Origin of the sequence: Catellatospora sichuanensis, assembly GCF_007483665.1 — a bacterium.
GTDB lineage: Bacteria > Actinomycetota > Actinomycetes > Mycobacteriales > Micromonosporaceae > Catellatospora > Catellatospora sichuanensis.
In genome coordinates, this window is the sequence record NZ_VIQO01000011.1 from 114,511 (window position 1) to 229,853 (window position 115,343).

Sequence of the window (115,343 nt, forward strand, 5' to 3'; positions counted from 1 at the left end):
GCTGGTGCGGTTGGTGTCCTGGCCGCTGCGGGCCGCCCGCGGGGCGGGACCGATGCTGGTGCGGGCCGAGTCGCTGACCGCCGCCCGCCGCACCGCCGCGACCGCCGCCCCGGTGATCGCCACCGTCGGGTTCGCGGTCCTGCTGTCCGGCATGGTCTCCACCATGCGGGAGGCGTATCCGGCCGGTCAGGCCGCGAAGCTGGCCGGCATCACCGTCGCCGTCCCCGACCGCACCCCGGGCCTGACCGACGCCGCACTCGCCGCGGGTGGCCGGGCGGTGCTGCCCAGCCGGGTGTACGCCGAGGGCCTGTCCATCGCCGCGTTCGGCACCGCCACCGGCCCGGTCAGCGTGGCGGCCGGGGTAGCCGACGCGCTCGGCGTCCGGATCGGCGACACCGTCACCGTGGTCTTCGCCGACGGGCTCACCGAGCGGCTGACCATCGCGAGGGTGACGCCCGACGGGCAGGTCGACGACGATCTGATCCTGCCGCGGGACCTGGTCCGCCGACATGACCCGTCCGCGCTGGCCGCGGCGGTGGTCGGGGTGGACGCCGCCGCACTGGCCGGGCTGCCCGGCGTCGAGGTGCTCGACGCGAAGGCGTACGCCGACCGCGAGAGCGGCGAGGACAGCCGGCTGCTGTGGCTGTTCGCGACGGTGCTGATCGCACTGTCGGTCGGTTACACGGGTATCGCGGTCGTCAACACGATGGCCATGTCCGCCGAGGGCCGGCGCCCGGACCTGGCCGTGCTGCGCGGCGCCGGGACCACGCCACGGCAGGCGCTGCGCCATGCGGCGGCCGAGGTGCTGCTGGTGGTGGCGCTGGGTGCGGGGCTCGGCCTGGCGGTGACCGTCCTTCCGCTGCTGGGCATGGCAGCAGGGCTGGAAGAGGAGGTCGGCGTGCCGGTCGCGCTGCGGCTGCACTGGCCGGTGACGGCGGCGACGGTGCTGGCGACGGCTGTCGTCGCGGTGGTCGCATCGCTGACGGTGACCAGAAGGGCATGGCGTCACCAGGCGCGGTGACGACCGCCGCTCCGGCGGCTGCACGGCGAGCGGCCCACGTCCCGACGCGGGCCGCTCGCGGGCCGGTGGCCACGGGCGGCCGCCCGGTAGCGTGTGCGCATGACCGGGATCCTGATAGCCGTCATCGTGCTGCTGCTCGCCGTCATCGGCCTGCTGCTGGCCCGGCGACGCCGCCATGACCCGACGGATCTGCTCGGGTTCGCGATGGCCGCCCGGGAGGCCGAGCACGCCCGCTCGACCCGGACGGCTTCCGCGGCTGCGCCCGCGCCGAGTGCGGACGCCTTGGTGCAGCAGGTGCGGATGCTCATGAACCAGCGCCAGAAGATCCCCGCGGTGAAGCTTTGGCGCGACGCCACGGGGGTCTCGCTCGCCGATGCGGTCAGGGCCGTCGAACTGATCGCGGCCGGCGGCACGCCGTCACTGCCGCCCACGGGAATGGCGGCGAAGACCGGGCAGCCGGTCAGCCCGCTGCTGATGGCGAACGCCCGCAACCTCAAACTGCAGGGCCGACCGATCGAAGCGATCAAGCTGGTACGTCAGCACACCGGGATGGGACTGCGCGAGGCCAAGGACGTCGTCGACGCCCTCTGAGCCGCACCCGGCCGGGTGGTCCTCCCCGCGGTCACCCGGGAAGCAGCTGCTGGCCGCCGTCGATGTCATAGGTCGCGCCGGTGAGCGCGGTGTTGGTCATGAGGTGCACGGCGAGCGCCGCGACGTCGGCGGGTCCGACGACCCGCCGGATGGGCAGCGTGGCCCGCAGCTGCTCGCGCCGCTCGTCGAGGTCCGCGCCGAGCAGCTGCGCGGACAGTGGCGTGTCGACGAACCCGGCGGCGATGAGGTTGACCCGGATCGGCGCGAGTTCGAGGGCGAGGTTGGCTGTCATGGCAGGCAGCGCCGCGGTGCCCATGGCGGCGATCGTCAGGCCCGGATGCGGGCGGCGGGAGCCGGTGCCGCCCATGAAGATGAGCGTGCCGCCGGGCCGGACCCGGCCGGTGGCCAGCCGTGCCACGTTGATGGGCAGCCACATGTGCTCGTCGAAGGAGCGGCGTGCCTGCTCGACGTCCATGTCGGCCAGCAGGCCGTAGTACGGGCGGCCTGCGGTGCTCATCACATGGTCGACCGGTGTCGGCAGGTCCTGGAAGAACTGTTGGAGAGCGGCCGGATCGGTGGCGTCGAACGCCGCGCTGCGTAGCGCGCCGAGTTCGGCCGCGGCCTGCTCGAGGCGTCCGGGGTCGCGGCCGGTCACGACGACGTCGGCGCCTTCGGCGCGGGCCAGCCGGGCTGTTTCGAGCCCGATGCCGGCGCTGCCGCCGATCACGACGACAGTCTGCCCGGCGAGCGCGGGTTCGCGCTGGGCTGCGGATGTGGTGGCCACGACTCCCCCTCGGCCGGTGCGGGATCATGATGCCGACAGGCGGGCGAGGATCCTGCCCAGCGACGACTCTAGTGGGGAAAGAGCCCGCTCGTGGAGGAAGGCGTGCAGGTCAGCGCCCATCACCGGCGGGCTCGGGTCCAGAATGATCACTGCACGGACGGTGCCCGTATCGTGGCCGTGTGGACAACCCCGTCGCGGTCATTCAGTATGGGCCCCGGCCCGGCATCCTCGACCTGGGCTGGGGTCATCCGCGGCCCGAGCTGCTGCCCGTCGAGCAGTGGCTGGAGGCCGGCCAGACGACGCTGCGCGAACATGCGTGGCAGGCCCTGACCTACGGGGCCGCGGCGGGGCCGCGCCCCTTCATCGAGTGGCTGACCGACCACCTGGGCGGTTGCGACCACGGCAGCACCCAGCCGTCCGAGGTCTTCGTCACCAACGGCGCCTCACACGGACTCGCGCTGGTCGCCGACCTGCTCGTCAGGCCCGGTGACGTCGTGCTGGTCGACTCGCCGACCTACCACCTGGCCTTCCGGACCCTTCTCGACCAGGGTGCCGAACTGGTCGGCGTGCCGACCGACGACCAGGGTGTGCATCCGGCCATGACGGCGGAGCTGCTGGAACGGCTGGCCCGCAGCGGGCGTCGCGTTCCGATGTTGTACATCGTGCCGACGTTCGCCAATCCGACGGGCCGCTGCCTGCCCCACGAGCGCCGGGTCGAACTCGTCGACCTCGCGCGACGCGCCGGGCTGACGATCGTGGAAGACGACACCTACCGCGAGATGGCCTACGACGGTCCGGCCCCGCCGTCGCTGTGGAGCCTGGCCGAACGCGGGACGGTCATCCGGCTCGGCACGTTCGCCAAGACCGTCGCGCCCGGGCTGCGGCTGGGATGGATCAACGCCGAGGGAGGTTTCGTACGCCGGTTGACCGGCCTCGGCTACATCAACAGCGGGGGCGGCGTGAACCATACGACTGCCCTGACCATGGCGACCTTCGGCAGGTCCGGCGCATACCAGAGCCACGTCGCGGCCACCGGCAGGCATTACGCCGCGCAGCGCGACGCGCTGGTCGCCGGCCTGCGCACCTGCGCACCGGACTTGCAACTCTCGGCACCGGCCGGCGGCTGGTTCCTGTGGGCGGACCTGCCGTCGCCGATCACGGCGTCCTCGCTCGCGCCGGTCGCCGAAGCGCACGGGGTGGCGTACGTCGAGGGGCGGCGGTTCTTCGCCGACGGCGCCGACGGCCACCGCGCCGTCCGGCTGTCGTTCTCGATGCTGCCGCCCGGCGAGCTGCAGGAGGCCGCCGCCCGGCTAGGGCTGGCGTTGGAGACCGTACGGCAGCGTGCGCCAGGGCGGCCCGAACCGGCGCACGACCCGCACCGCGGCGGCTGAGCCGCGGCGGGCGTCACATCTGCCCTGGTCACGGCCTTTTGCCCGAAGGGTGGAGACCGCCCGCCGGGAATAGAAGCCGACGTGGGAGAGTTGTGTTGATCCAGGTCGTGATTTCGCGTGTTCAGTAGTCGATCTTCTTGACACCCGCTGGATCAGGTCGCGCGGGTGGTTTCGTCTTCCTCTTGGGGCAGATGTTGCCGCTGGGACAAACGGCTAGGGGTTGCCGCAGAGTGCGGCACCCCAACTCCCAAGGAGGAGACAACATGGCACAGGGCACCGTGAAGTGGTTCAACGCGGACAAGGGCTTCGGCTTCATCTCCGTCGACGACGGCAGCGCCGACGTCTTCGTCCACTTCTCCGAGATCCAGTCGAACGGCTTCCGTAGTCTCGAAGAGAACCAGAAGGTCGAGTTCGACATCGTGCAGGGCCAGAAGGGTCCGCAGGCAGCGGGCGTTCGCGTCCTCTGAGTAAGTCGTGATCACGGCCGGGAACCCGTTGGGCTCCCGGCCGTGTCGCTTTCCGCGGCACGAACCCCACCACCGGATCTCAGACAGGAGTCGCATGGGCGCAACCAGTCCGCCTGCGGTCGCCGACCGCATCGATGTCCCCCGCACCGTGAACGAACCCAAACCGATGCTCGCCGCGCCGCAGACCAGGGCAGGTGCGATCGCCATCTGGATCTTCGTGGTAACCCCGTTCATCGGTCTGCTGGCCGCCATCCCGGTCGCGTGGGGCTGGGGGCTGTCCGGCGTCGACCTGACTCTTGCCATCACCACGTACCTGATCAGCGGTTTCGGCATCGCTGCCGGGTATCACCGGCACCTGACCCACGGATCGTTCAAGGCGCGACGCGGCCTGCGGATCGCGCTGGCCGTGGCCGGGTCGCTCGCGGTCGAGGGTTCGCCGACCCAGTGGGTCGCCAACCACCGCCGCCATCACGCCTTCTCCGACCGCGAAGGCGACCCGCACTCCCCGTGGCGCTACGGCACCAGCGTCACCGCGGTGCTCAAGGGCCTGTTCCACGCCCACATCGGCTGGATGTTCCGGCGAGAGGTGAGCAACCGGGCCCGGTTCGCCCCGGACCTGGTCGCCGACCGCGACATCCAGGTGGTCGACCGCCTCTTCGGCCCGCTCGTCGCGGTGTCCCTGCTCTCACCGGCCCTGGTCGGCGGCCTGGTCACCGGCACCTGGGCGGGCGCGCTGAGCGCCTTCTTCTGGGCCGGGCTGGTCCGGATGGCCGTGCTGCACCACGTCACCTGGTCGGTGAACTCCATCTGCCACGTGGTGGGCGACCGGCCCTTCGTCAGCAAGGACCGGGCCACCAACTTCTGGCCCCTGGCGATCCTGTCCTTCGGTGAGAGCTGGCACAACTCCCACCACGCCGATCCGACCGGAGCCCGCCACGGCGTGCTGCGCGGCCAGATCGACCCCGCCGCCAGGCTCATCTGGATCTTCGAGAAGCTCCGGCTGGCCCGGGACGTGCGCTGGCCTGTGCCCGAGCGGCTCGACGCGAAGCGCGCGGTCACGGGCGCCTGACCGCGCTGCCGTAGGCGGCTGCCGGCGAACGAGCACGCCGCCCTACGCGGTCCGCGCCGAAACGCGTGGAACCTTTCGGCCCGGTCGTGCGCCCAGCAGGATGTGCAGGTGCAGGCGACCCTTATCGAGCCGGCGGCGTTCGCCTCGGTGTACTCGCAGGAGTACACCGGGCTGGTCCGGCTCGCCTACCTGACGACGGGCAACCTCGGCGCCGCCGAGGAGGTGGTGCAGGAGGTCTTCGCGACGTGGTACCGGCATGGTGCCCACGTGCACCATCCGGCCGCCTACCTGCGCCGCGCGGTGATCTCGCGGTGCACCTCCTGGGTGCGGCGCAGAGTGCTCGAACGCCGTCACACGACCGTGTTCGCCGATGGCCACGAGCCCGCGTACGCCGATGTCACCGCCGTGCGGGCCGCGCTGCGCCGGCTGCGTCCCCGCCAGCGGGCGGCCGTGTTCCTGCGCTACTACCTCGACCTGCCCGAGTCGGAGATCGCCGAGGCGCTGGGCTGCCGACTCGGCACGGTCAAGTCGATGCTGCACCGGTCGCTGGCCACCATGAAGGAGTTCCTCGGTGAGTGAGACGCCGTCGACGCGCGCAGAACTGGAGCACCGGGTACGGGCGGCGGTCCGGGTCATCGCCGAGGAGCCCGCCCTGGAACACACAGCCTTCCTCCCGGCACCGACGCCGCGGCGATGGACTCGCCGCCTGGCACCGGTCGCCGTCGCGGCCGCGGTCATCGCCGCCGTGGCCTTCGTCCCCGGCCTGCGCGGCGGTGACGGCGCCGCAGGCCCCGGCACGCCGGACGGCGCGCCGGTCCTGCCGCAGGAGTTCGGCGCCATGTCGCTGCTCACCGCCTCCCTGTCCGACGCGCCGCTGCACCAGCCCGGCATCGCCGTGCTGCGACAGCGGGTGATCGGATCGTTCTTCGGCCTGACCCAGGTGGTCGTCGTCGGTGCCGACGGCCGGACGTACCGCCGGGTCGACCTCGCCGAGGAACGCGGCGCGACCGAGGCGGACGGGGAGTGGAGCCCCGCCGAGGCGCTGCTGTCCCCCGACGGCCGGCACGCCGCGGTCGGCGACAACCGAGGCGGCGCCACCGAGATCCCCGTCCTCGACCTGGTCACCGGGCAGCGCCGGGACTACCCGCTGCCCGCCCCGATGGCCTACGAGCTGAAGGCGTGGTCGCCCGACGGCCGCCGCCTCGCCCTGGCCCGGGAGGACACCGCCGAACGGGTGGGCGACCGCTTCCAGAGCTCGGACGGATACCCCCTGGCCGTGCTCGACCTCGACACCGGCATGGTCACCACGCTGCCCGACGTGGTGTTCGACCCGCTGGGCAGCACGGTCCAGTTCTCCGCCACGGGCAGTCTCGGCGTGCCGACGGTGCAGGACCGCAACAGCAGCGCGCCGACCTCCTGGCTGACCGTCGTCGACGCCTCCGGCGCGATCACCTCGACCATGCGTATACCCGAAGGCTCGCTCTTCGGCGGCTGGACGCCGGACGGCGATCCCGTCCTGTTCACCGGCACGGGCGCGCCGGTCGCAGCGCACGTGGTCCGCCTCACCGACGGCGGCGACGTCCGGCCGCCGGTGCCGATCCCCGGGGAGCGGGCCTGGCTGCTCGGCTGGCGTTCCCCCACGGTGCTGCTCGCCCGGGTCGAGGACGTGGGCATCGCCACCGTCGACCTCTCCTCGGGCAGCGTGGACGTGCTGAGCACGTTCGACAGCGGCCTGCTCACCCACTCGACGGGTGCGAGCACCGCGGCACGGCTCATCGCCGCCGCCTCCGTCGAACCGGTCTCCCCGGCCCGCGGCCCGTGGCCGGCCTGGGCGATCGCCACCTTGGCCGTGCTCGCGCTCGCCGTCGGGGCGCTCGCCGTGCGCCGCATCTTCCGGCTGCGGAGCCGCTAGCGCGTCAAGGGTGTCGAGCCGGTCCGGCGATGGCCGGGCGCGTGTGGCGGGCAGCATGACGCCGCTCGGCGGACATCGCCTGCGGCCGACACGCGGCGCGGCGACACCGGCCGCATACGGCCCCCGGCGGGTCCGCGCCGTCCGACAATGGGCGTATGCCGACAAGACGGGCCCACTCCGCCGCGAACCTGCGGATGCGCCGCGTGTACGACCCGCCATCGCCCGATGACGGCCTGCGGGTGCTGGTGGACCGGCTGTGGCCGCGCGGCCTGGCCAAGGAGCGGGCGGAGATCGCGCAGTGGCCCAAGGAACTCACCCCGTCCAACGAGCTGCGGCGCTGGTATCACGAGGCGCCCGACGAGCGCCACGATGAGTTCGTGACCCGCTACGACGCCGAACTCGACGACCCCGCCGCGCAGCAGGCGCTGGCCGGACTGCGCCGGGCCCTGCGCGAGGGACCGGTGACCCTGCTCACGGCGGTGAAGGAGTTCCCCGGCAGCCACGTCGACGTGCTCGCCCGGCACCTGACCGCCGAGGGGTGACACGGCACGGAGCACCTGCCGCGTCACCCCGCTTCGGGTCCGGCGTGCCTCACCCGCCCACGCCGGAGGCGAGCGCCTCACGGAGATTGCCACCGGCGTCCGCCGGCAGCAGGTAGCCCGCGTGGACGTTGCCGAGATCGGCGCGGACGACCTGGGCGAGGTAGGCGCCGCGCGTCGGGTACAGCTCCTCGAGCGTGGCCTGGTCGAACGGCTGGTGGCTGCCGAACAGGAAGCAGAACGACTGCCCGGCGTTGTCCCCGGTGTTGCGCGCGGTCGGCACGGTCACCTGCGAATACCGGATGCCGCCGAGCGCCAGCCCGTGGCTGTCGCGCGCCTTGGTGCCGTCGGCGTTGAAGACCAGCGGCGGCGCGGTCGGCGGCGCGACGCCCTTGCGGACCCACCGCACCAGGTGGTCGTATGCCGCCGCCGTGGCGTGGTTGACCGGAACCCGGCTGAACGGCGGCTGCGCGCAGTCGTAGACCGGCACCGCCCCCAGGTCACGGACCGAGATCGGGTTCCGGTACTGCTGGCCGTGCCAGCCGGAGTGCGCGCCGCCCGCGACCTCCCAGCGGCGGAACCGGTCGGTATCGGGCGACGGCCGGACCGGAGTGCGAACGTCGGTCTCCGACAGGACCTGGAACACCGGCTCCGGGCCGACCCGGGTCGGGGCGTTGCCGACGATGAACGCGTACCCGTCGAACACCGGCTCGACCTTGGGCAGGATGCTCTGGTAGTAAACGGTCATCCGCCCGGCGGACTGCGACGCGCCGATGGCCAGGACCGTACGGACGTCCAGCCCTCCCATCGGCGATCCGTGCCTGCGTGCGCTCACGGCCTTGGCTGCCTGGGCGAAGATGTCGTAGGACAGCTCATCGGCGAGGTACTGTCCGCCGCCGGTGACGTCGAGGGCGCCGTACCGGGCGGGGCTCCAGCCGCGTAACTGGTCGACACCCACACGCTGGGCGGACACGCCGATCCAGGCATACCCGGCCCGCATCATCGCCTCGCCGTTCCACAGCGCGTCCAGGTCGTAGCCCGCGGTCACGTTCTGCCATTCGACCAGCGCGGTGCCGTTGAACCGGTGGTCGCGGGCCGGGCGCCGGATCACGATCCGGGTCCGGTAGGGCACGTCCGTGGCGACCTGGTTGCCCTGCGGATCCCAGCCGTCGGCGACGCCGGACAGGTGGAACTCCTGCTCGACGTAGCCCTTCGCGGCCAGGTCGTCGGGTGTGGAGAAGAACGGATAGGTGTCCTCGACGGCCGACGCGAGCCGGTCGCCGGGCACGGCGCCCGGGACCGGCCCGGAGACGGTCGGGGACGGGACAGGTGACCGCTGCTCGGCGATCGCGGGGACGGCCGGGACGATCGTCACGATCACGGCGACCGCAAGTGCCGCGTAGTACGTGCGAGGATGCCTCATACACCGACATCCTGGCCGGAAACGCCGATGAGCGCATCGGCGATGTCACCGGTTCGATCGCCGGTCACTGGGACTTGTGGGCCGATGCGGCCGAATGTGACGGCCCGGCGCGGCAGGCTAGCGAAGGTCGGCACGGGTGATCGCGTTGCGGGCCATCGCCTCGTTGGCCAGGCGTACGCGCCGCTTCTCCCCCTCGCCGACGATCCCGAACTTCTCGTACAGCCGCAGCAGGTGCTGTTTGACCGCGGCCTCGGTGACGACGAGCGCGGCGGCGATCTCCCGGCTGGACGCGGGCTCGGTGAACATCGCGCCGGCCAGCAGCGGCCGGCACAGCTGCACGAGTACGTCGCGTTCGCGGCCGGTGAGTTCCGGCGGCGCCGCACCCGCCTCGGTGACCTGCCCGGCGGGCACCCGGCCGGACCGCAGCACGAAACGGGAGGCGCCGGCGCGGATCTCGTCGCCGTCGGCGAGGACGTGCTCCTGCCAGATGCGCCGGCCGTTGACGAAGGTCCCGTTGCGGGAGCCGAGGTCGCGTACGCACCAGCCGGCCGGGTAGCGCTCGAAGACCGCGTGCAGCCGTGACAGGAGGCGGTCGGCGGGCACGGCGACGTGGTTGGAGTCGGCGCTGCCGAGGGTGATCCGGTCGCCGACGAGGGGAATCGCCGACGCGCCGGATGTCCCCCACATCTCCAGGTGGGCTGCCCCGCCGCTCACCGGTCGGTCACCTTGAAGGCGTGCTTGCCCTCCACGCCGGGTCCACCCACGTGCAGTTCGTATTCGCCGGCGGGGAGGGCATACGGTCCGGACTGCTGGCAGCCGAACCTGCCGGAGCCGACGGGTGCGCCGCCCTTGTGGAGCAGCTTCCACGGCACGAGTTCGGCGCAGACGTCGCCCGTCACGTAGATGCTGCGTCCGGCGGTGAGCTGGAGGCGGTAGCGCCTGACCTCGCTGACGCCGAGCGAGATCACGTCCTGCTTTGGGACACGCACGCCGATGGTGATCGGCTGGAGTTCCCCGGCCGCCCCCGAACCGGCCGTCGACGGTGCCGCACCCGGCCCGGCCGGCGGGGAAGCCGTTCGGCCGCCCGCGGAGGAAGGCGCCTGCCCGGCCGATGCGGAGACCGACGCATCACCGCCGGGACGGGCACCGCCGGGACCGTCGCGCCATGACCCCTGCGAGGCCAGCAGGGCGACGAGCACGGCGGTTACCACGGTGGCGGCGAGCGCGAGCAGTGTCCGGGTACGCCGCGGCCGTCCTGCCGGTGCACGCTCGACCACGGGCCGGTCGAGCAGCGGTCCGGCGGCGTGGCTGTCGTCGAGCCGGGTAGGCGCGGGTCCGATCCGGGTGGCGGCCGTCGGCGGGGGTGTCCACTGCGTCGACAGGATCCGTGAGGTGGCGTCGATCGGGTCGGCGGCGTCGCCGACGAGGGCGAGCAGCAGTGCCCGGGCGGTCGGGCGCCGGACAGGTTCCTTGTCGAGTGCCTGCACCACGAGGCCACGCAGCGGAGGTTCCAGCACGCCGAGATCCGGTGGGTCGGACAGGATGCGGTGCATCAGCTCGTACGGCGCGCCGATGCCGAACGGCGGCCGTCCGGTCGCGGCGAAGGTGACGACCGCGCCCCAGCTGAAGACGTCGGTGGCCGTGGTGGTGGTGCCGCGGAACTGCTCCGGAGCCATGTACGCCGGTGTGCCGACGATGTCGCCGGACTCGGTGAGGCGTTCCGAGCCGTCCAGTGCGCGGGCGATGCCGAAGTCGATGACCTTCGGACCGACCCGCGACAGCAGGACGTTGCCAGGCTTGAGGTCGCGGTGGACGACGCCCGCGGCGTGGATGCCGTTGAGCGCGGCGGCGATGCCGACGGCCAGGCTGTCCAAGGTGGAGCCGCGCATGGGGCCGTCGGCGTCCAGCGCGGCGGTGAGCGTCGGGCCTTCGATGTACTCGGTGACGAGGTAGGCGAGGTCGCCGTCGGTGCCCGCGTCGAGGACCTGAGCGGTGCAGAAGCGCGCGACCCGGCGGGCGGCTGCCGCCTCGGCGGTGAACCGGGCCCGGAAGCGCCCGTCGCGGGCGAAGTCGTCGCGGATGACCTTTACGGCGACCAGGCGTCCGTCGCCGTCCCGGCCCAGGAACACGACGCCCATACCGCCTTCGCCGAGCCGCCCGAGCAGCCGCACCCCGCCCGCGTGCCGCGGGTCGCCAGGGTGCAGGACCGGCGCGGGTGCGCCGGTCCTTTGTGTTCCGTCACCGCGGCCGGCGTCCACCGTCATCGACGGCATTCTACGACCGTCAATTGACGGGCACCCGCAGCGCACCCTTCTCGTACCGGTTCCAGCTGAGCAGGTATTCGCCGTTGGCCGGGGCGGGCACGAGGAAACAGGCGAGCCCCCCGGTGGCCGTGGCATGCGGTGCCGGATAGATCTGGGCGCGGCTGCAGTTGTCGGCAGTCGCGACCGAGGTGCCGTCGGGCAGCTTGAGGTGCAGGTCGCGGTCGAAGACCCAGGCGAACCCGGCGTTGGTGTTGTTCGTGGCGGTGAACGTCAGCCGCAGGAACTCCTGCCCGGTTGGGGCCTCACCGTGCAGGAGCGGCTCGTCGGAGCGCACTTCCGCTGCGGAGACGGTCATGAAGATGCTGCCGCTCTTGTCCCGCAGGACCTTGCCGGTGATCGGCAGGGGCTTCGGCTCCAACGGCACGAGCCCGTCCGGGCCGGTGAAGGGGACCGTCGCCTGCCGGTCGGACGGCTTGCCCACCACCAGCACCGCGTCGGCGAGCGCGAAGTGCTCGTCGACGGCGAAGGCGTACACGCCGGGCTGGCTGCGCTGCGCCGGGACCTCGGTCAGCTTCAGCAGCGGGTTGTCCACCTCGGCGTAGGTTCGGTCGCCGACGGTGAGCAGGACGTCGGACGTCGGCGTGCCCGGGTGCTCGGGGCTGAGGTTCTGGAAGACGCCCTCGATCGTCACGGCCTGCCCGTTGCCGACGGACGACGGGACGATCCGCGCCGTGCCGAGGGTGACTTTGAAACCGGCGTACCAATAGGATTTGTTGATCTGGATCTCGGTCGGCGCCTCCGGTGCCGGGCTGCCGGAGGAGGCAGCCGACCCGGTGGGGTCCGGCTCTCCGCCGCCTCCTGGGACGCACCCGGTCAGCGCCAGCACGATCGCCGCCGAGACGGCCCGGAGCCCCAACTTCCTCATCGCGCTCATCGCGTCTGCCCCAGCCTCTCGTCGAGCCGGCGGACGCCGACTGCCGAGACCAATATGGCGTCCGGTCGATGGCGAGCAACATGGCCGCGAGGTGACATTTCCGGGGCCGGCGGGACAGGCCGGCCTTACCTTCCGGTAAGGCTCCTCGGGCGCGCGCACCGCGCCGGCCCGTCACCGACGCGGGACCGGCTCACTCCTCCAGGACGTCGTCGCGGCTGAGGCGCCGGCGGAACACGTGGTAGGTCCAGCCCTGGTAGAGCAGGACCACCGGGAGCAGCACGACGAGCACCCAGGTCATGACCTTGAGCGCGTAGGCGCCGGATGCGGTGTTGGCCAGGGTGAGGTCGTTGGCCGCGCCGGTGGTGGAGACCATGACGCGCGGATGGAGGTTGGTGAAGATGACGAGCACGCTGGTGGCCATGGCGAAGGTGGTGGCGGTGAAGGCCCACCCCTCCTTGCCTTCCTTGACCAGCCAGGCGGCGGCGAGCACGGCCAGGACCGCGGCGATCTCGATGACGTTGGGCAGGAAGCCCTTGCCCGAGATGACGTGGGACCAGGTGATGTAGATCAGCACTGCCAGCGCGGCGAAGGGCGCGATCCGGCGGGTGAGGCGGGTGGCGCGTTCGCGGATGTCGGCCGTGGTCTTCAGGGCCAGGAAGGTGGCGCCGTGCAGCGCGCACAGCAGCACGAAGGTGAGGCCGACGAACAGCGAGTAGGGCGGGAACAGGTCGGCGAAGGTGCCTGCGAACTCCTGGTCGGAGCCGATGGGCAGGCCGTGGAGGAGGTCGCCGAGCCCGACGCCGAGCAGGAAGGGGGCGAGCACGCTGCCGACGGTCATCAGCACGCTCCAGGTGCGCCGCCAGCGCGGATGGGTGTCCTTGTTGCGGTATTCGAAGGACATGCCGCGCACGATGAGGGCGACGAGCGCCAGTACCAGGGCGAGGTACAGGGCGGAGAACATGGTGGCGTACCAGCCGGGGAACGCGGCGAACATGGCCGCGGCGGCGACGACGAGCCAGACCTCGTTGCCGTCCCACAGCGGTCCGATGGTCGCGATCGCGGTCTGCCGCCCGGAGTCGTCGCGCCCGACGACCCCGTGCAGCATGCCGACCCCGAAGTCGAAGCCTTCCAGGATGAAGAAGCCGGTCCACAGCACGGCGATGGCGATGAACCAGATGTCGGGCAGTGTCATGGCAGCCTCAGCGAGCGAAGGTGGGTTCAGGTGCGGTCGTGTCGTCGGCCGCGGGCACGGTCGGCGGCGGCGCCTTGCGGGCGTAGCGCAGCATGAGCACCAGCCAGACGATGGTCAGCGCGGCGTAGAGCAGGAAGAACACCGTGAGGCTGATCGCGACCGTGGTGGCGCTGATCGACGGTGAAACGCCGTTCTTGGTCAGCAGGATGCCCTGCACGATCCAGGGCTGGCGGCCGCTCTCGGTGAGCAGCCAGCCGGCGGTGTTCGTCAGGAAAAGCAGGACCGGTGCCCACATGGCCAGCCACAGGAACCGGTGCGCGGTCTCCAGGTGCTTGCGTCGCATCACCCAGAGACCCCACAGGCCGAGCAGGACGATCACGACCGCGAGGTACGCCATCACCCGCATCGCCCAGTACTGGATGAACACGTTGGGCACGTAGTTTCCGGGGCCGTACTGCTGCTGGTATTGGGCGTTGAGTTCGTTGAGTCCGATGACCTGGCCGTCGAGGTGGTTCGTGGCGAGCAGAGACAGCAGGTAGGGAACTTCGATGATCTTCGTGGGGGTCTGGTCGTTGTTGCCGCCGCCGATCTGGAAGATCGAGAACGAGCACGGCTGGCACGTCTCCCACTGCGCCTCGGCGGCGGCGATCTTCATCGGCTGGTACTTCGCTTCGACGACGCCGAGTTCGCTGCCGATGAACATCTGGAAGATCATGGCGGGTGCCAGGATGACGAGGGCGAGCTTCGCCGAGCGGGTGAAGACCTCGGGGTTCGAGCGGCGCCGCAGGTGCCACGCCGACACGGCGAGCATGACGACGCAGCCGGTGACCAGCGCGGCGAGCAGCACGTGGGCGTACGCCCACAGGAACACCGGGTTGGTCATCACCGCCCAGATGTCGTTGAGCTGCGGGCGGCCGGTGGTCGTATTGATTTCGTAGCCGACAGGGTGCTGCATCCACGAGTTCGCGGCCAGGATGAAGGCCGCGGATCCGGCGGCGCCCAGCGCGACCAGCCAGATGGCGGTGAGGTGGATCCGGCGCGACAGCTTGCCCCAGCCGAAGATCCACAAACCGAGGAAGGTCGACTCCAGGAAGAACGCGGCCAGGCCCTCCATGGCCAGCGGCGCGCCGAACACGTCGCCGACGGTCCGCGAGTACGCGGACCAGTCCATGCCGAACTGGAACTCCTGCACCAGGCCGGTCACCACGCCTACGGCGACGTTGATCACCAGCAGGACGCCGAAGAACTTGGTCAGCCGTAGGTACTCGTCACGGCCGGTGCGGTGCCAGACGGTCTGCAGGATCGCGGTGAGGAAGGCCAGTCCGATGGTGATCGGCACGAAGATGAAGTGGTAGATCGACGTCATCGCGAACTGGATCCGGGCCAGATCTACGTTGGACATGGCTGTCACGCCTCCGAAACCTGGGTGAGCGGGCGGGCCGCGGCCACTGCAGGTGCCGCGGCACGGCGGTCGGCCGCCCACGTCATGACTCGGTCCACGGCTGCTGCCAGCCGCCGTGGTCGGCGACGAGTTCGTCGGCCGCGGCGGGCCCCATCGTGCCCTTGGCATACGGGTGGACCGGCGGTGGAGCGTCGAGCAGCGGCTGCATGATCCGCCAGGTCTCCTCGACGCCGTCCTGGCGGGTGAACCGGGTGCTGTCGCCGTTCAGCGCGGCGTGCAGCAGCACCTCGTACGGTGTGGCCCCCTCGCCGCCCTCGCGGGTGAAGTCCACGTCGGCGGTGACGGTCTGCGGCCCCTTGGTGTCGGCGCGGCGGGCCTCGAACCGGAACCGGATGCCTGTGGCCGGGTCGAGCTTGACCACGATCTGGTCGGCTTCGGGGGCGCGGTCGAAGGGCAGTTGCAGGCCGAGCTTCGGCGGTTTCTTGAACACCAGCCGGAACTCGGTCTGCGTCATCGGCAGGCACTTGCCGGTGCGGATGAAGAACGGCACCCCCGACCAGCGCCAGTTGTCGATGTCCAGCCGCAGCGCGGCGTAGGTCTCGGTGGTCGAGTCCGCGGCGACGCCGTCGATCGTGCGGTAGCCGTCGTACTGGCCGCGCACGTATCGCGCCGGGTCGGCGGTGCCGACGGCCTTCCACAGCGCCACCTGGGCGTTCTTGATGGTGGCGGGGTCGGGGCCGGCCGGGGCCTCCATCGCACCGGCCGACAGCAGCTGCATCAGGTGGTTGACGACCACGTCGCGCAGCGCGCCCACGGGGTCGTAGAAGTGGCCGCGGTCCTCGACCCCGAAGTTCTCGGCCATCGTGATCTGCACGGATTCTACGTAGTTGCGGTTCCACACCGGTTCCAGGAAGGTGTTGGCGAACCGGAGGAAGACCAGCTCCTCCAGGCCCATCTTGCCCAGGAAGTGGTCGATGCGATACAGCTGCGACTCGTCGACGTAGGCGTGCAGCTCGTCGGCCAGGGCCCGGGCCGAGGCCAGGTCGTGGCCGAACGGTTTCTCCACCACTACCCGGCCGCCGCGGATCAGTTTCGTCTTGGCCAGGCCTTTGATGACCATGCCGAACAGCGACGGCGGGATCTCCAGGTAGTAGACCGGCGTGCGCGCGTCCCCGATCGCGGCCTCGACCCGGGCGTAGGTGTCCGGGTCGGCGAAGTCGCCGCCGAGGTAGGACATGCGGCCGAGCAGCCGGTCGAACACGTCGTCGTCGAGTTCCTCCCCCGTGGCCACGATCGCCGAGCGGGCGTGTTCACGCAGGTCGTATGCGGTCCACGGGTCGACCGCCACGCCGATGATCGGGCAGTTCAGCAGGCCTCGGGCCTCCAGCCGGTACAGGGAGTGGAAGGTCATCACCTTGGCCAGGTCGCCGCTGATGCCGAAGATGACGAAGACGTCGGCGGCACCGGTCGCCGGTGTGTCGGCTGTGGTCATGACGATTCGCTCTTCTCGTTCCAGTCGATGCGCGGGGTGTCGATGCGCGAGGGGTCGAGCAGCTCGGCACGGCGGTGGTGGGGTCGCAGGTAGAACTCCTGCGCCCAGGCGACGTACGCCTTGAGCTCGGCGCCGATGTTGCCCAGCAGCTCCATGTGCACGCCCAGCCAAGCGACGAACGCGAACCGGCCGTGCAGCTCGTGCCGGTGCGGGCCGACCTCGGCGACCGCGGCCTTGGTGCCGATCATCGCCATGATGCCCTTGTCGCGGTAATGGAACGGGTGCGGCGGCTTGCCCTGCACCTGGGCGAGGATGTTGTCGCCCGCCCAGCGGCCCGACTGCTGGGCGACACTGCCCAGCTGCGGCAGAGCGGCCTCGTCGCCCGAGGGGATGTTCGCGATGTCACCGAGGGCGTAGACGTGCGGGTGGCCGGGCATGGTGAGGTCGGGCTGGACGTCGACGCGCCCGCCGCGCCCGGTGGGCACGCCGCAGGCGCCGGCAACGTCGGCGGCCTTCTCACCACCACCCCACACCACCAGCCGAGTCTTGATCACCTGGCCGTCGCCGAGGGTCACGCAGTCGGCGTCGACCTGCTTGACCGCGGTGCCCAGCCGCAGCTGGACGCCGCGGCGGTGCAGCTGCTTGGCCGCATACTCGCCGGCCTGCTCGGAGAACGCCGACAGCAGCGCGTGGCCGAGGTCCACGAGGATGATCTGCGCATGGCCGACGGGCACGTTGGGGTAGACGCCGGGCAGCACATCATGGATCAGCTCGGCCAGCGCGCCCGCGGTCTCGACACCGGTCGGACCGCCGCCGACGATCACGAAGTTGAGCGCGCCCTCGTCGACCAGCTGCGGGTCGCGGGCGACGTCCTCGAACACGGTGAGGATGCGGCCCCGCACCTGCCGCGCGTCCTCGACGCTGTAGAGCGGGAAACTGTGCTCCCGCGCCCCCGGGGTGTGGAAGAAGTTGGGCTGGGCACCCGCGGCCAGCACCAGGTAGTCCGCGGCGAGGGTCTCGCCCCCGTCCAGCGTGACCGTCATGGCCTGCGGATCGATTCCGGTGACCTCGGCTTGGCGGACCTCGACGTTGGCCTTGCCGCGGAAGATCCGCGCGAGGTCGAAGCGGATGTCCTCCGACGTCAGCTCCGCGGTCGCGACCTGGTAGAGCAGCGGCTGGAACTGCTGGAACCCGGCGCGGTCGAGCAGGACGACCCGGACACCCTCCTCATCGGCCAGTCGCTGTGCGCACGCCACGCCGGCGAAGCCGCCGCCCACGATGACGACGTTCACATCCGCACTCATGCCCGCCCCGTCATTCATCCGGCGGTGATCTCCGCGTCCGTTTTCTCCCGAATGCCATCATCACACGCAAAAACTGCGAAATCCTCACTTCAGCAGGTTCTGCGTCGAACGCCCGCCGGGTTGCCTGGCACGCCGACGCCTATCCGTCGCCGGCCCGCGTGCCGCCGACCGCGCGCCGGACGACGGACTCGGCTGCCGTCTGGTCCAGGCCGGTCGCCCGCAGCAGGTCGGTCACCGTGGCCCTGATCTGCGCCACGACCACTCCCCCGGAGAAGCCGACGCCCGCCCGGTACGCCGCACCGGCACGGCCGGCCGTCGCCATGGCCCGCTCCCGGGCGCGCCGCGGCTCGGTGCCTGCGGCCAGCTCGTCGCGCAGCGCGTCCACCGCGTCGGCGAGCAGGCGGATCGCCTCGGGCAGTTCGGCGGGCACAGGTTCGGCGTCGGTCAGCACCGAGACCGCCCGGCGGGCCAGGCCCCGGCAGTCGCCGACGGCCCGCTCGATGTGGGGCTGCGCGTCGACGTACTGGGTGAGCGGGGCCCGGTGCCGCCAGCGCGCCGGGGCCATCGCCGCCGTCTCGCGCGCGGCGTCCAGCGCCTCCCGGAAGTGCTGCACGACGGCCTCGCCTTCGCGCAGCCGGCCGAGCAGGTCTGCGGCGGCCCGCCGGTCGCGCTCGGCGAGCGCGGCGGCGCAGTCGCGCAGCCCGTCGGCGACCAGGCTCAGGGCCGGGCGGGCCGCCCGGCGCACGACGGAGAACGGGTTCATCGGCAGCAGCAGCGCCATGACCAGCACGCCGATGAGGCCGCCGATCAGCGCGTCGAAGAAGCGGCTGTAGAAGAACTGGCCGGTCGGCGCGGCGAACGTGGCGATCAGCACGCCGGTGGACGCCGCCTGCACGACCACCACCGGGCCGCCGCCCAGAAACACCGCGGCGAGCATGGCCATCGACACCCCCAACCCGACCTGCCAGGCTCCGCTGCCGATCGCCGCGATCACGGCGTCGCCGACGAGGATGCCCAGCGCCACCCCGGCGAGCAGTTCGACTGCCCGCCGCAGGCGCTGCCCGACCGACGCCCCGAGCACGATCACCGCCGCGATCGGCGCGAAGAACGGGCTCGGCTGGCCCATCAGGTTGTGGACGACGAACCACGCGATGCCGGCGGCCAGGCCTGCCTGCACGGCCATCAGCAGGGCGGCACAGACCCGCTCCCACCGGTCGGCCAGCGTCGCGCGGGACCGCACCGCCAGTTCGCCGAGGCGGCCCGAGCCTGCCACGTCACAGCACCGCGATGGGGTTGACCGGGGAACCGGTCGCCGCGGGCAGCCGCAGCGGCGCGATGGCGCACAGGAACGACCAGCGGTCCTCCTGCTCGCACAGCGCCCGCAGCTCGCCGAACTGCAGGTAGTCCAGCAGGTGCAGACCGAGGGCGTTGATGGCCAGCACGTGCACGGGGAAAGCGATGCCGGCCGACGGCGCGGTGTCGTTGTTGCCGTCGCCGCCCAGCACCGCGACCTTGCGCTCGGCGAGGAACTCCAGCGCGGTGGGGTGCAGCCCGACCCGGGCGGCTGCCGCGTCCCACGGGCCGAGGCTGTTGCGGCGGTGCCGGTGGCCGACCCGGACGAACAGCAGGTCACCGGGCCCCACCCGGACGTGCTGGCCCTTCTCTGCCGCAGTGAGGTCGGCGACGGTGACGTGGTCGCCCGGCTCCAGCCAGGGCACGCCTCGCACGCGTGGGATGTCCAGCAGGACGCCCCGGCCGACGATGCCGTCGTGGGCCACGTCGATGGACAGCGCCGGGGTGCCGTCCGGCTCGGTCGAGCCCGCTGGTACACGGTTGTACATCAGCCCGTCGTAGACGACGTGGCACAGCGCGTCGATGTGGGAGTCGGCGTCGCCGTGGATGTTCATCGCCAGCCGGTCGTAGGCGAAGTTCAGCCCGGGCTTGTGCCGGTGCTCCGCCGGGGAGCTGATCATGTCGTGGATCGACGGCTGCGGGTTGTCGGCCGTCGGGACGGTCTCCACGGGCGCCGCGAGCGACACCGATCGCCCGAGCCGGACCTCGCCGGCGGCGGCCCGCACGGTCGCGGGTGTGATGTGGTTCAACGCGCCCCGCCGGTCGTCCGGCCCTCGGTCGGCGTGGCGCCGCAGCCGTTCGTACAGCTCCTGGAACTCGGCGGGATCCAGGTCGGCCGTCCCTGGGCTGTGGGCGTTCCCGTCCATGTCGTCTCCCGTCCGTCAGTGCTGCTTCTGCCTGCGGGTCTGCGCACGCCGGCTGATGCGGCCCCAGAGCCGGCGCAGCACGCGCAGGGTCGCGAAGCCCACGATGATCAGAAGTGTGATGTTGAGCAGCAGTTGCAGCAGCGAGCCGTGCGCCTCCGCGGGGCTGCCCGCGGCGAGCGCGACGCCGATGTCGGCGGCGGCGGGGATGGTGGTCACCGAGACGAAGACCCCCAGCAGGGTGCTGGTGCGGGTGTGGGCCAGTGCGACCACGCCGGCGATCCCGGCCAGCACCGCGACCACGACGGAGTAGAAGTTCGGGGTGTCGATCAGGTGGCTCACCGGGCGCAGCCCGAGGGTGTACGCGGTGGGCACCAGGCCGAGACCGCGCACCAGCATCGTGAAGGCGTACGCCGCCACGATGGCCATCCCGAAGCCCACGGTGAGAGCTGCCAGGCCCTGCCGGATCGGACGCCAGGCCCGCCGGTCGATACCCAGCGCGACGCCGGTGATCGGGCCGTACTCAGGGCCGAGGATCATCGCGGCGACGATGAGGATCTCCGAGTTGGTCAGCAGGCCGACCGCACCGATGACGCCGGCGATCACCAGGTAGAGGTAGAAGCTGGGGGTGGCGGTCGCGTCGGCGGCGATGCGGGCCTCCACCTCGGCCCACACCGGCGCCCGTGCCAGCGGCCCCTTGAGCGCCGCCGCGGCGGCGTCGAACCGGTCCGACATCGCCAGGTCGACCGGATCGACCATCAGTGACCCGTGCTGGTGGACCCGCAGCTCGCGCAGCCTCGCCAGGACGTCGTTGGCGGCGCCGGCCAGCACGTCGCACTCGATCGCGTCGCCGACCGGGTGCAGCGCACCGCGGTGCACGGCGACGTCCACCACGCAACCGTCATCGGCGAGCAGCGCCAGGATCTGTTCCGTCCGCTCGGGCGGACACGCGACGCGAAGGTGGACCACGCTCACGCCGGACCTCGCTCACTGTCGGCCTCGTGCAGCCGTCTCGGGCGTTCGTCGACCGTCGCTGGCCGCTACCCAGATTCTCTGACATTCACACCCGAAATATTCTTACAGTCCTAAACTGGCGCCATGCTGGCGAATGCCGCAAGGCCGCCGCGATGACTGTGGAGGTGACGACAGCGCCGATCCGCACCGCGATCCCGGCGCGGCTGGATCGGCTGTGCTGGTCGCCGTTCCACACCCGGATGATCGTCGGGCTGGGCGCCGCGTGGATCCTCGACGGCCTCATCGCCGGCGTGTACCTGGTCGGCCAGTTCGTCGGGGCGCGGTGTTCGTGGGCGGCCTGGTCGAGGTGGCGTTCGGGTGAACGCCGAAGGCAAGTCACTGGAGACGATCGCCCGGCTGCTGTCCGCCGTCGATGTGGGCCAGCGGTGACGACGATGCCCGGCAGCGCACGACAACGACAGGTGACATCATGACAGCAATCGATGCAAGGGTCACCGCGGAGGCGACCGCCACGGTGCCGTCGCCGTTCCCGCCGATCGCGCAGTACGCGTTCCTGTCCGACTGCCACACCGGGGCGCTGATCGCGCCCGACGGCTCGGTCGACTGGCTGTGCGCGCCCGCGTTCGACTCCCCCAGCGTCTTCGGCAGCCTGCTGGACCGCGAGGCCGGGATGTTCCGGTTCGGCCCGTACTCCATCGCGCACCCGACCGCGCGGGTGTACCGGCCGGGCACGAACGTGCTGGAGACGACGTGGCGCACCCCGGCGGGCTGGCTGCTGGTCACCGACGCGCTGATCATCGGCCCCCGCGAGGGCGCCGACACGGTCACCCCGCACACCCGGCCGCCGGCCGACAACGACGCGGCCCACCTGATCGTACGCACCGCCGTGTGCCTCAAAGGACAGGTCGAACTGGAACTGGTCTGTGAACCCGTCTTCGACTACGGGCGCACGCCCGCCGCGTGGGCCCTGGCGGCCGACGACCCGTGCATCGCCGCGACCGTCAACGGCGAGCCCAACCTGCGCCTGCGCTCCGATCTGCCGCTGGGCATCGAGGGCACCCGCATCCGGGGCAGGCACGTGCTGCACCCGGGCGAGCGGGCGTACTGCGTGCTGTCCTGGGCGGACCCGTCCATGACACCGCCGGACAGCGACCAGGCGCATGCCATGATCGAGGCCACCACCGAGTACTGGCGCACCTGGCTGGCCGGTGCGCGCATCCCCGACCACCGGTGGCGCGACCCGCTGCAGCGCTCGGCCCTGGTCATCAAGGGCCTGACCTACATGCCCACCGGGGCCACCGTCGCCGCGCTCACCACGTCGCTGCCCGAGACGCCCGGCGGGGAACGCAACTGGGACTACCGCTTCACCTGGATGCGCGACACCACGTTCACGCTCAAGGCGCTGCACTGGCTCAACCTCGACTGGGAGGCCGAGGAGTTCATGCAGTTCATCGCCGACGTGGAGGCGACCGAGGACGGCTCACTGCAGATCATGTACGGCATCGACGGCCGTCGCGACCTGCCGGAGTCGACCCGCGACGAGCTGTCCGGCTACGAGGGCGCCCACCCGGTGCGCATCGGCAATGCGGCGTTCGACCAGCGGCAGAACGACGTCTACGGTGCCGTGCTGGCCTCGATCCTGCTGCACACCCGGCACAGCAGGCGGCTGCCCCGGCGGCTGTGGCCGATCGTGGTCTCGCAGGCCGAATGCGCGACGAACGTCTGGCAGCAGCCCGACCAGGGCATCTGGGAGGCCCGCGGCGAACCGCAGCACTACGTGTCGTCGAAGCTGATGTGCTGGGTGGCCCTGGACCGGGCCGCGACCCTGGCCGGCATCCGAGGGGACAGCACGCGGGCGGCGGCCTGGCGCGACACGGCCGAGCAGATCCGCGCCGACATCCTCGCCAACGGCGTCACCGAACAGGGCGTGCTGCGCCAGCACTACGGCACGGACTCCCTCGACGCCTCGACGCTGCTGGCGGTGCTGTTCGGCTTCCTGCCGCCGGACGACGAGCGGATGCGCAACACGGTCGAGGCGATCGCCGACAACCTGACCGAGCACGGTTACGTGCTGCGATACCGCACCGAGCAGACCGACGACGGCATGAGCGGCAAGGAGGGCACCTTCCTGATCTGCTCGTTCTGGCTGGTGTCCGCGATGGCCGCGGTCGGGCAGCTCGACCGGGCCCGCGACATGATGGAGCGGCTGCTGACGATCGCCTCGCCGCTGGGCCTGTACGCCGAGGAGTTCGACGCCGAAGCCGGCCGGCACCTGGGCAACTTCCCGCAGGCGTTCTCACACCTGGCGCTCATCGAGGCCGCCGGGCGCATCATCCTGGCCGAACTCCTCGAGGAGCTATAGCGATGGAAAGCTACGACGTCATCATCATCGGCACGGGCGCGGGCGGGGGCACGCTCGCGCGGCACCTGGCGCCGTCGGGCAAGCGCATCCTGCTGCTGGAGCGCGGCAGCTGGCTGCCCCGCGAGCCGGCGAACTGGTCCGCCGCCGACGTGTTCATCGACAACCGCTACATCTCGCCCGACACCTGGTACGACTCCGGCGGCAAGCCGTTCCAACCGCAGGTCCACTATTTCGTCGGCGGCGCGACCAAGCTCTACGGCGCGGCGCTGTACCGGCTGCGCCGCGAGGACTTCGGCGAGCTGCGCCACCACGACGGCATCTCGCCGGCCTGGCCCATCGCCTACGAGCAGATGGAGCCCTACTACAGCCTGGCCGAGCAGATGTACCAGGTGCACGGCGCCCGGGGCGAGGACCCGACCGAGCCGCCGGCCAGCGCCGACTACCCGTTCCCGGCCGTGTCGCACGAGCCGCGCATCCAGCAGCTGTCCGACGACCTGGCCAAGGCCGGCTACCACCCGTTCCACGCGCCGTGCGGGATCCGGCTCACCGAGACGAACATGCCCTACAGCGTCTGCGTACGCTGCCCGTCCTGCGACGGCTTCCCGTGCCCGCTGCACGCCAAGTCCGACGCCGAGGTGTTCGGCGTCCGCCCGGCGCTGGAGCACGACAACGTCACACTGCTGACCAACGCGCACGTGATCCGGCTGGAGACCAACCCGCAGGGCACCGCGGTCACCACGGTGGTGGTCGAGCACGAGGGCCACGAGGAGCGCTACGCCGCCGACATCGTCGTCCTGTCGGCCGGTGCCGCGAACTCGGCCAAGCTGCTGCTGCGCTCGGCCAACGAGCACCACCCCAACGGGCTGGCCAACGGCTCCGACCAGGTCGGACGCAACTACATGTTCCACGACAGCCAGGCCGTGCTCGCGCTGTCGAAGGAACCGAACCCGACCGTGTTCCAGAAGACGCTCGGCGTCAACGACTTCTACTTCCGGGGCCCGGATTTCGACTATCCGATGGGCAACATCCAGATGATCGGCAAGTCGCAGGCGGACATGTTCCGCGGCGAGAAACCGATCGCGACCATGCTCGCCCCGACCTGGGCGCTGGCCGACGTCGCCCGGCACGCCGTCGACTTCTGGCTGTCCACCGAGGACCTGCCGATGCCCGAGAACCGGGTCACGCTCACCGAGGACGGCAACGTCAGGCTGAGCTACCGGCAGAGCAATCCGACCGCCGCCGACCGGCTGTATCACCAGCTCAAGTCGATGCTCGGCCACCTGGGCATGCATTCGGGCCACCTGCTGCACCGCTGGGCGTACATGAAGAGCGAGATCCCGGTGGCCGGGGTCGCGCACCAGGCCGGCACCTGCCGCTTCGGCACCGACCCGGCCAGCTCGGTGCTCGACACCGACTGCCGCGCCCACGAACTCGACAACCTGTACGTCGTGGACACCAGCTTCTTCCCCAGCATCGGCGCGGTCAACCCAGCCCTGACCGCGATGGCCAACGCCCTGCGCGTCGGCGACCACCTGCTGCGCCGCCTCGGCGCCGCCACCGGCGCGACCACCGCGGCCGGACCGGGCAGCACGCGGTGACCTGCTGAACCACCGACCTCGACGGAGGGCTGGACATGGTTTCTCTCGGCGCCGACGATGTAGCGGAGCCCAAGCACAGAATCACCAAGTGGCTGGTCTTCGTCGGCGCGGTCGTCATGCTCGCAGGCCTGCTGTTCGGCTACGACCAGGGTGTCATCGGCGGCGCGCTCAACGGCATCGAGGACACGTTCCATCCGAGCACGTTCGTCATCGAGATCATCACGAGCTGGGTGACGCTGGGGGCGCTGTTCGGCGCCCTGGCCGCCGGTGTCATGGCGGAGAAGCTCGGCCGCCGGGTCACGGTCATCTGGGCCGCCGTCCTGTTCACCATCGGCGCCCTCATCGAAGCCCTGGCACCGGGCACCGGCGTCATGATCGTCGGGCGCCTCGTCGTCGGGTTCGGCGTCGGCGTCGCGTCGCTGGCCGCGCCGCTGTACGCGGCCGAGATGGCGCCCACGCGGCTGCGCGGCCGGTTCGTGTCCATGTACCAGCTCGCGATCACGTTCGGCATCCTCATCGCCGACATCGTCGACGAGCTGCTGTCGTCGGGCAGCCAGTGGCGGCTCATGCTCGGCCTGTCGGTCGTGCCCGGCGTCCTGCTGATCCTGGCCATGTTCCCGCTGCCGGACTCCATGGTCTGGTACATGAAGACCGGGCAGCGGGACAAGGCCGTCGACGCGATCCGCAAGGTGCGTCCCGACGAGGACGTCGACGCGAACCTGCGCGACATCAAAGCCAGCCTGGGCACGGAGCAGGCGTCCTGGGGCGAGGTATTCGCAGCGAAGTGGCGGGCCCCGCTCGTGCTCGGTGTCGGCCTGGCGATTTTCCAGCAGTTCACCGGCATCAACGCGGTGATCTACTACTCCGACAAGATCTTCGCGGCGGCCGGGTTCAGCACACCGCAGCAGCAGACCGCTGCCACCACCTGGTCCATCGGCGTCGTCAACGTGCTGGCCACCCTCATCGCCGTCGCCTACGTCGACCGGCTGGGCCGCAGACCGCTGATGTTCGCCGGTCTCATCGGCATGGGCCTGTCCCTGCTCGTGATGAGCCTGTCCTTCCGATACCTCGACAAGATCGCCACGGCCACCACCGGCGCGACCGCCAACACCCCCAGTGACGCGGGGGTCATCCTGCTGGTCGCGATGGTGGTCTTCATCGCCAGCTTCGCCTTCTCGCTCGGGCCCGTGGTGTGGACCGTCATCAACGAGATCTACCCCGGCTTCGTCCGCGGCCGTGGCGTCGCCATCGCCACCGCCGCCAACTGGGGCGCCGCCTGGCTCGTCACCCGCTTCTTCCTGACCCTGGTCGACTGGATCGGCGAGTCGGGCGTCTTCTTCCTTTTCGCCGTCATGTGCGCGGTCACCTTCGTCTTCGTCTGGAAGCTGCAACCCGAGACCAAGGGCCGCACCCTCGAACAGATCCAGCAGATGTGGACGACCAAGGCAGCCGCCAAGCACCCGGCCGCCACGTCGTGACAAGACATCCCGCACGACGACCAGAACATTCGTCGTGCGGGTCGGCGTGAGCGCTGTCGACACTCAGTCTCTGGAAACGGTCGGCCCCAGGATCCGGACCGGCCCCTCGGAGTCCTGACCTTCATCCTGCTCGCGGGCCTGGTACATGGCCGCGTCAGCGCGAGCGATCAGCTCCTCGACCGTGTCGGGGGTGTCGTGGTCGAAGATCGTCGCCCCCACGGTGAGCGCGAGCCGATACGGCTGGCGGCTCGTGTCATTGTGCCGGGCCACCTGTTCGCGCAGCCGTCCTGCCCACAGGTCGACGTCGGACAGCCGGCTCGCCTCGGTCAGCAGCACGCAGAACTCGTCACCGCCGATCCGCCCCAGCACATCGCGGCGGCGGATGTTGGCCCGCAGCAGCTTGGACGCGCTTTCCAGGGCATGGTCCCCGACCCCGTGGCCGTAGGTGTCGTTGATCTTCTTCAGCCCGTCAAGATCGATGAATAGCAGCACCCCCGGCCGGCATGCCCGTTCAGCCAGCGCCAGTTCGTTGCGGGCGGCGAGCAGGAAACCCCGGCGGTTGTTGACCCCGGTCAGTTCGTCGATCACCGAGAGCTGCCGTAGCTCTTCGGCCATCCGGCGCTCCTCGGTGATGTCGGCGAAGGCGGTCAGCACGTAGCGGACCTGCTCGCCGTCGCGGATCGGCGTCGCCACCACCCGCAACTGCCGACGCTGTGCATCCCGTTCGACCTCGATGTCGTCGGCGGTCACGACCTGGCCCTGCCGCGCAAGAGTCGCCGGAAGCCGCTCGGGCGGCAAGGGCTCATCGGTGCCACCGCTGTAGAGGTTGGGCAGTTCCGCGGGCACGAAGACCTGCCCCGGGTCGTATCCGAGGATGCGTCCGGCTACCTGGTTGACGTACACGGGCCGGCCGGTGGCCGCGTCGCGGACGTCCACACCGATAGGTATCGCCTCGAGAAACTGCTGGAGCTGTGTGTGCTCGCGGCGGCCCGCGGTGACGATCTTCGACAGCAGGTCGCCCACACGCAGCATGAGCAGGATGAACATGATCGCCGAGGCGCAGGAGAGCACGATCGGCTCGATGCGCTGCCCGTCCCGCACCGAGTCGACCACCAGCACCGGCACCGCGAGACCGCAGAGACCGAGCGCGACCAGCCGTAGGCGGCCGGCCACATCGGCCTGCTCGCGATGAGCGGCGATGTCCCGCATCGATGGATGGAGCGCGGCCACGCCCACGAAAAGGAACGACGCCAGGTAGCCGTAGAACAGCCAGTCGCCGTCCTCGCCGACGCCCTGCACCTGCTGAAGGCCGTAGGTCACGTCCGCCAGGAACAGGGCGGCCGCCCAGGCGGCGAGCGGCGCCAGCGCGCGCCGGGAGGTCCCGGCGCCGAAGAACAACCTGGTCGCCAGCAGGAAGAAGACCATGTCCAGGAACGGATAGACGCCCGCGAGGACTTGGGCATACCGGGAAATTTGCGACGCAGCGAGCAGGGGTGCGACGAGGAGCACGAAATAGGCGCTGGTGAACGCGATGGTGACGATGAGGGCGTCGAGCAGCGCCGACCAGTCCCTGCCCGCACGCCGGGCTCGGATGAGCCGCAGCAGCGCCAGCGCATTGAGCAGGTACGAGAACAGGAATATCTCCACTACCGGCGACGGGAAGACGGTCGCTCTGCCTTCCGCGGCTGCTATCACGTACCAGCACACGTTTCCCACCAGGTACGCCGCCTGCCCGGCGGCGAGCAGATACCAGGCGCCGGGGCAGGTGGGCCGGTTCATCCGGATGCCGACCAGGATCGCCACGACAGCGGCCAGGTTCGAGGCGGCGAATATCAGCGCCTGCGCCAGACCTGCGCCGGCCGCGGCGAAGTACGCCACAAGCAACGCCAGCGACAAGCCCGCGTACCCCATCCACCAACGGTGGTGGGCGGCCTTGGGCGGGCCTGTGTTCCCGCCGGCGACGGTGCCGGAACTTACGTCTGTTGACATACGGACCGCCTCCGAACACCGCAGCCTTCGTCCCCAGAATGCCCCAAGGCGCGACCCAGGCCAAATGTGACTAAAAGGGCATAATAGGCTGTCGCCGGGACAGGTGCTCGGCATCGGCTAGATTCGCCTGCGTGCGCACCATAACCAGCGCTCGCCTGCTGCTACGTCCCTGGCGAGACACGGACGCCGACTTCCTGCTCGATCTCGAGTCACGCTGGGACGTCGTACGCTTCCTGGGTGCGCGTCCCACGAGCATGAGCACCCGCGAGGATGCGCTCGCCTCGATCGCACGGCGGCGCGCCATCGACGACCCGATCCAAGGGATCTGGGCCGTCACGACTGCCACAAACGGACAACTGGTCGGAAACCTCCTGCTCAAGCCGATTCCGCTGTCGGCCGGCGAAGTCAAAGGAGGCCCGGACGATGTCGAGATCGGCTGGCACCTGCATCCGGATGCCTGGGGACACGGCTACGCCACCGAAGCGGCCCGGGCCGTCCTGGACGACGCGTTCAACCGGGGCCTGGTGAAGGTCCTCGCTGTCACCGCTCCCGACAACCATGCCTCCCAGGCCGTCTGCCGACGGCTGGGCATGGCTCACCTGGGTCGTACGACGAGGTACTACGACGGCCCGAACGAACTCTTCGCGAAGGCCGCCTGCTCTTCGGCTAGCCATGCGAGCGTCTCCGCTTCGGGCATGGGGGTGGCGAAGAGGTAGCCCTGGCCGTAGGCGCAGCCAGTAGCGACGGAAGCCTGACGCTGGTGCTCGGTCTCGATCCCCTCCGCCACGATGTCGAGGTTCAATGCCCGGGTCAGCGTGACGATCCCCTCCACCAGGTCCCGCTGCCTGCGGGAGGTGGTGAGGCCCCTGACGAACAGGCGGTCGAGTTTGACGATGTCGAGGGGCACCTGTCGCAGATAGCCCAGGGCGGAGTAGCCGGTGCCGAAGTCGTCGATGGCGACCCTGGCGCCCCTGGCCCGCAGCAGTTCGAGCGCGTGCCATACCTTGTCGTCGTCGCGCAGCAGCAGGCTCTCGGTTATCTCCAGCACGATCCGATGTGCCGGCAGACCGGTCTGCGTGAGCAGGTGCGCAACGGTGTCGACGAAGCCGTCCGAGCGGAACTGCTGCGCCGAGACGTTGACGCTGAGGTACGGGGCACGAACCTGCCCCGCGGTGTGCCACCGGCAAGCCGCTCGCATCGCCGTGGCCAGCACCCATTCGCCGATCGGGACGATCAGTCCCGACTCCTCGGCGATCTCGATGAACTCACCAGGCGGGAGCCTGCCATGCGTCGGGTGCTGCCAGCGCAGCAGAGCCTCGAATCCGACGGTGCGACCGGTGCCGAGCGCCACGATCGGCTGGTATTCGAGGAACAGTGCCCCATCGCCGACCGCCCGGCCCAGGTCCGCGCGCAGTTCCGATTGCCGTGCCCGGTCGGTCATGGACGGCTCGTACCCGCGCCAATGCCCGGCCCCGGCGGACTTCGCGGCCCGCAGTGCCAGGTTGGCGTTGCGGAGCAGTTCGTGCACGTTGCGGGCGTGCGCGGTGGTGGCGACCCCGATGCTCGCGCCGCAGACGACGACCGTGCCCCCGCTGGTGCGGATGGGTGCGCCCAGCGAATGGCAGAGGTGACGCGCGGTGTCCTCGACTTCCGCCGCGGTGCCGGCACCCTGGACCAGTGCGGCGAATTCGTCGCCGCCGAACCGGGCGGCGACGCCGTGACCGCCGATGACGTCGCGGAGCCGCCGGCTCACCTGGTGGAGGACCTCGTCCCCGACGGCGTGGCCGAAGCTGTCGTTGACGGAACCGAAGTCGTCGAGATCGACGAGAAGGACGGCGAGGAGCCCGTCATCCGCGGCGACGGCGTGTTCGGTGCGCTCGGCGAACAGCACACGGTTGGGCAGGCCGGTCAGGGAGTCGTGGAACATGCGCTCGGTCAGGTCGTGTTCGAGCCGCCGCTGCGCGGTCACGTCGTGCAAGGTGAGCGCCACGTCCCGTGCCGCGTCCCCCGGGTGCAACTCCCGGCAGGTGACTTCGACCACCGGCGCCCGGCCGTCCAGTGCCCGGATGGTCCAGTCCGCGCGGCTCTCCCCCGCACCTGCGACACCGGAGCGCACATGTCGCAGGAGGAAATCGGCCGCCGGTCGTTGCGCGGCGTCGATGAAGTCGACCAGTTTGACATGACGGAGCGCGGACGTGCCGAAGACGTTGCGGGCCGACGGGCTCGCGTATCGGATGCAGTCATCCCCGTCGACGATCAACACCACGTCGTGGGTCTGCTCCATCAACGCTTCGATTTCGCGGAAGCTGCGATACCGGCCCACTTCGGCGGCCAGCCGTATTCTCTCCATCGCCAGCGCAGCCTGCGCCGACAAGGCCTCGAGGAGCGGCCGCAGGTGGGGTGTGGCCGCGGTGACCGGGTCGACCAGAAGTATGCCGACCGGCCCGGCCCCGGGGATGTCCACCTCGATCGGCAGGAGCGCCCCCGGTTCGCCGCTGTCCGGCCGCCGGCAGGCCGCCAGTGCGGAGTCCTCCAGCAGCCGGATGCGCAGTTCGTGCGATGAACCAGGCGGAGTGAGCCTGCTGACGGCCCGATCCAGCGCCGCGACGACGTCCTCGGCACCCGCTGCCACGGCGAACTCGGCCGCGGCATCGCGCAGCGCCCCGTCGGCCTCAGCCCGCTCGGGCGGCGGTGGGAAGACGTCTCGCATGTGGGCGGTCATCCTCGCCGCCGCAGGCTTTCCGGCCCCGTCTCACACGGGCAGGGCGCCGTCGGCCAGGCCGCGAGCTGCGCCTGATCGGCCGACGGGGGCCGGGACCTTTGCCAGTGCCCGGCCCGCCGCGTCGGCGAGCCTCTCCAGGGTGGCCACCTCGTCACCGGTCGCCTGGTGCAGGTCCGCCCAGTAGGCGCCGACCGCGCCGACCGGCGACCCTGCGACGCGGATAGGCACCATGAGCAGGCTCCGGACGAAAGTCGGGCGGTAGGCGGCCTGCGGGATACGAGCATCGGTGCGGATGTCCGGGATGACGACGGTCTGATCGTGGAGCATCGCCCATCCGCTGATGCACGACGTGGCGGGGAATCGCTGGCCCGCCCACAGCGGGCTCATCGCGTCCTCGCACAGGTAGTGGCATTCACCGTCCTCGAGCTGAACGATGGTCACGCCCTGTGCCTGGACTGCGGCTCGAGCGCTGCATCGAAGAGCGGTCTGGACGTCGTCGGCCGTTTTCGCCTCGTCCAGCATGTCGATCGCCCATTCAATGGGACTGACCGAATTAATCTGCATCATCCGCCCCTCCCACTCTTGGCTTGTCAAATATCAATATACCGGTCGAAACAGGCGCGCATGCCACCCGCCAGGACGACCCGATCGATCGAACCGCCACCGCTCGTTGCAGGAGCTCCTTGGGCTACGCGACGAACGGCGGCCCAGCCGACCTGCGTCCGGCATCCCTGAGCACCGGGACGTCCGGCCCGAACAGCGGCTCCGGAAGTTCGTCGAGCGGGAACCAGCCGACCTGCGCGGCTTCGCCGTCCACCTCGAACACCCGGTGCAGGGGTGACCCGAGAAACACGGCGCCGACGAAGTGCACGGTCCTACCGCTGGGATAGCGGTGCGTCTGTGTGGCCGGATCGCTGTAGATGCCGAGAAGGCCATGGATGCTGACGTCCCAGCCGGTCTCCTCACGGCATTCACGCACCGCGGCCTGCTCCCATGTCTCGCCGGGCTCCACACCTCCGCCGGGCAGGCCCCAGGTGCCTTCGCCGCTCCGACACAGCAGGAGCACCCTGCCGGACTCGTCCTGGACCACGATGCCGGACGCCGCCCGTACCGTCATTCCTTCGATGCTCATGGGCGCGATCGTGCCAAGGATGAGCAGGATGCGCTGCCCCGGCGCAGCGGACGGCCATCGCCCTTGCCTTGATCGCCATCCTTCGATAGCGTCCCGTGAGGTGCGGCGACTGTCCCACTCATTACATGCCGCGCCGAGTTGAGCCCCCCTCCCTCGACCCGAGAGGCGCGACACATGGCGTTCACCTCCAGACGCACCATCCGCAGCGCACTGGCCGCCACCGCGGCCGCCGTGCTCCTCGCCGGACTGACACCGGGCGTGGCCTCCGCCGACGACCCGGACCCCCGCATCGGCCTCGGCCCAGGCTGGCTCGACGCGCAGACCGCGATCAGCAACCTCGAACACCTGGCCCACGTCGACAAACCACCCGGCTTCGTCAACCCCGCGAACCCCGGCGACTTCGGATTCGTCGCATCGGACCTCGCGTTCACCGGCGACTACGCGATCATGGGTAACTTCAACGGGTTCAACGTCTTCGACATCTCCGACCCGGCGGCGCCGTCGGTCGTGACGAGCGTCGTCTGCCCCGGCGGGCAGGGCGACGTGTCGGTCCACGGCGATCTGCTGTTCATGTCGGTCGAGGAGAGCCGCGCTCGCGTCGACTGCGGCACGAACCCGACCGTCGGCGAACGCTTCCAGGGCGTGCGCGTGTTCGACATCAGCGACATCACCACGCCGACGCAGGTCGCGGCCGTTCAGCTCTGCCGCGGTTCGCACACGCATTCCGTGGTCACCGACCCGGACGACCCGAGCAATGTGTACGTGTACGTGTCCGGCACCGCCGGTGTGCGTCCGGTGGCCACGATGGCGGGCTGCAACAACAACCCGGCCGACGGCGAGAACCCGTCACGCTGGCGCATCGACGTCATCAAGGTCCCGGTCGCCAGTCCCGCCTCGGCGGCCGTCGTCAACGGGCCGCGGCTGTTCGCCGACCCCGGGACCGGCGCGGTCAACGGGCTGCAGAACACGCCGCCGGCCCCGACGCATCCGTCCGGCATGAACTGGGGTCCCACGCCCATCACCGCCGCCTGCCACGACATCACCGCCTACCCCGACCTCGGTCTGGCGGCGGGGGCCTGCGAGGGCAACGGCATCCTGATCGACATCTCCGACCCCGCCAACCCGGTACGCCTGGACGAGGTCGCCGATCCCAACTTCGCTTACTGGCACTCGGCGACGCTGACCAACGACGGCAAGAAGGTGATCTTCACCGACGAGTGGGGTGGCGGCACGGGGGCCCGGTGCCGCCCGACCGACCAGGCCAGCTGGGGCGCGAACGCGGTCTTCGACATCGTCGACGGCAGGATGGAGTTCCGCAGTTACTACAAGCTGCCGGTGCCCCAGACGGTGACCGAGAACTGCGTCGCGCACAACGGTTCACTGATCCCGGTGCCGGGTCGCGACATCATTGTCCAGGCCTGGTATCAGGGCGGCATCTCACTGGTCGACTACACCGACTCGGCGCACCCGAAGGAGATCGCGTACTTCGACCGCGGTCCGATCTCGGCCACCGGACTGGTGCTGGGCGGCATGTGGTCCGCGTACTGGTACAACGGCGAGGTCTACGGCAGCGAGATCGCGCGCGGTTTCGACGTCTTCGGTCTCAAGCCGAGCACGCACCTGACCGAGGCGGAGATCGCGGCGGCCCGGCAGGTCCAGTTGCCCGAGTTCAACGCTCAGCGCCAGACGAAGATCACTTGGGCGCCGAGCTTCGCGGTCGCCCGGGCGCGCTTCGACCAGCTGGCCCGCACCTGCACCACGACCATCGACGGCCGCCACCCCGGCCCGCTGACGGTATCGGGGGTGACCTGCCTCGACGGCGCGACCGTCAACGGCCCGGTCTCGGTGCGCAGGGGCGCGACGCTGCTCGTGATCGACTCGACGATCTCCGGGCCCGTGTCGGCGTCGTCGGCGGCCGCGGTGCACCTCTACCACAGCACAGTCCGCGGTCCGGTGGCCGTCTCCGGTGCCACGGGCAGCGTGGCGGTGGTCGACTCGACCGTGCACGGACCGGTCTCCCTGTCGGGCAACAAGACCCCCGGCGTGGAGCCGATCGTCGCGGACAGCACGATCAACGGCCCCCTCGCCTGCTCCGGCAACTCCCCCGAGCCGATCAACCTCGGTGCGGCCGACACGGTCAACGGCCCCGCCACCGGCCAGTGCGCCACGCTCGACTGAGCGCGACGCAGATATCGAGGGGCGGCCCACCGGCTTCGGCGGGCCGCCCCCCTCAACGTTTCGGGCAATATAGACGTCATGCCCGTACAGCTCAATCACACGATCGTCATGGCCACCGACCGGGACCGGACCGCGGACTTCCTGGTCGATCTGCTCGGCCTCGCACCGGCCGCGAGCTATGGCCCGTTCCGGGTCGTCCAGCTGGCCAACGGCGTCTCGCTCGACGTCGTCCGTGCCGACGGCCCGATCCGCACCCAGCACTACGCGTTCCTGGTGACCGAGGACGAGTTCGACCAGATCTGGGAACGCATCCGCGCCCACCGGCTGCCGTTCTGGGCCGACCCGTTCCACAGCCGACCCGGCGAGATCAACCACAACGACGGCGGCCGCGGCCTCTACTGGGAAGACCTCGACGGGCACAACCTCGAGATCATCACCCGTCCCTACGGCGGCTGACCGGCACCCGCACGCCGTCACGCCAGGGGCCTACCGTCGCACGTGGACGCTGTCGCCGTGACCCGAACGCGGACGGACGGCCGAGGGATGATCCGATGCTCGCCGTGCGTGCCGTACATCGGCTAACGTCTTGGTTCATGCTCCTATCACGCCGCCTCGTCAGCGCCGCCGTGGCCGCCACGGTCGCGGCCGGTCTCGCGGTGTTCGCGGTCGTCATGCTGTCGGGCGACGACTCCGGCCCGGTCGAGGCCGGTCCCACGCTCCGTGTCGTCCAGCCGGGCGCACCCGGCCAGTCCGCGCGCACACTCTCGCCCGAAGACGTCGCCCGGCTGTCCGCGCCGCCGCACGACGCGGCGGACACCGAGTTCATGCGAAAGATGATCCCGCACCACAGGCAGGCGCTGGAGATGACCGCACTGGTGGCCGGGCGCAGCCAGAACACCGACGTCGCGCAGTTGGCGGCACGGATCGCGATCTCGCAGCAGGACGAGATCACGCTGATGGAGCAGTGGCTGGTGAGCCGGCGGGAGGCGCTGCCGTCGCCGCACGCCAACCATGTCGGCCACGGCGAGCTGATGCCTGGCATGCTCGACCAGACCGACCTGACTCGTCTCGCGGAGGCGAAGGGCCCGGCGTTCGACCGGCTCTTCCTCGCCTACATGATCCGGCATCACCAGGGTGCGGTGACCATGGTCGACCAGCTGTACCAGGCCGGTGGCGGCATCGAACCGTCGAGCGACCGGCTCGCCCGTGACGTCAACGCCGACCAGCAGATCGAGATCCGCCGCATGGAGGAAGTGCTCGGCGGGCTCGCGGTCTGACGCCGTGCGGGCGTGAGGGGGTCGTCGCCGACGACGGCACGTCGAAGGTGTCGACAGCCCAGAGATCGACGGGCTGCACCACGCGACGGGCTCCCCGGCCTCACCGCCACGACCTGGCTCAGATCCACCTCGCGGCGAGGTGTCGCGGTCACGCCCCGTAGGGCGCTTCGATCTCCAGGTCGAAGTCGAGACCGCGCTTCTGGAACCAGGTCAGCGGGTTCTGCGCCGCGCCGTCGACGTGCACCTCCAGGTGCAGGTGCGGGCTGCGGGACAGGCCGGTATTGCCCAGCAACGCGATCTCCTCGCCGGCAGCCACCTTTTGGCCGACCTTGACCAGGACCTTGCTGGCGTGCGCGTACACGGTCTGCACGCCGTCGCCGTGGTCGACGATGACCGAGTAGCCGAACGCACCGTTCCAGCCCGCCTGCACCACCGTGCCCTCGTGCACGACCGCGAAGGGCGTGCCCTCGGGCAGGCCGGTCAGGTCGATCCCCTGACTCGGGTCGCCGTGGCGGGTGCGCAGCTCGTACTCGTGCACCGGCAGCACCCAGCCGTCGGCGCTGCCGGCCTCCGTGGCCGTGGCGCGCTCGTCGCTGCGGTTGGCGCGCTCGGCGGCATCGGCACGGGCGCCCGATCCCTGCGACTGGGCGTAGGCGGCGACCTCACCGGAGGCGACAGGGTCGGTCTTGGCGTCCTCGATGGCCGCTCCCGAGCTGAGCACCACCGCCCCTGCACCGACCGCGGCGGTCGCGAGCACGGCGGCGTACCTGCGGCGCGAAGGCACCGGGGCACGACGGCGGCCGCGGTAGCGCTCGCTTTCCTTCAGCAGCTCTGGCCGGTAGGTCACGAACGCTCCATAGCTGTCGGGTGGTCTCCGGACCAGCCGGAGTCGGTTCAACCGTGATGCGGCCACCAACCTAACGAGCCACGACAGCACCGACAAACACGACGGCGTCACCGCATGATCACTGCACGTAACGGCCGCGGTCGATGGTGCAGGCCGGAGCCGCCGTCAGTCACCACGGCTGTCGGACACGGCGAGTGACGAACGTCTCCTTCGGGCCGTCCACCCTTGCGGCGGTTCGCCTTGCTCAGGACGCGGTCGCGGCGATACTCCATACCCCCAGCCGGTTGCCGTCGTAAACACAGGCGACCCGCTGCCGCGTGTTGAAGCACCGCTGCACCGGCGGCAGCGTGCCCAGCAGCCGGACCTGCCCGTCCTCGATCCGGGCGAGCTGGACGCCGTCGGGCGTCCGCCGTACCAGCAGCGCCTCGCCGCTGCCGTCGAACGCGAGCTGGACCTCCCATCCCGTCAGGTCGAGCAGCGGGTGTCCGTCGTCCAGGTCGATCAGCCGGTCGGCGGGCGCGCCGAGCACCGCCGACCCGTCCGCACGGACCGTGATCGCGCCCTGCGCACTCGGTATCAGATGCACGTCGGGAGGGAGCCGGTAGCGCACCGTCAGGGTGTCCCGGTCGAGCACCGCCAGCGGTGTGCGCACGCCGCCGTCGTCTCCGACCTCGCACACGTAGTCGCCGCACGCGAACCGCAGCGGGGAAACGGGCGCGGCGATCACGCGCAGGGTCCGCGTGTCGTACCTGGTCTCCAGGTTCTCGCCGTTGGGCAGGCGGGCGGACAGCACCAGCATCCCGCCGTACACCGTCGCGAACTGCGGGGTGCCGGGCGGGAACGCGACCGCGCCGGTGCGCAGCGCACGGCCGCTGCCCAGGTCGTACACCGTGAACTCGCCGTGCAGCGAGACCGACCACGCCTCCAGCCTCGCCTCGTCGGCCGCGGCGAATGGCGTGCCCCGCAGGACCCACCGCACCCGGCCGGTGCTCAATTCGCGCACTGTCAGCCCCATCGGGGCCGGCGTGGCCTGCGACGTCTCGCCGTCCGGCACAGTGAAGTCCGTGCTTTCCAGCGCGTACGCGCCGACGACCCAGACGTCGTGTCGCGTGCTCCAGCGGACGGCTCCGGTTTCGAGCTCGACGGCCGCGACATACGTGCCGCCGTCCGCGAAGTCCTCGGTGACGACCAGCACGTCCGGCACCTGCGGGACGGCCACGATGCTGCGCTGGCGGCCCATGGCGTGCGGCAGCCGCCAGCGCAACGAGCCGTCGTCCATCTCGTACGCCGACAGCGCGTCGTCGCTGCGTACCACGAGCAGGTCACGTAGTGGATCGACGACGTCGACGCGCATCTCGCCGGCATCGCCGAGGGCCAGCACCGCGACCTGCGTGAGCATCGGCGTCACCGGTGCCGCGGCTCCGATCGCACCGGTGAGCAGCAGCACGACGGCCAGCGCCACCGGCCTGAGATAGCGGGCCGGTGCGCGCGGCCCGGTCGCTGGATCCGGATCGGCCCGGTCCTCACCCAGCTCGATGATCTCAGGCATCACCCGCAGCCTCCCCGCCGAGACGTGAACAGTCACCACCGCACAAGTGAGCGCAGACTAGTCCAGCAGGTTCCCGGCGGGCATGTTCCTGACTCCCGACAGCGCATCGCAGGGTCCGCGTGCCGGCGCGGACGTCGGTGCAGGGCCGCTCAACCTGCCGATTCAGGCGTCAGGCGGACATGCTGTGTCTCGAAGCAGGGGTCCCGCCGCCGCTGAGCCAGCGCGGCCCGGTATGCCTGCACGTACCCGGCCGCCATCCGCTGGGCGCTGAAGCTGCGCACGACATGCTCACGGCACTGCACCGGATCCAGTCTTGCGGCAGCGTGCAGCGCCGCAGGCAGCTCGCTCTGCTGACGGCAGACCAATCCTGTGACGCCGTGCCGTACGACCTCGGGCACCGCTCCGGCGCGCAGCGCCACCACGGGCGTGCCGCATACCATCGCTTCGATCATCACCATGCCGAAAGGTTCCTCCCACTGCACGGGGAACAGCAGGCACCGGGCGTTTGCCAGCAGCTCACGCTTGAGTGTCGCGTCGGCGACGCCGATCATCCGGTCGTCCGGCACGAGCAGCGGCTCGACCTGCTCGGCGTAGTACTTCTGCTCGGCCGGTTCGGCGCACTTGCCGGCCAGGATCAGCGGCAGCCCGGCCGCGTGCGCGGCGAGCACGGCGGTGTGCGCGCCCTTGTCGGCGTTGAACCGGCCCAGGAACAGCGCGTAGTCCTTCTTCTCCCGCTGGAACGGCCAGTCGGCCGGACGCAGCCCGTTGTGGACGGTGCCGATCCAGTTCAGTTCCGGAGCCAGTGAGCGCTGCCGGGCACTGATCGCCACCAGGGAAATGTCGCGGCCCAGGGTCTGGTAGTAGCCGCGCAGCTCCGAGTCGACCGGCCCGTGCACGGTGGCGACCGTGGGCAGGCCCATCGCGTCGTACGCGGGGGCGTTGAGCGGCCCGGCGAACGTGTGGTCGTGCACGATGTCGACCTCGCCCGCTTCGACCAGCTTCTGCACCACCCGCCGGGTCAAGGTCGCGTAGATGATCTCCGGTCCCGGCTCGCCCAGCCGTTCCGGCACGGCCCGCTCCCACACCTGCCAGAACCGCGCCTCGGTGCCGTCGCGGCCGGCACCGACAACGGTCACCTGGTGGCCGAGTTCGACCAGGGCATTGGACAGGTCGGCGAGGACCGCCTCGATGCCGCCGTACGCCGTCGGCGGCACGTCGAAGTACGGCGGGGCGATCATCGCGATCTTGAGTGGGGCCGTGTTGTCGGCGGGTGGGTCGCACCGCACCCTCAGAAGTGATCCGGGCGCATCGTCTCCGCCCTTCACCAGCATGTTCGTCACGGCGAAGCCAGTATCCGCGACCCGGGCAGATCATGCCGATGTGCCGAAGGATCACCCGCTAGTGGTAGTTCTGCGCTGCGTCTGCTGTTCGGCAGGCTGCGCTGACCGCGGGTCGGCCCGGCACCCGGCGGCGAAGGCCGGCGCGGCGCCGCCGAGCACGGACAGTCCCGTGGCCACCAGGACCAGCGCGGCCGTTGCGGCCGCCGGTCGAGCACGACTTCCGGCCGCTCGCCCAGCCCGGAGTGCCCGGAGGTGGGACTTCCCGCCCGCGTGCGGTGGGCGGATGTTCGGCGGGCTGCCGTCAGGATTCGTCGTTGAGCACGCTGCTGACGCCCCGGAGCTGCGCCGCGTATGCCGAGGCGATGACGCCGGACGGGATGAGCCTGGTGAGCGCACGTACCGGCGCGGGAACGGGTTTGTTGGTCCGTTCGCTCACCGCTCGGCGGGAGACCTTGCGCACTCGCGGCGCCCGCAGACTCTCGTAGCGCCGCAGCGCGTCCGGAACCGACGCCGGAGCCGCGCGCAGCACCCGGCTGAGCACCCACGCGTCTTCGAGCGCCTGGTTGGCGCCCTGCGCCTGGGTGGGCGGGAAGGCATGCGCGGCGTCGCCGAGCAGCGTCACGCCGCCGTGTCCCCACTGATCCGGAATGTGGTGCGTCACGTGCCGGAACGCCTCCAGGTCCGCGTCGCGGATCTGCTCCAGCAGCGCGGAGACGAGCGGGCCGTATCCGGTGAACCGCTCGGCGAGCGCGGCCGCGGGTGAGCCCGTCAGCGGCGTCGGCACGTCGAACCACCATTGGAGTAGCCCGTCGCCGGAGGGCAGCATGCCGACGAGGCCGGACGGCCCCACGACGCAGACTCCTGTCGTGCCCCCGGCCAGCTCGGGAAGCACGACGGTCAGGCCCTGCCAGGTGGTCCATTCGTTCTCGGTGGCGGGCGCGGGGTCGAGGACCGCGCGGCGTACGGCGGAACGGTGGCCGTCCGCGCCGACCACGACGTCGGCCTCGTGGCGCTCGCCGGTGGCGTCGATCGCGGTCACCGCGTCCGGGCGGACCTCGACGTCGACGATCTGCCGGGAGAACTCGACCTCCACGCCCCGGGCGAGGTGCTCGACGAGCCGGGATCGGGGCGTGCTCACGACCGGGAAGCCGATGCGGCGCGCGACCGCGGCCAGGTCGGCGGTGACCATCGTCGACCCGTCGGCGGTGTCGAACCGCAGGACGTGGAGCTTCCCGCCGAAGCCCTCGAGTGGTGCGCCGAGCCCGGCGAGCGCGGCGGCGCCGTTGCTGAAGATCGTGACGGCTGCGCCGCCGGTGCGCAGGGACGGGGCCGCCTCCAGCACACGTACCCGGTGGCCTGAGCCGATCAGGCCGCGGGCCAGGGCCAGGCCGCCGATGCCGCCACCGGCGATCAAGATCTCCACGAAAGTCCTCCGAAACACCGTTCACTACGATCGTTGTACAACGCATGGTGCCATATGATGGCCGGGTGCCACCACCCAACGAACAGCGGCGGGCGCAACTCGGGGACGCCGCCATCGAGCTGCTCGTCGAGTCCGGAGTCCACGGGGTCACCCACCGGGCCGTCGACCACAGGGCCGGGCTGCCGGCCGGCACCGCGTCGAACTACTTCCGCTCCCGCGAAGCCCTGCTCGTGGCGACGGCCCGGCGCGTGATCGAGCAGCACCAGGCCGACATGGCGCAGGCGGCGCAGGGCCCGACCGCGCCCGGCCCCGACGGCCGCGCCGGTGACCCTGACGGCCGCACGCTCGCGATCGAGCTCATCGCCGGTTCCCTCCTGCTCGCGGCGGGCCTGCACCGCAAGAGGTATCTCGCGATCTTCGAGCTGCGCCTGGAGAGCCTGCGCCGCCCCTCGCTGGCGGCGGCGATGGACGACCTGATGGCCGCGATGGCCGCGTTCACCGGCGACCACCACGCCGAGGTGGGCCTGTCGATCCCGCCGGCCGCGATCCCGGCGATGCTCGTGATGTACGGCGGAGCGCTGTTCGCACTGGTGACCGGCCCGGTCGAGCTGGTGACGCCGGAGGCGGTCCGGCCGCTCGCCGTCGCCATCGTCGAAGGGGGTCTCGCCTCGGGAGGCGACGCCGGGAGGGACGTTTCGGCTCGCTGAGGCCGGCGTCCCGGCATTTCGCCGGGCAAGTGCGAAATATCGCCCGCCCGGTGAGGATCGGTTTCTAACCTTGAAGAATGGAACCGTCCTCGGCCGGGTCGAGCCGTCGGTTCCGGACGCGGCTGTATCGCGGCGGCGCGTGCGTATTGCAGGATTTCGCGCCCGCCGAGATCCCCGAGCACCTGGCGGATCCGGCCTCGGTGGTGTGGCTGGACCTCTGCCGGCCGACCTTCGCCGATTTCGCCATGCTCGAACCGGAGTTCGGGTTGCACGAGCTGGCCGTTGCGGACTGCCTGCAAGGGCCGCAGCGCTCGAAGCTCGACCGCTACGCCACCCATCTGCTGCTCAGCGCGTATGCGGTGGAGCTCGGCACCGGGCCCACCTCGCTGATCTTCACCGAGGTGACGGTGTTCATCACCGAGCGCGCCCTGATCACGGTGCGGCGGGATGAGGGCTTCGACATGGCCCAGGTCGTGGCCCGCTGGGACGCCGCTGCCGATCTCGCCCCGCACGGCGTCGCGTTTCTGCTCTACGGGCTGCTCGACCACATGGTCGACGGCCACCTGTCGGCGGTCCACCGGCTCGACGAAGACATCGAGGGACTCGAGAAGCTGCTGTTCGACGAACACAGGTCCCAGATCCAGGAGGTCCAGCGCCGACTGTTCCAGCTGCGGCGGAACCTGGTCGAACTCCGGCGGGTGGTGCTGCCGATGCAGGACATCCTCAGTTCACTGCTGCACCACCGGCTGCACGTCGTCGACCAGACGATGGAGCCGTACTTCCAGAACGTCTACGACCACGTCATGCGGGCCGACGAGTGGAGCGCATCGCTGCGGGATCTCGCCTCGACGACCGTGGAGAGCAACCTCATCATGCAGGCCAACCGCATCAACATGGTCATGAAGCGGGTGACCAGCTGGGCGGCGATCATCGCGGTGCCTACCGCGATCACCGGCTTCTACGGCCAGAACGTGCCCTATCCGGGCTTCGGCACCCGCCTCGGCGTCGTGGTGTCCACCGCGCTCATCGCGATTCTGTCGGTTCTGCTCTACACCCTGTTCAAGCGCAAGGACTGGCTCTGACCGCAGCACCCGGGCGGAGCGGGGACGACGTGGCCCGGCCGCGGCGGGCGCCGGGTCCGGGGGGCGCCGCGGGCGGGCCGCCCGCGGGGGCCCCCGTACCGGGGCCCCGCCGCGGCCGGCCCTCCCCCGTCAGCCCGTGGGGAAGTTGTCCGCGGTCCGTATGCGCTCGCGCACCCAGACCCCGGCGGGCTTGAGCCTGCCGGTGCCGGCGTACGGGCCGGTCCCGCAGGTCCCCGTGGTGAATACGGCTCCGGTGCGGAAGTCGTCGCTGAAGTTCCAGTTCGTCCAGCTGATCTTCTTGGCGGCCATCAGGTCGAGGTATGCCTGCGCCTGGGTGAAGTTGTTCGGGCCGTCACCGGAGGCCTCCTGGGTGCCGAACTCGGTGACGAACATCGGGATCTGGTCCGCCGCCCGGGACAGGGCGTTGAGGTAGCTGCTGCCGTGGGAGGCGGCATAGAAATGGAAGGTGTACATGATGTTGGTCGCGTTCACCTTGTTGTTGATCACTTCGGTCTCGCTCGCGCCGTCGGACAGGCCCAATGACGACCAGGCACGGGTGCCGACCAGCACGACGGCGTCGGGGTCCTGGGCGCGGATGGTCGGGATGATCTGCTCGGCGTAGCTCTTGATCGCGGCCCAGCCGACGCCGTTGGGCTCGTTGGCGACCTCGTACAGGATGTTGGTCTTGGCGGCGTGCCGCTGGGCGATCGCGGTGAAGAAGGTGCGGGCCCGGGTGAGGTTGTAGTTCGGGTCGCCCGGGGTGAGCATGTGCCAATCCACGATGACGTACATGCCGCGTGCGGTGGCCTGCTCGATGTAGCCGTGCACCCGGTCGGTGAACAGCTGCGGATTGGTCTCGTAGCCGCCCTCCTGGATGTACATCGACACCCGCAGCACGTCGGCGTTCCAGTCGGTGGCCAGCGCGTTGAGCGAGGCGTCGTTCACGCACTGCGGATACCACTGAATGCCGTGCGTCGACATGCCGCGCAGCTGGATCGGCTGGTTGTACCGGTTGCACAGCTTCACGCCGCAGACCCGCAACTGCCCGTTGACGGCGACCGGCGTCGTGCCGGTGGGCGGGCTCGGCGAGGCCGACGGGCTGGGCGGCACGGACGGGCCGGTGCCGTACACGTCGAACTCCCACAGCGAGTAGCCCCACTCGGTGGCCCGGGCCGTGCCGTACACCCGAACGTAGCGGCCGTCGGCGTTCAGGCCGGAGATCGCGTCGGTGCCGCCGTTGCCGGTGGTCGTGCTGTAGACGCTGGTCCAGGCCGTGCCGTCGGCCGAGACCTCGATCCGGTACGCCGTCGCGTAGGCCGCCTCCCAGTTCAGGTCGACCCGGGTGATCGCCGACGGCGCACCCAGGTCGACGCGCAGCCATTGCGGGTCGACGCCGGCCGCGCTGGCCCACCGGGTCGTGGTGCTGCCGTCGACCGCATTGGCCGCCGGCAACGTCGCGTCCTCGGTCGATGAAGCGCTCACCGGCTTGCCGCGCGACAACAGCGTCTCGGTCGGCGCGGCATTCACCTCCACGTCCAGGTAGTCCAGGTTGGCGGTGCCCTGGGCGGTGGTGGCGGCCACGCGGACGGTGTTGGCACCTGCCGCGAGCAGCGTGCTGACGGTCTTGCCGGTCCAGGTGGTCCATCCGGCGGTCGCGTTGAAGGCGCTGGCGGCGGCCACGACGGTGCCGTTGACGATGATGTCGGCGGGGCGGTTGGCGCCGCTGCCGTTGGCGTACCGGATGGTCAGGGTGGCGTTGCCGGCGCTGGGCACGGTCACCGACCACTGCACGGCCGAGCCGGTCACGTTGTCGGTGTTGACGAAACCGGTGCCGGAGAACCCGGCGTGGTTGGACTCGGCGACCCCCTGCGAGATGGTCGCCGACTCGGCCTCGTACCGGGTGGGCGCGGCCCAGGCCGGGATGGTCGCGCCGACGGCGAGCACGATGAGCGCCACCAGCGACGCGACGACGGCCGCGCGCCACGGCCTGCTGAGGATGTTCATGCACGGTCTCCTTGTTGCAGTTCGTCGGGAAGCGTCCGGAGCAGCGGGCCCGGGGCAGGACGCCCCGGACCCGCACCGGTCAGGAGGCGAAGCGCAGGCGCACGATGACGTTGTTGAGCACCGTCGGCGTACCGCCGTTCATGTCGTTGTTGGTCGAGGTGAGCCAGAGCCCGCCGTCGGGGGTCTTGACCACGGTGCGCAGCCGGCCCCAGGAGCCGTTGAAGAACGCCCGCGGCGTGTCGGTGGTGTTCCCGGTGATCCGCATGACCCACAGCCGGGTCCCGCGTACGGCGGCCAGGTAGATCCAGTCGTTGACGATCTCGATGCCGCTCGGCGAGGCGGACGCGGTGCTCCACGTCCGCACCGGGTTGACGAAGCTCGGGTTGCTGCAGGTGCCTTCGCAGGTCGGCCACCCGTAGTTGGCGCCCGGGGTGATGATGTTGAGTTCGTCCCAGGTGTTGTCGCCGAACTCCGACGACCACAGCCTGCCCTGGGAGTCCCAGGCCAGGCCCTGCGGGTTGCGGTGGCCGAGGCTGTAGACCCGGGTGCCGAACGGGTTGCCCGGCGCGGCCGCGCCGGTGGTGGTGACCCGCAGGATCTTGCCGTTGAGCGAGTTGAGGTTCTGCGCCCGGCTGCTGTCCTGGCCGTCGCCGGTGGTGATGTAGATGTAGCCGTCCGGGCCGAACTTGACCCGGCCGCCGTTGTGGAACCGGTTCTTGGCGATGCCGGTGACCAGCGCCTCGCGCGGGCCGATGGCCCCGTTCTCGAACTTGAACCGGACCAGCCGGTTGTCCGACGCGGCCGTGTGGAACGCGTACACCCAGTGGTCGGTGGCGAAGTTCGGGCCGACGGCCAGGCCCAGCAGACCGCCCTCGCCGGTGGTGGTGACCGCCTCGGAGATGGTGCCGACCACGGTCTTCTGCCCGGCCAGGGTCACCCGGACGATCTCGAACCGGTCCCGCTCGGCGACCAGCGCGCTGCCGTCGGGCAGGAAGGCGATCCCCCACGGCAGGTCGAGCTGGGTGTTGACGTTCCGGTCGAAGACCGGATCGCCGCCGCCCGCCTGCGTCGAGGTGGTCACCGCCAGCGTGGCACTGGCCGGGGACGTGTTGCCGTTGGCGTCATAGGCGAGCACCGTGTACTGGTACGTGGTTCCCGGCGCGAGGCCGGTGTCCGACGCGGTCAGGTCGGGCACGTCGGCGATCTGGGTGCCGTTGCGCGACACGCGGTAACCCCGCACGCCGACGTTGTCGGTGGCGGCGTTCCAGGCCAGCGTCACTGTGCTCGCGGTGACGCCGGTGGTGCGCAGGTTGCCCGGGGTGGTGGGCGGCTGGGTGTCGGTGCTGGGCGGGGTGGTGACCGCGAGGTTGTTGCTGCCCTGCGACGGGTTGCCCGCCGCGTCGTAGGCCAGCACGCTGAACACGTATGAGGTGTTCGGCTGCAGGGTCAGCGTGGCGGTGAGGATGTTGCCGCCGACCTCGGCGACCACGTTGCCGCCGTTGTAGACGACGTACCGGGCGACGCCGACGTTGTCGGTGGCGGCGTTCCAGGCCAGGTCGACACCGGTGGGGCGGACCACGCCGACGACCCGCAGGTTGCTCGGCGCGGTGGGCGGCTGGCTGTCGGACGGCGCGGTGACCCGCAGCCGGTCGAGGTTGGGCCCGCCGTTCACGGTGGTGGCCGCGACCCGGATCGTGTTCGTCCCGGCGGTCAGGTTCGCGGTGACCGTCTTCTCCGCCCAGGTCGGCCAGGCACCGGTGCCGGGGAAGGACAGCCCGGGCGCGGCCGGTGTGCCGTTGACGGTGATGTCCATGGGCCGGTCGATCGTGGTGCCGTTGGCGTACCGGAGCGTCAGCGGGTAATTTCCGGCGGCGGTGACGGACACGGTGAACTGCACGTACGACCCGGTCACGTTGTCGTAGTTGACGAAACCCGGGCCGGTGTAGCCGGCGTGGTTGGACTCGACGACGCCCTGCGAGATCGACGCGCTCTCGGCCTGGTAGTCGGTGTACGCGGGCGGCGGCCCGGTCGCCAGGTTCCACTGCTGGCTGCCCAGATTGGCGATGCAGGTCCAGAGGTGCAGCTTGGCGGCGTCGGCGGTGCCGCCGTTGACGACGTCGAGGCACTTGCCGGTGACCGGGTTGACCAGCGTACGGGCCGAGGTGCTGTAGGACCACTGCTGGTTGGGGTTGGTCGCCGAGCAGTCCCAGATCTGCACCTTGGTGCCGTTGGCGTTGACGCCGCCCGCGACGTCCAGGCACTTGCCGCCCAGCGCGCGGATCGTGCCGTCGGTGCCGACGGTCCAGGTCTGGGCCGCTGAGGCGTTGCAGGTGTAGATCTGCACCTGGGTGCCGTTGACCGTGCTGGCGGACGGGATGTCGATGCATTTGCCGGACGCGACACCGGTGATCGGGCCGACGGTGTCGGCCGCGGCCGGAGCGGCGGCGACGACCTCGATGGTGGCGGCGACGCAGATCGCGGCGGCGAGGACCGCGATGCGCCTGATCGGCGGGGAGTTCATCGGGAGCTCCGTTCCCTGGCGGTCGGCTCCGCGAGACGGAGGCCCGGGGGCTCGGGCGGCGGACCGCGTCGCGAGACCGGCCAGGAGTGTTAGTTAAGTTAACTTATAGACCGTGAACCATATTTGCTCTCATGACTGCGGTCAAGTCGAACAGTCCGAAATGGCATGCTTGCGCGGCAGCCGCGACGAGTGTTGACGCATTCGCGTTCACCAATTTATGATGTGCACCTTCGGCGACCAGCAAGCGCTTTCCCCCCGTCCGTCCCCTTCCCGGGAGCGCCCACATGAGACGCCGTCGAAGCATCCTGCCTGCCATCGTCACGCTCGCCGCCCTCGTGCTGTCGACCTCGGTCGCCGGCCCCGCCTCCGCCGCACCCCGCTTCCGGGTGCTGGTCTTCTCCAAGATCACGAACTTCTACCACGACTCGATTCCCGCCGGCGTGGCCGCTGTGCAGCAGCTCGGGGCCGCGCACAACTTCGAGGTCGAAGCGACGACCGACGCCGCCGCGTTCACCGACGCGAACCTGGCCCGGTTCGACGCGCTGGTCTTCAACAACACCAACTCGACGCCCGCCTCCGGAGCGCTGCTCAACGCGTCGCAGCGGCTCGCCCTGCAGAACTTCATCCGCGGCGGCGGAGGCTGGGCGGGCCTGCACGCCGCGTCGGCCAGCGAACGCGACTGGGCCTGGTACGACGGCCTGGTCGGCACGATCTTCGACTACCACCCGGACTTCACCGCGACCGGCGGGGTGTTCCCCGGGCGGATCAAGGTGCTGGACCGCGCGCATCCGTCCACTCGAAACCTTCCTGAGCTGTGGGAACACAGCGAGGAGTGGTACAACTGGAAAACAAACCCGACCGGCCGGGTGCACACCCTCGCGCAGATCAAGGTCCGCGACGGCATCTCCGGCCTGGACGAGGGTGTCGACCACGCGTACTCGTGGTGCCAGAACTACGACGGCGGCCGGTCCTGGTTCACCGCCGGCGGGCACAGCATCGCGTCGTTCAGCAACGCGCTGTTCCTCGACCATCTGCGCTGGGGCATCGAGTGGGCCGCCGGTGCGGTCGCCGGCGACTGCAGCGCCACCCAGAACGGGCAGTTCCAGCGCGTGCCGCTGGTGAACGCCGACCTGGCCGACCCGTTCGAGCTGGCCGTCGCACCCGACCGCCGCGTCTTCTACATCCAGCGCACCGGCGCCGTGAAGGTGATCGACCAGACGACCCTGGCGGTAACCACGCTGGTCGACTTCGCCTACACCCCCGCCCAGACCAGCCAGTCCGACGGACTGCTCGGCCTGACCCTGGACAACGGCTTCGCCACCAACAACTGGCTCTACCTGCTGTGGTCGGACAAGACACTCAACCAGCTCAACCTGTCGCGGTTCACGGTCACCGGCTCGACGATCGCGCTGAGCTCGGAGAAACGGCTACTGACCATCCCGACGCTGCGCGGGGAGGCCCGCGCCAACTCGCACATGGGCGGCTCCATCGCCATGGGCCGGGACGGCAACCTCTACGCCGCGATCGGCGACAACACCGACCCGTTCGAGTCCAGCGGCTACACCCCGATCGACGAGCGGGCCGGACGGCGGGCGTTCGACGCCCAGGGCACCTCGGGCAACACCAACGACCTGCGCGGCAAGATCCTGCGGATCCGGCCGCAGGCCGACGGCACCTACACCGTTCCCACGGGCAACCTGTTCGCGCCCGGCACGGCCAGGACCAGGGCCGAGGTGTACGCGATGGGCTTCCGCAACCCTTTCCGGATCACCGTCGACCCGCACAGCAACGCGGTCATGGTCGCCGACTACGGCCCTGACGCGACCGCGGCCAACGCCAACCGCGGCCCCGAGGGCACCGTCGAGTTCAACCGGGTCACCAGCGCCGGCAACTACGGCTGGCCGTACTGCATCGGCAACAACACCGCCTTCAACGACTACAACTTCGCCACCAGCACCTCGGGGGCTAAGTTCAACTGCGCCGCCCCGGTCAACAACTCGCCGAACAACACCGGCCTGACCAACCTGCCCGCCGCGCGCGGCGCCCTGGTCTGGTACGCCTACTCGGCCTCCGCCCAGTTCCCCGAGGTCGGCACCGGCGGCGGCGGCCCGATGAGCGGCCCCGTCTACGACTACGACCCCGCCAACCCGCGGGTCTCGAAGTTCCCCGAGTACTTCGAGGGCAAGTGGATCGTCTACGAGCTGACCCGCCAGTGGTGGAAGACGCTGTCCCTGCACCGGACCGCGCAGACGTTCACCGACCCGCGCTTCGGCCCCACCAAGGTCGGCGCGCTGCAGTCCATCAACGGCATCTTCGCGGGCATGAGCTGGATCCAGCCGTTCGAGGCCGAGTTCGGGCCCGACGGATCGCTGTACGTGATCGACTTCGGGGCCGGGTCCGGCAGCGGGCGCGGCGGCTCCAACGAAGGCGCGGGCATCTACCGCATCGACTACGTGGCCAACGGCCTGCCGCCCACCGCGAAGATCACCGCGAGCCGGGACAACGGCCCCGCGCCACTGGCCGTCACCTTCTCCAGCGCCGGATCGGCCGGGGCGACCGGCTACGCGTGGGACTTCGACGGCAACGGCACCACCGACTCCACCGCCGCCAACCCGTCCCACACGTACACCGCCAGGGGCCGGTTCAACGCCCGGCTCACTGTCACCGGTGCCGGTGGACTGACCGCGGTGGCCAGCACCGAGATCACCGTCGGCAACACCCGCCCGACCGTCACCATCAACGTGCCGAACGGCGGGTTCTTCGAGTTCGGCGACCGCATCCCGTACACCGTGACGGTCACCGACCCGGAGGACGCGGCCATCGACTGCAGCCGCGTCGTCGTGCAGACGCTGCTCGGCCACGACTCGCACGCCCACCCGCTGGACAACTACGTCGGCTGCGGCGGCACGCTGATCACCGAGTCCGGCGGCGGCGACGGCCACGGGCCCGGAACCAACCTGTTCACCCTGATCAGCGCCCAGTACACCGACGCCGGCGCGACCGGGGCACCCGCGCTGGTCGGCTCCCTGCAGGTGGAACTGCAGACCCGCAGCATGGAGGCCGAGCACTTCGACGCCTCCTCCGGCGTGAGCGTGCTCGACCGGGCGACGGCGCAGGCGGGCCGGCGGCTCGGCGACATCGACAACGGAGACTGGATCAACGTCGGCCCGGTCAACCTGCAGAACATCAGCGGCGTCGTGGTCGGGGCCAGCTCCGCGGGCACCGGCGGCACGATCGAGTTCCGCAACGGCTCCCCCACCGGCGCGCTGCTGGGCACGGCGACCATCCCGGTCACCGGCAGCTACGACGCCGTCGTGTCGCCGACGGTAGCGCTGACCAATCCGGGCGGCACGTTCACGCTCTACCTCAGGTTCGTGAAGTCCGGGCAGACCGGCGACCCCGACATCATGGCGCTCGACTGGCTGCGCTTCAACGGCCGCGGCGTGAAAGCCGAGACGGGCGCGACCCTGTCGGTCACGGCCACGCCCACCACCGGCACGGGCCCGCTGACCGTCGCCTTCAACAGCACGTCCACGGCCCCACCGGGACGCACCATCGTGGACCGCGAGTGGCGGTTCGGTGACAACACCGCCACGGTCCACGCCGCGTCGGCCAGCCACGTGTACACCCGCAAGGGCACCTACACCGCCTGGCTGACACTGACCGACAGCGCCGGCGCCACCCACTCCGGCAGCGTGGTGATCACCGTGAACTGATGCTCGGCCGCCGGCGGCCTCCAGCATCACGAGGCCGCCGGCACGGTGCCGGCCCGGGCGCCGCCCGGCGTCGGCTCAGGGCCAGTGGTGAAAACGCCCGCACGCGCTGCACTGCTCCGTGGTCCGGCGTACCAGGCCCAGCTTGTCCAGCGTCCACTCATCGGTGATCTTCTCGTCCTCGGCCAGCAGCAGGATCCGGGTGAGCAGGCACAAGGTCGAGCGGTCCCGACCGTCGACGATCGGGAAAAGCGCCCGGTGCGGGGTGTCGCCGAAGACGTACGGCAGGTCGCAGGGGTGTCGGCGCGAGCCGACCGTGACCGCCTCCGTACCGAGGTGCACCCGGTACACCGCGCGCGAGCCGTTCACCACGACGGTGTCGCCGTGCCGGGTGATCCGCTTCGCGTCGTCGCCGAGCACCGCGGCCAGCAGCTCGGCGCGGGCCCGGGCCAGGCCCGTCGGATAGTCGCCGACGCTGCGGCGTCCCACCCACGCGGTCCGGTCCAGGTCGCGCATCGCCTCGGAGAAGACCGCCGCGGGCACCGCGTCGGCGGCGACGGGGGCGTCGGCATCGCGGAACTCCAGCCGCGTGAAGGCGACGTCGCCCGCGCCCCAGCACCCCGCCGCGACGACGTGCAGCACGGCGGTCCGGGTGCCGAACTCCCTGGTCGCGTACGGCTGTGCGCCGTCGTGCACCGACCAGCCGCGGACTGTCAGTTCCCGGGCCGCCGCGTCGCCGCCGATCACGCGGTCGGACAAGCGGGTCGCGGCTCCGGCGGCCTCCTGCGGTGTCGGGGCGTACCACTCGCGGAACAGTTGCGGCACGGGCTGGCACAGCCTGCGCCGGGCCGCCTCGGCCTGCCAGTCGCCCAGCAGACCTGCGACGGCCAGGGCAGCCGGATGCGCCGCCGTGACCGGGCCGGTGACGTCCACGTCGTCGAGCAGCCCGAACCGGCCGCCCGCGTCCTGCCACACCAGCAGCGGCAGCAGTGCGGTACCGGCCGGGGTGGCGCTCAGCCGGGCCAGTTCCGCGGGCGGCAGCGGCGTGCCGGTGGTGACGAGGCGGTGCAGCATCGTACGCAGCCGCTCGGTGTGGCCACGCAGCAGTTCGTGCTGCTCGCGAAGAGGTTCGATGCCCGGGTCCTCGCGTACGGCTTTGGGCATCGACTTCAGCACGCGGGCGCCCTTCACCGCGACGATTGCCGGTTCGGAGCCGTCGAACCCGACCGTTGCCGTGTACGGCCCGACGGCCAGCGGCGGCGGCACCGGCGTGGGCCGGTCGGCCTCCCCGGCGGCGTCCAGCGCGGCCGCGTCGGCGAACCCGCCGACCTGGGCCAGGTGTTCCAGCCCGACGTTCACGGCGGCCGCGTGCTGACGGCGGCGCTCCTGCATCTTCATGCCGCGCCGGTGCACCTCACGCAGCGCCACCCAGCGGTCCAGCACGGTCTCGCCGTCGGCGAGCGGCAGCATCCCGTACGCCGTGATGCCCACCGGCGAATCCTTGCCGACCCGCGTCATGATCGGCCTACGGCGCAGGCCGAGCGCTGCCGCGACCACGTCGTTGGTCGCCAGTTTCAGCAGCCGGCCCAGGTCTACGTCGCGGGCCTCGGCGGCGGCCGCAAGGATCGCCGCGCGGTCGTTGCGTACCACCCGGTTGACCGCCTGCCCGGACTGGATCAGGCGCAGCAGGCGCTCGGCGCCCGCCAGGCCGAGCAGCGGCAGCAGCGCCTGCGCGTCCCCGGCCGCCAGGCGCAGCGTGAACGCCTGCTCCTGCCGTTCGGTCGGCGCGTCGCGCAGCAGCTCGATCAGCTGGGTGCGCTCGGCGGCGGTCAGCTGTGCCGCGCCCAGGTGCCGGGCGACCCGCCAGTTGCCGGTGAAGTCCAGGGCCCACCGCACGAACCGCAGACCGCGCGGCCTGGGCCGGATCAGCACCCGGTCCCAGTCCACGTCCGGCGCGTGGATGAGCTGCCACACGTGTTCGTCCCAGGCGGGCCGGAACCGGTCGCCGGTGGCGGCCGCGACGACCGGATCGGCGGGGTCGACCAGGTCGCGGATCAGGTCCTCGTCGGCGACGACCCGTGCCACGATCTCGTCGCCCAGCTCGCCCGCCGCTTGCAGGGCGTCGAGCAGCAGCGCCCACGACGCGTCCTGGATCCGGCCGAGCGGGGTGAGCGCGACGACCCGCAGCACCCGCAGGTCCCCGGCGTCGAGCGCGGCGTCGACCAGCGGGTCCAACTGCCTCTCGTGAAAGGACCTCTCGTCCAGCAGCTTCGACAGCGCCTGCATCCGTGCCGTGGTCGGCCAGGGCGCGTCGAGCACGTCGGCCGGGTCGCCCGGATCGGCGAGCGGGAACGCCTCGTCGTAAAGCCGGTTCATCTCCTGCTCATCGGCGTTCACCAGGGTGTCGCCGTCGAGCTGGCGCAGCAGGTGCCCGGCCGTCTCCCGCATGGCGGCGAGGTCTGCCGCGGCCGCCGCCTTCCGTGCCCGATGGATCAGCGCCATCAGCGCCAGCGCGCCGCCCGGGTGCTCGAACATCGTCGTCCTCCGCATGTCCACGCCTGGTTCTCCGTGATCGCCGAGCAGACCCTAGAGTGCGCCTGCGACAGGCGACCGGGCCGCCCGCTGTTCACATCGCGTCGGTGCCTTGAGGAGCCGGTGCCACGGCGGGAGCCGGGTCGCGGCGCATCGCGCGAACGACGAAACCGAGTGCGATCACCGAGTACATCGGATATCCCACCTCGCGCACGTCGAGGGCGTCGCCGATGTGCCAAGTGGCCGGATCGAGGCCGAAGTTGTAGTCGACGAGCGCGAACAGCAGCCACAACGGCGCATACGCCCGGTCGAGGGTCCCACCCGGCTCGGCGTCGAACCCGGTCGACGGCATCAGCTGCACCAGCACCGCGACATCGGCGACGGCGATCGCCCCGAGCACCCCGACGATCCACGCTGCGCGGAGCTGTCCACGGCGGGCGAGCAATGCGGCGGCGACCAGCACGACCGTCAGGCCCGCCAGCCAGACCAGGCCGCCCTCCCACTTGCCGAACCCCTTGTCCCATTGCAGGATCGCGAACACCACGGCCGGGACGAGCGCGGCCAGGACCGCCGACCAGCCGCCCGCCCGCAACGGACCGGCGAGCCGGTACGCCGCCGCAGCCGCCAGCCCGGAGACGACCACGGCAGCCAGCAGGTAGACGTAGTCCACGTCGGCATGGTCCATCGTCCGGTCGCCGCTGAGGCCCCACAGGAACACGAAGGCGATCACGCCGATCACCAGCAGCGCCGTGCACACCACCGGGGTGAGGACGAGCCCGGCGATCTTTCTCGGATTGACGTCGGCCATGCCGCATCGTGCCACGCCCGCGCGTTGCGCGGTGCCCTCCCGGTCGGCCGATCCGCGGCTCGCGTCACGGCGAACCCAGGGTTTCGCCACCGCTGACGCCCGTCGTGGGCCCGGGAATCGTCCCCCGGGCCCACGTCGACGCGCTACCGGTTCGACACGCGGAAGGCGTTGCCGTCGGGATCGGTCAGCGCCGTCCAGCCGGCCTCGCCGGTGTCCGCGCGCTTTGCGCCCAGTGACAGCAGGCGGTCCACCTCCGCCTGCACCTCGCCGACCGCGGTGAGGTCGAAATACAGCCGGTCCTTGGCCGGCCTCGACATATACGGCGGGCCACCCCACGTGATCTTGGGACCGCCCTGCGGGGACTGGATCGCGGTCTCCTGGTCCTGGTCCCAGACCAGCGGCCAGCCCAGCGCCGCACTCCAGAAGTACCCGACCTCCGGCGTACCGTCGCAGGACAGCGCACCGATGAACCCGCAGCCGTCGAGGAACCTGTTGCCGGGCTCGATGACACAGAACTCGTTGCCCTCGGGGTCGGCCATCACCACGTGGTCCGCGTCGGGGCCCTGGCCGACGTCGATGCGCCGGCCGCCGAGCTCCAGCGCCCTGGCCACCGTCGCCTGCTGTTCCTCCAGGGAGCCGCTCGTCAGGTCGAAGTGGATCAGGTTCCGCTCGGTCTTCTCGTGCTGCGTCGGCACGAACCGGATCCGGATTCCGAGGTCGTCACCGGGCAGCAGCAGCACGCCGTCGCGCGGGTCGTCGACCAGCTGCCTGCCCAGCACTCCGGCCCAGAACCGCGCCAGACCCAGCGGTTCGATCGCATCGAAGCACAGCGCAAACAGTTGACTGGTCATTGTCCTACCCATCTTCACCGATCGATCGCCACCGACAGCACGCGTTGTCAGCCGCTCGAACGGAAGCCTATGGGCGGGTGGACGCCGCCGCAGCCGAGTATTCGGCGACGCACCGCCGCCGACGTCCACCCTGAGGCCGTCGCCGAAGCCGATCAGGCGTTCACCCGACTGCGCTCGGGAACGGGTGCCGAGTCGTAGTCGCCCGGACGCGGGCCAGGCGATCAGCCGTCGTGGGGATCCGCCGCTGATGAATCGCCGAGCTGCAACCGCTCTCGGAGCCGTCGCGCTTCGCGGCCGCGATACACGCGAAGAACGCTCTCGAGCGTGTCACGTACGTCCTGGTCGGGATGATCGGCCAGATAGGCCAGTTCCTCGGCGCCGCCACGGCGACCCTGGCCCAGGTCCGAGAGCACGTCGATGATCTCGTCGGCGGTGGTCGCCGTCCGCAGCCGCGCCATCAGTTCGCTCTTCGGCTTCGGCGGCTCGTCGTAGGGGAACCGGCGGCGCAGGCCGGCGACCCCGTACCCGCCGCGCTGCTGGCAGGCCGGACACAGGCAGGGCCGCCGGCCATGGGCCGCGGGCAGGTACCGCCAGCCGACTCCCTGCGGGACGTCACGGATCCGGCGTACCTCGGCGGCGGTGACCGCGCGGGGCACGAACACCTCGTAGCCGCGCGGATCAGCGAGCTCGCGCACCGTCGCGACGGCCTGTGCGGCGGTGACCCGGCGTGGTTCGGTTCCGTAGTGTCCGACGGTCACCGGCTCGTCGTCCGGCAGCCGCAGATGAACCGCCATCAGCACGCCCGCGTGCCAGCGCCGGAGCTCACGCACCCATTGGTAGGTGAGCGTGAACGACGGCAGCACCGGCATGCAGTACACACCGCGGTCGCCGGCCCGCCCGTGGCTGCGCGCGGCGATTCCCGAACGCTCGACCCGTCGAGCCGACCGCTCCCCGGTGATGTGCACGAACTCCGCCATGCCGGGGATGGTAGCCAGCCCGCGGATGATGATGCCCGCGAGTTTCGCGCACCCGACCCGCGGGACCGTGCACCTTCTGGCTACACGACCAGCGGGCCTGACACCCACGCGCGGGTCCGGCACACTGTTCGCCATGATGCGGGGGCATGATCCCGGGCGGTGGATGGCGGCCGGGCCGGTCGTGGGGACGGTGTTGGGCACCGTCGACTCGGTGGTGAACCACGTGCCGAGGTGGCTCGGCGAAGGCGGCATGGCGCGCGCCGAGCGTGGCGGCTGGTCGCAGGCCGCCGAGTTCGCCAGCCTGGCTCTCGACGCCGGGTGGTTGTGGGCCGCGACGGCCGTGCTGGTGGGCTGGCTGGCGAGCCGGGAGGCACGACCCGTCGCGGGGATGCTGCGCGGTGCCGTGGCGGGGACCCTCGCGCTGGTGTTCGCCACCACCGCCTACTTCTACTGGGACGCGCTCTTCGACGGCGGCCCATGGTGGTCCGTGTTCTGGCTGATCGGCAGCGTGGCGGTCGGCCCTGTGCTCGGGGTCGCCGGCGCGCTGATCCGGCGACCCGGCCTGGTCGGGACACTCGCCGCCCTGCTCGTGCCTGCGGGCGCCGCGCTGCAGATGGTGGTGCTGCCGCCGCCGCCGGAAAGCCTGATGGCCCAGCCGATGCGGCTGACGGTCTGGGTGTCGGCAGCGGCAGCCGCCGTGTTGATCATCCGCGCGGCCCGGGCGGACGGGGCTGCTCGGGCCGCGGACGGAAGCGAGGAGCCTGCGGCGGTGCCACAGTGACCACTGTGGTCAGGCGACGTCGCGGCGGGCGGTGAAGGCGACAGCCGCCGACGCGAAGAGCACGGCGTACCCGGCCAGCAGTGTCGCGGCGCCCCATTGCGGCAGCCCGTCGGCGATCGAGGCGGGCAGCCGGCCGAGCGCGGTTCCGGCCGAGAACGGCAGGTAACGGGTCACGTCCCGCCCGGCGACCTGCCCGACGATGCCTTCGACCAGCGCGAGCCACGCCAGCGAACCGGCGACCGCGACGGCGAGGTTGCGCACCAGCGCGCCGATACCCACGCCGATGGCGGCGAACGCGGCGTTCCATGCGACGTCACCGGCGACGGTGCGCCACAGCTCGGCGTCCGACCACGGCATGGTGTGCCCAGCCGCGGTCAGCCACCCCCAGGTGACGATCAGCGACAGCCCTGCACCGAGCACGGCGAAGCCCGCGCCGGCGGTGGTGGCCACGGCCAGTTTCGCGACCACGACCCGGCTGCGGCGAGGCGTGCCCAGGTACGTGTCGGTGATGGTCTTGTGCCGGTACTCCCCCGCCACCACGAGGATGCCCAGCATCAACGCGACCAGCGACGTCAGCCCGACATGCGCGACCGCGCCGGTCGCAGTCGCCGCCTGGTCGAGCGGCATGTTCGACAGCGGGCCGGCCGCGCCGAGGGTTATCAGAGCGAGCTGGACCGCGAGCAGGATCCACGGGCCGCGGGTGGTGCGCAACTTGAGCCATTCGTTGCCGATGAGCGTGAGCACGGGGCGGTCTCCTTCAGCGCACCGCGGCGGCGGCCGCGGGGTCGTCGTGGTCGGTGGTCAGCCGCAGGAACGCGTCCTCGAGCGAGCCGTCGCGGGTGTGCAGGTCGGCGAGTGGCCCGTCGAAGGTGAGCCGCCCGCGGGCGACGATGACGACGCGGTCGGCGGTCTGGGCGATCTCCGACAGCACGTGGCTGGACACGATGACGGTGCGGCCGGTGGCGGCCCGCTCGCGCAGCAGGTCGCGCAGCCAAGCCATGCCTGCGGGGTCCAGGCCGTTGGCGGGCTCGTCGAGCACCAGTACCTGCGGGTCGCCCAGGAGCGCGGTGGCCAGTCCCAGGCGCTGGCGCATGCCGAGGGAGTACCCGCCGACGCGCCGGCCGGCGGCGTCGGACAGGCCGACGTCGTCCAGGACCTCCTCCACCCGCGCGGTCGGCAGACCGGCGGTGTGCGCGGCGATGCGCAGGTGGTCGCGACCTCGGCGGGCGGGGTGGAATCCGGTCGCCTCCAGCACCGCGCCGACGGCCCGGCGCGGCTGCGGCAGGTCGGCGTACGCCCGCCCGCAGATCAGTGCCTGCCCGGCGGTAGGACCGACCAGGCCCAGCATCATCCGCAGAGTCGTGGTCTTGCCTGCGCCGTTCGGGCCGAGGAAGCCGGTCACCTGCCCGGCCGGTACGTCGAAGGTGAGGTCGTGCACGGCCCGCACCGGGCCGAAGTGTTTGCTCAGCCCGCGGACCGAGATGTCGATGGACGCCACATCGAGCCTTTCCACACGAGGCCGGGCATCCGTGTCCCGGCGGCAGGCACCACCATCCCCGCCGGCGGCAGGCCCTGTCGTCGCCCGGCCGCGCCATCTTCGGCGTACCGCAGGTGCGGTACGCCACCTACCACCGCCGGGCGACGCGGCCCGACCGCGCACCGCATAACCTGGTCCGATGACCGTGCTGGACCGGCTGCGCGCCGCCGCCGCACGCCGTCCGCACGCCGACATCGCGATCGCCGTCGTGATCTACACGGTCACGCTCGTCACGACAGCCGCCGGGCCGGCCGGCGCCCCCGTCGACCCGCACGGCCTGACCCTGGCCACCTTCACCTGCGGCGCGCTGGCCGCCCGCAGCTACCGGCCGTTCCTGGTGCTGCTGGTCACGACGGTCGGGGCCGAGTCGTACCTGCTGCACTACCACGACCACCACGGGCAGATGGTGCTGGCCGCGCCGCTGGTCGCCCTCTACACCGTCGCGGAGTTCTCCCACCGGCGCCGCCCGCTGATCGTCGGCGGCCTGGTCATGGCTGTGTTCGGGGGCATCCACCTGCTGGTGCGGCCCGCGACGTGGATCGGCGCCGAGAACATCGCTCTCGGCGCACTCGGCGCCCTGGCCGTCGCCGCCGGGACCGCATCACGGCACCGGCGGGCCTGGCTGGCCGAGGCTCAGGCCGCCGCGGCGCATGCCGAAGCAGACCGCGAGGCCGAAGCCGCCCGCCGCGTCACCGAGGAGCGGCTGCGCATCGCCCGGGAACTGCACGACGCCCTCGGCCACCACCTCGCCCTCATCCACGTCCAGGCCGGTGTCGCCGCCCACGTCCTCGACCAGCGCGCCGACGTGCCGCTCCCCCGGCAGCAGGCACGCGAGGCGGTGGCGCACATCGCCACCGCCAGCAGGACCGCGCTGGCCGACCTGGCCGACACGGTCGGGCTGCTGCGTCAGCCTGACGACCTGACCCCGGCCGTCCAGCCGGCAACCGGACTCGACGGCATCAACGACCTGCTGCGCGCCTTCGAACGGCTCGGGCTGACCATCACGGAACACACCCTCGGCACACCCCGGCCGGTACCCGCCGCCGCCGACCTCACCGCCTACCGCATCGTGCAGGAGTCCCTCACCAACGTGTGCAAGCACGCCGGCCCGGTCGCGGTCGTCGTGCGCTGGACCTACCTGCCGCAGACCTTGCACGTGACCGTCGACAACGCCGCCGGCCGGCAGTTGCCCGAACCCGGCGCACGCGGCGGCGAGGGACACGGCCTGACCGGGATGCGCGAACGCGTCGGCGCCCTGGGGGGCGCCTTCACCTCGGGACCGCTGCCCGACGGCGGGTTCCGCATCACGGCCGCGCTGCCCCTGGCGGCCGGAGCGCCCGCGTGAGCATCAAGGTCATGCTCGCCGACGACCAGCCACTGGTCCGGGCCGGGTTCGCGTTCTTCGTCGACACCGCACCTGACATGCTGCTCGTCGGCCAGGCCGGCGACGGCGCACAGGCCATCGAACTCGCACGGTCCACCGTGCCCGATGTCGTGGTCATGGACATCCGCATGCCGGGCCTCGACGGCCTGGCCGCCACCGCCCACATCACCGCCGACCCTGCCCTGGCCGCCACCCGGGTGCTGATCCTGACCACCTTCGAGCTCGACGAGTACGTCTACACCGCCCTGCGTGCCGGGGCCGCGGGCTTCCTCGGCAAGAGCACCGAACCCGCCGACCTGCTCGAAGCGATCCGCACCGTGCACCGCGGCGACGCACTGCTGTCACCCACCGCCGTCAAATCCTTGATCAGCCGGTTCCTCACCCAGCCCGCACAGACCTCAGCGGTCACCGATGGGCGGCTGGCCGCACTCACCGACCGGGAACGGGAGGTGCTGGCCCTGGTCGCCACCGGGATGAGCAACGACGAGATCGCCGTTCGACTCGTCGTCAGCCCGCACACCGCCAAGACCCACGTCAACCGGGCCATGACCAAACTCGGTGCCCGCGACCGCGCCCAGCTCGTCATCGCCGCGTACGAAAGCGGCCTCGTCCGGCCCACGGCGCAGGTCGCCTCACCGCCGCCTGGCCCGCCAGGTCGGTGAAGCGTCTGCAGTCCCTTCACCGCGCAAGGCCTGCGGGCGGTCGGGCCAAGCGGCGGCCTGCGGACAGGAGGCGCACCCATCCACGATCATGCGGGCTGGAACAGCTCCACCGGGTTGCCGGCAGGGTCGTCGAGCACGATCTGCTGCCCGCCAGGGCCGGTGACGATGTCGTTGCGGAAACTGACCCCGGCAGCGCGCAGCCGGTCGGCCTCGGCGGCGATGTCCTCGACGATGAGGTGGATGCGGTTCCAGCCGCCCGGGGCGGGGATCCTGCCGTCGGGCATGGGCCGCCCGGCCGAACTCGTCGGCCCGGACAGCAGCAGTCGCAGGTTGCCGCGCCGTACGTCCGCGAACGCCGGAGGGAAGGCGGTGCCGACGGTGAAGCCGAGGTTGCCGGTGTAGAAGTCGACGGCGGCTTGCACGTCGTCGACCAGGTAGCGAACGTGGACGGTCGGGTCGGCGGGGCTGTTCATGGCTCCTCCAGGGATATCGGGATCGCGAGGGTGTGCAGCAGGAAGCCGACCCGGTCGGACAGCTCGGCCGCCACCCGCTGAAACGCCGGGTAGCCGTCCGGATCACGGGCCGGGTCGGGGATGCTCCAGTGCGCGTACGGCGGACGTCCGCCGAACTCGGGACAGACCTCCCGGATTCGGTCACACAGGGTGATGACCTGGCTGAAGGTCTCACCGGCGTAGGTGTCCAGGTGTTTGGGCCGGGCCCCGGTGAGGTCGATGCCGTATTCGGCCATGACCGCAGTCGCATGGGGATGAACGGGTTTCGGATGGCTGCCCGCGCTGTAGGCGTGCACCGTGGTGCCGGATCGATGGCGCAGGAACGCCTCGGCCATCTGGGAGCGAGAACTGTTGCCGGTGCAAAGGAACAGGACCCGTGCCCCGCCCTGGACGGCCGGCGCGGCCGGTGCCTGCGGTGCGGCGAGCCGCAGCGCGGGGTGCAGCGCGCCCCCGGTCGCCGCCAGCAGTGCGCCGCACCGGGCGAGGTCGAGGCGATAGTAGGTGTCGCGGCCGTCGGCGCTGCTGCGCCGACCGGTGATCAGGCGGGCCTTGCGCAACCGTCCGAGGTGGTACGACACCAGATTCTGCGGTTGGCAGACCCGCTCGGTCAGCTCTCGAACGTTGCGGTCGCTCGTGGCGAGTTCACCGATCAGGCGCCAGCGCACCGGATGCGCTGCCGCTTGGAGGAACTCGGGTACCTGGTCGAACGACTCGCGCTCCACCCCCCGACGATACATCAAATCCATTTGATGTATCTGCCGATTCGCGGGGCCCGCCGCGCCGGCGGTGGGCGAGCCGTCGAGGTCAGCGGTTACGTGGGGCCACCAGGCCGGTTTCGTAGGCGATGACGACGAGTTGGGCGCGGTCGCGGGCGTGGAGTTTGGCCATGGCGCGATTGACATGGGTTTTCGCGGTCAGCGCGCTGATCACCATGTGTTCGGCGATCTGCTCGTTGGACAGGCCCCGCGCCACCAGCGTCACAGCCTCGCGCTCGCGGTTGGTCAGCCACCGCAGGCTGCTGCCGGCCTCCGGCTGGCGCGGCTCGGTGACGTACCGGTCGATGAGCTTGCGGGTGATCGACGGGGCGAGCAGCGCGTCGCCGCGGGCCGCGACGCGCATGGCGTGCAGGAAGTCCACCGGCTCGATGTCCTTGACGAGGAAACCTGCCGCCCCGGCGCGCAGCGCGTTGAAGACGTGTTCGTCGATGCCGTAATTGGTGAGGATGACCACGTGGACACAGGCCAGGGCCGCATCGGCGGCAATGTGCCGGGTGACTTCGATGCCGTCCATGACCGGCATCTGGATGTCGACGAGCGCGATGTCGGGCAGGTGTCGTCTGACGAGTGCCAGGCCTTCCTGCCCGTCGGCGGCTTCGGCCACCACCTTGATGTCGTCCTCGGCGTCGAGGAGCGCACGGAATCCGCTGCGAAGCAGCGGCTGGTCGTCGACGAGCACGATGCGGATCATGGTGTGTGGTCCACGGGGAGTTCGGCCTGGACGGTGAAGCCGCCCTCCCTGCGCGGTTCCGCGCGTAGACGCCCACCCAGGGCGGTGACCCGTTCACGCATCCCGAGCAGGCCGACCCCGGGCGGCGGGGCGGTGTGCGGAGTGGCGTTGCCGTCATCGTCGACCCGTATCGCAAGGGCGCCCGGACGGTATTCGATCCGCACCGAGGCCCTGGCCGCGTCGGCGTGCCGGACGACGTTGGTGAGCGACTCCTGAACGATCCGGTAGGCGGTCCGGTCCACTGCCGCCGGCACGTCGTGGCGTTGTCCCTCGACCGTCAACGTTGCGTCCAGGCCGGTCGCGCGGGCCCGTTCGACCAGCTCCGGAAGGTGGCCGAGCCCGCACGGCGAGGCCGTTCCGTCGTCTCGCAGCGCCGACAGGGTTGCTCGCAACTCCCGGGACGCCTCACGACCGGCTTCCTCGATCGCCAGCAGTGCTTCGGGCACCTGCTCGCCACGCTTGCGGGCCAGGTGGACGGCGACCGCGGCCTGGACCTTGATGACCGAGATCTGGTGGGTGAGCGAATCGTGCAACTCCCGCGCGATGTGCAGCCGCTGCTCGTCGGCGCGCCGACGTGCCGTCTCCTCCCGGGTCCGCTCGGCTTCGTCGGCCCGCCGCTCCGCCTGCCGCAGCGCTTCACCCGCGGCACCCGCAGCCACCAGCCAGGCTATTTCCAGCGCGCCACGGGACCGGGCAAGCGCCTCGCTCACCGACATGTCCGGCGACATGGCGAAGACCGCGAGCGGGAGGGCGGCCAGCATCGACACGGCCGCCACCACGGTGACGATGCGGTGACCCGCACGCACGGCGGCGTACACCGCGAACAGGAACGCGACGGCGGGCACGTCGAAACCGAGCGCCTGGTAACCCGCCGCGCACAGCCCGGTGACGGCCAGGACGGCCACCGGAGCCCGGCGGCGCGCGGCCAGCGCCAGGCCACCGGCCACCAACAGGCTGTAGCCGACGGGGTCGGCATCCATGGCGGAGCGGTTTTCGGACAGCCCGGCGACCAGCAGTGTCGCGGCCACACCCACCGCCACAGCCCAGTCTTTGACACCGGCCGGCACGCCGGACCGTCCCGTGTTCATCCGCCGAACTGTAGCCGGTGGGGTGGGCCGGGCGAGTCCTTCCCGCGCACGAGCGGCCGCATACCGCAGGCGCAGCAGTTCTCCGGCGCCTGCGGCATCCGCGGTAGCCGACTGCGCCGTCGGCGGCAGTGCGAAGAGCCTGCGTCCGCGGGACGACCTCCGGAGCCTGCGGCGACATGATCGAACGACATCCCCACTCGGTGGTGACGAGACGCACGAAAGAGGAGCGGAGCATGAGCTCATCAGCAGTCCTGACATCGGTCCGCCTGGTGCTCGCCGCGGCGGCGGCGGCCCTGCTCGGAGGCTTCGGATCGGCCGCACCGGCGGCCGCACACCTGTCGACCCAGCCGATCGCCGCCGACGTTTACACCATGAGCACCGGGCGGCTCGGGGCCAGCGTCGGCGGCTTGCTGGCGCTGGCCGGCGTGATCATCGGTTGGCTCGCGCTGGCCCGCCCCACCGGTCGCTTCGGCACCGGCAACGGGCGGCTCGGCGGCACCGTCGCGCTGACGGCGGGGCTGATCGGCATCGCCCTGGGCGGGCTGGTGGCCGCGACCTCCGACAGTGGCATCGGCACCGGCAACGGGCGAGGCGGGGCCTACGTGGCCCTGGTGGTCGGCCTGATCGCCGTAATCCTCGGTGGGCTGGCGCTGACCCGGTCCCGCCGCACCGGCTGACCCGCGACAGCGCCGAGGGCTGAACGGCGGTCGGCGCGCGGAACCGGGTTCGGGGGCTCGGCGTCATAGGAGTCGACGACCGGCCCCCGGAGGCAAACATGCGCAAAGGACATCTCGACGTCGCCACCGCCACGCGGCGTGCCCTGCTGCTGGGGTTGGCCGCGGCCGCAGCGGTGCCGCTCGTCGGCTGTGCCGGGGAGGACGCCGGGCCGGAGCTGGTCAGCGCGGAGGGCGTGAGCCGGGTCGAGCCGCCGGCCGATGCCCCGGTCGCGGCCTCCGTGGACGGGCTGGCGGCCTTCGGCCAGCGCTTGTTTCTGGCGGCCGCCCCACCTGGGACGAACTTCGTCGCGTCGCCGTTGAGCATCGCGCTCGCGTTCGCGATGATGCGGGCCGGTGCCGGCGGCACGACCGCGAAGGAGCTGGACGCCGTCTTCGGCTTCCCGGCGAACGGGCGCGACCAGGCGTACAACGCGGTCAGCCGGCAGCTCGCCACCGTCGATGTTCCGCCGAAGCCGAAGAGCGGTGACCGCGACCGGAGCGCGAAGCGCCTTCCGCCGGTGGTGAGCATCGGCAACGCGCTGTTCCCGCAGAAGGGCTTCACGGTCGGCGCCGAGTTCCTGCGCACGCTGGCCGAGCAGTACGCGGCGGGGGTACGCCCGGTCGACTTCGGCGGCGACGCGGTCGACCGGATCAACGCGTGGGTGAACCACCAGACGGCGGGCCGGATCCCGAAGGTGTTCGACGACCTCGACGCGGACACGAAGCTGGTGCTGGCCAACACCGTCTACTTCAAGGCGGACTGGCGCAGCTACTTCGTCGACGTCGCCGACGCCGCGTTCACCAGGGCCGACGGCACCGTCGTCCGGACGCCGACGATGCGCAACGCCCTGGCCGTCCGGTACGCCGAGACCGGCGGCATCGCCGCGATCGAACTGCCCTACGCCGAGGGACCGTACGCGATGTGGCTGATGCTCCCGCCGTCCGGCGGCAAGCCGGAGGACGCGCTGTCGCACCAGGTGCTCGCCCGGCTGCGCGACTCGTTCACCGAGCTCCAGGTCGACGTCGCCGTCCCCAAGTGGGACTTCGAGTCCTCGCTCGACCTGAAAGCGGTGCTGTCCGGGCTCGGCCTCACGTCCGCGTTCGGCGGCGGTGCGGACTTCAGCGGCATCGCCTCCGGGCTGTTCATCTCGAAGGCGGTGCACAAGGCGAACGTCACCGTGGACGAGTGGGGGACGGAGGCCGCCGCCGTCACCGGTTTGGCCGGGGCGGTCAGCGCTCCTCCGCCCCCGACGGCGAGGTTCATCGCCGACCGTCCGTTCGCCTTCGCCATCGTCGGCGGCCGGGACCGCATCCCGCTGTTCATCGGCCGGGTCAGCGACCCGTCGGCCCGCCGACCCGGCTGACGGCTGCTGCGACGTTCAACTCCACTCATCTGGCAGCCCGCCTGCTTCGCTCACCGCTGGCTTCAGCCGCGAACTTCTCCCCTGCCGCGTGTCCGGCAGCAGGGGCCGCTGTCCGGTGCCGTAAAAATACTGAAAGCCTGCTAAACCCTGCGACACACGGATAAACTCCTGGCGTAAACTTGAATAGTTCCAGATGAGTGGCATATTTGATCGTATGGCGTCCGACTTCGCGGCACAGCTGCGCGCAGTATCGCTGCGCGTGACTCGGCCCCGGTTGGCCGTGCTGGCCGCGCTGCACGGCCATCCGCACGTCGACACCGAGACAGTGACAGCGCTGGTGCGCGCCGAACACCCGATGGTCTCGCACCAGACGGTGTACGACGTGCTGCGTGCGCTCACCGAAGCCGGCCTGGTGCGCCGTATCCAGCCGGCCGGTGCGATCGCCCGCTACGAGTCGCGCGTGGGCGACAACCACCACCATGTCGTATGCCGCTCCTGCGGCGTCATCGCCGACGTCGACTGCGCCGTCGGCGACGCCCCGTGTCTGACCGCCTCCGACGACCACGGCTTCGTGGTCGACGAGGCGGAGGTCGTCTACTGGGGCACCTGCCCTGGCTGCGCGACCGCACGCATTGACCAATGATCCGCCAGTTCGGAGGAAGCACATGAGCGACAGCAAGGACAACACACCGGCCAGCGCGCAGGGCGTGGAGGAGAAAACGGCGGCCGGCTGCCCGGTCGCGCACGATTCCGTGACCGCGCAGGGCAGCGAGAGCGAGAACCCGGCGATCCCGTCGCCTACCCCGAAGACCGGCGGTCGGCCGCGTACGAACCGCGACTGGTGGCCCAACCAGCTCGACCTCTCGGTGCTGCACGCCCACTCGCCCAAGGGAAACCCGCTGGGCGAGGACTTCAGCTATGCCAATGAGTTCGGCAAGCTCGACGTCGGAGCGCTCAAGCAGGACATCGTGCAGGTCCTCACCACCTCGCAGGACTGGTGGCCCGCCGACTTCGGCCACTACGGCGGTCTGATGATCCGGCTGAGCTGGCACGCCGCGGGCACGTACCGCATCCACGACGGGCGCGGCGGTGCCGGTGACGGCGGTCAGCGGTTCGCCCCGCTCAACAGCTGGCCGGACAACGCCAACCTGGACAAGGCCCGGCGGCTGCTGTGGCCGGTCAAGCAGAAGTACGGCCAGCAGATCTCGTGGGCCGACCTGCTCGTGCTCGCCGGCAACGTCGCCCTGGAGTCGATGGGTTTCAAGACCTTCGGCTTCGGCTTCGGGCGCCAGGACGTGTGGGAGCCCGAGGAGATCTTCTGGGGTCCCGAGGACGCCTGGCTCGGCGACGAGCGCTACGTGTCCGAGAAGGAGATGGCGGCCGGGGTCGGTGCGACCGAGATGGGCCTGATCTACGTCAACCCGGAAGGGCCGAACGGCAACGCGAACCCGGCCGCGGCGGCCCACTTCATCCGCGAGACCTTCGCCCGGATGGCGATGAACGACGAGGAGACCGTCGCCCTGATCGCCGGCGGCCACACCTTCGGCAAGACGCACGGCGCCGCCGTCGCGGGCGACCACGTGGGCCCGGAGCCCGAGGGCGCCCCGCTGGAGGCGCAGGGCCTGGGCTGGCTGAGCAGCAACGGCAGCGGCAAGGCCGGCGACACGATCACCAGCGGTCTCGAGGTGACGTGGACGGACCGTCCGACGCAGTGGAGCAACCGCTTCTTCGAGATCCTCTTCGGCCACGAGTGGGAGCTCACCACCAGCCCCGGCGGCGCCAAGCAATGGGTCGCCAAGGACGCCGAGGCGATCATCCCGGACCCGTACGACCCGTCGAAGAAGTACCGGCCGACGATGCTCACGACCGACCTGTCACTGCGCGTCGACCCGGCGTACGAGAAGATCTCACGCCGTTTCCTGGCCAACCCCGACGAGTTCGCGCTGGCCTTCGCCAAGGCCTGGTACAAGCTGCTGCACCGCGACATGGGCCCGGTCAGCCGCTTCCTCGGCCCGTGGGTCCCCGAAGCGCAGCTGTGGCAGGACCCGGTGCCGGCCGTCGACCACGCCCTCGTGAGTGACGCGGACGTCACCGCCCTCAAGGCGAAGGTCCTCGAGTCCGGCCTCACCACCGCCCAGCTGGTCTCCACCGCCTGGGCGTCGGCCGCGAGCTTCCGGTCCACCGACAAGCGCGGCGGTGCCAACGGGGCCCGGCTGCGGCTCGAGCCGCAGCGCGGCTGGGAGGTCAACCAGCCCGAGCAGCTCGCGTCGGTCCTGGCGACCCTCGAAGGCATCCAGCGCGAGTTCAACGACGCCGGCGGCGCGAGGATCTCGCTCGCCGACCTGATCGTGCTGGCCGGCTCGGCCGCCGTCGAGAAGGCGGCACGCGACGCAGGTGTCGCGGTGACCGTGCCGTTCCACCCGGGCCGCACCGACGCCACCCAGGAGCAGACCGACGTCGAATCCTTCAGCGTCCTCGAGCCGCGTGCCGACGGGTTCCGCAACTACCTGCAGCCCGGCGAGAAGGCTCTGCCGGAGGTGCTGCTCGTCGATCGTGCCTACATGCTCAACCTGACCGCACCCGAGATGACCGTCCTCATCGGCGGCCTGCGCTCGCTCGGCGCCAACGTCGGCGGTGACCGGCACGGCGTGCTCACCGACCGGCCCGGCGTGCTCACCAACGACTTCTTCGTCAACCTGCTCTCCCCGGGCAGCCGGTGGAGGGCGGCGGAGTCCGGCGAGCATGTTTACGAGATCCGTGACGTGGCCACCGACGAGGTGAAGTGGACCGCCACCGCGGTCGACCTCATCTTCGGCTCCAACTCCCAGCTGCGGGCCATTGCGGAGGTGTACGCGAGCCAGGACGCACGGGAGAAGTTCGTGGCCGACTTCGTCAAGGCCTGGACCAAGGTCATGGAGCTCGACCGGTTCGACCTGAACTGATCTGGTCCCACCGACGGGCCCGGCCGATCCGCAGTGATCGGCCGGGCCCGTCTCATCAACTTTTGTTGACGGCTCCTGCGCCATCAACTAAAGTTGACGACGTGAGCGAGTTGCCGGCGATCCCTCCCCCGTCCGACCCGGAGTCGGCACTGGCGGCGGTCGTCGCACTACGGCGACTAGCCGGCCAGCTCGAACGGGCCGCTGTGGAACACGCGCTGCGCGACGGCTGGACCTGGGCGCAGATCGGCCAGGCACTGGGCATCAGCGCCCAGGCCGCACACAAGAAACTGGCCCCGGGCCGCAACGACTGACCTGAGCCGAGCACCCCTCGACCATCGGAGAACACCCATGTGGCTGCCGCGTGCCCTGAACAACGTCCGCACACTCAAAACCCTGCTCAACACCGCCGAGAGCATCGCGCGCGCCGACGGGCAGGAGCTGCCGGGCACCGAACACCTCGTTCTGTCCGCGCTCGCCCTGCCGGACGCCACCGCCGAGCGTGCGCTGCAGCAGATCGGCATAAGCACGGGCGACCTGACCTCGGCGGTAGAGGCGGTCCACCGCGCCGCGCTCGACGGCATCGGCCTCACCCACGAGCCCGCCGCCGTGCCGTCCGCAGGGGCGCCGAAAGGGCTCTACCGGATGACACCGCCCGCCCAGCAGGTGTTCCAGGACGCGGTCGCCCTCTCCAAGACGGCGGCGCCGAAACTGCTGTTGGGCGGGCACGTGCTCGTCGCCGCGGCCCGCCAGGAACACGGCACCTGGGCACGGGCGGTGAAGCGGCTCGGCATCGACCGCGACCGCCTGGCCGCTGCGGCCCAGGCCGAACTGTCCGCGTACCGGCCCGGCTGAGCGTCTGCAGGTCAGGCGTCGGGCAACCGGGACGGCTGAGGGGACGGCCACCCCTCAGGACCGTCCCCTCAGCGGAGCGTCAACCGGCTCCGTCCGAGGACGGGCTCGTTCAACACCACGACCACACCATAGCGGTATATCCGCGCAAAGCACGTTTTACATGCCGTGTCGGACGTCAGGACGTCAGGACGTCACAATCGCAGCCAGAGCGCCGGCACGTTCGGCGGCTCCCAGCCGACCTGCGACAGGTGCGGTTGGCGGCACTGCCAGCGCGCGCCGGCATACGTCACGACCGTCCCGGGCGCGTACGACACGCTGGGCGCCCACCCGGCCTCCGACGGCGGCGGGGTGGGCGGGGCCGGCGGACCGGACGTGGCCGCCAGCAGCGCGCCGAGTCCGGAAGCCTGGGTGCGCCAGTCACGCGCGTTCGGCGTCGCGCCGGTCCAGCGCAGGCCGATCCGGTTGAGGCTGTCGCGGTCGGACTGCCAGATCGAGTCGGCCTGGCGCTGCGCGTAGGTCCGATACGCGGCGACGCCGGAGACGTCGGCCAGGTCCATCAGATACCGCATGAAGATGCCCTTGAACTGCTTCTGGTTGTCGTCGCAGCTGTTGGCCGGGTCGCAGGACTCGGTGAGGATCCCCGAGCGGGTCAGCACGGTCGAGTTCATCGCCGCGTCGGCCAGCTGCCGCGCCGAGGTGAGCAGTGCCGCGTTGCCGGTGGCCCGCCACAGCTCGACCGCCCCGCCGACGGCCAGCCCCTGGTTGTACGTCCACACGGTCTGGCCGTTGTTGGCGCAGCCGCCGGTGATCCCGTCATTGACCAGCCCCGAGCCGTTGATCATGCCGCTGGCGGCGAACCAGTTCCAGCCCGTGGTGGCCCGGCCCAGCCACAGCGTGTCCCCCGCGATCCGGTTGTGCAGCGCGGCGGTGAGCCGGATGTACAGGCCGATGGTGACCGCGTTCTTGTACGTGCGCTCGCGGTTCCACCAGACCCCGCCGCCGCAGGTGCCGTCCCAGTACGAGTGCATGTAGTTCGCGATGGTCACGGCCATGTTCAGGTACTTGGCGTCGCGGGTGACGTCGTAGGCCTGCACCCAGGCCAGACCCCACCAGCCGGTGTCGTCGATCGCGCGGCTGAGGAAGTTGCCCTCGATCGCGTCGGTGCTCTTCTGCCCGGCCGGCAGCACACCCTTGTTCAGCTCGAAGGTGCGGTCGATCAGCCAGCGGTAGTCGCTGCGGCCGGTGCGGGCCGACCAGTCGCCGAGCGCGGTGACCGCGACCGCGGAGTTCCACCAGCTCGACGGCCACCAGGCGGTGTCGGTGCGGTAGGCGTGGGCCAGCGCGTCCGCGGCGGCGGCCGGGCGGTCGGCGGCGGGCCGGGCCCAGGCGGTACAGCTGCCGTTGGCCGACCCGGTCGCCCGGCCGCAGGCGCGCACCGTGCCGCCGTAGAGCAGCGAGCGCGGATCGCGGGTGTTGACCATGGTGGTGCGCACCGACGCGGCGCCCGCCGGAACGCTTACCCGGCCCAGTGACGAGCCGCCGGGCCAGGAGGCGCCCTCGTCCCACGAGCGGTCCAGCCACACCTCGTCGCCGGCGGTGCCCGAGCCCAGCGTGGCCCAGGCCAGGCCGCGGCTGTCGAGGTGCAGGTCGATGCGGCGGTTGCTGATGGTGGTCCCCGGCACCGGCTGGTTGTCGCCGACGGCGGTGGCCGGGTCTGCTCCGTCGCAGACAGCGTCGCAGACCTTGGTGTACGCCCAGGCGGTGCAGGTGACCCCGCCCGCGTTGCCGCAGGCGCGGACCATGCCGCGCCGGTGGGCGGCGGGGTCGGCCAGGTTGTACATCAGGGTGCGGGTGCCGGTCCAGGTGGCCGGGATGGCGGCCTTGCCGAGCAGACCGTCCCAGGTGGAGCCGTCGGTCCAGCTGCGGTCGAGCCAGACGGAATCGCCGAGCACGCCATTGTCGATGCTGCCCCATGCCATCCGGTCGGTGTCGGACACGTGCAGGACCAGGCGCCGGCCGTTGAGGTTGACCTCGGGCACGGGGAAGGTCTCCTGGCGGGCCAGGGACGGGTCGCGGGTGTCGCAGTGGAGCGCGCACACCGCGGGCGCGGCGTGCGCCGGGGCCGCGACGACTACGCCCGCCACCCCGGTCAGCAGCGCCGCCATGAGGATTGTGAGCTTGCGCATCGGATCCACCTCGCTCCGGGTACCCGGCCGGGCACCCGCTCCGGTCGGTGTTCACGTTCCGGCACGTACCGACAGAATCTCGTTGGTATCTGTCGATGTTTGAGGGATCGAAGTTAACAAACTTAACCGTTGGCTGTCCACGGCCGGCCTGTGCCAATGCGGCCGCTGTGCAAAACTGCGCCGTGATCCGTTCATCAGCGCACCTCGGCTCGTACTCCGATCTGTCCCGCGTCGCCGTGCCGCGGCGTGACCCCGCCGTGGTGGTCGAGCCGCGCGACGTCATCGGACTGCTGGACTTCGCCCCGGACGATGAGCCGCGCGAGCCGCGCGTGGACGGCCGGTGGTCGCGGGACGGCGTGGACGGCGAGGAGGTGTCGTGGTCGGTGGGCTACGGCCCGCGTACCCGGGCGTGGCTGCTGCGTCCGGCCGCACGATCCGGGCCGCTGCCGGGTGTGGTGGCGCTGCACAGCCATGACGGGGCCAAATTCCACGGCAAGGAGAAGATCGCAGACGGACCGCACCCGGCGGGCCCGGACATGGTGGCGCTGCGCGAGCGGTCCTACGGCGGCCGGGCCTTCGCCAACGAACTGGCCCGGCGTGGCTTCGTCGTCCTGGTGCACGACGTGTTCCTGTGGGGCAGCCGCCGCTTCGACGCCTCGACCATGGCAGGGGCGCTGGGCCTTGCCGTCGTCCCCGACGACGATCCGGCCGCCTACAACCCGCTCGCGTCCCGGCACGAGCACCTGGTCGCCAAGTACTGCACGGTGCTCGGGACCAGCATGGCCGCGCTGGTGGCGTACGAGGACCGGGTCGCGGCCAGGTACCTGGCGTCGCGAGCCGAGGTGGTGGACGGCCCGCTGGGCTGCGTGGGGCTGTCCGGCGGAGGCGCCCGAGCCGCACTCCTCAGCGCCACCTCGCCGCGTATCGGGGCGACCGTGATCACGGGGATGATGACCACCCATGACGCCATGCTGGACCGGCACGTCGCCGGACACACCTGGATGTTCTTCCCGCCGGGCCTGCCGCGCCTGGGCGACTGGCCCGACGTCGCCGGCTGCCGGGCGCCGTCGCCGCTGCTGGTCCAGTACCTGCGCGACGACCACCTGTTCCCCCTGGACGGCATGGAGGCCGCCGACCGGCGCCTGGGCGAGATCTACCGGCACCGCGGCGCCCCGGCCGCATACGTCGGCGAGTTCCATCCGGGCGACCACCGCTTCGACCTGGCGATGCAGGAGTCGGCGTTCGCCCGCCTCAGCGCATGGCTCACCTGACCTGCAAGGCGTGACGGAGCGCCTCATCCGGATCCGCCGACGCACCGATCCGTTTCGACCGGCGCCACGCGGTTTCAGCAGGACGCGGCGTCACGCCGGCTGCGCGGATCCAGCCGGGGCGACGCTGTCCGACTTGGCCACCATGTAGTCCAACCGGGCCAGCAGATGGCGGGCGACCTGGTCGCCGGTGGCCCATTCGAACGCCGGATCCGGCCGGCAGTCGTTGCGCATCGCCTGGTTCATCAGCTGCCACAGCTCGGACGTCGACGCGGTCGCTTCGCCGTGCACGGTCATCCCGGCCTCGCTCATGGCCTTGACGCGGAGCCCGAACGAGTCCGGGTACGACACGGCAGGATGGGTCATGGCCAGCACCGGAACCCGGTTCCACACGAGGTCGCAGGTGACGGTGCCGTTGGCGTTGGCCACCACCAGGTCGGCGGCGGCGTAGTACTTCTCCGGTTCGGCGGTGAACCCGGCCCAGACGATGTCGGCCGCCCGCTCGGCGGGCACCTGGCAGAACGGTTCCGCCAGCACGAACAGCCGGTGTCCGGGCGGTGAGTGAGCCAACCAGGTCCGTACGGTGAGGTCGGCGATCGCCGCGTTGTCGACCATCGCGGTCATTCCGCCGACGGTGAGCACCGCGACCGTGTCGGACGCCGCGACCCCCAGTTCGGCGCGTGCCGTGGCGCGGTCGACGCCGAAGTCGCCCACCACCGGCCCGAACGCCTGAATCGGGGTGGTGAAGCCGACCGGGCCGGGATGGGCGGCGGAGAAGTCGAGCAGCAGGATCTCCCCTGCCTGGTCCAGGATCGGATCGGACTCCGGGGCGCCCAGTTCGGAGTAGAACCAGTCGGTCAGCAGGATCGCCCGCCGGCGCCAGCGCCTGGCGCAGAACGACAGCGCCCATACGACCTCGTCGGCGATCACCAGATCGAAGGGGTCGTATCGGTCCATCAGCTCCCAGATGCGCTTGCCCGCCGCCGGGGACATGTCCTCGTGGTCGCCGATGCCCATGTCGGCGAAGGTCTCGCCGTACAGCTCCAGGTAGACGGCGGCGCTGCCGGAGGCCATCACCTGGATGTCGACGTCGGGCCGCAGGGTGCGCATGGCTTTGACGATCCGCAGGTCCCTGGCGGCATGCCCGAAGCCGTGGCCGCGGGCTAGCAGCAGTACTCGTGGTGCGGAGCTCATGGCGCCGTCTCCCGGAGTCGTCGGCGCAACAGCTCCACGGAGCCCAGCGCGGCGGTGAACGGCGGCGGCCCGTGTGCGTCGTCGCGGCCGGTGGTGAAGCTGAGCACCGGCACGGGTGGCAGCACGGTGATCGTCGGCCGCTGCGCCAGCGCCGCCACGTGTGCGGCCGTGACGGGACTGTCCCAGCCGCCGGGCGGCAGCGCCGGGGCGACGACCACCGGTGCGGTGCTGCACTGGATCGCCAGCAGGCTGGGCGAGTCGGCCAGCCCGAGCGCCAGCCGGGCCAGGTAGTTCAGGCCGGCCGGGTACACCATGACGGCCTGCGCCCACTGTTGCAGGGTGACATGCAGGGCCTCGGCGGCCGGCTGGGGCCACTCGTCGACGATCGCCTCCCGGCCGGTGATGCACCCGGCGGCGGTGGCGGTGATGAACTGCAGCGCCGATCGCGTGAGCACGACCTGGACCTCCAGTTCCGGGTACGCCGAGCGCAGCCATGCCAGGTCCCGGGGCAGGAAGGCGGCGTTGAGCGAGCCGGTGGCCACCAGCAGCAGCCGCCGGAACCCCAGCGGTGGCAGCCTGGGGTCGGCGGACGTGGTCGGTTGGTCCATTCACTCGTCCTGACCGGGAAGGGAGCCGATGACGATCTCGCCCACCGAGGACACCTCGAGCGGGTCGAGGCCGGTCGCATCGGCGAAGTCTGCGGCGTCGCCGGTGCCGACGGCGCACGCGCCGAGGCCCATCGCGGTGGCGCTGAGATACACCGATTGCAGCAGCACGCCGGCGTTGCGCAGCGTCAGCGAGTAGGCCAGGTCGCCGTACTTGCGGGTGGGCCGGTCGAACCGGGCCGCGAGGCTGATGAGCAGTGGCGGCACCGACTCACGGTTGATCGCCAGGTAGGCGGCGTTGATCATCCGGACGAGCGGCACGGTGTCCCGGGTGACCACGCCCAGCGCGTGCCGGTCCGGCAGGTAGCGGTAGACGCCGGGAGCGAGGTCGTGGCACGCGCGGACGGTCAGGTAGAAGTCGAGTTCGTGCATCGCCCCGGCCGACGGTGCCGGCCGCAGGGTGTGCGAGTAGAGCCGGCCGGCGGCGGGGTCGGCGTCCAGCCGCTGCTGGATGCGCGCCACCCTGTACAGCAGCTCACCGAGTTGCGGCAGGGTCAGGGGTGCGCGGCCGAACCGGCGGACCGAGCGGCGGCTCTCCATGACGTCGGCCAGCGGCGGGTCGGTGTGCCGCAATGCCGCCAGGTCGGGCACCGGAAGCGGGAGGTCGGTGTCGGCGGCGGGCGCGGCGGGTGGTTCGTCCAGGGTGCCCGGCGCTGCCAGGCGGGGATCGACCAGGCCGCTGCGGCTGCGGGTGTGGGTCCAGGCCGCGTGCGGCGGGCTCACGGGCTGCGGGCCGGGTGCGGCCACCAGGCCGACCGCGGCGAGCAGCCGCACCAGTTGCGGGCCCCCCGGGGCCAGCCGTCCCGCCGCCGCCGGTGTGGTCGGTGCGCACAGCCCGGCCGCCACCGCCGCGAGTTCGGGTCGGTGCAGGTGCACGACCGTGCCGTCGCGGGCGGACTCGACCACGGCGTGGTCGCCGAACCGCCGCAGCAGCGCGTACGGCGACAGCTGCACTGCCTGGTCGGCAGCCGGTTCCAGGTCCGGCCGCAGGTCGGCGCGCCGGGAGTGGATACGGGCCGTGGCGACATCGCCGTGCTCGTCAGCGCATCCGAGGGTGATCACGCCGGTGGCGAGCAGCCGCCTGATGAGCGCGTCACCCTGCTCGGCGTCCAGCGCCAGCCGGTCGCGAAGCTGCTGCCAGGTCAGCGGTCGGAGCAGCGCTCGCAGGGCAGCGGCCACCGAACCGTCCGCGTCGTGCAGTGCCACCGGGTCGCGGTCCGCGACGGTGATCATCAGGTCGGCGGTCGCGGTGGAGTCCATGGCCGGCCTGCCGTCGAGGCGCAGTGTGATCATCGCCGCCCGTTCTCCCGGGCGTGGCGGTATCCGGCCCGGACGGCGTCGAGCATGAGTTCGGTCAGCGGCTGCTCCAGTTCGTCGAGCACGTCGCGGGTGGCGACCGGGTGCAGGTGTGCCTGCGGCAGGGTGGTGAACGCCCGTCGTGTCACAGGGTCGGCCAGCAGGGTTTCCAGGGCCGCCTCGTCGGCGGCGGGGAATCGGCTGGGCACCGGGGTGCCGTCGGGCCGGTAGAGCCGCACCGATGCTGCGGCGAGGCAGGCACCGACGGCGAACGGCGTCAGCCACAGCCGGTCCAGCAGCGGGTCGACGAGCCGGTGATGCTGCCGCCGCCACTGGTCGGTGTGCGCCCGGGCCAGTTCGGTCACCCGGGCCGGGTCCAGTCCGGTGTCGGCCAGCCACTGGCCGGTGGTTCTGATGGACCAGGGCAGCCCGCCGTCGCCGATCGGTTTGCGCTGTGCGTGGTAAGGCTGCGACCCGAACTCGGGCATCTGGTAGTGCGCGAAGGTGGGCAGCAGGTCGGCCATGGCGAGCAGGTCGCCCGGCGCGGGGGCGGGCACGTCGTCGGCGAAGCACGCCGAACGGCGCGGCCCCTGGTGGGTGTTGCCGGTCAGGCTGTCAGGCGAGTCGTGGTCGATGAGGTTGGGGATGCGGCAGATGGCGGTGACCTGCCGTTCGCGCAGGAAGTTCATCAGCGCGACGTCGTCGGTGGGGGTCCAGGCGCGCAGGTTGGCGGTGGCTGCCTGGCCGAAGTCCCGGGCGATCGCGGCGGGCAGCACCAGGGCGACGCTGGGCACGTACTCGTCGACCACTTCGGCCCACGTCGCCCCGGTGAGGGCGGCCAAGCGCAGGTGGTGGGCCGTGTTCGAGGTCCATTCGGTGAACAGCGCCAGGGCCGTGTCCGGGTACTGCGCGATCGCGGCGTGCACCGCGTCGGCGAAGCCCTGGCACGGCACGGCGTCGTCCTGCAGCACCATGTGGTGGGTGGCGTGTTCGGGGACGAAGGACCAGGCGACGGCGGCGGTGCGCAGCGACGACGGCGACCCGTGCGGTTCGGGGTCCACGACGATGTCGGGCTTGAGTTCGGCCAGCCTGTCGGCGAGCGCTTCGGCGAGGGTGAGCCGGCTGGGATGCGCCATGATCACGGTGGAGAGCTGGTGTGCGGTCATCGCGTTTCCTTGCCGGCGACGGTGGTCAGGTGGGTCATCGAGGCGTTCACTGTGGCCAGTGGCCAGGCGATCGCTTCGTCGTCGCAGGTCACCTGGTCGAAGCCGGCGCCGAGGCGGGTGGCCAGGTGGTGCGAGACGATGCCGGCGGCGAGCGCGAGTCGCCGGAAGTCGGCGGCCGAGGCGGTGGCCGGGCCGCCTAGCAGCACGGCCACGTCGGCGGCCAGGTGCGCCAGCGGCGGTGGTTGCGGGTGGACGCGGTGCAGGAATCCGGCCGGGTCGAGGCAGTACGTGCCGGTGGGGATGGCCGTACCGCCGAAGACGGCGATGCAGGCGGTCAACGGCTCGGGCGAGGCGGCCAGCGATGCGATGACGGTGACGCCGATGTCGTCGCCGGGCCTTGGCATGCGGGCTGCGGTGAAGTCCTGTCGCAGCGCGGCGTGCAGGGCGGTGTCCTTGGGCTGTATGGGCATCAGGGCCGCCTCGGGTAGATCCCCACGACGGCGGCCGGCTGTTCGCCGCCGTCGCGCAGTTCCAGCAGGTCGGCCAGTGCCTGGTCGACGGTGTCGGCCAGCACGGCGTCGTGGTCGGCGGTGGCCGCGGTGACGGCCGCGACGGCGCGGCCGGCGGCCAGGAACGCCCGGCGCAGGCTCTGTTCGGCGTAGGCCGCGGTCAGCCGTGCGGTGGCGGCGACGAACACGAGCACGGCGGCCGGGGTTTCGGGCAGTCCCGAGATCGGCGGGCAGGTGGTGAGGTCCCCGCGGGCGGCGACGAGGGCCTGGGCGGTCGGCGACCAGCGGTGGACCGGGTGCGGCAGGCCGTCGACGGCGAGCAGGTACGTGTCGGCGTACGGTCGGGCCGTCGCCGCGGACAGCAGCGGCCGCAACCAGGAGGGTGCCTCGCTCAGCGGTGTCCGTGGCGCCGACGCCAGGTCGATGTCGGCGGGGGCGGGGACCGTCCGATCAGCTGGGACCTGCCAGGACGGTCGCCGGTTGAGCCATTCCAACCGCCCGATCGGGCCGTCGTCGGCGAGGGTGCAGGTCGGGCAGTCGGCCGAGGGCGTGACCTCGTGGATGCTGCGGTCGAGGGTGACGGTGTCGATGCGGTGCAGGCGACGACCGGTGGCCGGCGCGGACAGCCGGGTCAGCCACGCGATGACCTCGGCGACGGTCAGGGCGCTGAGCAGTTGTGCCGCCGCGAGGCCGAGGGGTCCCGCGCCGCCGCGCCCCGCGCCGCCCAGGAAACATTGTGGACAGCTCGTGTCCGGCCCGGTGAACAGTGGCCCGAGTTCGACGTGGGAGTCGTCGCCGCCGATCCGCAGCACCGGCACCCCGGTGGCCGCCACCGAGGCCAACCGGTCGTCGTCGGCCACCGCCAGCGCGGCCGTGGTGGTGGGGTCCGCGGTGATCGTGCCGATGCCCGACTGTGCCAGGTCGTCGGCCAGCAGGTCGCCCAGCGGGCCCGCCGCGGCGACGACGACGGCGGCTTCGGCGAGCCGCTTGCGCAGCGTCGCAGGCTGATCGGGGCTGCCGGCCGCGGCCACCGCGCGGGACAGGAAAGCGTCGGCGGCGTCGTCGCGGTCCACCACGCCGTCGTGCAGCAGGCCGCTGCGGTGCAGCAGCGCCACGGCCTGGGCCACCTGGGTGACCGGCGTCGACGTCGCCTGCGCGACCGCGGCCAGGCTGGTGCGGCCGTCCAGCAGCGGCAGCAGCCGGGGCATCAGGTCGTGCGCGGCGGCGCCGGTGAACAACCGCCGGCTGGGGCCGCCTTCGATCAGCAGTCCGTCGTCGGTGCTGATGACGGCAAGACCGGCGGCCACCGCGGGATGAGCGAGCCGGCTCATACCGATGCTCCTTTCGACACCTGTCGGGCGGTTTCGGCGATGGTGGCGGCGAGCCGGGGGTCTCCCCAGGTGTCGGCGGCGCCGCAGCGGGGGCAGCCGTGCCTGGCGATGAGGTCCACCCGGCTCACCATCATCGTGGCCAGGTCGACCATGACGGTCATGCCGGGCTGTGGCGACTGGAGCACGAGCCGGGCGAGCGCTTCGGCGGCCCGCAGGTGGTGCGGCAGATGGCCGTAGACCCCGAGCGTGTCGTCGGCGCGGTACGCGGCCAGCAGCTCGGCGCGGTGCCGAGACTTCGGGTCGTGCTGCTCGCGGCGGAAGCGGTAGCAGTCGTAGCACGGTCCGCCGGGAGCCACCCAGGGTCCGACGACCAGGAAGGGATGGTCCACCACGACCGGCAGCCAGGCGATGGCACGGTCGTGCGCCAGCTCGTCGAACAGCTCGGTCCGGGCCGCGTCGGGCCGCCACGACACGAGCACCATCGCCTGCGCGGCGCCCGGTCGGGGCCGGTCGGGGTCCAGGGCCGACGCACCGTCGGCCAGCAGGCGGCTCTGGACGGCGTGACCGAACTCCCCCACGGCGGCGACCGCGACGTCGGTCAGGCGAACGGTTGCGGCCACGGGTTCAGCTCCTGTTCCGGGGATGCCGGCACGCCCATCGCCGCCGGTGCCTCGATCAATCGCGGGTGGGCGCGGAACTGCGCGAGCGGCGACAGCGACATGGGCTGCAACCGCGGCACCAGCACGGTCAGCGCGACGAGCCCGACCCGGCGCAACTCCGCCGACGTGCGGTCGACGCACACCGCCTGCGCCCCGATCCGGCGCAGCTGCTCCAGCACCACCGGCAGCGCCTGCCGCGGGTCTTCGGGCAGTTCCAGGCACCTGTCCGAGACGGGCCGCCGGGCGAGGTCCTCGGTGAGGAACGCGAAGGCTTCGGCCCGCTGCGGCACGGCCATGTACCGGGCGCCGTCCATGATGTCGGCGAACTCCGCGTACTCGGTGACGGGCGACGTGCCGTGGTGGAACAGCTGCCGGATGTTGAGGATCTCGATGAGGGCCTTCTCGGCCGCCTGCGCCAGGGTTCGTCCGGTGGCCGCACCGACCAGATTGGCGGCCTCGGGGTCATGGGGCGCCTGCTGCAGCGCGTACACCGTCGGGATGCCGACGTCGGTGGTGGCGTTGAACAGCACGTTGTTCAGGAAGCGGCGGCGGCCGTGGTCGAGCAGGTCACGCACGGCCGGGCTCATCGCGGCGGGTCCGAGCAGCGGCAGCCGCAGCCGGCGCAGCCAGGTGACGGCGATGGCGTCGCGTTCGATGACCTCCAGCAGCCCGCCGAGCAGCGCGCGCTCTGGTTCGACGTGCACGGCGTACCCGGTGGAGATCTGGAACACGAAGCGTTCGGCCGGTTCCGGGTGCAGCCCGTAGCAGGCCATGACGGCGGGCACCCAGGTCGGTTCGCCGGACGTCAGGTCGGTGCCGCGCATCCAGCGGATGACGGCGTCCGGATCGGGCGGGACGACCTTGCAGTCGGGGTGGGCATATTCGGCTTCGGAGCAGCGGGGCAACCGGCTCAGGTCGACGACGGCACCGGGCAGGTCCGCGGCGGCGGCCCGGACCGTGTCGGCGTGCGGATAGCTGCCCACGTATCGTTCGGCGGCCTCGGCGATCGCGATGGTGGCGGCGAGATCGGCGTCGAAGCTGCGTCCCGTGCCGATCTGCGGGCTGCCGCCGTGATGGTCGGTGTGCGAGTCCCCGCTGGACGCCACGACATGGCTCAGCCGGTCCAGGCCGCGGTCGGGCAGCAGCGGACGCAAGCCGCTCACCACGCCCAGCGGGCTCACCAGGCTCGCGAGATCGACGCTCATGACCTTCCCCCGAAGCCGCATCCACTGAGGACGCGACGGTGGCCGGCATCGCCGTGCCACCGTCGCGGATGGAGATCGAAGATCAGCAGCCGCAGCCGCACGCGCAGGAGCAACCGCAGCCGCAACCCGTGATCGGGGCGGCCTCGGGGTCCTGCGGGGTCAGCTCGCCGGCGTTGCGCATGATCTCGGCGACCAGCTGGTCCCAGTCGCCCGCGGAGACGTCCTGGACGTCCAGGTCAAGGTGCTTGACGGGTCCCATCATTCCTCCAAGCCAGTGGATCTGTTAACAAACCTTGCGGAGAAGTTAACAGTGTTTTCCTGTCGATGGAAGACTCTTTCGTGGACCTTTCCAGCCACCCGCCCGCACGCGCCTGGGCCGCCGACGGCAGGCCTCGTTTTTCGAGCGGCTGTTCCACAACGGCTCGCGCCACCCGCCGACGTCATACGATTACGTCTCGTAGGGAGGTGGGGTGAATGAAGGTCCTGATGGTGCTGACCTCACATGACCAGCTCGGTGACACCGGGCGCAAGACGGGTTTCTGGCTCGAGGAACTCGCCGCGCCCTACTACCGATTCCGCGACGCCGGGTGGGACGTCACGCTGGCGTCACCCAAGGGCGGACGACCGCCACTGGACCCCAAGAGCAACGAACCGGACTTCCAGACCGACCTGACCCGTCGATTCGAGGCCGACACGGCCGCAGCAGCCCAGCTCGACGCCACGCTGCGCTTGGACTCGGTGTCCGCCGACGACTTCGACACCGTCTTCTATCCGGGCGGTCACGGCCCGATGTGGGACCTGGCCGAGGATCCCACCTCGATCGCACTGATCGAACACGTCGTCCGATCGGGCAAGGCCATCGCGCTGGTGTGCCACGCCCCGGGCGCGCTGCGCCACACCACGACACCCGACGGCACCGCCCTGGTGGCAGGCAGGAAGGTCACCGGCTTCACCAACACCGAGGAAGAAGCCGTGGGCTTGACCAAGGTCGTGCCGTTCCTGGTCGAGGATGAACTCGTCGCCAAGGGAGCCGACTTCAGCAAGGCCGACGACTGGCAGCCGTACGTGGTGACCGACGGCCTGCTCATCACCGGCCAGAACCCGGCGTCCTCGGGCCCGGCCGCCGATCAGCTGATCGCCCTGGTTCAGAAGATCAACGCTTAGCCGAGCGCGCGGCCCTCGCCACGGTCGGCGACATTGTCGTGCAGCGCCCGGTTCACGGCCGCCGAACCGTCCCTGTCCGACCACGAGCGAACGTGTCGACGTCACGGACCGGTACATCGCAAAAGGGACGGCCACCCCTCAGGACCGTCCCTTCCACAGCGCGCGAACCGACCTGAGTCGCAGGTCGTTCGGCACCTAGGCGACCACCATAACGGGATGATTCACCAAAACCACGCACCAGCTCGTCGCGTGTCCTGGCGATTTCAGCTCGGGTCGCCTTCCGCGGCGAGATTCGCGAGCATGCGGTCCAGCATTGCGCGCAGCTGCGCCACCTCCGTGTCGTCGAACCCGGTCAGCAGCCTGCCGACCACGCGCCCGAACGCGGACGGGAGGTGCGGGACCAGTGCCCGACCCTGCGTGGTGAGTTCTATGACGATGGCCCGCCGGTCCCGCGGATGCTTGGTCCGGCGCAGCAGGCCCTTGCCCTCGAGCCGGTCGAGCAGCCGTGTCATTCCGGCGGTATCGGTGCCGAGTGTGGCTTTGAGGCTGCTGGGGGTGGCCGCCTCGCCGGCCGCGTGCAGCAGCAGTGCGGCTTGCTGGCTGGTCAGGTCATGGCGGGCAAGGTCGCGGTCGAGCACCGTGGTCAACTCACGGGCCACCTGGTGAAGCAGCGATCCGGCGCCGAGGGCAGGGAGTCCGGGGGCGCGAACAGCGGATGTGGAGCGGTCCATGGGCCAAGCCTAACACGCTGTCCAGACACTTGCTGTCTCGACAGCTATCCCGGCCCCTCAGGCCGGCGATCCGTCAGGAAGCGCCCGTCATGCCGCTTTGACGGGCTGCCGGAGGATCGTCTTGAGCTTGGCCGGCTCCGTCCGGCGCGGATCGCTGAGGTAGACCTCGTGATGATCGCCGTTGAAGGTCAGCCCGTTGTCGGGCAGGTAACGGTTGTGCAGGCGGTCCAGGGTCGGCGCCTCGTCGTCGTAGGAGCCGACGTGCAGGATCTGGACGCACTTGCCCTCCACTAGGGCAAGCAGCCTGAGGGTGGCCAGCGCCGGGTTGTCCTTCTTCTTGGCGACGTCGGCGACGGCCGCTCGGACCATGTCCTCGGTGATCCAGTCGGGCTGGCTGATCATCATCGTCCAGGCCCAGGCGTCCTTGTCCCGCGTGACGAACGCGGTGGGATCGTCCGCCCGCCACAGACCCTCCAACGGTCCGACCACGAAGTCCCGGTCGAGGGTCTTCTTGCTGGCGAACTTCAGGTGGTATGCCACGCCGAAGAGGGCCTCGACGGCGGCGGTGTACGCCGTGGACGTGTTCGGATCACCGTGTCCGTCGACCGCGAGGTATCGCAGTTCGGGGACGTCGACGACGGCGAAGTCCTTCGCCGGCGGTGCGTACAGCTCGCGACGCGCCTTCTTGATGTCGTACTTGTCCATGGTGGTCTCCTTGGTCAGTACACCCAGGGTGGCTTCAGTCCAGCCGGCATCGGCCTGGAGCATGGCTTCGCAGTAGTCGAAGATCGCCGAAGCGGCGGTGGGCAACGGGGCCTGCCTCGCCCTGGCCGCACGGACCTCCGCCAACTGGTTCCGCAGCGCCTCGAGGCGCCGGGTCAGCCCGGCCACCACGTCCTCCTCCGGCAGGCCCGGGCTGTTGGCCATCCCCACCAGGACACGAGAGCGCACCGGCGTCAGCGTCGCCAGCGCATCTCCGGTGGCGACCCCGCACAGGAGGCGGCCCGCTGCCGTCACCTGATACGTGGAGCGCGACTTCGCCGACCGCTTTTCGCCGGCCGGCGTCGCGCTCGCTTCGATCAGGCCGCGGCTGGCGAGCTTGTCGAGGAGGTAGTAGATGGACGAGAAGCCGAGAGCCGTCCAGGCGCGCACTCCGCGTTCCTCGATGACCCGTTCCAGCTCGTACCCGTGTCGGGGCTGCTCGAGGAGCAGCCCGAGGACGGTCAGCTCGGCATCGGTCAGCGTCTCCACGGCACCATTCTAGCGCTAGAATACGCACCGGCGTGCCCCCCCGCTCGCCCCACGCCTGAACGCGCGACGCCAAAACAGCTCGTACGCCGCGTGCGAACCGTGGTCCGCGAGCACGCGACAAGCCCTGCGGGTCGCGCGCACGGCGATGCCCTTTGGCGTCTGGAGCGCAGGTGAGCGGCGCGTGAACCTCTGACGACGACCGATAACGAATCTAAATCAATCAGTAGAGATTAGTTGCGCCGAAACTCCGTCGCCTGGAAACTTCCTTCATCGATGCGATGTGGAGGGTCGCCCTGCCGCCCCCGAGGGTGGCAGAGCGACCCTCCACGCCACGCGCCGCAGCGGTTCCGACCACCGGGAGCAGCACCGGTCAGGCCGTCACAGATCCATCTGCCTCGCCGCGCCCCGGTTCTGCCCCACCGACCGAGGAAGGAAGGAAGGAATGAGGATCACCAAGATCACCCGTGCTCTCGGTGCAACCCTTGCCGTGATCATGGCGACGGCCTTACCCGGCCCTGCAGCACCCGCGCAGGCGCTAGCCGCGGAGACCTTCACCATCGTGATGCTGCCCGACACCCAGTACGCCTCCGAGTACTGGCCCGAGGTGTACCGGGCGCAGATGCAGTGGGTGGACGACCAGCAGTCCGCCAGGAACATCAAGTACGTGCTGCACGTCGGTGACGTGGTCGACAACTCCGACCAGCTGGCCCAATGGAACAACAGCAAGAGCGCGATGGGTCTGCCCACCGACGACGTGCCCTACATCATCGGCCCGGGCAACCACGACCTCGATCCGGGCACCGCCTCAACGACCCGCACCACGACCAGGTACAACACCCACTATCCGCGATCCACGTTCACCGGGCTGCCGTCGTTCGGCGGGACATACCCCGCCAACCAGAACGACAACACCTACCACACGTTCAACGCGGGTGGCGTGGACTGGCTGGTGGTGGCCATGAAGTACGCGCCCAGCGCCGCCGAGATCACCTGGGCGAACTCGGTGGTGGCCGCGCACCCCAGCCACAACGCCATCCTGGTCACCCACGCCTACCAGAACGGCGTCACCAAGGACACCAACGGCAACAACCTGTGGACCAACCTGGTCAGCAAGCAGGCCAACTTCCGGTTCACGTTCTCCGGCCACTACGTCAACGCCGGTGTGATCACCCAGCAGGGCACGAAGGGCAACACCGTGCACCAGATCCAGGCCGACTATCAGAACGCCTCCCAGCGCGACCCCAACAGCTTCCTGCGCATCATGACGGTCGATCCGAACGCCAAGACCCTGGACGTCAAGACCTACTCCCCCTTCCTCAACACCTACAAGACCGACGCGGCGAACCAGTTCGTCCTCAGCAACATCAACCTGATCCCCCCGGCGTGGAACACCGTCGTCGACAACACGACCGCAGGCCGGTTCACCGCGAGCGCGAACTGGGGAACGTCGACCTACTCGACTCAGCGGTACGGCACGGACTACCGCTTCGCCGACCCCGTCTCCGCCAGCGATCCGGCCTGGTACAAGGTGAACATCCCGGAAACGGGCACCTATCAGGTAGCGGTCTGGTATTCGGCCAACGCCGGCTACAACAACGCGACTCCGTACATCGTCGTGACGCCGAGCGGCAACCAGACCGTGAACGTCAACCAGCGTGCCAACGGTGGCAAATGGGTCTCCCTCGGCAACTTCACGCTGGCCGCCGGTGACGAGAACAAGGTGGGCGTCAGCCGCTGGACCGCCGGGACCGGATACGTCATCGCCGACGCAGTGAAGATCACCCGCATCAGCTGAACAGCACCAACGCTGCAACGGCCGTGCAGGCGTACCACCCGGACGTGGGGGTGCGGCGGTCCCGCCGCACCCCCACGCGCCTTCCCGTCAACCGCGTGAGCCAACAACCGCCACGGAGTGTGTCTCGTGATCCCCGCGATCCTGCTCAGCGCGGCCATCGCCGCCCACCCGCTGACCCCGTTCTCGGTCGATCAGCTTGTCGAAGTGACGCTGCACCCGGATCGCGTCGACGTCGTCGCCGTGCTCGACGTCGGCGAAGTGGCGGCGAAGCAGCTCACGCCCGACTGCGCCGCCTTCGCCGCCAAGCTGGAGGCCCGCATCGGGCAAGTGCCCCTGCAGTGGACCGTCCAGTCGCAGGAGTTGACGCGGCAAGGCGCTGCGGGCTCGGAAACCAGCCGGGTCACCTGTCGCCTGTCGGCCCCGGCCGACCTGGTCGCATCGGCGACCGTCTCGGTGGCGAACGGGTACCTGACGGATCGGGTCGGCGCCAACCAGATCGTGATGGCCGGCGCAGGCGTCTCGCTGCCGACGAGCCTGCCGCCCTACGAGCGGTCGGCGCAACTGACGTTGCAGCCCGAAGTCGATGCCACGGCAGCCGTCGCAGCCGGTGCCGCCCCCGCGCCGCAGCGCAGCTGGTTGCAGCGCGGTGAGGCTTGGCTCGCCGACGCCATCGGAGACCCGTCCCCGCAGGTCCTGCTGCTCGCCGTGCTCTTCGCAGCGCTACTGGGCGCCGCGCACGCGGCACTTCCCGGGCATGGCAAGACCGTGATGGCCCTGTACATGGCGGGACGGCAGGGGCGGCGACGAGACGCGGTCATCGTCGGCGGCACCGTCACGCTCACCCACACCGCCGGCGTACTGATCCTCGGCATCGCCACCACCGCGTTCGCCGGCCTGGCCGCCGAATCCGTGCTCAGCTGGCTGGGCGTGGCCAGCGGCGTCCTGATCACCGTCGTGGGAGTCGGCATCCTCGTCAGCGGTCTGCGCCACCGGCATGCCCACCACCACGACACAGCGCATCACCATCATCATCACCACCACCACGACGGTCGCCGCAGCAGCCTTGCCGCCCTCGGCGTCGCCGGTGGCCTCGTGCCCAGCCCCACGGCACTGGTCGTCCTGCTCGGCGCGGCCGCGCTGGGTCGCCTCTGGTTCGGCATCATCCTGATCGTCGTGTACGGCTTGGGGATGGCGGCCATGCTGACCGCCGCGGGACTGCTGCTGCTGCGGGTGCGCGACCGCTGGGCATGGCTCGGCCGCCTGACCGTGCCGGCGGAGGCGACCGCATCGGTCATCATCGTGGTGGGATTCGGCCTGGCCACCCGCGCCGCGTTCGCTCTCTGAGCCCGATCCGTCCCGCCGGGGACCATGTCCCGCCCGGGCAGCCGAGCGGGCAGAAGGAGATTCCATGCGACTCGCCACAGGCCGATTTCTCGGCACCGTGCTGGTAGGTCTCACGCTGGCGGGAGCATCCGCTTGCGGGCAGGCCACACCGCCCGCCGCGGTCGGCCCGACCACGCCCGTCGACCCGACCACGCCCACGGCTGCCGCCGCGACCGCGGGAGCGGGCGCTTCCGCCGGCTCGACCGCGCCTGCCGGAACGCGCGATCCGAAGACCGCCCCCGCGTGCGACGCGGTGACGAAGGCTCGCAGGACCGCCCTCGACGCGCTCGTGCCGGTGGCTGCGGCCCTCGGCCGGGGCGGGCTCTCGCGGGATGATCTCGCCAAGGCCACCAATGACCTGAACGCGGTCTACACCGCCATGCACCTGGGCGTGGCCGGTGCCGCAGACCTCACCGTCGACCCGCAGCTCAAGGCGAAGATCTCCGCGTACCAACTGGCGGTGGAGCATGCGATCGTCGCCGTCGAAGGGTCCGACGGGGAACAGGCGAAGCTCAAAGCCGTGATCGAGTTGCCCGCGCTGCGTAGCGCAGAGAAGGCCGTCATGGCAGCCTGCACCTGACGACGGGAGAGGGCGCGAATGATCGAGTGGCTTGACGATGTCTGGTCGCGGACACACGTGGTGCAGATCGTCGAAGGCGGCGAGGACGGCGGTCCGCTCCCCGGCCGTACGGTGCTGGCCGAGCTGCGGGACTCGGCCTCGGTCGACGCGGCGAGAACGCTGACCACGACGGGTCGCTTCACCCACGACGTCTGCCGCTGCCACGGCGGTCCCACCGTCGTTCTCCGCGACGTGGCGGGGCAGGTGCTTGCCTGCGCCAGTCTTCATGGGCACGGCTCAGTCAGTTGGGAGCGGTCGCGGTTCCGCAACGACCTCGTCATGGCGGAACCTGCTGCACTCCCCCTGTTCCTGGCCGGGCAGGGTGTCCCCGACCAGCTGACGACGTTCTTGGCGCCGCTGGCCGACCTGTTGGACCTGCACGAGGGACACGAGCAGTTCCGGCCCGCCGGAGAGGCAGGCGAGCGTCGGCTGACCGATCACGGCGTGCCCGATGTGCTGCGTCCGGTATTGACGACCGTCACCGGCCGGCAAGCCGGCGACCTGTCAGCCGAGCAGGTCGACGGCATCCGCCGAATGCTCGCAGCCACGACACCCGCGCCCGTCGAGCGGGCGGCGATCCTGCTGTCGTGGCTCGGCCGGCTCTCCATCCCGGCTGAGGCCCTCTGGGGCGAAGGCGTGCTGGTGCGGCAGTTGCTCGCCGATCTCCACCGGTCCGACGTCGTGCGTGCGGCGTCCGGAACGCAAACCGGACACGTCGCGATGGGTGTGGTCAACCTGGCCATGCACACGGTCGACGACGGCACGCTCGCCAAGGCCGTCGGTCCGACTCTGCGTCGACTGTTCCTGTCGGCGTCCGTGGCCGACGGCGCGAGGTAGTCATACTGCCGGACCAGGCGATCGTCCGCTGACCCGGAGGCCGAGCCACCGAATCGCCGCGGAGGACGTACCTTTGCGGCATGGGTTTGGGTGGTCGGTTGAAACAGAAGCTGCGCACGTTCATGGAGCGCCCGGGTACGACGGTCAGTCTGGACCGTTATAAGGCGATTCTGCCGAGGATCCGGGATCTGGAGGACGAGCTCGCCGCATTGACCGACGCGGAGTTCACCGAGCGTGCGGTGGCGCTGCGGGAGTCCGTCTGCGGGACGGGCGAGGACACGCCGCCGGTCACCATGGCCGAGCCGCTGCCCATCGGCGAGGAGGACCTGGCCGAGATCTGCGCGCTGGGCCGCGAGGCCGGTCGCCGCGCCCTCGGCGAGCGCGCCTTCGACGTGCAGCTGCTCGGGGCGATGGCGATGCTGCAGGGCAACGTCGTGGAGATGGCCACCGGCGAGGGCAAGACACTGGCCGCGGTCATCGCCGCCTACGGCTATGTCGTGCGCGGCTCCCGGGTGCAGGTGCTGACCGTCAACGACTACCTCGCCGACCGCGACGCGCGTTGGATGGGCCCCGCGTACCGGCTGCTCGGCCTGACCGTCGACGCCGTCGGGGAGGGCGCCGCCCACGACGAGCGCGCGGCCGCGTACCGCTGCGACGTCACCTACGTGTCGGTGAGCGAGGCGGGTTTCGACTTCCTGCGTGACCAGATGGTGCTGCGCGCCGAGGACGCGGTCATGCCCGGCCTGTACACCGTGATCATCGACGAGGCGGACTCGATCCTGATCGACGAGGCCCGGGTGCCGCTGGTGGTGGCCGGCAGCCTCGCCGACGCCGCGTCGGACGCGAGCGCCGCGGCGCTGCTGGTGGCGGCGATGCGGCCGGGCCGTGACTACGAGGTGATCGACGACGGCCGCAACGTGCAGCTCACCGACGCCGGCGCGGCGATGGTGGAGCGCGCGAGCGGCGGCATCCACCTCTACGCCCAGGAGCACCTGCCCAAGCTCACCGCGGTCAACCAGGCGCTGCACGCGCGGGCGCTGCTGGCCGTGGACGTGGACTACATCGTCAAGGACGGCCGGATCGCGCTGGTCGACGAGTTCCGGGGCCGGGTCGCCCGCCGCCGCCGCTGGCCCGACGGGCTGCAGGCGGCGGTCGAGGCCAAGGAGGGACTCACGGCGACGGACGAGGGCGAGATCCTGGCCACGATCACCGTGCAGGCGTTCATCGCGCTCTACCCCACCGTCGCCGGGATGACCGGCACCGCGTCCAGCATCGGCGACGAGCTCCGCGAGTTCTACCGGCTCGAGGTCGCGGTCATCCCGCCGAACACGCCCAACGTCCGGACCGACGAGCCGGACCGGGTGTACGCGACGATCGAGGAGAAGGAAGAGGCGCTGATGGCCGAGGTGGCCGCGGCGCACGAGACGCGACGGCCGGTGCTGGTCGGCACGCTGGACGTGGCCGAGTCGGAGCGGCTCGCGGCGGCCCTGCAGGACCACGGCATCACGTGCGCGGTGCTCAACGCCAAGAACGATGCGCATGAGGCCGCGGTCATCGCCGAGGCCGGCGGGCTCGGCGCGGTCACCGTGTCCACGCAGATGGCCGGCCGGGGCACCGACATCCGGCTGGGCGGCAGCGACGGCCAGGACAGGGAGGCGGTGGCCGAACTCGGCGGCCTCTACGTCCTCGGGGCTGGCCGCCACGACAGCCGCCGGGTCGACGACCAGTTGCGCGGCCGGGCGGGACGGCAGGGCGACCCGGGCGGCTCGATGTTCTTCGTCAGCCGCGAGGACGAGCTGATCGTGCGGCACGGCGACGGGATCGGCGGAACGACCGCCGGGGACGGGCGGGTGACCGGCCCGGCCGTGCACTGGGCCGTGGGGCACGCGCAGCGCGTCGCCGAGGGGGTCGACTTCGAGATCCACCGCAACACCTGGCGCTACGGCGTACTGGTCGAGAAGCAACGCCAGGTGCTCGCGCAGCGCCGCAAGGCGCTGCTGACCACCGATGCCGCGGCGGAGCTGCTGCGCGGCGACCAGACGCGCTTCCCGGCCGATCCCGACGTGGTCGCGGCCGGGCTGTGGGACGACGCCGAAACGGACGACCTGGCCGACGACGAGCCGGACATGGTCCCGGTTGCGGAGCGGTACGCCGAGGTCGTCGCCGCGATCGGCGAGCAGGCGACCGAGGAGGTCGCCCGGCAGATCGCGCTTTACCACCTGGACCGCGGCTGGGCCGACCACCTCGGCATGCTGGCCGACGTGCGCGATGGCGTGCATCTGCGCGCGCTGGGCCGCCAGGATCCGCTGGACGAGTTCCACCGGGTGGCGGTGCCCGCGTTCAGCCGGCTGCTGACCGGTGTCGAGGCGAGCACGGCGGAGACGTTCATGGCCGCGAGGATCGAGAGCCCGGACTGGACGCCTGCCGAGGCGGGTCTGGAGCGTCCGAGCGCCACGTGGACGTACATGGTGCACGACAACCCGTTCGGCTCGGAGATCGAACGCCTGATCTCCGGCATGGCCAAGGCACTGCTGGGCCGCTGACGGGGCCCGTTCCCCGGTCGGTGCGGCCGCCACCTGGCGGCCGCACCGATACCTGAGTCCTCCTGGACCTGGCATGACCACTCGTGCGGTGCCGTGTACAGCAGGCGCGTATCCGATCCGCCGGTGGGGCCAGACATTCGGGTGCGGCCCGGCGGGCTCACTCCCAGCCTTGTCCCGCCTCGGCCCATAGGTCCCGCTGAATGGATCCGGGCTGCTTCCCCAACCATGTGGTGATCTGGTGGGCCAGGTCCTCCGGAGCAGCCGCCGACGACACCAGCCGTAGGGCTTGAGCAGAATACGGAAAGACTTCCGCACGCTTGCGCACAAGCTGTTCGTCGAGATCCGTGGCTTGACGCCGTCTTCGGAAACGCTGGACGGCGTCGTCGGGAAGAACCTCGAACTCCACAATCCACAATGGTGCCCCCGGAACGTCCGCCAATGCCTTCAGCAGGCTGGCACGCTGTTCGAGTCGGCTGTACGTGCACTCGAGCAGCGGAGTCTGCCCGCGCTCGAGGACCATGCGAGCGAGTGCGTGCGCCGCGTGATAGGCGAACATCCGGTCGTTCCGGTTTCGGTCCGACCCGGGAAGCAGCAGCGAGCACAGGGCGTCGACCTCCAGGTGGACTCCGCGACCGCGCAACCAGTCAGCAGCGAGCACCTTGCCCACCGAAGACTTGCCGGCGCAAGGGGGGCCGGTCAGGACCAGAACTCCGTTGTCCGTCACGGCTCGTCGACTCACGGCACCCGTGGCCCGACATGCGGCCACAGGTTGCGGAGCTCGTACCTTCTCATTCGACCTCGCGATCTTGACGATGGGACGGGGAACTCTGCTTACCAGAGCACCCACGGGCGGCTCAACACCAGGTCGTCCGGCAGGATCGACGGGGCATGTGCGCCACGCGTCGAACAGGCGACACGCGCGCGCCACGCCCCTGAGGTGTTTCCGTCGTCCCGCTCCCGACTTCTAGACTGATCCGCCCGACGTCCCGGCGTCACCTTTCGATCGGCGAGGGAGCTCCCATGTCAGCCGTTGCCCTTCCGCACGACGTGTACGGCTCCGGTCCGCACCACGTCGCCGTCCTGCACGGCTGGTTCGGCGACCGCCAGGCCTTCGCGAAGGTCGTGCCCTATCTCGACGGCGACGCCTTCACCTACGTCTTCCCCGACTACCGCGGCTACGGCCAGGCCCGCGACCTCGCCGGGGAGTACAGCATTGCCGAGATCGCCGGTGACGTGATCGCCCTGGCCGACAAGCTCGGCTGGGACGACTTCTCCCTGGTCGGGCACTCCATGGGCGGCAGTGTCATCCAGCGGGTCATGCTCGATGCGCCCGGCCGGGTACGCAAGCTGGTCGGTGTCAATCCCGTGCCCGCGTCCGGTGTGCCTTTCGACGAGCAGGGCTGGGCGTTGTTCTCCGGCGCCGCCGACGAGCCGGGCAACCGGCGGGCGATCATCGATTTCTCCACGGGCGGCAGGCTGCCCGCGGCGTGGCTGAACGAGATGGTGGCCAAGTCGCTCGGCAACTCCAACGTCGAGGCGTTCCGCGCCTACCTGCCCGCCTGGGCACGCACCGACTTCCACGCCGAGGTCGCCGGCAACACCACGCCCGCCCTCGTCGTCGCCGGGGGGCAGGATCCGGCGCTGTCCGCCGACGTCATGCGCGCCACCTGGCTGCAGTTCTACCCGAACGCCGAGCTGAGCGTCCTGGCCGACGCCGGGCACTACCCCATGGAGGAGACGCCCCTGGCCCTCGTGGCAGTGGTCGAAAACTTCCTCAGGTCCTGACCGGGTAGGCGCACGCCACGTGTGTGCGCCATGACCGGGCAATCCGCGGAACCTCTTGACACACCCATCGACACGGATCAAACTCTGGCTTTGACAATCTTGTCAGCGTGGACGGCGCCACGCGAGCCCGAACGTCCAGACCCGGTCGAAGGGACTGCCCATGCGCCGAAATCTCAGCAGGCCTCTGGCATTCACCGCCGCGCTCGCCGCCTGCGCCCTGACCCTCCTGCCGGCCGCACCGGCGCACGCCGAGTCCAACGGCGGGGTCCGGGTCATGCCGCTCGGCGACTCCATCACCGACGGGTTCAACGTGCCCGGTGGCTACCGCGTCAACCTCTGGCAGCGCATGGCGGCCGACGGGCGCACCGTCGACCTCGTCGGCTCAGGCTTCAACGGCCCCGCCGGCCTCGGCGACCACGACCACGAAGGACACTCCGGCTGGCGCATCGACCAGATCGACACCAACATCGTCAACTGGATGCGCACGTACGCACCACGGACCGTCCTGCTGCACATCGGCACCAACGACATCGGCCAGAATTACGACCTACCCAACGCACCTGCCCGGCTGTCGGCCCTCATCGACAAGATCCGCCTGCTGGCGCCGCAGGTCGAGTTGTTCGTCGCCCAGCTCATCCCGCGCAGCAACCCGACCGAGGAGGCGCGCTCGCAGGTGTTCAACGCCGCGGTCCCGGGCATCGTCGCGCAGAAGGGTCCCCGCACCCACCTGGTCGACATGCACTCCGCCCTCACCCTCGCCGACCTCGCCGACGGGCTGCACCCGAACCAGACCGGCTACGACAAGATGGCCGCCAAGTGGTACACGGCGCTGCAATCGGTGCCCGGCAGCCTCACCACCGTCACCGTGCCGCCGGTCGGCTCGGCTGTCCTACTGTCCAATCCCCTGTCCCGTCGTTGCCTGGACGACTCCGGCACCGGCACCGCGGGGCCCGGTTCCCAGGTGCTCCTGTGGGACTGCCACGGCAACGCCAACCAGCGCTGGACCCGCACCGCGGTCGGTGAGCTGCGGATCTACGGCGATCGGTGCCTCGACGTCAACGGCAACGGCACCGCCGACGGCACGAAGATCCAGATCTGGCCCTGCAATGGCACCAGCGCGCAGCGTTTCACCGTCAACACCGACGGCACCATCGTCGGCGCCGGCTCGGGCAAGTGCGTCGACGCCAAGTCCAGCGGCACCGCCAACGGCACCATCGTCCACCTTTGGACCTGCAACGGCACCGGCGCGCAGCGCTGGTTCGTGCGGTGACCCGTGGGTGAGGGCGCGCCTGGTGCGCGCCCTCACCCACGGCACCGGCCGACATCGAACCTGACACCGAGCCCGCGCCTGGTGCAGGCGGCGGTTCACCACACCGACCCGGCCGGGGACGTGACCGTGTGGGCGGGCGGCAGACTCCGTCGCCGGTGGCGAGCCACCATCGCGAGGAGCCCGAACGCCGGCACGCCGCCCAGAAGTAGCGGGACGATCACATTGGCTCCCAGGTCGGCGTGGTCGCCGGATGGGGACGGGCCGACGACCGCCGTCACCAGAAGCGTCGCCGCGACGCTGCCGACCGTGAGCAGACCTGCGACGATCAGCGTCGCCGTCGTCTCCCGCCGCGCAACCACGCTCACCAGCGCCGCTGTCACCACACCCACCGTCGACGCCGAAGCCAGCATGACATCGACCCGTGTGTCGTATGCGAGAGCATCGAACTCGAGCACGCCGAGAACCGACGGGCCATACGCCTTCGCATTCGCGCTTACCAGCATCAGGATCCAGAGCACGACTGCGCCCATGACCGCACCCCACGCCAGTACTCGGGCCGATGCGGCACGCACACCGACGATCAAGCTCGTGACGGCGCCGAGCGCCAGGCCCACGATCGCGGCCTGGGCGGCCGAAACCGACGCCTGGTCGACGAGGCTGAGATGCTTTGCGCTACCTGCCTGCTCCATCAGGTAAGGCACAACCGTGCCGGCGCCCGACGCCGCCGTCACCGCCACGATCCAACGCGGCCGGGAGCTGGGATCCCGGAAAGCCGACCGAGCCAGCAACACGGCCACAATGACCGCCGTCGCGCAGAACCACAGCACGTTGCGGTAGTTGTCCAGCCAGTCGTTGTCTGCGCCCGCGTCGAACCGGCGATCGAAGTCCAGCACGCCGAACCCGACAGCGGCCAACAGCTGGGCCCAAGCCAGCGCCGCGCCGAGGGCCGCGGCCGTCAGGACGAACCATACAGACGTATCGCGCCGCGTGGTCATGGACCGAAGGTTAGTAATCATCGCTACGCAGCGTCAACGGCGCACCACAGGACACCGGCATCGCGGTCAACCGGATGGGCGCCTTCCTCGCCATCTTCCTCATCCTCTACCTGACCAGCCTGGGCATCGGCCCCGCCGCGGCGGGTGTGGTGCTCACCCTGTACGGCACGGGTTCCATCGCCGGTGTGTTCACCGGCGGCCTGCTGTCGGACCGGATCGGGCCCCGGCAGGTCATCGTGGCGTCGACGCTGCTGTCCAGCGTGGCCGTGGCCGCGATCGCGTTCGAGCGGGACTACGTCTGGCTGATGGTGACGAGCCTGGCGGCGGGGGTCCTGACTGCCGCCTACCGGCCGGCCGGCGCGGCGATGCTGGCCGAGCTGACCCGCTGCACCGCCTGGTCACCACGACCGTGGCGAGCCGACTCGGCCTCAACGTGGGCGCCACCATCGGGCCGCTGATCGGCGCCTGGCTGGCGACCCACTCGTACACCGCGGTCTTCCTGGTCAACGCCGGGACCGCGCTCACCTTCGGGCTGGTCACCATCTTCCTGCTGCCCGACGTACGGGCCAGCGGGCAGCCGCGCCCCGAGCCCGCCACCGGCGAGCAGCCGGCCGCAGGCCCGGTCGAGACGCGGCCCACCGCCAAAACCTCCCGCGCCCGTGGGCTGCTGAGCGACCGCCGGTACCTCGCCGTACTGGTCGCGATGTGCGCCACCGCCCTCGCCGAGGTGCAGTACCAGGTCATCCTGCCGCTGCATCTGGAGTCTCAGGGGCACCCGGTGACGCTCTACGGCACCATCATCGCGATCAACGGGGCGCTCGTCATCGGCCTGGAGCTGACCCTGACCCGAGCGGTGCAGCGGTTGCCGATCCGGACCGCCATCGCCGCCGGATCCCTCTGCATCGGGCTCGGCCTGGCTGTGTTCGGCTTCGGCGGGCCGATCTGGGTCTTCGTCGTGGGTGCGCTCATCTGGACCTTCGGCGAGATCGTCAACGCCCCGTCGTTGAACGCGTATCCGGCCATGGCCGCCCCGGTGGAGCTGCGCGGCCGGTACATCGGCGCGCTCTCGGCGATGCAGTCCGCCGGGTACGCGTTCGGCCCGCTCATCGGCACCACGCTGTTCCAGTACTTCGGGCCCGCTGCCTGGGCGTCCTGCGCCGTACTCGGCGTGATCGCCTGCGGTGCCCTCTGGTACGGCGTGCAGAACCGCTTCGCCGCCGTCGCCCCGCCACTGGAGGACAAAGCACTGGCGACGGCCTGACCTGCCGTCGGGAAGCCCGAACCGCCTGGCGGGATTCGCGCGGTTCGGAGTGTAACGTCCGGGTGTGAGCATCCCCGCGGCTGTTACCCGTGCCCGCACCCAGGCCGTCCCGCCCACCCCGGTGAGCCTGCGGGACGTGCCGGCGGCCTCGATATCGGTGGCCGCCGGGCAGGCCGGGGTGGCGCAGCTGGAGGTCGCGACGAACGTGGGCACCGCCGCGCGCCTCGTCCGACGGGCCGCGGACGCCGGGGCCGCGCTGCTCGTCCTGCCGGAGCTGTTCCTCACCGGCTACCACCTCGCCCGGATCTCCGGGCAGCCGCAACAGCACACGCTGCGCCCCGACGACCCCCGCCTGGACGAGCTCGCCGCCGTCTGCGCTCAGACGCGCACAAGCGCCGTCGTCGGCGCACCGGCAACAGACCCCGAGCGCGGCACGCTGCACATCTCGGCGTTCGTCATCGGCCCCGACGGCCGGCTCCGCGGACGGTACGACAAGCAGCACCTCGACGCCGCGGAACTGACCGCCGGGTTCGCTCCCGGCGCGACCGGATGCACGCTGACCCTCGGCGGGTGGCGGCTCGGGCTCGGCATCTGCTGGGACTCCAGCTTCCCGGAGCACGCGCGGGCCGCCGCGCTCGACGGCTGTCAGGCGTACCTCGTTCTGGCGCTGTTCGACCGCGGGGCCGGGGTGCGCAAGCGCGCCCTGCTGTGCCCGGCCCGCGCCTGGGACAACGCCGGCTACGTGGTCGCGGCCAACCACTGCGGCAGCACCGGTCCGTACGAAGGCTGCGGCGGCAGCGGCGGCTGGGCCCCCGACGGCACACTGCTCGCCGACGCCGGTCAAGACGATCCGGGGCTTGCCGTCGTGCCGTTGAAGCCAGCGGCCGTGGCCGAGGCCCGCCGGGGTGACCTGACGCTGGACGCCCCGTCGCTGGACGCCCGGCCCGGCCCCCGCGCGCTGGTCAGCCTCGACTGAGGCGTGACCCGGCGGTCAGGCGCAGCCCGCCTCGACGGCCTGCGGGAAGGGCCGGGTGAGCGCCTGCTGCCAGGTCTCCTCCAGCGGCTGCGGCGGCACCACCGCCGACCAGAGCCCGTGCACCTGCGCTCCGCGCAGCACCTTGCCCTGGTAGCTGCCGGCGCCGAGGGCCACCGCTTTCATGCCGTTCGCGACCGCGTGCCGGATCGCCATTTTGGTGACGCCGAAGAACGAGCGTGCCGGCTTTCCCGACCGATCCACGTGATCTTATCGCAATGCCTGGTCGCGCCACCGGGAGTCGCATATCAGACTCCTCAACACCCGCGCGGCATAAGTGAGAACACGAGGTCCCGTCTGGTGTTCACCGGGCGCCGAAAGGCCGTTCACATGACGGAACACCGGTTCCCGAAAGAGCGCCGGCGAGTCGGCCGAGTTTGATCGCGGACGGGTCGGTGAGGTCCGGCATGGCCGGTTTCCGGCGCGGCGCCCGCGACGGCTACCGTGCGCCCGCGTGCCAGACCCGGGCCGTTCGCGGGTAGCCGATCACGGCGGCGACGCGGTCGGCGGTGGCCGTGCCCAGCTCACGTTCGGTGATCCACAGGCCCAGATCGAGCCCGGCAGTAAGCGCACCAGCGGTGATGCGGTCACCCGCGTCGACGACGCGTTCGGCCACGACGTCCACGCCGTAGGCACGCAACTCGTCGTACGCACCGCTGTTGGTCGTCGCCGGACGGCCGGTCAGCACACCGGCGGCGGCCAGCAGCAGTCCCCCGGTGCACACCGACGCCATCCAGCGTGTCGAGGGTGCCAGCGCGGCCAGCCTGGCGGTAAGCCCGCCGCGCTGCGCCTGCGCCCAAGCGCCCTCCGGCGCCCGGTTGAGCCATCCGCCGCCGGGAACGATGACCCCGTCGGCCCGCCCCAGCACGGTGGGTACGTGCAGGCTGACGCCGCGCATGCTGGTCACCGAACCGGCTTGATCGGCGGTGACCAGCTCCACGGTCAATCCCGCCATGGACAACACCTCGAACGGCCCGAACACGTCGAGTTCGTCGAAGCCGTCGAAGACCACCATCTCGATTCGCATGTGGACCAGGATGTCGTCCCGTCCACACGACAGCGAGTGGCATGCTTGCCGCCATGCGTAAGAAAGCTGCCACGCATCACGTCGTCGTGCTCGCCATGCCGTCGGTGGTGGCCTTCGACCTGACCATCGCGACACACGTGTTCGGCCACGAGGGGCACGGCCGGTACGCCGTCACGATCTGCTCGCCGGAGCCGGGAGCCTCGGCCACCACGACATCCGGCCTGTGCCTGAGCATCGAGGCGGGCCTCGACGCGATGGCCGACGCCGACACCGTCATCGTGCCGGGATTCGCCCGGGGGCCTGCACCGCGGCGGGCGCTGGACGCCCTGAATCTCGCCTACCGGCGCGGCGCGCGGATCGCATCGATCTGCACCGGCGCGTTCGCGTTGGCGCAGGCGGGCCTGCTCGACGGTCGGCGCGCGACGACCCACTGGTTTCACGCCGATGCGCTGGCCCGCGAGCACCCCCGGGTGAAGGTCGACGCGAACGCCCTGTACATCGACGAGGGCCAGGTGCTCACCAGCGCCGGGCTGGCCGCCGGCCTGGACCTGTGCCTCTACCTCATCGGATGCGACCATGGCCGGTCGGCGGCCGTACTCCGGGCGCGGCACATGGTCACCCCGCTGCACCGCGCCGGCGGCCAGGCGCAGTTCATCCCCTCGGACGCGTCCGCCGATGGCGGGGACCTCGCCCATGTCACCGCCTGGGCCTGCGCCAACCTGCACCTGCCCATCACCGTCGCGGATCTGGCCCGCAAGGGCATGCGGTCGTCCCGCACCCTGCATCGCGGTTTCCGGACGTCGTTCGGGATGAGTCCGCGGGCGTGGTTGATCCTGCAGCGCCTGCGCGCCGCCTGCACCATGCTGGAAAACCCGGACATCACCGTCGACGAGGTCGCCCGGCGTAGCGGACTGGGCACGGCCACGAACCTGCGGATGCACTTCCATCGGGCGTTCGCCACCACGCCCACCGACTACCGGCGGGCGTTCACGCCCTGACGGCACCGGCGCGGATTTCGCGACAAGGCCTCATGCGACGGCTTCGGCGCGGACCGCGGTCCGCCTGAAGAACGGCGCGACCGTACGGACGATGAAGACGCCACTCACGACGGTCAGCGTCAGGGCGACCGGCATGACGTGCTCCGCCTGCCATTCGAAATCGCCCGCTGTGATCTGCTGCTGAGTGAAGCCGAACAAGTCCCCCGGAAGCAACGACGCCGGGTACCACAGCGGGGCATACCGGTACGGCACCGGCACTCCGCCGTCGAGCACCCAGTAGCCCGCGACGTCGTAGATCAACCAGCTGTCCACCACGACCGCCACATCGACCGCCACCAGCGCACCGAGCAGCAGCGACGCGGCCCCGACGCCGCGGTGCCCGGCCCGCAGCAACGCGAGCCCGCCGACGGCGACCAGGCCGAGGACCAGCGCCCAGGTTGCCGCGGTCGCCAATTCGAGCAAAAGGTATTCGGGGCGCAGGCCGTGCGCGAGCACGACCGCGAAGATCGCGGCGATGAGCCACAGGAAGGCAAGCCGCACGATCATGGTCCTCATGAGGCGACGGTACGGTCATCGCCGTCGACCCGCCAGACCTGTCGACAGGTCAGCGCCGGTAGCACCGCCAGGCGTACGCGTCGTCCGGATCGGCAGTCTGGGCATACGCACCCTTGCCATAGGTGTCGGCGCAGGCGACGTCCATGTCGACGATTCTCACGAACAGCAGCAGCTTGACGCATTGCCAGCGGCCGTCTGCGCGCGGCCCCGCCAGGGCGCCGTTCCCATGATCTACGCAGTACTCTTCCGCCAGATCTGCCACACCGGCCTTTCCGGACGGACCGAGCAGCACCGGACCGGGAGTCCGCGACGCGCTTGCCGGACGCGTGGGCGTGGGCCGCGGTGCGGCGAGGGTGGGCTCGGGCTCCGGCGCGGTGGTAGGCGGGGCGGAAGGCAGCACCGAGCCGACGGTCGGCTCCGCCGCACCCATCGACCAGCGGCTGTCCGGCACCGTGTCGGACGGCCGCGACGACGGCGAGGAGTCGTCGTCTCCGCCGGAGAACAACGGCTGGATGCAGAGCAGCAGACCCAACGTCGTAGCGGCGAACAACCACCACCGTCGACGGCGGATACGTCGCCGCTCACGATCCGGTTGCAGCGCGGATCCGTCCAGGTGCCCTTCGTCGGCTGCGGTCACCCGATCTGCCACGTGCTCCGTCCTCCTCGCAACGCTGCGACGCCTGGCCGTACGACCCCATGACGCCCGCCTGAGGCCTGCGTGAAGCGTCAGGTCCGTGGCACGGAGGCGTCACTTTCCTTCATCAGGTTCGTGATCAACGCACATAATGGGCAACTGCTCGCCTCTGCGCAACCTGGGCCACCACTCGGTCGAGCCACAGCACCTCGTGCAGCACCCGCGAACCGGCCGGCCTCATCGGCGATGCGGTAGTGCTCCAGCAGCGTCGAGATCGTCTCGCCGAGAGGAATCGGACCGCGAACCGTCCGCGGTGACCGTATAAGATCATAGATATATCGTCGTGGTCCGGCCGCATGGTGTACTCACCGACGGCCGTGACCGTCAAGGAGGTGTCGGATGGTCCCCCAGCCCATCGCCGGGCGGGCGCGGCCCGCACCGCGGGTCACGCTGACCGACATCTCCGCCGACGAGCGCCACCTGCCCGCCCTCGACGGTTGACGCCGCCATGACCGGTTCCGTCGATCTGACGTCCCTGGTGGCCGCGCTGCCCGCCGGCTGCGTCATCGTGGACCCGGACCGCATGGACACGTACCGGTGGGACCGCGCCAATGATCCTCACGCAGGTGTACCTCTCGCGGTCGTCCGAGCCGCATCCACCGAGGACGTGCAGGCCGCGGTCAGGTTCGCGGCCGCACACCGCATCGCCGTGGTGCCGCGCGGTGCCGGATCGGGCCTGTCCGGCGGATCCTCGGCCGTGGACGGATGCCTGGTCGTTTCGACCGAACTCATGCGCAAGATCACCGTCGACCCGACGTCCCGCACCGCCGTCGTGGAGCCGGGTCTGTTCAACGCCGAGGTCAAGGCCGCGGCCGCCGAGCACGGGCTGTGGTATCCACCCGACCCGTCCTCGTACGAGTTCTGCTCGATCGGCGGCAACGTCGCCACCAACGCCGGTGGCCTGTGCTGCGTCAAGTACGGCGTGACGAGCGACTACGTCCTGGGACTCACGGTCGTGCTCGCCGACGGCACCGCAGTCGAACTGGGCGGCCCACGGCTCAAGGACGTCGCCGGGCTGTCGCTGACCAAGTTGTTCATCGGCAGCGAGGGAACGCTCGGCATCATCACCCGAATCGTGCTGCGCCTCATCCCGGCCCAGCGGCCGCGGGCCACCCTGGTCGCCACCTTCACCTCCCTCGACGACGCGACGCGCACCGTCCTGGACGTCACCCGCGGCATGCGCCCGTCCATGCTCGAGTTCATGGACCGAACGTCGATCAACGCCGTCGAAGACCTCACCAGGATGGGCCTTGATCGCAATGCCGAGGCCATGCTCGTCATCCAGTCCGACGAGCCTGCACCGCACGCGGCCGCGGAGATCGGCCAGATCAGCGATTTCTGCCAGGCCAACCACGCCGTCGAGGTGTTCTCCACCGACGACCAGGAGACCGGCGAGGCGTTTACGGTGGCCCGGCGCATGGCGATACCGGCGGTCGAGAAAAAGGGCTCGCTGCTGCTGGAGGACGTCGGCGTCCCGGTGCCCGAACTCGGCGCGCTGGTGCGCGGCATAGCGGCGATCTCCCGGGCCCACGACGTCACGATCGCCGTCATCGCGCACGCCGGTGACGGCAACACGCACCCGCTGATCGTGTTCGACCCCATGGACGCCGATCAGTCGGCGCGCGCCCATCGGGCCTACGCGGAGGTGATGGACCTCGCCATCGCCTTGGGCGGCACGATCACCGGCGAACACGGCGTCGGCCGCCTCAAGAAGGCCTGGCTACCCGGCTACCTCGGTCAGGATGCCCTCGAACTCAACCGACGGGTCAAGAACGCACTCGACCCGCTGGGAATCCTGAACCCAGGCGCCATCTTCTGATCGCCAGAGCCGCGCGAGCTCGCGAAATGCGGTGAAACCGCGGTGTAGGCGCGGTGGAACCGGCGCGGTGGAAGCTGTTTCTCGACCGGTTGACGCCGGTCGTGAAGGAGCGAACATGAAGCACATTCCCGCGGTCCACGCGGAGGGCCTGGTGAAGTCCTTCGGTGACTTCCGTGCCGTCGACGGGGTCGACCTGCACGTCGACCAGGGTGAGATCTACGGCGTGCTCGGCCCCAATGGCGCCGGCAAGACCACCATGCTCAAGATGCTGGCCACCCTCCTGCCCATCGACGGGGGCCGGGCCGAGATCTTCGGCGTGGACGTGCGCCGCGACCCGCACCGCACCAGGCAGCTGCTCGGTGTCACCGGCCAGTACGCGTCCGTGGACGAGAACCTGACCGCGAACGAGAATCTGTGGTTGTTCGGCCGCCTGCAGGGGGTGTCCAGCCGGACGTCGCGCGCCACGGCGGCCCAGTTGCTGGAGCAGTTCGGCCTGCAGGAGGCGGCGAACAAGCCGATCTCGCAGTTCAGCGGCGGTATGCGGCGGCGCCTCGACCTGGCCGCCAGCTTGATCACCCGCCCGCCGCTGATCTTCCTGGACGAGCCGACCACGGGACTGGACCCGCGTACCCGTGGACAGATGTGGGACACCATCCGCGAGCTGGTCGCGGGCGGCTGCACGGTGCTGCTGACCACGCAGTACCTGGACGAGGCCGACCAGCTCGCCGACCGGATCGCGGTCATCGACCGCGGCCGCAAGGTCGCCGAGGGCACCCCCGACGAGCTCAAGGCGTCGGTGGGCAACTCGACGCTGCGGCTGCGGCTGACCGACGGCGCCGACCAGGCGGTCGCGGCCGAGGTCGTGCGGCGCCTGCTCGGTGAGGATCCGGTGCTCAGCCCGGAGTCGGGGCGGATGAACGTGGCCCTGGCCACCGCGGACCGGGCCGCGGACGTGCTCATCAGCCTGCGCGAGGCGGGCATCGGCATCACCTCGGTGAGTGTCGACGCGCCGACCCTCGACGAGGTGTTCCTGGCTCTCACCGGGCACGACACCGGCGACAGCTCCGACCCGTCCGCGGCCGCGGACAAGCGCCAGCTAGAGGTGGCCCGATGACCCTGCAGATGACCCAGCCGGCCCCGGCGGCGACGCCGCGGCGGCTGACCCCGGGAGACGTCGCCGCCCGTACGACGTCGCACAACAGCCTGCGCGAGACGCTGAGCCAGACGATGTCGATGGCGTGGCGGGCGACCAAGAAGATGCGCCGCAACCCGGAGCAGTTCTTCGATGTCACCATCCAGCCGCTGCTGTTCACGGCGATGTTCGCGTACCTGCTCGGGGGTGGCCTGTCCGGCAGCGTGGAGGCCTACCTGCCGCTGGTGATCCCGGGCATCCTGGCGCAGACCGCTTTGACGGCCTGCATGGCCACCGGCGTGCAGCTGCGCGAGGACATGGAGAAGGGGGTGTTCGACCGGTTCAAGTCGTTGCCGATGGCCCGGATCGCGCCGCTGGCCGGTCCCATGATCGCTGACCTGCTGCGGTACGCGATCGCCTCGACGCTGACCTTCGTCACCGGTATCGCGATGGGCTACCGCCCCGGTGGCGGGGTGGCCGGTGTGGCGATGGCGATCGTGCTCACGATGATCGCCGGTTGGTCACTGGCCTGGGTGTTCACCTGGGTCGGCACGCTGGCCCGCAGCGCGCAGAGCGTCCAGGGCATCTCCATGATGATCATGTTTCCGTTGACGTTCATGTCCAACGCGCTGGTCCCGGTCGAGACCCTGCCCGGCTGGCTCGCCGCGTTCGTGAAGGTCAACCCGGTGTCATACATCGTCACCGCGACCCGCGACCTGGCCAACGACGGCCAGATCACCGGGCACGTCGGCTGGGCGCTGGTGGCCTGTGCGGCCGTCATCGCCATCTTCGCGCCGCTGTCGGTACGCAGCTACAAGCGCCACCTATGAGGTCAGCCGGCCCCGATCCGCTCCACCAGGCTGCGCGCCTCGTCGAGCAGGTCGGGGCCGCGCCGGTCGCCGTACTCGGCAGCCAACGCGGCCAGCAGCCCCGGCGCGCGCTCCTCGGCGTGGACAACGATCCGCGCCCAGGCCAACGTGGGCATGCTCCGGTTGTACGCGAAACGGTCCGCCAGCGCGATCAGCCGCACCGCGTCCTGGACGGGCAGGGCTCCGCGCAGCAGTCCCCACGCACCGAGCGCGAACAGCACCAGCCCACAGACCGGATAGTCCAGGTAGGGATGGTCGGGGTCGAGCACCTGCAACGCCTGGTCACGGTCCCGCGCGAACAACGCGGCACCGATCGGGTCATCGGCCGGCGCGTAGTAGGCGTGTGCGGCCAGACTTGTCGCCTCGGCGACCAGCACCCACGGCTCCAGCCCCGTCGCCGCGACGGACGGGATCCGCAGCTCCCGCACCCGCACGCACGCCGATCGGTAGCCGGCCAACCCGGCCTCGACGTCACCGCGGGCCAGGGCCAGCTCGGCCCTGCCCAGATCGAAGGAGAGCCGGCCGGCCAGGGCTCCCTCGGACTCCGTCGCGTCGCCGAGGCCGGCGAGCTGGCCGGCGGCGGCGTCGACATCACCCTCGGAGATCATCACCAGGGCGAGCAGCGAACGCAGCTGGATGGCGTCATCGCGGGCACCGAGCCGGTCGAGCACCGGCAACGCGACGTGCGCATGGACCGCCGCTTCTCTGCCCCGGCCGAGCTGCATCGCGAGCTGCGCGGCCATGGTGTGCATGATCGCCTGCGACCAGGGGCCCACCGTGTCGTCCGCGAGCTGCAAGCCGCGCTCGGCGGCGTCCATCGCCGCGTCCGGATCGCCCATGTTCTCCAAGGCCTGGCTCAGCCACGGCAACGCCAGGGCAGCGATCTCACGGTCCGGGGAGGCGGCATGCGCACGTAGCTGGTGGAGATAGCCGTCGGCCGAGCGTGGATCGATGTCGGTCAGCATGGTGACCATCGCGGAGATCCACGGATCGTGCTCGCCCGGCCCGATCGCCCGCAAGGTGGCCCGCAGCAGGTCGGAATGAGGCGAATTGGCGATCAGGGAACCGTTGAGGGTCATCGCGATCGCCATCCGGGTGGCGTCGGCGAGATCCGGCGGAGGCGTCCAGCCGTCCACCGCGTTCGCCGCCGCTTCGATGAGAACCAGCAGGCGGGGGTGTTCACCCAGAATGATCCAGTATCCGGCCAGGGCGGCGAGGATCTGCACCGTCGCCGCCGGGTCCGGCGCGGCGAAGGTCCGGCGGAGCACGTCGGAGAGGTTCGTCTCCTCGGGGCGGATGGCGTCGACGACGTCGAACTGCCTCGGGCTGAACAGGGCGCGGGCGTGCCGCGCGGAGTAGGCGACCGCCCAGGCACGCTGGGCCTGCTCGGCCGCGTCGTCCTCACCGGCGTCGACCAGCTGCATCCGGCCGAACTCGCGTACGGTCTCCAGCATCCGGTAGCGCACGCCGCCGGGACCGGTCTCCACGACGGTCAGCAACGACTGGTCCGCCAGATCGTGAACTGCCGAGAGCGCGTCGTCGCCGAGCATCGCCTCCGCGGCGGCGAGGGTGAATCCGTCGTGGAACACCGACAGCCAGCGCAGGGCCCTGCGCTCCCGTTCGGCGAGCAGGTTCCAGGACCAGTCGATGACGGCCAGCAGCGTCTGATGCCGGTCGGGTGCGCTGCGGTCCCCGCCGCGCAGCAACGCGAACCGGTTCTCCAGGCGGCGGGCGATGTCCGCGACGGCCATCACGCGTACCTTCGCCGCCGCCAGTTCGATGGCGAGCGGGAGCCCGTCGAGACGCTCGACGATCTCGGCCACCACCTCGTCCGCGCCGGCGAGGTGCACGTCCGGTCGGGCAGCCACGGCCCGCTGCCGGAACAGCTCGGCCGCGTCCTTGGTGTCCAGCTCCGCCAGCAGGTAGACCTGTTCGGCGGCGATGGCCAGCGGCGCCCTGGTGGTGGTGAGTATTCGCAGCTCACGGGTGGTCGCGGCAAGGTAGGCGACGAGGTCGGCGACAGCGGCGACGATGTGCTCGCAGTTGTCCAGGATCAGCAGGCTCGGCGCCTGGTCGAGGTAGCGCGCGATCCGGGCCCGTACGTCGGCCCGCTGCTCCGAGGTGAGGGCGCGCCGGCCGCTGACCGAGTCCCGTACGCCCAGCGCCGACCCGATCTCGCCGACGAGGTCGTCGGGTGCGGTGACGCCGACGAGCTCGACGAAATGCACCACCGGGGCCGGGTACTCCCGGCCGAGCACATGGGCCAGCCGGGTCTTGCCCAGTCCTCCCGGTCCGACGATGGACACCACCCGGAAGGCGGCCAGCGACGCCTTCAGCCGACGGATGTCGGCTGCGCGGCCGAGCAGAGTGGTCGCCTCATAACGCACGCCCGCACGGACCGGGCTGTCCTGGACGAGCAGCTCGCTGTGGACGCGGCGCAGGTCCGGGCCGGGGTCGGCGCCGATGCGGTCACGCAGGTCCGCACGGTAGGTCTCGTATCGGCTCAACGCGGCACCGGTGCCGCGGACCGCCGCCTCGCTGCGCAGCAGGTCCGCCAGCAGTGCCTCGTCGGCGGGGTTCGCGGCCCATGCCTCGGTCAGGGCGGGCAGCGCAGCGGCGTACTCGCCGAGCCTGGCCCTGGCCCTGGCCAGCAGCAGCCGGGCCTGCTCAAGGTCGTGTTCGGCCTCGCGCCGCAGCGAAGCGAGCGGACCGTGGCCGTCGCCGGCGGCGACCGCGCCGAGCGCAACGGCCGCAGCGGCCAGGTCGGCTGCGCGTGCCGGGTCGGACTCGAACGCGGACCGGGCCGCGGCGAGCCGGTCCGCGAGCACCTGTGTGTCCACCTGCGACCGGTCGATGCCCAGGCGGTAGCCGTCGCCGTCGCGAACCACCGAGTCCGGCCCGTGCGCCGTCCTCGTCCGCGAGACCAGCACCTGAAGTGCTTTGAGTGGATTGGCGGGGACGTCCTCTTCCCAGATGAGGTCGACCAGACGCGGGGAACCGACCGTCCGTCCGGCAGCGGCGAGCGCGGCCAGGAGCGCTTGCGGCCGCTCGCCCAGCACCGGCTCGCCGTCCCAGCGCACCGTTTCCAGCAGCGACAGGGTGATCGGCACCCGCCAAGTCTAGGAGCCCGTTGAACAGCGAGGTCAGCGGGTCGGGCAAGGGTCGAGAGGCGGGGCACGGAGCCACCCGGCAGGATCCGGGCCGGGGCCCGGCCGGCAGTGCGCCGGCCGGGCCCCAGGCTGTCACGGCGCGGCGTTCATCAGGTCGAGCGCGCTGTGCTGGCGGGCGGCGTCGGTGGTGTCGACGGGCCCGGCCCAGCGCAGGCCGTAGGTGTCCAGCGCGGTCCGGTCGCGGGCGTAGGCCGTGTCGGCCTGCAGCCGCAGGTAGGCGTCGTACGGGTGGTCGGTCAGCAGGGCGTTGAGCTGGCCGAGGCCGCGCACGTGTGCGCCCTTGAACGAGGTGCCGTCGGCGCCGCAGTTCCCGCTCTCGCAGGGGTCGCGCAGGATGCCGCCGGAGTGCAGCTGCGGGGTGGTGGTGGCGGCGTTGGCGAGCTGGCGGGCCCGGGTCAGCAAAGCCGCGTCGCCGGTCGCACGGTGCAGCTCGGTCAGGCCGGCCAGCAGCACGCCCTGGTTGTACGACCACACCGTAGAGCCGTTGTTGCGGCAGGTGGACAGGCTGATGCCGTCGTTCACCAGGTTCGAGCTGTTGATCATTCCGGTGTTCTGGAACCAGGTCCATTCCTGCTGGGCGCGCTGCAGGTAGACCGTGTCGCCTGGGATGCGGTTGTGCAGTGCCGCGCTGACCTGCAGGTAGAGGCTGTTGGCGATGGCCGCCTTGTAGGTGCGCGCGGTGCTCCACCAGATGCCGCCGCCGCAGGTGCCGTCCCAGTACGCGGCCATGTGGTCGGCCGCCACCCGGGCGGTGTTCAGGTAGCGGCTCTCCCCCGTCAGGTCGTACGCCGAGATCCAGGCCATCGCCCACCAGCCGGTGTCGTCGAGGTACTCGTTGCGGAACTGACCCAGGCGGCTGTTGACGTTGCGGTCGTAGGTGTTGGCGATGGCGTAGCGGTAACTGCCCATGCCCGTGACCCGGATGTTGTCGATGACGGCCGTGAGCGCGTTGGCGCTGTTCCACCAGCCGGTCGTGTCGAACAGGCCGGTGCCGTTGTGGTAGCTCATCATCAGCCCGGTCGCGGCGGCGGTGCGCCGGTTGCCGGCGTTCCAGGTGGTGCGGGCCCAGGCGGTGCAGACGGTCTCAGGCCGGTCACCGGCTTTGCCGCAGGCGCGCAGCGCGCCGACGGCGTTGGTGCTCCACTGGTCGACATTGTACATCGGGGTGCGCGCGGTGCGGCTGCCCCCGGGTGTGGTGGCCAGGCCCAGGCGGCTGTCGGTGACGGTGCGCCCGCCGTTGAACGAGCGGTCCAGCCATACCTGGTCGCCGGGGTTGCCGTTGGCGATGACGCCCCAGGACATGGCGTCGGTGTCGTTGAAGTGCAGGCTGATCTGGCGGCCGTAGATGGTCACGGTGAGCGGGACCCGGTCGGTGGGCGCGAGCGCCGCGTCGCGCCCGTCGCAGTAGCGGTTGCAGATGACGGCCAGGGGCGCGGCACCGGTCGGTGCGGCGGTGGCGGGTGCCGCGACGCCGAGTGCGGCGAGCAGCGAGGTCGCCGACAGCGCGGCGAGCCTGGGCAGGGAGCGGGACATTGCGGACACTGTTCCTCCAGGGAGAGCGGAGCAACGTGTACGGGCGTCTGACGGCAGCCCTCAACACACAGCGGCGTGCCTGGTCAGCGATCGGACAACGTTGCCATGTCCAAGTCGGCCCGGCACGCCGTTGCCCGGCGACTGCCACCCTATGATTGTCAAGTTCAAATGTCTAGATGTTTACGCGAGATCGACAAAACTTCTCGACGTTTCAACAAAAGCGGTGGGGCGGTGCCGGGGCGGCGCGGTGGCCGCCCCGGCGTGACCACGTCAGCTCTTGATCGCGCCGGCCATCAGGCCGCCGATGAACCACCTGCCGAGCAGCACGTACACCACCAGCGTGGGCAGCGACGTGATCAGCGCACCGGCCATCGATGCCGCATAGTCGGGCGACTGCGCACCCGCCAGCGCGTTGAGCGCGATGGTGATCGGGCCGTTGCGGGTGTTGGACAGGAAGATCGCGAACAGGTAGTCGTTCCACGACGAGGTGAACTGCCAGATGACCGTCACGACGAAGGCCGGCCCGGAGAGCGGCAGGATCAGCATCCGGAACGTGCGCAGCAGTCCCGCACCGTCCACCCGTCCGGCCTCGATCAGTTCGACCGGCACCGTGGTGGCGTAGTAGTTGCGGAAGATCAGGGTGCAGATCGGGATGCCGTAGACCACGTGCACGAAGATCAGCGTCGGGATGCCCCCGGGCAGTCCGATGAACTGCACCACCTCGCGCAGCGGGATCATGACCGCCTGGTACGGGATGAACATGCCGAACAGGATCAGGGTGAACACCACGTCGGCGCCGGGAAAGCGCCAGCGCGACAGCACGAAGCCGTTGGCCGCGCCGATGATCGAGGAGATCAGCGCGACCGGGATCGCCAGCTCGAAGGTGCGCAGGAACGACGGCCCGAGCGCGGTCCAGGCCTTCTCCCAGGACGCGGTGGTCCACACCTCGGGCAGGCTCCACTGGCCGTCGACGCCGATCTCCCGGCCAGACTTGAAGCTGGTGACGATGAGCACGTACAGGGGCATCAGCACGATCAGCAGGAACAGCAGCAGCAGCGCGTGCCGCACGAGCTGGCCGACGGGTGACGGCCTTGCCTTCCGGCCGCCCGCTGCCGGGGCGGGTCCGCTGCGGACCTCGTCGGGCGCCATGGTCTGGCTGGTCATGAGCGCTTCTCCGCCCGGTTGACGTGGATGAGGTAGGGCACGACCACGATCGCGACGACGACGAGCAGGAACACCGAGATCGCGGCGGCCTTGGCGTAGTCGCTGGTGAGCAGGGTCTGCCAGACGTAGACCGCGGGGACCTCGGTGATCCACTGGGCTCCGGAGACCGACATGATCAGATCGAACATCTTCATCGACATGTGGCCGGTGATGATCATCGCGGACAGCACGGTCGGCGTGAGCTGTGGGAACAGGACCCGGCGGTAGAGCTGGAAGTTGCTCGCGCCGTCCATCGCGGCGGCCTCACGCAGCTCGTTCGGGATGCCGCGGAATCCCGCGAGGAACAGCGCCATCACATACCCGGCCAGCTGCCAGATCGCAGGCACCGCCATCGCGGCCATGCCCCAGTCGGGGTCGGTCCACCAGGGGTTCTGCAGGAAGTCGAGGCCCAGGCCGCCGAAGACGGCGTTGAGGCCGCCGGCGTCGTCGCCCTCGCCGGGGTTCATCAGCCAGCGCCACACCACGCCGGACGCGACGAACGAGACGGCCATCGGGAACAGGTAGACGGTCCGGAAGACGCCCTCGGCACGCGCGCCACGTTCCAGTAGTAGCGCCCAGATCAGGCCCATCACCAGCGTGCCGACCATGAAGACGATCGTGAAGACCAGCAGATTCTTCAGGGAGTGCGTGAACCGGTCGTTGATGTCGTTGGTGAACAGATTGACGTAGTTGTCCAGGCCCGCGAACCCCTTGGACTCACGGGCGTTGTGCCGGTCCTGCATGGACAGGTTGACCGTCCAGGCGATGAGCCCGTAGACCAGAACGCCGAGCAGGATCAGCGAGGGTGAGATCAGCAGCAGGCCGGATAGCCACGGCCGCTTCCAGCTGCGCATGGTGTTGCTCCTTCGGCCGGGGGCGCTACTTCTTGGCGGCGAACTGCGCGGCGGCCGCGGCGAGCGCGTTCTGCAGCGCGGCGACGTCACCGTCGGTGGAGAACTTGCCGGCGGCGCTCACGATCGCACCCTGCAGGCCCTGCGAGCAGGCCGAGCCGTGAGCGCAGGACGGCACCTGCTTGTCGGCCTTCCAGCTGGTCATCGCGGCCTGCTGGTAGGCCGGGAAGCCGTCGGAGCTGACGTCGGTGCGGGCCGGGATGGAGCCCTTCTTGACGTTGAAGGCCTTCTGGCCCTCTGCGCTGCCCACCGTCTTGAGCCAGCACTTGGTGCCCTCGACGTTCTTGGCGCCCTTGGGCAGCACGAACGCGTCGGCCAGCCACTGGAAGGTGCCGGTGTTGCCCGGGAAGACCGAGTAGCCGTAGTCCTTGAAGCCCTTGGCGTCGAGGTCGGCCGCCTCCCAGTCACCCATGAGCTGGTAGGCCGCCTTGCCCTCCATGATGAGCTTCTCGGCGTCGGTCCAGTCGAAGGTGTCGCGGTCGGCGTTGCTGTAGGTCAGCAGCTTTTTGAACTTCTCGATGGCCGCCGTGACGTCGGCGCCCTTCCAGTCCGTCGAGCCGTTCCACAGGCCGGTGAACTTGTCCGCGCCCAGGTCGCTGATCAGCACCGACTCCAGGAGCATGACCTGCGTCCAGTCCTTGCCCAGCGCCAGCGGCGTGGCCACGCCCTTGGCCTTGAGCTTGTCCAGGTCGGCGATGAAGGCGTCCAGCGTGGTCGCGTCGGCGGTGATGCCGGCCTTGGCCAGCACGGTCTTGTTGCTCCACAGCACGTTGGCGCGGTGGATGTTCGCCGGCACGGAGTAGATCTTGCCGTCGACGGTGATGTTGTCGATCAGGCCCTTGGGGAACGCACTGGTCAGGCCCCACTCGGCGTACTGCGCCGAGATGTCCTCGACCTGGTCGGCGTTGATGTAGTCCGACAGCTCCGCGCCCGCGTGCGCCTGGAACGTGCTCGGCGGGTCGTTGGTCTGCAGGCGGCTGGCCAGCACGCTCTTGGCGTTGGACCCGGCGCCGCCGGCGACCGCGCCGTTGACGAACGCGAAGTCAGGGCAGGCGGTGCCGAACTGCGCCACGAGCCCGTCCAGGCCCGCCTTCTCACCGCCGTCGGCCCACCACGTGAAAACCTCGACGTTCTTCTCCGCAGCGGGGTCTTCGCTCGACGAACACGCTGCCGCGGAGAACAGGGCAGCGACGGCCACGAGTGCCACCGCTGCTTGCCTGGTAAAACGCATGGTTCCTCCGATCACACAGGTTGACTTCCGGAATGCGAAACCCACCCTCGCGATTTGTGGCAACGTTGTCAAACGCGATGCTCATCGATGTGTACTCGCACCCGACTGCGTTCGGTGACCACACGATCACGACACCCCAACTCCGTCGGCGAGCATAATCGAGAACCCTCGATGTCCACATACGCGGCGACGCGGTGAGCTGGCACACCAACCGACAGGGTCCGATAACTCCCAAGTCTCCATTGGACGGCGGTCGATACTTTCGTCACCGAGCAGCCAAACCCCCCGCCGCCCTGACTTTACGAAACTGCAACATTGACGTGCCGTAGCGACGCGGGCCTGAACGCCGCTGCCCGGCGACGCTGCCAGACGGCGTCCACACAGTTCAGGAGCGGAGCAGGGCCGGCCTTACAGTCGTCTCCGGCGCTTGGCAATGCGGAGCCGGCCGCGTGCAGGAAACAGCGCGAATCAACATTCGCCGCGACGTCGCAGCGCCGATGCGGCTGTAAGGCGCGCGGCGCGGCCACCTACCCGATCAGCTGAGCACCAACGTCCTGCGCTGCCTCGACACGGTCGGCCACCACTCGCCATGCGTGGCCGTTCCCATGCGAACACAGCCCTTTCACGCCCCTCTCGCGGGCGTTATCATCTGGCAGCCAAACCGGTTCAGTCGGCACGCGGAAACGCCGCCACCACAGGGAGTCGACAGATGGTCGGTGACGGAACCACGACCCGCCTGCTGCCGAGCCGGGCCAGGCTCCTCGACGTCGCCCGGCTCGCCGGAGTCAGCGTGAAGACCGTGTCACGGGTCGTCACCGGCCACCAGAACGTCAGCAAGCACACCCGGGAGCGGGTCACGCAGGCCGCCCAGCAGCTGCGGTTCCGGCCCAACCACCTGGCTCGCGACCTGCGCCAGGGCGGCGTCTCCCGGACCATGGCGTTCGTGATCGGCGACCTGACCAACCCGTTCTACGCGCAGGTCGCCGCCGGGGTGGAGCAAGGGCTGGCCGATGAGGGCCTGACCATGGTGATCGCCGTGACGCACGACGACCCCGCCCAGGAAGCCCGAGTGGTCAGCACCATGCTGGAGCGCCGGGTGCACAGCCTGCTGCTGGTGCCCATCGCCGCCGATCAGAGCTACCTGGCGGGCGAGCTGCAGCTGGGCACGCCGATCATCTGCCTGGACCGGCCCGCTCAAAACCTGGCCGCCGACAGCGTGGTCATCGCCAACCGTGCCGGTGCCACGGACGCGGTCCGGTCGCTGCTCGCGCACGGGCATCGGCGGATCGCCTTCATCGGCAGCACCGTCTACACCAACGACGAGCGGCTCGCCGGCTACCGCCAGGCGCTCTTCGACTTCGGGGTCGCGGCCGTGACCGAATGGGAGCGCACCGACGCCGTCACCGCGGCCGACGCGGATCGGGCGACCCGCGAGCTGCTCGCCGCCCCAGTCACGCCGACGGCGATCCTGGCCGGCGACAACCGCATCAGCACCGGCGTGCTGCGCGCGCTGCGCGACACCCAGCGCGAAGTGGCGCTCATCGGCTTCGACGACTTCGATCTGGCGGAGACATTGAGCATCACCGTGGTCAGCCATGACGCCGGGCAGATGGGACGCGAAGCGGTGCGCCTGGCATTGGCCCGCCACGAGGACCTCAGCGGACCGCCGATGCAGAGCGTGATCCCGGCCCGGCTCACACTGCGGGGCTCCGGCGAGACTCCACCGCCGCGCTCGCGCCTGTACTGAGCACGCGGCTGTCACGTCGATACGGTCGCAGTACCCGTCCCGGGCAGCACGCGCTGACCTCGGCCGACGATACGCCCGGCCGTGACCCGGGTAGCTGGACGCCGCAGGCCGGCAACGAGGGAACGAACTGGGGTGACCGTCGCGAGGCGCGACGCTACGGCGTCCCGCCCCGCGACCTACCCTCATACCCTGACTTGGATTCCTTGCCGAATCACTTGGGGCGCCTTCTCGTGAACTGCCCGAGGTGGCAAGTGCGGTTCGAGTCGCAGGGTGCAGGCGAAGGCGATGATGTTGAGCACGGCCAGTGCCAGGAACGGCATTGCGTGCCCGAGACCGAAAAGACCTGCGAACAGGACCGGGGCGGCGATCTCGGCGCCGACGAAGGAATACTGGAACAGCGCGAGATAGCGACCACGTGTCGCCGGCGGAGCGCAGGCCGCAGCGATTGCCATGGAAGCCGGTGCGTGGATGATTTCGGCGGTGGTGAACAGGACGGTGGCTGCGACGAGGACGGGCACGGACCAGACCGAATGCTCGCCGGAGATGCCGGCGAACGCCAGGGACCAGGTCGTCCACAGTCCCGCAGCCAGGCAGATCAGACGTGTTCGGCGATGGCGGGCAAGGCGACGGGTGAGTGGGCCGCCCAGGACGCCGATGATGATCGCGTTGCCCACCAGGACCACCGAGGCCAGCCAGGCGGGTGCGTGCAGCGCGGTCCGGATGAAGGTCGGCAGCGTGAGGCCGAGCATGAGGGTGGACATGGCGAAGACCGTGTTCACGGCGGTGAGCATCAGGAACGGCCGGTCGGCGAGCACAGCGCGGTATCCGACGGCGGGCCCAGTGCCGTGGGCGGTGGGGCGGGGCATACGGGGATAGGCGGCGAGGGAGGCTGCCGCGA

Annotated in this window: 100 protein-coding genes and 1 pseudogene (2 of these 101 only partly in view); 44 read left to right on the forward strand and 57 right to left on the reverse strand. The window is 70.8% G+C overall.

The features are described from left to right. Both FLL47_RS22215 and FLL47_RS43045 read left to right on the forward strand, forming a co-directional pair. Positions 1–1,021: the end of an FtsX-like permease family protein gene (locus FLL47_RS22215; RefSeq protein ID WP_144122493.1), read on the forward strand. The gene continues 1,316 nt to the left of window position 1, outside the view; only the last 1,021 of its 2,337 coding nucleotides appear in the window; its start codon lies beyond the left edge, outside the window; it ends in the stop codon at positions 1,019–1,021. Positions 1,022–1,120: 99 nt separating this feature from the next. Then, positions 1,121–1,612: a ribosomal protein L7/L12 gene (locus FLL47_RS43045; RefSeq protein ID WP_186315834.1), complete on the forward strand. Its 492-nt coding sequence runs from the start codon at positions 1,121–1,123 to the stop codon at positions 1,610–1,612. Between the two features lie 31 nt (positions 1,613–1,643). On the opposite strand, the gene FLL47_RS22225 is transcribed toward FLL47_RS43045, so the two are convergent. Further along, the gene (locus FLL47_RS22225) at positions 1,644–2,396 is read right to left on the reverse strand and encodes an SDR family oxidoreductase (RefSeq protein WP_144122494.1); all 753 of its coding nucleotides are present in this window, start codon (positions 2,394–2,396) and stop codon (positions 1,644–1,646) included. 179 nt (positions 2,397–2,575) lie between these two features. On the opposite strand from FLL47_RS22225, the gene FLL47_RS22230 reads away from it, so the two are divergent. The 6 genes from FLL47_RS22230 to FLL47_RS22255 all read left to right on the forward strand — a co-directional run bounded on the left by FLL47_RS22230 (position 2,576) and on the right by FLL47_RS22255 (position 7,777). Continuing rightward, on the forward strand, positions 2,576–3,787 hold the full coding sequence (locus tag FLL47_RS22230; protein ID WP_186315835.1) for an aminotransferase-like domain-containing protein: 1,212 nt from the start codon (positions 2,576–2,578) through the stop codon (positions 3,785–3,787). Positions 3,788–4,050: 263 nt separating this feature from the next. Then, positions 4,051–4,254, forward strand: coding sequence for a cold-shock protein (locus FLL47_RS22235; RefSeq protein ID WP_120322455.1), 204 nt, complete (start codon positions 4,051–4,053; stop codon positions 4,252–4,254). A gap of 166 nt (positions 4,255–4,420) precedes the next feature. Beyond that, positions 4,421–5,323, forward strand: coding sequence for an acyl-CoA desaturase (locus tag FLL47_RS22240; RefSeq protein ID WP_144122691.1), 903 nt, complete (start codon positions 4,421–4,423; stop codon positions 5,321–5,323). A 108-nt stretch (positions 5,324–5,431) separates the two neighbouring features. Then, positions 5,432–5,902 carry a sigma-70 family RNA polymerase sigma factor gene (locus tag FLL47_RS22245; protein ID WP_246158418.1) on the forward strand — a complete coding sequence of 157 codons (471 nt, stop codon included), beginning with the start codon at positions 5,432–5,434 and terminating at the stop codon, positions 5,900–5,902. Beyond that, positions 5,895–7,235 carry a TolB family protein gene (locus FLL47_RS22250; RefSeq protein ID WP_144122497.1) on the forward strand — a complete coding sequence of 447 codons (1,341 nt, stop codon included), beginning with the start codon at positions 5,895–5,897 and terminating at the stop codon, positions 7,233–7,235. Before FLL47_RS22245 ends, FLL47_RS22250 begins: the two co-directional genes overlap by 8 nt. 155 nt (positions 7,236–7,390) lie before the next feature. Further along, complete coding sequence (locus FLL47_RS22255) at positions 7,391–7,777, forward strand: DUF488 domain-containing protein (protein WP_144122498.1); 387 nt, start codon at positions 7,391–7,393, stop codon at positions 7,775–7,777. A gap of 49 nt (positions 7,778–7,826) precedes the next feature. On the opposite strand, the gene FLL47_RS22260 is transcribed toward FLL47_RS22255, so the two are convergent. The 11 genes from FLL47_RS22260 to FLL47_RS22310 all read right to left on the reverse strand — a co-directional run bounded on the left by FLL47_RS22260 (position 7,827) and on the right by FLL47_RS22310 (position 20,976). Beyond that, complete coding sequence (locus FLL47_RS22260; protein ID WP_186315837.1) at positions 7,827–9,197, reverse strand: alpha/beta hydrolase domain-containing protein; 1,371 nt, start codon at positions 9,195–9,197, stop codon at positions 7,827–7,829. Positions 9,198–9,314: 117 nt separating this feature from the next. Beyond that, positions 9,315–9,911: an FHA domain-containing protein gene (locus FLL47_RS22265; RefSeq protein ID WP_222106140.1), complete on the reverse strand. Its 597-nt coding sequence runs from the start codon at positions 9,909–9,911 to the stop codon at positions 9,315–9,317. After that, positions 9,908–11,461: a serine/threonine-protein kinase gene (locus tag FLL47_RS22270; RefSeq protein ID WP_144122499.1), complete on the reverse strand. Its 1,554-nt coding sequence runs from the start codon at positions 11,459–11,461 to the stop codon at positions 9,908–9,910. Before FLL47_RS22270 ends, FLL47_RS22265 begins: the two co-directional genes overlap by 4 nt. 19 nt (positions 11,462–11,480) lie before the next feature. Beyond that, positions 11,481–12,395, reverse strand: coding sequence for a hypothetical protein (locus tag FLL47_RS22275; protein WP_186315838.1), 915 nt, complete (start codon positions 12,393–12,395; stop codon positions 11,481–11,483). Between the two features lie 190 nt (positions 12,396–12,585). Then, entirely contained in the window at positions 12,586–13,587 is a 1,002-nt protein-coding gene (gene cydB, locus FLL47_RS22280; protein ID WP_144122501.1) for a cytochrome d ubiquinol oxidase subunit II, read from the reverse strand. Positions 13,588–13,594: 7 nt separating this feature from the next. After that, positions 13,595–14,989, reverse strand: a complete 1,395-nt coding sequence (locus tag FLL47_RS22285; RefSeq protein WP_144122502.1) for a cytochrome ubiquinol oxidase subunit I — start codon at positions 14,987–14,989, stop codon at positions 13,595–13,597. Between the two features lie 82 nt (positions 14,990–15,071). Then, entirely contained in the window at positions 15,072–16,481 is a 1,410-nt protein-coding gene (gene zwf / locus FLL47_RS22290) for a glucose-6-phosphate dehydrogenase (RefSeq protein WP_144122503.1), read from the reverse strand. Further along, positions 16,478–17,785, reverse strand: coding sequence for an NAD(P)/FAD-dependent oxidoreductase (locus FLL47_RS22295; RefSeq protein ID WP_144122504.1), 1,308 nt, complete (start codon positions 17,783–17,785; stop codon positions 16,478–16,480). The genes zwf and FLL47_RS22295 overlap by 4 nt, the downstream gene beginning before the upstream one ends. 139 nt (positions 17,786–17,924) lie before the next feature. Further along, complete coding sequence (locus FLL47_RS22300; RefSeq protein ID WP_144122505.1) at positions 17,925–19,058, reverse strand: FUSC family protein; 1,134 nt, start codon at positions 19,056–19,058, stop codon at positions 17,925–17,927. Position 19,059: 1 nt separating this feature from the next. Continuing rightward, the gene (locus FLL47_RS22305; RefSeq protein WP_186315839.1) at positions 19,060–20,004 is read right to left on the reverse strand and encodes a cyclase family protein; all 945 of its coding nucleotides are present in this window, start codon (positions 20,002–20,004) and stop codon (positions 19,060–19,062) included. A gap of 15 nt (positions 20,005–20,019) precedes the next feature. Beyond that, positions 20,020–20,976 carry a DUF389 domain-containing protein gene (locus FLL47_RS22310; RefSeq protein WP_144122506.1) on the reverse strand — a complete coding sequence of 319 codons (957 nt, stop codon included), beginning with the start codon at positions 20,974–20,976 and terminating at the stop codon, positions 20,020–20,022. A 469-nt stretch (positions 20,977–21,445) separates the two neighbouring features. Between FLL47_RS22310 and FLL47_RS22320 the strand changes: the two genes are divergently transcribed. From FLL47_RS22320 to FLL47_RS22330, 3 genes are read left to right on the forward strand one after another with little or no spacing between them, the layout of a single operon-like run. After that, positions 21,446–23,338 (forward strand): glycoside hydrolase family 15 protein, encoded by a 1,893-nt coding sequence (locus FLL47_RS22320; protein WP_144122508.1) that lies wholly within the window; start codon positions 21,446–21,448, stop codon positions 23,336–23,338. 2 nt (positions 23,339–23,340) lie between these two features. After that, positions 23,341–24,936 carry a GMC oxidoreductase gene (locus FLL47_RS22325; RefSeq protein WP_144122509.1) on the forward strand — a complete coding sequence of 532 codons (1,596 nt, stop codon included), beginning with the start codon at positions 23,341–23,343 and terminating at the stop codon, positions 24,934–24,936. A 35-nt stretch (positions 24,937–24,971) separates the two neighbouring features. Next, entirely contained in the window at positions 24,972–26,414 is a 1,443-nt protein-coding gene (locus FLL47_RS22330; protein ID WP_144122510.1) for a sugar porter family MFS transporter, read from the forward strand. A gap of 63 nt (positions 26,415–26,477) precedes the next feature. Here the strand turns inward: FLL47_RS22330 and FLL47_RS22335 are convergent, their stop codons facing one another. Then, positions 26,478–28,325, reverse strand: a complete 1,848-nt coding sequence (locus FLL47_RS22335; protein WP_186315840.1) for a sensor domain-containing diguanylate cyclase — start codon at positions 28,323–28,325, stop codon at positions 26,478–26,480. Positions 28,326–28,534: 209 nt separating this feature from the next. Between FLL47_RS22335 and FLL47_RS22340 the strand changes: the two genes are divergently transcribed. After that, the gene (locus FLL47_RS22340) at positions 28,535–29,119 is read left to right on the forward strand and encodes a GNAT family N-acetyltransferase (protein ID WP_144122512.1); all 585 of its coding nucleotides are present in this window, start codon (positions 28,535–28,537) and stop codon (positions 29,117–29,119) included. Here FLL47_RS22340 and FLL47_RS22345 read toward each other — a convergent pair. From FLL47_RS22345 to FLL47_RS22355, 3 genes are all read right to left on the reverse strand, one after another. Then, the gene (locus FLL47_RS22345) at positions 29,023–31,113 is read right to left on the reverse strand and encodes a putative bifunctional diguanylate cyclase/phosphodiesterase (RefSeq protein WP_186315841.1); all 2,091 of its coding nucleotides are present in this window, start codon (positions 31,111–31,113) and stop codon (positions 29,023–29,025) included. The genes FLL47_RS22340 and FLL47_RS22345 overlap by 97 nt on opposite strands. A gap of 42 nt (positions 31,114–31,155) precedes the next feature. Next, entirely contained in the window at positions 31,156–31,719 is a 564-nt protein-coding gene (locus tag FLL47_RS22350) for a GAF domain-containing protein (protein ID WP_222106141.1), read from the reverse strand. 94 nt (positions 31,720–31,813) lie between these two features. Then, positions 31,814–32,257 carry an NUDIX domain-containing protein gene (locus FLL47_RS22355; RefSeq protein WP_144122514.1) on the reverse strand — a complete coding sequence of 148 codons (444 nt, stop codon included), beginning with the start codon at positions 32,255–32,257 and terminating at the stop codon, positions 31,814–31,816. 174 nt (positions 32,258–32,431) lie between these two features. Between FLL47_RS22355 and FLL47_RS22360 the strand changes: the two genes are divergently transcribed. The 3 genes from FLL47_RS22360 (at position 32,432) to FLL47_RS22370 (ending at position 35,712) form a co-directional block, all read left to right on the forward strand. After that, positions 32,432–34,435, forward strand: coding sequence for an LVIVD repeat-containing protein (locus tag FLL47_RS22360; RefSeq protein ID WP_222106142.1), 2,004 nt, complete (start codon positions 32,432–32,434; stop codon positions 34,433–34,435). A 78-nt stretch (positions 34,436–34,513) separates the two neighbouring features. Further along, positions 34,514–34,891, forward strand: coding sequence for a VOC family protein (locus tag FLL47_RS22365; protein WP_144122515.1), 378 nt, complete (start codon positions 34,514–34,516; stop codon positions 34,889–34,891). A 137-nt stretch (positions 34,892–35,028) separates the two neighbouring features. Beyond that, on the forward strand, positions 35,029–35,712 hold the full coding sequence (locus FLL47_RS22370; RefSeq protein ID WP_186315842.1) for a DUF305 domain-containing protein: 684 nt from the start codon (positions 35,029–35,031) through the stop codon (positions 35,710–35,712). A gap of 148 nt (positions 35,713–35,860) precedes the next feature. Here the strand turns inward: FLL47_RS22370 and FLL47_RS22375 are convergent, their stop codons facing one another. The 4 genes from FLL47_RS22375 to FLL47_RS22390 all read right to left on the reverse strand — a co-directional run bounded on the left by FLL47_RS22375 (position 35,861) and on the right by FLL47_RS22390 (position 40,871). Then, positions 35,861–36,559, reverse strand: a complete 699-nt coding sequence (locus tag FLL47_RS22375; protein ID WP_246158420.1) for a M23 family metallopeptidase — start codon at positions 36,557–36,559, stop codon at positions 35,861–35,863. A 244-nt stretch (positions 36,560–36,803) separates the two neighbouring features. Further along, the gene (locus tag FLL47_RS22380) at positions 36,804–38,108 is read right to left on the reverse strand and encodes an outer membrane protein assembly factor BamB family protein (protein ID WP_144122517.1); all 1,305 of its coding nucleotides are present in this window, start codon (positions 38,106–38,108) and stop codon (positions 36,804–36,806) included. A gap of 149 nt (positions 38,109–38,257) precedes the next feature. Further along, the gene (locus tag FLL47_RS22385) at positions 38,258–39,439 is read right to left on the reverse strand and encodes a glycosyltransferase family 4 protein (protein ID WP_246158463.1); all 1,182 of its coding nucleotides are present in this window, start codon (positions 39,437–39,439) and stop codon (positions 38,258–38,260) included. A 310-nt stretch (positions 39,440–39,749) separates the two neighbouring features. After that, positions 39,750–40,871, reverse strand: coding sequence for an FAD-dependent oxidoreductase (locus FLL47_RS22390; protein WP_186315843.1), 1,122 nt, complete (start codon positions 40,869–40,871; stop codon positions 39,750–39,752). Positions 40,872–40,936: 65 nt separating this feature from the next. On the opposite strand from FLL47_RS22390, the gene FLL47_RS22395 reads away from it, so the two are divergent. Together FLL47_RS22395 and FLL47_RS22400 are read left to right on the forward strand one after the other, a co-directional pair. Beyond that, positions 40,937–41,578 carry a TetR/AcrR family transcriptional regulator gene (locus FLL47_RS22395; RefSeq protein ID WP_144122519.1) on the forward strand — a complete coding sequence of 214 codons (642 nt, stop codon included), beginning with the start codon at positions 40,937–40,939 and terminating at the stop codon, positions 41,576–41,578. Positions 41,579–41,655: 77 nt separating this feature from the next. After that, a complete protein-coding gene (locus FLL47_RS22400; protein WP_144122520.1) occupies positions 41,656–42,660 on the forward strand; it encodes a magnesium transporter CorA family protein in 1,005 nt (334 codons plus the stop codon). Positions 42,661–42,789: 129 nt separating this feature from the next. On the opposite strand, the gene FLL47_RS22405 is transcribed toward FLL47_RS22400, so the two are convergent. The 3 genes and pseudogenes from FLL47_RS22405 to FLL47_RS22410 all read right to left on the reverse strand — a co-directional run bounded on the left by FLL47_RS22405 (position 42,790) and on the right by FLL47_RS22410 (position 47,185). Then, positions 42,790–44,142 carry a cellulase family glycosylhydrolase gene (locus FLL47_RS22405; RefSeq protein ID WP_425457750.1) on the reverse strand — a complete coding sequence of 451 codons (1,353 nt, stop codon included), beginning with the start codon at positions 44,140–44,142 and terminating at the stop codon, positions 42,790–42,792. A 57-nt stretch (positions 44,143–44,199) separates the two neighbouring features. Further along, positions 44,200–44,664: pseudogene (locus FLL47_RS44155) on the reverse strand (CBM35 domain-containing protein); the annotation flags it as partial. A 79-nt stretch (positions 44,665–44,743) separates the two neighbouring features. Then, the gene (locus tag FLL47_RS22410; protein ID WP_144122522.1) at positions 44,744–47,185 is read right to left on the reverse strand and encodes a PQQ-dependent sugar dehydrogenase; all 2,442 of its coding nucleotides are present in this window, start codon (positions 47,183–47,185) and stop codon (positions 44,744–44,746) included. Positions 47,186–47,469: 284 nt separating this feature from the next. Between FLL47_RS22410 and FLL47_RS22415 the strand changes: the two genes are divergently transcribed. Further along, positions 47,470–50,901, forward strand: coding sequence for a ThuA domain-containing protein (locus FLL47_RS22415; RefSeq protein WP_144122523.1), 3,432 nt, complete (start codon positions 47,470–47,472; stop codon positions 50,899–50,901). A gap of 75 nt (positions 50,902–50,976) precedes the next feature. Here FLL47_RS22415 and FLL47_RS22420 read toward each other — a convergent pair whose 3' ends face one another. From FLL47_RS22420 to FLL47_RS22435, 4 genes are all read right to left on the reverse strand, one after another. Continuing rightward, positions 50,977–53,433 carry a DUF4132 domain-containing protein gene (locus FLL47_RS22420; protein ID WP_144122524.1) on the reverse strand — a complete coding sequence of 819 codons (2,457 nt, stop codon included), beginning with the start codon at positions 53,431–53,433 and terminating at the stop codon, positions 50,977–50,979. A gap of 91 nt (positions 53,434–53,524) precedes the next feature. After that, complete coding sequence (locus FLL47_RS22425; protein WP_144122525.1) at positions 53,525–54,238, reverse strand: hypothetical protein; 714 nt, start codon at positions 54,236–54,238, stop codon at positions 53,525–53,527. Between the two features lie 143 nt (positions 54,239–54,381). Next, positions 54,382–55,089 carry a VOC family protein gene (locus tag FLL47_RS22430; protein ID WP_144122526.1) on the reverse strand — a complete coding sequence of 236 codons (708 nt, stop codon included), beginning with the start codon at positions 55,087–55,089 and terminating at the stop codon, positions 54,382–54,384. A 221-nt stretch (positions 55,090–55,310) separates the two neighbouring features. Further along, complete coding sequence (locus FLL47_RS22435) at positions 55,311–56,066, reverse strand: HEAT repeat domain-containing protein (RefSeq protein ID WP_144122527.1); 756 nt, start codon at positions 56,064–56,066, stop codon at positions 55,311–55,313. A gap of 133 nt (positions 56,067–56,199) precedes the next feature. Between FLL47_RS22435 and FLL47_RS22440 the strand changes: the two genes are divergently transcribed. After that, the gene (locus tag FLL47_RS22440) at positions 56,200–56,847 is read left to right on the forward strand and encodes a DUF6518 family protein (RefSeq protein WP_144122528.1); all 648 of its coding nucleotides are present in this window, start codon (positions 56,200–56,202) and stop codon (positions 56,845–56,847) included. Between the two features lie 9 nt (positions 56,848–56,856). Here FLL47_RS22440 and FLL47_RS22445 read toward each other — a convergent pair whose 3' ends face one another. Together FLL47_RS22445 and FLL47_RS22450 are read right to left on the reverse strand one after the other, a co-directional pair. After that, complete coding sequence (locus tag FLL47_RS22445) at positions 56,857–57,591, reverse strand: ABC transporter permease (protein WP_144122529.1); 735 nt, start codon at positions 57,589–57,591, stop codon at positions 56,857–56,859. A 13-nt stretch (positions 57,592–57,604) separates the two neighbouring features. Then, the gene (locus FLL47_RS22450; protein ID WP_425457746.1) at positions 57,605–58,345 is read right to left on the reverse strand and encodes an ABC transporter ATP-binding protein; all 741 of its coding nucleotides are present in this window, start codon (positions 58,343–58,345) and stop codon (positions 57,605–57,607) included. A gap of 178 nt (positions 58,346–58,523) precedes the next feature. Here FLL47_RS22450 and FLL47_RS22455 point away from each other — a divergent pair, with 178 nt between their 5' ends. Together FLL47_RS22455 and FLL47_RS22460 are read left to right on the forward strand one after the other, a co-directional pair. Further along, positions 58,524–59,729, forward strand: a complete 1,206-nt coding sequence (locus FLL47_RS22455) for a sensor histidine kinase (RefSeq protein WP_144122531.1) — start codon at positions 58,524–58,526, stop codon at positions 59,727–59,729. Then, positions 59,726–60,430, forward strand: coding sequence for a response regulator transcription factor (locus FLL47_RS22460; RefSeq protein WP_144122532.1), 705 nt, complete (start codon positions 59,726–59,728; stop codon positions 60,428–60,430). Before FLL47_RS22455 ends, FLL47_RS22460 begins: the two co-directional genes overlap by 4 nt. Positions 60,431–60,516: 86 nt before the next feature. On the opposite strand, the gene FLL47_RS22465 is transcribed toward FLL47_RS22460, so the two are convergent. The 4 genes from FLL47_RS22465 to FLL47_RS22480 form a co-directional block, all read right to left on the reverse strand. Beyond that, entirely contained in the window at positions 60,517–60,903 is a 387-nt protein-coding gene (locus tag FLL47_RS22465; RefSeq protein ID WP_144122533.1) for a VOC family protein, read from the reverse strand. Then, positions 60,900–61,664 (reverse strand): arsenate reductase/protein-tyrosine-phosphatase family protein, encoded by a 765-nt coding sequence (locus tag FLL47_RS22470; RefSeq protein WP_246158423.1) that lies wholly within the window; start codon positions 61,662–61,664, stop codon positions 60,900–60,902. The genes FLL47_RS22465 and FLL47_RS22470 overlap by 4 nt, the downstream gene beginning before the upstream one ends. An 82-nt stretch (positions 61,665–61,746) precedes the next feature. Beyond that, complete coding sequence (locus tag FLL47_RS22475; RefSeq protein WP_144122535.1) at positions 61,747–62,409, reverse strand: response regulator; 663 nt, start codon at positions 62,407–62,409, stop codon at positions 61,747–61,749. After that, entirely contained in the window at positions 62,406–63,536 is a 1,131-nt protein-coding gene (locus tag FLL47_RS22480; RefSeq protein WP_144122536.1) for a sensor histidine kinase, read from the reverse strand. The genes FLL47_RS22475 and FLL47_RS22480 overlap by 4 nt, the downstream gene beginning before the upstream one ends. Positions 63,537–63,769: 233 nt before the next feature. Between FLL47_RS22480 and FLL47_RS22485 the strand changes: the two genes are divergently transcribed. The 6 genes from FLL47_RS22485 (at position 63,770) to FLL47_RS22510 (ending at position 69,410) form a co-directional block, all read left to right on the forward strand. Beyond that, complete coding sequence (locus FLL47_RS22485) at positions 63,770–64,213, forward strand: DUF6223 family protein (protein ID WP_144122537.1); 444 nt, start codon at positions 63,770–63,772, stop codon at positions 64,211–64,213. Between the two features lie 98 nt (positions 64,214–64,311). Continuing rightward, complete coding sequence (locus FLL47_RS22490) at positions 64,312–65,616, forward strand: serpin family protein (RefSeq protein WP_144122538.1); 1,305 nt, start codon at positions 64,312–64,314, stop codon at positions 65,614–65,616. 214 nt (positions 65,617–65,830) lie between these two features. Next, positions 65,831–66,259: a Fur family transcriptional regulator gene (locus FLL47_RS22495; protein WP_144122539.1), complete on the forward strand. Its 429-nt coding sequence runs from the start codon at positions 65,831–65,833 to the stop codon at positions 66,257–66,259. A gap of 22 nt (positions 66,260–66,281) precedes the next feature. Further along, positions 66,282–68,558 (forward strand): catalase/peroxidase HPI, encoded by a 2,277-nt coding sequence (gene katG / locus FLL47_RS22500; protein ID WP_144122540.1) that lies wholly within the window; start codon positions 66,282–66,284, stop codon positions 68,556–68,558. 101 nt (positions 68,559–68,659) lie between these two features. Then, a complete protein-coding gene (locus FLL47_RS22505) occupies positions 68,660–68,869 on the forward strand; it encodes a helix-turn-helix domain-containing protein (protein ID WP_425457747.1) in 210 nt (69 codons plus the stop codon). Between the two features lie 37 nt (positions 68,870–68,906). Then, positions 68,907–69,410, forward strand: coding sequence for a Clp protease N-terminal domain-containing protein (locus FLL47_RS22510; RefSeq protein WP_144122541.1), 504 nt, complete (start codon positions 68,907–68,909; stop codon positions 69,408–69,410). 191 nt (positions 69,411–69,601) lie between these two features. Here the strand turns inward: FLL47_RS22510 and FLL47_RS22515 are convergent, their stop codons facing one another. Continuing rightward, the gene (locus FLL47_RS22515; RefSeq protein WP_144122542.1) at positions 69,602–71,596 is read right to left on the reverse strand and encodes a glycoside hydrolase family 76 protein; all 1,995 of its coding nucleotides are present in this window, start codon (positions 71,594–71,596) and stop codon (positions 69,602–69,604) included. Positions 71,597–71,778: 182 nt separating this feature from the next. On the opposite strand from FLL47_RS22515, the gene FLL47_RS22520 reads away from it, so the two are divergent. Beyond that, a complete protein-coding gene (locus FLL47_RS22520) occupies positions 71,779–72,867 on the forward strand; it encodes a dienelactone hydrolase family protein (protein ID WP_144122543.1) in 1,089 nt (362 codons plus the stop codon). Positions 72,868–72,957: 90 nt separating this feature from the next. Here FLL47_RS22520 and FLL47_RS22525 read toward each other — a convergent pair whose 3' ends face one another. The 9 genes from FLL47_RS22525 to FLL47_RS43050 form a co-directional block, all read right to left on the reverse strand. Beyond that, complete coding sequence (locus tag FLL47_RS22525; RefSeq protein WP_144122544.1) at positions 72,958–74,058, reverse strand: hypothetical protein; 1,101 nt, start codon at positions 74,056–74,058, stop codon at positions 72,958–72,960. Beyond that, entirely contained in the window at positions 74,055–74,666 is a 612-nt protein-coding gene (locus FLL47_RS22530; RefSeq protein WP_144122545.1) for a flavoprotein, read from the reverse strand. The genes FLL47_RS22525 and FLL47_RS22530 overlap by 4 nt, the downstream gene beginning before the upstream one ends. Then, positions 74,667–76,016, reverse strand: coding sequence for a SagB family peptide dehydrogenase (locus FLL47_RS22535; RefSeq protein WP_144122546.1), 1,350 nt, complete (start codon positions 76,014–76,016; stop codon positions 74,667–74,669). Further along, the gene (locus FLL47_RS22540; protein ID WP_144122547.1) at positions 76,013–77,185 is read right to left on the reverse strand and encodes a hypothetical protein; all 1,173 of its coding nucleotides are present in this window, start codon (positions 77,183–77,185) and stop codon (positions 76,013–76,015) included. The genes FLL47_RS22535 and FLL47_RS22540 overlap by 4 nt, the downstream gene beginning before the upstream one ends. Continuing rightward, positions 77,182–77,655, reverse strand: coding sequence for a hypothetical protein (locus FLL47_RS22545; RefSeq protein WP_144122548.1), 474 nt, complete (start codon positions 77,653–77,655; stop codon positions 77,182–77,184). Before FLL47_RS22545 ends, FLL47_RS22540 begins: the two co-directional genes overlap by 4 nt. Then, positions 77,655–79,025, reverse strand: a complete 1,371-nt coding sequence (locus FLL47_RS22550) for a hypothetical protein (protein WP_144122549.1) — start codon at positions 79,023–79,025, stop codon at positions 77,655–77,657. The genes FLL47_RS22545 and FLL47_RS22550 overlap by 1 nt, the downstream gene beginning before the upstream one ends. Beyond that, a complete protein-coding gene (locus tag FLL47_RS22555; protein ID WP_144122550.1) occupies positions 79,022–79,645 on the reverse strand; it encodes a TOMM precursor leader peptide-binding protein in 624 nt (207 codons plus the stop codon). The genes FLL47_RS22550 and FLL47_RS22555 overlap by 4 nt, the downstream gene beginning before the upstream one ends. Further along, a complete protein-coding gene (locus tag FLL47_RS22560; RefSeq protein ID WP_144122551.1) occupies positions 79,624–80,889 on the reverse strand; it encodes a YcaO-like family protein in 1,266 nt (421 codons plus the stop codon). Before FLL47_RS22560 ends, FLL47_RS22555 begins: the two co-directional genes overlap by 22 nt. An 82-nt stretch (positions 80,890–80,971) precedes the next feature. After that, positions 80,972–81,148, reverse strand: a complete 177-nt coding sequence (locus FLL47_RS43050) for a hypothetical protein (RefSeq protein ID WP_186315844.1) — start codon at positions 81,146–81,148, stop codon at positions 80,972–80,974. 215 nt (positions 81,149–81,363) lie between these two features. Here FLL47_RS43050 and FLL47_RS22565 point away from each other — a divergent pair, with 215 nt between their 5' ends. After that, positions 81,364–82,053: a type 1 glutamine amidotransferase domain-containing protein gene (locus FLL47_RS22565; protein WP_144122552.1), complete on the forward strand. Its 690-nt coding sequence runs from the start codon at positions 81,364–81,366 to the stop codon at positions 82,051–82,053. A 263-nt stretch (positions 82,054–82,316) separates the two neighbouring features. Here FLL47_RS22565 and FLL47_RS22570 read toward each other — a convergent pair whose 3' ends face one another. Both FLL47_RS22570 and FLL47_RS22575 read right to left on the reverse strand, forming a co-directional pair. Next, complete coding sequence (locus tag FLL47_RS22570) at positions 82,317–82,784, reverse strand: MarR family winged helix-turn-helix transcriptional regulator (protein ID WP_144122553.1); 468 nt, start codon at positions 82,782–82,784, stop codon at positions 82,317–82,319. Between the two features lie 87 nt (positions 82,785–82,871). Beyond that, the gene (locus FLL47_RS22575; RefSeq protein ID WP_144122554.1) at positions 82,872–84,035 is read right to left on the reverse strand and encodes a GyrI-like domain-containing protein; all 1,164 of its coding nucleotides are present in this window, start codon (positions 84,033–84,035) and stop codon (positions 82,872–82,874) included. A 442-nt stretch (positions 84,036–84,477) separates the two neighbouring features. Between FLL47_RS22575 and FLL47_RS22580 the strand changes: the two genes are divergently transcribed. The 5 genes from FLL47_RS22580 to secA2 all read left to right on the forward strand — a co-directional run bounded on the left by FLL47_RS22580 (position 84,478) and on the right by secA2 (position 91,212). Next, positions 84,478–85,830, forward strand: coding sequence for a golvesin C-terminal-like domain-containing protein (locus tag FLL47_RS22580; protein ID WP_144122555.1), 1,353 nt, complete (start codon positions 84,478–84,480; stop codon positions 85,828–85,830). A 126-nt stretch (positions 85,831–85,956) separates the two neighbouring features. After that, positions 85,957–87,174, forward strand: coding sequence for an urease accessory protein UreH domain-containing protein (locus tag FLL47_RS22585; RefSeq protein ID WP_144122556.1), 1,218 nt, complete (start codon positions 85,957–85,959; stop codon positions 87,172–87,174). A gap of 64 nt (positions 87,175–87,238) precedes the next feature. Then, the gene (locus FLL47_RS43055; protein ID WP_186315845.1) at positions 87,239–87,793 is read left to right on the forward strand and encodes a hypothetical protein; all 555 of its coding nucleotides are present in this window, start codon (positions 87,239–87,241) and stop codon (positions 87,791–87,793) included. Between the two features lie 57 nt (positions 87,794–87,850). After that, positions 87,851–88,669, forward strand: coding sequence for a hypothetical protein (locus FLL47_RS22595; RefSeq protein WP_144122557.1), 819 nt, complete (start codon positions 87,851–87,853; stop codon positions 88,667–88,669). Between the two features lie 80 nt (positions 88,670–88,749). Next, positions 88,750–91,212, forward strand: a complete 2,463-nt coding sequence (gene secA2 / locus FLL47_RS22600) for an accessory Sec system translocase SecA2 (RefSeq protein ID WP_144122558.1) — start codon at positions 88,750–88,752, stop codon at positions 91,210–91,212. A 157-nt stretch (positions 91,213–91,369) separates the two neighbouring features. Here the strand turns inward: secA2 and FLL47_RS22605 are convergent, their stop codons facing one another. Further along, positions 91,370–92,140 (reverse strand): AAA family ATPase, encoded by a 771-nt coding sequence (locus FLL47_RS22605; RefSeq protein ID WP_144122559.1) that lies wholly within the window; start codon positions 92,138–92,140, stop codon positions 91,370–91,372. Between the two features lie 92 nt (positions 92,141–92,232). Between FLL47_RS22605 and FLL47_RS22610 the strand changes: the two genes are divergently transcribed. Both FLL47_RS22610 and FLL47_RS22615 read left to right on the forward strand, forming a co-directional pair. After that, the gene (locus tag FLL47_RS22610; protein WP_144122560.1) at positions 92,233–92,997 is read left to right on the forward strand and encodes an alpha/beta fold hydrolase; all 765 of its coding nucleotides are present in this window, start codon (positions 92,233–92,235) and stop codon (positions 92,995–92,997) included. Positions 92,998–93,157: 160 nt separating this feature from the next. Beyond that, a complete protein-coding gene (locus FLL47_RS22615) occupies positions 93,158–94,267 on the forward strand; it encodes a ricin-type beta-trefoil lectin domain protein (protein WP_144122561.1) in 1,110 nt (369 codons plus the stop codon). Positions 94,268–94,362: 95 nt separating this feature from the next. Here the strand turns inward: FLL47_RS22615 and FLL47_RS22620 are convergent, their stop codons facing one another. Then, on the reverse strand, positions 94,363–95,262 hold the full coding sequence (locus FLL47_RS22620) for a hypothetical protein (RefSeq protein WP_144122562.1): 900 nt from the start codon (positions 95,260–95,262) through the stop codon (positions 94,363–94,365). A 59-nt stretch (positions 95,263–95,321) separates the two neighbouring features. Between FLL47_RS22620 and FLL47_RS44785 the strand changes: the two genes are divergently transcribed. From FLL47_RS44785 to FLL47_RS22630, 3 genes are all read left to right on the forward strand, one after another. After that, complete coding sequence (locus FLL47_RS44785) at positions 95,322–95,720, forward strand: MFS transporter (RefSeq protein ID WP_342780347.1); 399 nt, start codon at positions 95,322–95,324, stop codon at positions 95,718–95,720. Beyond that, entirely contained in the window at positions 95,672–96,523 is an 852-nt protein-coding gene (locus FLL47_RS22625) for an MFS transporter (RefSeq protein WP_186315848.1), read from the forward strand. Before FLL47_RS44785 ends, FLL47_RS22625 begins: the two co-directional genes overlap by 49 nt. A 64-nt stretch (positions 96,524–96,587) precedes the next feature. Further along, entirely contained in the window at positions 96,588–97,499 is a 912-nt protein-coding gene (locus FLL47_RS22630; protein ID WP_144122564.1) for a carbon-nitrogen hydrolase family protein, read from the forward strand. 15 nt (positions 97,500–97,514) lie between these two features. Here the strand turns inward: FLL47_RS22630 and FLL47_RS22635 are convergent, their stop codons facing one another. Together FLL47_RS22635 and FLL47_RS22640 are read right to left on the reverse strand one after the other, a co-directional pair. Continuing rightward, positions 97,515–97,760 (reverse strand): hypothetical protein, encoded by a 246-nt coding sequence (locus FLL47_RS22635; RefSeq protein WP_144122565.1) that lies wholly within the window; start codon positions 97,758–97,760, stop codon positions 97,515–97,517. A gap of 235 nt (positions 97,761–97,995) precedes the next feature. Then, positions 97,996–98,583, reverse strand: a complete 588-nt coding sequence (locus tag FLL47_RS22640; RefSeq protein WP_144122566.1) for a DJ-1/PfpI family protein — start codon at positions 98,581–98,583, stop codon at positions 97,996–97,998. A 53-nt stretch (positions 98,584–98,636) separates the two neighbouring features. On the opposite strand from FLL47_RS22640, the gene FLL47_RS22645 reads away from it, so the two are divergent. After that, a complete protein-coding gene (locus FLL47_RS22645; protein ID WP_144122567.1) occupies positions 98,637–99,581 on the forward strand; it encodes a GlxA family transcriptional regulator in 945 nt (314 codons plus the stop codon). Between the two features lie 30 nt (positions 99,582–99,611). On the opposite strand, the gene FLL47_RS22650 is transcribed toward FLL47_RS22645, so the two are convergent. Together FLL47_RS22650 and FLL47_RS22655 are read right to left on the reverse strand one after the other, a co-directional pair. Next, positions 99,612–100,136: a hypothetical protein gene (locus FLL47_RS22650; protein WP_144122568.1), complete on the reverse strand. Its 525-nt coding sequence runs from the start codon at positions 100,134–100,136 to the stop codon at positions 99,612–99,614. 49 nt (positions 100,137–100,185) lie between these two features. Further along, on the reverse strand, positions 100,186–100,773 hold the full coding sequence (locus FLL47_RS22655; RefSeq protein ID WP_144122569.1) for a hypothetical protein: 588 nt from the start codon (positions 100,771–100,773) through the stop codon (positions 100,186–100,188). A gap of 505 nt (positions 100,774–101,278) precedes the next feature. On the opposite strand from FLL47_RS22655, the gene FLL47_RS22660 reads away from it, so the two are divergent. From FLL47_RS22660 to FLL47_RS22670, 3 genes are all read left to right on the forward strand, one after another. Then, positions 101,279–102,649: an FAD-binding oxidoreductase gene (locus tag FLL47_RS22660; RefSeq protein WP_144122570.1), complete on the forward strand. Its 1,371-nt coding sequence runs from the start codon at positions 101,279–101,281 to the stop codon at positions 102,647–102,649. 115 nt (positions 102,650–102,764) lie between these two features. Beyond that, positions 102,765–103,763: an ATP-binding cassette domain-containing protein gene (locus tag FLL47_RS22665; protein ID WP_144122571.1), complete on the forward strand. Its 999-nt coding sequence runs from the start codon at positions 102,765–102,767 to the stop codon at positions 103,761–103,763. Continuing rightward, positions 103,760–104,611, forward strand: coding sequence for an ABC transporter permease (locus tag FLL47_RS22670; RefSeq protein WP_144122572.1), 852 nt, complete (start codon positions 103,760–103,762; stop codon positions 104,609–104,611). The genes FLL47_RS22665 and FLL47_RS22670 overlap by 4 nt, the downstream gene beginning before the upstream one ends. 2 nt (positions 104,612–104,613) lie before the next feature. On the opposite strand, the gene FLL47_RS22675 is transcribed toward FLL47_RS22670, so the two are convergent. The 5 genes from FLL47_RS22675 to FLL47_RS22695 form a co-directional block, all read right to left on the reverse strand. Next, positions 104,614–107,760, reverse strand: coding sequence for an ATP-binding protein (locus tag FLL47_RS22675; protein ID WP_144122573.1), 3,147 nt, complete (start codon positions 107,758–107,760; stop codon positions 104,614–104,616). Positions 107,761–107,892: 132 nt separating this feature from the next. Further along, complete coding sequence (locus FLL47_RS22680) at positions 107,893–109,353, reverse strand: glycoside hydrolase family 76 protein (protein WP_144122574.1); 1,461 nt, start codon at positions 109,351–109,353, stop codon at positions 107,893–107,895. Positions 109,354–109,623: 270 nt separating this feature from the next. After that, positions 109,624–110,502: a carbohydrate ABC transporter permease gene (locus FLL47_RS22685; protein ID WP_425457751.1), complete on the reverse strand. Its 879-nt coding sequence runs from the start codon at positions 110,500–110,502 to the stop codon at positions 109,624–109,626. Between the two features lie 11 nt (positions 110,503–110,513). Continuing rightward, positions 110,514–111,299 carry a carbohydrate ABC transporter permease gene (locus tag FLL47_RS22690; protein WP_425457752.1) on the reverse strand — a complete coding sequence of 262 codons (786 nt, stop codon included), beginning with the start codon at positions 111,297–111,299 and terminating at the stop codon, positions 110,514–110,516. Between the two features lie 136 nt (positions 111,300–111,435). Beyond that, positions 111,436–112,698: an ABC transporter substrate-binding protein gene (locus FLL47_RS22695; protein WP_144122577.1), complete on the reverse strand. Its 1,263-nt coding sequence runs from the start codon at positions 112,696–112,698 to the stop codon at positions 111,436–111,438. Between the two features lie 709 nt (positions 112,699–113,407). Between FLL47_RS22695 and FLL47_RS22700 the strand changes: the two genes are divergently transcribed. After that, positions 113,408–114,445 (forward strand): LacI family DNA-binding transcriptional regulator, encoded by a 1,038-nt coding sequence (locus tag FLL47_RS22700; RefSeq protein ID WP_144122578.1) that lies wholly within the window; start codon positions 113,408–113,410, stop codon positions 114,443–114,445. A gap of 182 nt (positions 114,446–114,627) precedes the next feature. On the opposite strand, the gene FLL47_RS22705 is transcribed toward FLL47_RS22700, so the two are convergent. Beyond that, positions 114,628–115,343 carry the 3' portion of an MFS transporter gene (locus FLL47_RS22705; RefSeq protein WP_246158430.1) on the reverse strand. It continues 538 nt past the right edge of the window, so the window shows 716 of its 1,254 coding nt (coding positions 539–1,254); the start codon falls outside the window, past its right edge; it ends in the stop codon at positions 114,628–114,630.

Bases quoted from the DNA above. Each gene is read 5' to 3' on its own strand.
- FLL47_RS22650 (WP_144122568.1), bottom strand. From the start codon at position 100,136: ATGAGGACCATGATCGTGCGGCTTGCCTTCCTGTGGCTCATCGCCGCG.
- secA2 (WP_144122558.1), top strand. From the start codon at position 88,750: ATGGGTTTGGGTGGTCGGTTGAAACAGAAGCTGCGCACGTTCATGGAG.
- FLL47_RS22410 (WP_144122522.1), bottom strand. From the start codon at position 47,185: ATGAACTCCCCGCCGATCAGGCGCATCGCGGTCCTCGCCGCCGCGATC.
- FLL47_RS43045 (WP_186315834.1), top strand. From the start codon at position 1,121: ATGACCGGGATCCTGATAGCCGTCATCGTGCTGCTGCTCGCCGTCATC.
- FLL47_RS22400 (WP_144122520.1), top strand. From the start codon at position 41,656: ATGGAACCGTCCTCGGCCGGGTCGAGCCGTCGGTTCCGGACGCGGCTG.
- FLL47_RS22580 (WP_144122555.1), top strand. From the start codon at position 84,478: ATGAGGATCACCAAGATCACCCGTGCTCTCGGTGCAACCCTTGCCGTG.
- FLL47_RS22535 (WP_144122546.1), bottom strand. From the start codon at position 76,016: ATGATCACACTGCGCCTCGACGGCAGGCCGGCCATGGACTCCACCGCG.
- FLL47_RS22425 (WP_144122525.1), bottom strand. From the start codon at position 54,238: ATGGCCGACGTCAATCCGAGAAAGATCGCCGGGCTCGTCCTCACCCCG.
- FLL47_RS43055 (WP_186315845.1), top strand. From the start codon at position 87,239: ATGCGACTCGCCACAGGCCGATTTCTCGGCACCGTGCTGGTAGGTCTC.
- FLL47_RS22235 (WP_120322455.1), top strand. From the start codon at position 4,051: ATGGCACAGGGCACCGTGAAGTGGTTCAACGCGGACAAGGGCTTCGGC.
- FLL47_RS22385 (WP_246158463.1), bottom strand. From the start codon at position 39,439: ATGCTGGTGAAGGGCGGAGACGATGCGCCCGGATCACTTCTGAGGGTG.
- FLL47_RS22285 (WP_144122502.1), bottom strand. From the start codon at position 14,989: ATGTCCAACGTAGATCTGGCCCGGATCCAGTTCGCGATGACGTCGATC.
- FLL47_RS22515 (WP_144122542.1), bottom strand. From the start codon at position 71,596: ATGCGCAAGCTCACAATCCTCATGGCGGCGCTGCTGACCGGGGTGGCG.
- FLL47_RS22270 (WP_144122499.1), bottom strand. From the start codon at position 11,461: ATGACGGTGGACGCCGGCCGCGGTGACGGAACACAAAGGACCGGCGCA.
- FLL47_RS43050 (WP_186315844.1), bottom strand. From the start codon at position 81,148: ATGGGACCCGTCAAGCACCTTGACCTGGACGTCCAGGACGTCTCCGCG.
- FLL47_RS22495 (WP_144122539.1), top strand. From the start codon at position 65,831: ATGGCGTCCGACTTCGCGGCACAGCTGCGCGCAGTATCGCTGCGCGTG.
- FLL47_RS22485 (WP_144122537.1), top strand. From the start codon at position 63,770: ATGAGCTCATCAGCAGTCCTGACATCGGTCCGCCTGGTGCTCGCCGCG.
- FLL47_RS22360 (WP_222106142.1), top strand. From the start codon at position 32,432: ATGGCGTTCACCTCCAGACGCACCATCCGCAGCGCACTGGCCGCCACC.
- FLL47_RS22560 (WP_144122551.1), bottom strand. From the start codon at position 80,889: ATGAGCGTCGATCTCGCGAGCCTGGTGAGCCCGCTGGGCGTGGTGAGC.
- FLL47_RS22475 (WP_144122535.1), bottom strand. From the start codon at position 62,409: ATGATCCGCATCGTGCTCGTCGACGACCAGCCGCTGCTTCGCAGCGGA.
- FLL47_RS22320 (WP_144122508.1), top strand. From the start codon at position 21,446: ATGACAGCAATCGATGCAAGGGTCACCGCGGAGGCGACCGCCACGGTG.
- FLL47_RS22335 (WP_186315840.1), bottom strand. From the start codon at position 28,325: ATGGGGTACGCGGGCTTGTCGCTGGCGTTGCTTGTGGCGTACTTCGCC.
- FLL47_RS22275 (WP_186315838.1), bottom strand. From the start codon at position 12,395: ATGAGCGCGATGAGGAAGTTGGGGCTCCGGGCCGTCTCGGCGGCGATC.
- FLL47_RS22305 (WP_186315839.1), bottom strand. From the start codon at position 20,004: ATGGACGGGAACGCCCACAGCCCAGGGACGGCCGACCTGGATCCCGCC.
- FLL47_RS22295 (WP_144122504.1), bottom strand. From the start codon at position 17,785: ATGAGTGCGGATGTGAACGTCGTCATCGTGGGCGGCGGCTTCGCCGGC.
- FLL47_RS22660 (WP_144122570.1), top strand. From the start codon at position 101,279: ATGACCGGTTCCGTCGATCTGACGTCCCTGGTGGCCGCGCTGCCCGCC.
- FLL47_RS22370 (WP_186315842.1), top strand. From the start codon at position 35,029: ATGCTCCTATCACGCCGCCTCGTCAGCGCCGCCGTGGCCGCCACGGTC.
- FLL47_RS22695 (WP_144122577.1), bottom strand. From the start codon at position 112,698: ATGCGTTTTACCAGGCAAGCAGCGGTGGCACTCGTGGCCGTCGCTGCC.
- FLL47_RS22255 (WP_144122498.1), top strand. From the start codon at position 7,391: ATGCCGACAAGACGGGCCCACTCCGCCGCGAACCTGCGGATGCGCCGC.
- FLL47_RS22435 (WP_144122527.1), bottom strand. From the start codon at position 56,066: ATGGCGGAGTTCGTGCACATCACCGGGGAGCGGTCGGCTCGACGGGTC.
- FLL47_RS22685 (WP_425457751.1), bottom strand. From the start codon at position 110,502: ATGGCGCCCGACGAGGTCCGCAGCGGACCCGCCCCGGCAGCGGGCGGC.
- FLL47_RS22665 (WP_144122571.1), top strand. From the start codon at position 102,765: ATGAAGCACATTCCCGCGGTCCACGCGGAGGGCCTGGTGAAGTCCTTC.
- FLL47_RS22240 (WP_144122691.1), top strand. From the start codon at position 4,421: ATGCTCGCCGCGCCGCAGACCAGGGCAGGTGCGATCGCCATCTGGATC.
- FLL47_RS22260 (WP_186315837.1), bottom strand. From the start codon at position 9,197: ATGAGGCATCCTCGCACGTACTACGCGGCACTTGCGGTCGCCGTGATC.
- FLL47_RS22615 (WP_144122561.1), top strand. From the start codon at position 93,158: ATGCGCCGAAATCTCAGCAGGCCTCTGGCATTCACCGCCGCGCTCGCC.
- katG (WP_144122540.1), top strand. From the start codon at position 66,282: ATGAGCGACAGCAAGGACAACACACCGGCCAGCGCGCAGGGCGTGGAG.
- FLL47_RS22330 (WP_144122510.1), top strand. From the start codon at position 24,972: ATGGTTTCTCTCGGCGCCGACGATGTAGCGGAGCCCAAGCACAGAATC.
- FLL47_RS22610 (WP_144122560.1), top strand. From the start codon at position 92,233: ATGTCAGCCGTTGCCCTTCCGCACGACGTGTACGGCTCCGGTCCGCAC.
- FLL47_RS22415 (WP_144122523.1), top strand. From the start codon at position 47,470: ATGAGACGCCGTCGAAGCATCCTGCCTGCCATCGTCACGCTCGCCGCC.
- FLL47_RS22510 (WP_144122541.1), top strand. From the start codon at position 68,907: ATGTGGCTGCCGCGTGCCCTGAACAACGTCCGCACACTCAAAACCCTG.
- FLL47_RS22345 (WP_186315841.1), bottom strand. From the start codon at position 31,113: ATGCGAGACGTCTTCCCACCGCCGCCCGAGCGGGCTGAGGCCGACGGG.
- FLL47_RS22680 (WP_144122574.1), bottom strand. From the start codon at position 109,353: ATGTCCCGCTCCCTGCCCAGGCTCGCCGCGCTGTCGGCGACCTCGCTG.
- FLL47_RS22420 (WP_144122524.1), bottom strand. From the start codon at position 53,433: ATGTTCGAGCACCCGGGCGGCGCGCTGGCGCTGATGGCGCTGATCCAT.
- FLL47_RS22365 (WP_144122515.1), top strand. From the start codon at position 34,514: ATGCCCGTACAGCTCAATCACACGATCGTCATGGCCACCGACCGGGAC.
- FLL47_RS22550 (WP_144122549.1), bottom strand. From the start codon at position 79,025: ATGAGCCGGCTCGCTCATCCCGCGGTGGCCGCCGGTCTTGCCGTCATC.
- FLL47_RS22640 (WP_144122566.1), bottom strand. From the start codon at position 98,583: ATGCGAATCGAGATGGTGGTCTTCGACGGCTTCGACGAACTCGACGTG.
- FLL47_RS22565 (WP_144122552.1), top strand. From the start codon at position 81,364: ATGAAGGTCCTGATGGTGCTGACCTCACATGACCAGCTCGGTGACACC.
- FLL47_RS22670 (WP_144122572.1), top strand. From the start codon at position 103,760: ATGACCCTGCAGATGACCCAGCCGGCCCCGGCGGCGACGCCGCGGCGG.
- FLL47_RS22645 (WP_144122567.1), top strand. From the start codon at position 98,637: ATGCGTAAGAAAGCTGCCACGCATCACGTCGTCGTGCTCGCCATGCCG.
- FLL47_RS22690 (WP_425457752.1), bottom strand. From the start codon at position 111,299: ATGCAGGACCGGCACAACGCCCGTGAGTCCAAGGGGTTCGCGGGCCTG.
- FLL47_RS22530 (WP_144122545.1), bottom strand. From the start codon at position 74,666: ATGGACCAACCGACCACGTCCGCCGACCCCAGGCTGCCACCGCTGGGG.
- FLL47_RS22355 (WP_144122514.1), bottom strand. From the start codon at position 32,257: ATGAGCATCGAAGGAATGACGGTACGGGCGGCGTCCGGCATCGTGGTC.
- FLL47_RS22620 (WP_144122562.1), bottom strand. From the start codon at position 95,262: ATGACCACGCGGCGCGATACGTCTGTATGGTTCGTCCTGACGGCCGCG.
- zwf (WP_144122503.1), bottom strand. From the start codon at position 16,481: ATGACCACAGCCGACACACCGGCGACCGGTGCCGCCGACGTCTTCGTC.
- FLL47_RS22570 (WP_144122553.1), bottom strand. From the start codon at position 82,784: ATGGACCGCTCCACATCCGCTGTTCGCGCCCCCGGACTCCCTGCCCTC.
- FLL47_RS22540 (WP_144122547.1), bottom strand. From the start codon at position 77,185: ATGACCGCACACCAGCTCTCCACCGTGATCATGGCGCATCCCAGCCGG.
- FLL47_RS22325 (WP_144122509.1), top strand. From the start codon at position 23,341: ATGGAAAGCTACGACGTCATCATCATCGGCACGGGCGCGGGCGGGGGC.
- FLL47_RS22700 (WP_144122578.1), top strand. From the start codon at position 113,408: ATGGTCGGTGACGGAACCACGACCCGCCTGCTGCCGAGCCGGGCCAGG.
- FLL47_RS22465 (WP_144122533.1), bottom strand. From the start codon at position 60,903: ATGAACAGCCCCGCCGACCCGACCGTCCACGTTCGCTACCTGGTCGAC.
- FLL47_RS22430 (WP_144122526.1), bottom strand. From the start codon at position 55,089: ATGACCAGTCAACTGTTTGCGCTGTGCTTCGATGCGATCGAACCGCTG.
- FLL47_RS22480 (WP_144122536.1), bottom strand. From the start codon at position 63,536: ATGAACACGGGACGGTCCGGCGTGCCGGCCGGTGTCAAAGACTGGGCT.
- FLL47_RS22525 (WP_144122544.1), bottom strand. From the start codon at position 74,058: ATGAGCTCCGCACCACGAGTACTGCTGCTAGCCCGCGGCCACGGCTTC.
- FLL47_RS22455 (WP_144122531.1), top strand. From the start codon at position 58,524: ATGACCGTGCTGGACCGGCTGCGCGCCGCCGCCGCACGCCGTCCGCAC.
- cydB (WP_144122501.1), bottom strand. From the start codon at position 13,587: ATGACACTGCCCGACATCTGGTTCATCGCCATCGCCGTGCTGTGGACC.
- FLL47_RS22380 (WP_144122517.1), bottom strand. From the start codon at position 38,108: ATGCCTGAGATCATCGAGCTGGGTGAGGACCGGGCCGATCCGGATCCA.
- FLL47_RS22545 (WP_144122548.1), bottom strand. From the start codon at position 77,655: ATGCCCATACAGCCCAAGGACACCGCCCTGCACGCCGCGCTGCGACAG.
- FLL47_RS22490 (WP_144122538.1), top strand. From the start codon at position 64,312: ATGCGCAAAGGACATCTCGACGTCGCCACCGCCACGCGGCGTGCCCTG.
- FLL47_RS22440 (WP_144122528.1), top strand. From the start codon at position 56,200: ATGATGCGGGGGCATGATCCCGGGCGGTGGATGGCGGCCGGGCCGGTC.